Source organism: Streptomyces sp. CB02009 (assembly GCF_001905825.1).
Classification (GTDB): Bacteria; Actinomycetota; Actinomycetes; order Streptomycetales; family Streptomycetaceae; genus Streptomyces.
This window is the reverse complement of the sequence record NZ_LIVV01000002.1, coordinates 556,613-671,955: the sequence shown is the minus strand read 5'-3', so window position 1 is coordinate 671,955 and position 115,343 is coordinate 556,613. Positions and strand designations below refer to the sequence as shown.

Annotated in this window: 86 protein-coding genes (2 of these 86 running past the window's edge); 47 read left to right on the top strand and 39 right to left on the bottom strand. The window is 73.7% G+C overall.

Annotated features, from left to right (window positions below; all coding sequences use genetic code 11):
* Positions 1–803, bottom strand: partial view of a lysine N(6)-hydroxylase/L-ornithine N(5)-oxygenase family protein gene (locus AMK27_RS10320; protein WP_073904913.1) — the 5' portion only. 583 nt of this gene lie to the left of the window's left edge; 803 of the gene's 1,386 nt are visible here — the first part of the coding sequence; its start codon is at positions 801–803; its stop codon lies beyond the left edge, outside the window.
* 241 nt (positions 804–1,044) lie between these two features.
* On the opposite strand from AMK27_RS10320, the gene AMK27_RS10315 reads away from it, so the two are divergent.
* A complete protein-coding gene (locus tag AMK27_RS10315) occupies positions 1,045–1,992 on the top strand; it encodes a methionyl-tRNA formyltransferase (protein WP_073904912.1) in 948 nt (315 codons plus the stop codon).
* 148 nt (positions 1,993–2,140) lie between these two features.
* Positions 2,141–2,881 (top strand): MarR family winged helix-turn-helix transcriptional regulator, encoded by a 741-nt coding sequence (locus AMK27_RS10310; protein WP_073904910.1) that lies wholly within the window; start codon positions 2,141–2,143, stop codon positions 2,879–2,881.
* A gap of 91 nt (positions 2,882–2,972) precedes the next feature.
* On the opposite strand, the gene AMK27_RS10305 is transcribed toward AMK27_RS10310, so the two are convergent.
* The 5 genes from AMK27_RS10305 to AMK27_RS10285 all read right to left on the bottom strand — a co-directional run bounded on the left by AMK27_RS10305 (position 2,973) and on the right by AMK27_RS10285 (position 9,095).
* The gene (locus AMK27_RS10305) at positions 2,973–4,841 is read right to left on the bottom strand and encodes an SIP domain-containing protein (protein ID WP_073904909.1); all 1,869 of its coding nucleotides are present in this window, start codon (positions 4,839–4,841) and stop codon (positions 2,973–2,975) included.
* 138 nt (positions 4,842–4,979) lie between these two features.
* Positions 4,980–6,032, bottom strand: a complete 1,053-nt coding sequence (locus tag AMK27_RS10300) for an ABC transporter substrate-binding protein (protein WP_073904907.1) — start codon at positions 6,030–6,032, stop codon at positions 4,980–4,982.
* Positions 6,029–6,823: an ABC transporter ATP-binding protein gene (locus AMK27_RS10295; RefSeq protein ID WP_073905958.1), complete on the bottom strand. Its 795-nt coding sequence runs from the start codon at positions 6,821–6,823 to the stop codon at positions 6,029–6,031. The genes AMK27_RS10300 and AMK27_RS10295 overlap by 4 nt, the downstream gene beginning before the upstream one ends.
* A gap of 149 nt (positions 6,824–6,972) precedes the next feature.
* Entirely contained in the window at positions 6,973–8,049 is a 1,077-nt protein-coding gene (locus AMK27_RS10290) for a FecCD family ABC transporter permease (RefSeq protein ID WP_079188330.1), read from the bottom strand.
* On the bottom strand, positions 8,049–9,095 hold the full coding sequence (locus AMK27_RS10285; protein ID WP_073904906.1) for a FecCD family ABC transporter permease: 1,047 nt from the start codon (positions 9,093–9,095) through the stop codon (positions 8,049–8,051). Before AMK27_RS10285 ends, AMK27_RS10290 begins: the two co-directional genes overlap by 1 nt.
* A gap of 139 nt (positions 9,096–9,234) precedes the next feature.
* Here AMK27_RS10285 and AMK27_RS10280 point away from each other — a divergent pair, with 139 nt between their 5' ends.
* Together AMK27_RS10280 and AMK27_RS10275 are read left to right on the top strand one after the other, a co-directional pair.
* On the top strand, positions 9,235–9,993 hold the full coding sequence (locus AMK27_RS10280) for a helix-turn-helix transcriptional regulator (protein WP_073904904.1): 759 nt from the start codon (positions 9,235–9,237) through the stop codon (positions 9,991–9,993).
* Between the two features lie 204 nt (positions 9,994–10,197).
* Positions 10,198–10,407, top strand: coding sequence for an MbtH family protein (locus tag AMK27_RS10275; RefSeq protein ID WP_073904903.1), 210 nt, complete (start codon positions 10,198–10,200; stop codon positions 10,405–10,407).
* Positions 10,408–10,497: 90 nt separating this feature from the next.
* On the opposite strand, the gene AMK27_RS10270 is transcribed toward AMK27_RS10275, so the two are convergent.
* On the bottom strand, positions 10,498–11,001 hold the full coding sequence (locus AMK27_RS10270; protein WP_073904901.1) for a GNAT family N-acetyltransferase: 504 nt from the start codon (positions 10,999–11,001) through the stop codon (positions 10,498–10,500).
* A 162-nt stretch (positions 11,002–11,163) separates the two neighbouring features.
* On the opposite strand from AMK27_RS10270, the gene AMK27_RS10265 reads away from it, so the two are divergent.
* The 9 genes from AMK27_RS10265 (at position 11,164) to AMK27_RS10225 (ending at position 39,857) form a co-directional block, all read left to right on the top strand.
* Entirely contained in the window at positions 11,164–11,433 is a 270-nt protein-coding gene (locus AMK27_RS10265) for a phosphopantetheine-binding protein (protein ID WP_073904899.1), read from the top strand.
* Complete coding sequence (entS, locus tag AMK27_RS10260) at positions 11,420–12,742, top strand: enterobactin transporter EntS (protein ID WP_079188329.1); 1,323 nt, start codon at positions 11,420–11,422, stop codon at positions 12,740–12,742. The genes AMK27_RS10265 and entS overlap by 14 nt, the downstream gene beginning before the upstream one ends.
* Positions 12,743–12,893: 151 nt before the next feature.
* Complete coding sequence (locus tag AMK27_RS10255; protein WP_073904898.1) at positions 12,894–27,194, top strand: non-ribosomal peptide synthetase; 14,301 nt, start codon at positions 12,894–12,896, stop codon at positions 27,192–27,194.
* A 20-nt stretch (positions 27,195–27,214) separates the two neighbouring features.
* Complete coding sequence (locus AMK27_RS10250) at positions 27,215–34,435, top strand: amino acid adenylation domain-containing protein (protein WP_073905954.1); 7,221 nt, start codon at positions 27,215–27,217, stop codon at positions 34,433–34,435.
* Positions 34,436–34,549: 114 nt separating this feature from the next.
* Positions 34,550–35,371, top strand: a complete 822-nt coding sequence (locus tag AMK27_RS10245) for a 2,3-dihydro-2,3-dihydroxybenzoate dehydrogenase (protein WP_073904896.1) — start codon at positions 34,550–34,552, stop codon at positions 35,369–35,371.
* 81 nt (positions 35,372–35,452) lie between these two features.
* Entirely contained in the window at positions 35,453–36,658 is a 1,206-nt protein-coding gene (gene dhbC / locus AMK27_RS10240) for an isochorismate synthase DhbC (protein WP_073904895.1), read from the top strand.
* Positions 36,655–38,388 (top strand): (2,3-dihydroxybenzoyl)adenylate synthase, encoded by a 1,734-nt coding sequence (locus AMK27_RS10235; RefSeq protein ID WP_079188328.1) that lies wholly within the window; start codon positions 36,655–36,657, stop codon positions 38,386–38,388. The genes dhbC and AMK27_RS10235 overlap by 4 nt, the downstream gene beginning before the upstream one ends.
* A gap of 96 nt (positions 38,389–38,484) precedes the next feature.
* Positions 38,485–39,108, top strand: a complete 624-nt coding sequence (locus AMK27_RS10230) for an isochorismatase family protein (RefSeq protein ID WP_073904893.1) — start codon at positions 38,485–38,487, stop codon at positions 39,106–39,108.
* A gap of 8 nt (positions 39,109–39,116) precedes the next feature.
* A complete protein-coding gene (locus AMK27_RS10225) occupies positions 39,117–39,857 on the top strand; it encodes a 4'-phosphopantetheinyl transferase family protein (RefSeq protein WP_073904892.1) in 741 nt (246 codons plus the stop codon).
* Here the strand turns inward: AMK27_RS10225 and AMK27_RS10220 are convergent.
* On the bottom strand, positions 39,797–41,611 hold the full coding sequence (locus tag AMK27_RS10220; RefSeq protein ID WP_073904890.1) for an ABC transporter ATP-binding protein: 1,815 nt from the start codon (positions 41,609–41,611) through the stop codon (positions 39,797–39,799). The two genes, AMK27_RS10225 and AMK27_RS10220, sit on opposite strands and share 61 nt — an antisense overlap.
* Positions 41,612–41,685: 74 nt before the next feature.
* On the opposite strand from AMK27_RS10220, the gene AMK27_RS10215 reads away from it, so the two are divergent.
* The 4 genes from AMK27_RS10215 (at position 41,686) to AMK27_RS10200 (ending at position 45,661) form a co-directional block, all read left to right on the top strand.
* Positions 41,686–42,276 (top strand): TetR/AcrR family transcriptional regulator, encoded by a 591-nt coding sequence (locus AMK27_RS10215; protein WP_073904889.1) that lies wholly within the window; start codon positions 41,686–41,688, stop codon positions 42,274–42,276.
* 182 nt (positions 42,277–42,458) lie between these two features.
* On the top strand, positions 42,459–43,511 hold the full coding sequence (locus AMK27_RS10210; RefSeq protein ID WP_073904887.1) for an iron-siderophore ABC transporter substrate-binding protein: 1,053 nt from the start codon (positions 42,459–42,461) through the stop codon (positions 43,509–43,511).
* A 51-nt stretch (positions 43,512–43,562) separates the two neighbouring features.
* Positions 43,563–44,564 (top strand): FecCD family ABC transporter permease, encoded by a 1,002-nt coding sequence (locus tag AMK27_RS10205; protein WP_274535742.1) that lies wholly within the window; start codon positions 43,563–43,565, stop codon positions 44,562–44,564.
* Positions 44,561–45,661, top strand: coding sequence for a FecCD family ABC transporter permease (locus AMK27_RS10200; protein WP_073904884.1), 1,101 nt, complete (start codon positions 44,561–44,563; stop codon positions 45,659–45,661). Before AMK27_RS10205 ends, AMK27_RS10200 begins: the two co-directional genes overlap by 4 nt.
* Before the next feature lie 26 nt (positions 45,662–45,687).
* Here AMK27_RS10200 and AMK27_RS10195 read toward each other — a convergent pair whose 3' ends face one another.
* Positions 45,688–46,260 (bottom strand): histidine phosphatase family protein, encoded by a 573-nt coding sequence (locus tag AMK27_RS10195; RefSeq protein WP_073904883.1) that lies wholly within the window; start codon positions 46,258–46,260, stop codon positions 45,688–45,690.
* Between the two features lie 335 nt (positions 46,261–46,595).
* On the opposite strand from AMK27_RS10195, the gene AMK27_RS10190 reads away from it, so the two are divergent.
* Together AMK27_RS10190 and AMK27_RS10185 are read left to right on the top strand one after the other, a co-directional pair.
* Positions 46,596–46,823: a CbtB domain-containing protein gene (locus AMK27_RS10190; RefSeq protein ID WP_073904881.1), complete on the top strand. Its 228-nt coding sequence runs from the start codon at positions 46,596–46,598 to the stop codon at positions 46,821–46,823.
* 14 nt (positions 46,824–46,837) lie between these two features.
* Positions 46,838–47,662, top strand: a complete 825-nt coding sequence (locus tag AMK27_RS10185; protein ID WP_073904880.1) for a CbtA family protein — start codon at positions 46,838–46,840, stop codon at positions 47,660–47,662.
* 143 nt (positions 47,663–47,805) lie between these two features.
* Here AMK27_RS10185 and AMK27_RS10180 read toward each other — a convergent pair whose 3' ends face one another.
* Positions 47,806–52,695, bottom strand: a complete 4,890-nt coding sequence (locus AMK27_RS10180; protein ID WP_073904878.1) for a hypothetical protein — start codon at positions 52,693–52,695, stop codon at positions 47,806–47,808.
* Positions 52,696–52,999: 304 nt separating this feature from the next.
* Between AMK27_RS10180 and AMK27_RS10175 the strand changes: the two genes are divergently transcribed.
* Complete coding sequence (locus tag AMK27_RS10175) at positions 53,000–54,025, top strand: LacI family DNA-binding transcriptional regulator (protein ID WP_073904877.1); 1,026 nt, start codon at positions 53,000–53,002, stop codon at positions 54,023–54,025.
* A 142-nt stretch (positions 54,026–54,167) separates the two neighbouring features.
* On the opposite strand, the gene AMK27_RS10170 is transcribed toward AMK27_RS10175, so the two are convergent.
* Positions 54,168–56,945 carry a glycosyl hydrolase gene (locus tag AMK27_RS10170; RefSeq protein ID WP_073904875.1) on the bottom strand — a complete coding sequence of 926 codons (2,778 nt, stop codon included), beginning with the start codon at positions 56,943–56,945 and terminating at the stop codon, positions 54,168–54,170.
* 335 nt (positions 56,946–57,280) lie between these two features.
* Between AMK27_RS10170 and AMK27_RS10165 the strand changes: the two genes are divergently transcribed.
* The 4 genes from AMK27_RS10165 (at position 57,281) to AMK27_RS10150 (ending at position 62,044) form a co-directional block, all read left to right on the top strand.
* A complete protein-coding gene (locus tag AMK27_RS10165; RefSeq protein ID WP_073904874.1) occupies positions 57,281–58,600 on the top strand; it encodes an ABC transporter substrate-binding protein in 1,320 nt (439 codons plus the stop codon).
* Between the two features lie 79 nt (positions 58,601–58,679).
* Positions 58,680–59,645 carry a carbohydrate ABC transporter permease gene (locus AMK27_RS10160; RefSeq protein ID WP_073904872.1) on the top strand — a complete coding sequence of 322 codons (966 nt, stop codon included), beginning with the start codon at positions 58,680–58,682 and terminating at the stop codon, positions 59,643–59,645.
* A complete protein-coding gene (locus AMK27_RS10155) occupies positions 59,642–60,553 on the top strand; it encodes a carbohydrate ABC transporter permease (RefSeq protein WP_073904870.1) in 912 nt (303 codons plus the stop codon). Before AMK27_RS10160 ends, AMK27_RS10155 begins: the two co-directional genes overlap by 4 nt.
* Before the next feature lie 87 nt (positions 60,554–60,640).
* Positions 60,641–62,044 (top strand): GH1 family beta-glucosidase, encoded by a 1,404-nt coding sequence (locus tag AMK27_RS10150; protein ID WP_073904869.1) that lies wholly within the window; start codon positions 60,641–60,643, stop codon positions 62,042–62,044.
* 26 nt (positions 62,045–62,070) lie between these two features.
* On the opposite strand, the gene AMK27_RS10145 is transcribed toward AMK27_RS10150, so the two are convergent.
* The 3 genes from AMK27_RS10145 to AMK27_RS10135 all read right to left on the bottom strand — a co-directional run bounded on the left by AMK27_RS10145 (position 62,071) and on the right by AMK27_RS10135 (position 65,445).
* Positions 62,071–62,835 carry a hypothetical protein gene (locus tag AMK27_RS10145; RefSeq protein ID WP_143204841.1) on the bottom strand — a complete coding sequence of 255 codons (765 nt, stop codon included), beginning with the start codon at positions 62,833–62,835 and terminating at the stop codon, positions 62,071–62,073.
* Between the two features lie 174 nt (positions 62,836–63,009).
* Positions 63,010–64,371 carry a carbohydrate-binding protein gene (locus AMK27_RS10140; protein WP_073904866.1) on the bottom strand — a complete coding sequence of 454 codons (1,362 nt, stop codon included), beginning with the start codon at positions 64,369–64,371 and terminating at the stop codon, positions 63,010–63,012.
* A 135-nt stretch (positions 64,372–64,506) separates the two neighbouring features.
* Positions 64,507–65,445 carry a LysR family transcriptional regulator gene (locus AMK27_RS10135; protein WP_073904864.1) on the bottom strand — a complete coding sequence of 313 codons (939 nt, stop codon included), beginning with the start codon at positions 65,443–65,445 and terminating at the stop codon, positions 64,507–64,509.
* Positions 65,446–65,674: 229 nt separating this feature from the next.
* Between AMK27_RS10135 and AMK27_RS10130 the strand changes: the two genes are divergently transcribed.
* Together AMK27_RS10130 and AMK27_RS10125 are read left to right on the top strand one after the other, a co-directional pair.
* Entirely contained in the window at positions 65,675–66,340 is a 666-nt protein-coding gene (locus tag AMK27_RS10130; RefSeq protein WP_073904863.1) for a GOLPH3/VPS74 family protein, read from the top strand.
* Between the two features lie 336 nt (positions 66,341–66,676).
* The gene (locus AMK27_RS10125; protein ID WP_073904861.1) at positions 66,677–68,014 is read left to right on the top strand and encodes a hypothetical protein; all 1,338 of its coding nucleotides are present in this window, start codon (positions 66,677–66,679) and stop codon (positions 68,012–68,014) included.
* 81 nt (positions 68,015–68,095) lie between these two features.
* Here AMK27_RS10125 and AMK27_RS10120 read toward each other — a convergent pair whose 3' ends face one another.
* The 3 genes from AMK27_RS10120 to AMK27_RS10110 form a co-directional block, all read right to left on the bottom strand.
* Positions 68,096–68,545 carry a MarR family winged helix-turn-helix transcriptional regulator gene (locus AMK27_RS10120; RefSeq protein WP_073904859.1) on the bottom strand — a complete coding sequence of 150 codons (450 nt, stop codon included), beginning with the start codon at positions 68,543–68,545 and terminating at the stop codon, positions 68,096–68,098.
* Positions 68,542–69,024, bottom strand: coding sequence for a MarR family winged helix-turn-helix transcriptional regulator (locus tag AMK27_RS10115; protein WP_073904858.1), 483 nt, complete (start codon positions 69,022–69,024; stop codon positions 68,542–68,544). Before AMK27_RS10115 ends, AMK27_RS10120 begins: the two co-directional genes overlap by 4 nt.
* A gap of 112 nt (positions 69,025–69,136) precedes the next feature.
* Complete coding sequence (locus AMK27_RS10110) at positions 69,137–69,841, bottom strand: TetR/AcrR family transcriptional regulator (RefSeq protein WP_073904856.1); 705 nt, start codon at positions 69,839–69,841, stop codon at positions 69,137–69,139.
* A 93-nt stretch (positions 69,842–69,934) separates the two neighbouring features.
* Between AMK27_RS10110 and AMK27_RS10105 the strand changes: the two genes are divergently transcribed.
* A complete protein-coding gene (locus AMK27_RS10105; protein ID WP_073904855.1) occupies positions 69,935–71,569 on the top strand; it encodes an amidohydrolase in 1,635 nt (544 codons plus the stop codon).
* Positions 71,570–71,615: 46 nt separating this feature from the next.
* On the opposite strand, the gene AMK27_RS10100 is transcribed toward AMK27_RS10105, so the two are convergent.
* Positions 71,616–73,265, bottom strand: coding sequence for an alpha/beta hydrolase (locus AMK27_RS10100; RefSeq protein ID WP_073904853.1), 1,650 nt, complete (start codon positions 73,263–73,265; stop codon positions 71,616–71,618).
* A gap of 119 nt (positions 73,266–73,384) precedes the next feature.
* Between AMK27_RS10100 and AMK27_RS10095 the strand changes: the two genes are divergently transcribed.
* The 7 genes from AMK27_RS10095 (at position 73,385) to AMK27_RS10065 (ending at position 81,516) form a co-directional block, all read left to right on the top strand.
* Positions 73,385–74,308 (top strand): MerR family transcriptional regulator, encoded by a 924-nt coding sequence (locus tag AMK27_RS10095; RefSeq protein ID WP_073904852.1) that lies wholly within the window; start codon positions 73,385–73,387, stop codon positions 74,306–74,308.
* A gap of 166 nt (positions 74,309–74,474) precedes the next feature.
* Positions 74,475–75,242, top strand: a complete 768-nt coding sequence (locus tag AMK27_RS10090) for a GntR family transcriptional regulator (protein WP_073904850.1) — start codon at positions 74,475–74,477, stop codon at positions 75,240–75,242.
* A gap of 131 nt (positions 75,243–75,373) precedes the next feature.
* Positions 75,374–75,601, top strand: coding sequence for a 4Fe-4S dicluster domain-containing protein (locus AMK27_RS10085; RefSeq protein WP_030313017.1), 228 nt, complete (start codon positions 75,374–75,376; stop codon positions 75,599–75,601).
* A gap of 14 nt (positions 75,602–75,615) precedes the next feature.
* Entirely contained in the window at positions 75,616–76,986 is a 1,371-nt protein-coding gene (locus AMK27_RS10080; RefSeq protein WP_079188326.1) for an ABC transporter substrate-binding protein, read from the top strand.
* Positions 76,983–77,897: an ABC transporter permease gene (locus AMK27_RS10075; RefSeq protein ID WP_073904849.1), complete on the top strand. Its 915-nt coding sequence runs from the start codon at positions 76,983–76,985 to the stop codon at positions 77,895–77,897. The genes AMK27_RS10080 and AMK27_RS10075 overlap by 4 nt, the downstream gene beginning before the upstream one ends.
* Positions 77,894–78,679 (top strand): ABC transporter ATP-binding protein, encoded by a 786-nt coding sequence (locus AMK27_RS10070; protein ID WP_198955832.1) that lies wholly within the window; start codon positions 77,894–77,896, stop codon positions 78,677–78,679. The genes AMK27_RS10075 and AMK27_RS10070 overlap by 4 nt, the downstream gene beginning before the upstream one ends.
* Before the next feature lie 101 nt (positions 78,680–78,780).
* Entirely contained in the window at positions 78,781–81,516 is a 2,736-nt protein-coding gene (locus tag AMK27_RS10065) for a fumarate reductase/succinate dehydrogenase flavoprotein subunit (protein ID WP_198955831.1), read from the top strand.
* On the opposite strand, the gene AMK27_RS10060 is transcribed toward AMK27_RS10065, so the two are convergent.
* A complete protein-coding gene (locus tag AMK27_RS10060) occupies positions 81,492–82,100 on the bottom strand; it encodes a GNAT family N-acetyltransferase (protein ID WP_073904847.1) in 609 nt (202 codons plus the stop codon). The two genes, AMK27_RS10065 and AMK27_RS10060, sit on opposite strands and share 25 nt — an antisense overlap.
* Before the next feature lie 143 nt (positions 82,101–82,243).
* Here AMK27_RS10060 and AMK27_RS10055 point away from each other — a divergent pair, with 143 nt between their 5' ends.
* Positions 82,244–83,077, top strand: coding sequence for a VOC family protein (locus AMK27_RS10055; protein WP_073904846.1), 834 nt, complete (start codon positions 82,244–82,246; stop codon positions 83,075–83,077).
* A 153-nt stretch (positions 83,078–83,230) separates the two neighbouring features.
* Here AMK27_RS10055 and AMK27_RS10050 read toward each other — a convergent pair whose 3' ends face one another.
* Positions 83,231–84,697: an MFS transporter gene (locus AMK27_RS10050; protein ID WP_073904844.1), complete on the bottom strand. Its 1,467-nt coding sequence runs from the start codon at positions 84,695–84,697 to the stop codon at positions 83,231–83,233.
* A gap of 124 nt (positions 84,698–84,821) precedes the next feature.
* Between AMK27_RS10050 and AMK27_RS10045 the strand changes: the two genes are divergently transcribed.
* Positions 84,822–85,289, top strand: a complete 468-nt coding sequence (locus AMK27_RS10045; RefSeq protein ID WP_073904843.1) for a MarR family winged helix-turn-helix transcriptional regulator — start codon at positions 84,822–84,824, stop codon at positions 85,287–85,289.
* 69 nt (positions 85,290–85,358) lie between these two features.
* Here the strand turns inward: AMK27_RS10045 and AMK27_RS10040 are convergent, their stop codons facing one another.
* Positions 85,359–85,721, bottom strand: coding sequence for a YrdB family protein (locus AMK27_RS10040; protein ID WP_073905945.1), 363 nt, complete (start codon positions 85,719–85,721; stop codon positions 85,359–85,361).
* 225 nt (positions 85,722–85,946) lie between these two features.
* On the opposite strand from AMK27_RS10040, the gene AMK27_RS10035 reads away from it, so the two are divergent.
* Complete coding sequence (locus tag AMK27_RS10035) at positions 85,947–88,991, top strand: carbohydrate binding domain-containing protein (RefSeq protein WP_241847404.1); 3,045 nt, start codon at positions 85,947–85,949, stop codon at positions 88,989–88,991.
* Between the two features lie 107 nt (positions 88,992–89,098).
* On the opposite strand, the gene AMK27_RS10030 is transcribed toward AMK27_RS10035, so the two are convergent.
* Together AMK27_RS10030 and AMK27_RS10025 are read right to left on the bottom strand one after the other, a co-directional pair.
* A complete protein-coding gene (locus tag AMK27_RS10030) occupies positions 89,099–89,665 on the bottom strand; it encodes a TetR/AcrR family transcriptional regulator (RefSeq protein ID WP_073904841.1) in 567 nt (188 codons plus the stop codon).
* A 7-nt stretch (positions 89,666–89,672) separates the two neighbouring features.
* On the bottom strand, positions 89,673–90,035 hold the full coding sequence (locus tag AMK27_RS10025) for a DUF1304 domain-containing protein (RefSeq protein WP_073905940.1): 363 nt from the start codon (positions 90,033–90,035) through the stop codon (positions 89,673–89,675).
* A 265-nt stretch (positions 90,036–90,300) separates the two neighbouring features.
* Between AMK27_RS10025 and AMK27_RS10020 the strand changes: the two genes are divergently transcribed.
* From AMK27_RS10020 to AMK27_RS10010, 3 genes are all read left to right on the top strand, one after another.
* Positions 90,301–92,088 carry a S8 family peptidase gene (locus AMK27_RS10020; RefSeq protein WP_073904840.1) on the top strand — a complete coding sequence of 596 codons (1,788 nt, stop codon included), beginning with the start codon at positions 90,301–90,303 and terminating at the stop codon, positions 92,086–92,088.
* Positions 92,089–92,298: 210 nt separating this feature from the next.
* Positions 92,299–93,210, top strand: a complete 912-nt coding sequence (locus AMK27_RS10015) for an AurF N-oxygenase family protein (protein WP_073904838.1) — start codon at positions 92,299–92,301, stop codon at positions 93,208–93,210.
* A gap of 33 nt (positions 93,211–93,243) precedes the next feature.
* Positions 93,244–94,911: an FAD-dependent oxidoreductase gene (locus tag AMK27_RS10010; RefSeq protein WP_073904837.1), complete on the top strand. Its 1,668-nt coding sequence runs from the start codon at positions 93,244–93,246 to the stop codon at positions 94,909–94,911.
* A 118-nt stretch (positions 94,912–95,029) separates the two neighbouring features.
* Here the strand turns inward: AMK27_RS10010 and AMK27_RS10005 are convergent, their stop codons facing one another.
* Both AMK27_RS10005 and AMK27_RS10000 read right to left on the bottom strand, forming a co-directional pair.
* Positions 95,030–95,608: a Type-2Aa cytolytic delta-endotoxin gene (locus AMK27_RS10005; RefSeq protein ID WP_073904835.1), complete on the bottom strand. Its 579-nt coding sequence runs from the start codon at positions 95,606–95,608 to the stop codon at positions 95,030–95,032.
* Positions 95,609–95,753: 145 nt separating this feature from the next.
* Positions 95,754–96,596, bottom strand: coding sequence for a LysR family substrate-binding domain-containing protein (locus tag AMK27_RS10000; protein ID WP_073904834.1), 843 nt, complete (start codon positions 96,594–96,596; stop codon positions 95,754–95,756).
* A 64-nt stretch (positions 96,597–96,660) separates the two neighbouring features.
* On the opposite strand from AMK27_RS10000, the gene AMK27_RS09995 reads away from it, so the two are divergent.
* From AMK27_RS09995 to AMK27_RS09985, 3 genes are all read left to right on the top strand, one after another.
* On the top strand, positions 96,661–97,062 hold the full coding sequence (locus tag AMK27_RS09995) for a DUF5997 family protein (RefSeq protein WP_073904832.1): 402 nt from the start codon (positions 96,661–96,663) through the stop codon (positions 97,060–97,062).
* A 156-nt stretch (positions 97,063–97,218) separates the two neighbouring features.
* A complete protein-coding gene (locus tag AMK27_RS09990; RefSeq protein WP_073904831.1) occupies positions 97,219–98,160 on the top strand; it encodes a universal stress protein in 942 nt (313 codons plus the stop codon).
* A gap of 90 nt (positions 98,161–98,250) precedes the next feature.
* Positions 98,251–98,751: a nucleotide triphosphate diphosphatase NUDT15 gene (locus AMK27_RS09985; protein ID WP_073904829.1), complete on the top strand. Its 501-nt coding sequence runs from the start codon at positions 98,251–98,253 to the stop codon at positions 98,749–98,751.
* Positions 98,752–98,787: 36 nt separating this feature from the next.
* Here AMK27_RS09985 and AMK27_RS09980 read toward each other — a convergent pair whose 3' ends face one another.
* Positions 98,788–99,483 carry a formylglycine-generating enzyme family protein gene (locus tag AMK27_RS09980; protein ID WP_073904827.1) on the bottom strand — a complete coding sequence of 232 codons (696 nt, stop codon included), beginning with the start codon at positions 99,481–99,483 and terminating at the stop codon, positions 98,788–98,790.
* 118 nt (positions 99,484–99,601) lie between these two features.
* Between AMK27_RS09980 and AMK27_RS09975 the strand changes: the two genes are divergently transcribed.
* Positions 99,602–100,402 (top strand): VOC family protein, encoded by an 801-nt coding sequence (locus tag AMK27_RS09975; RefSeq protein ID WP_073904826.1) that lies wholly within the window; start codon positions 99,602–99,604, stop codon positions 100,400–100,402.
* Between the two features lie 59 nt (positions 100,403–100,461).
* On the opposite strand, the gene AMK27_RS09970 is transcribed toward AMK27_RS09975, so the two are convergent.
* The 12 genes from AMK27_RS09970 to AMK27_RS09915 form a co-directional block, all read right to left on the bottom strand.
* A complete protein-coding gene (locus tag AMK27_RS09970; RefSeq protein ID WP_073904824.1) occupies positions 100,462–102,048 on the bottom strand; it encodes a hypothetical protein in 1,587 nt (528 codons plus the stop codon).
* Positions 102,049–102,165: 117 nt separating this feature from the next.
* A complete protein-coding gene (locus AMK27_RS09965) occupies positions 102,166–102,360 on the bottom strand; it encodes a hypothetical protein (RefSeq protein WP_073905938.1) in 195 nt (64 codons plus the stop codon).
* A gap of 119 nt (positions 102,361–102,479) precedes the next feature.
* Positions 102,480–103,130 carry a hypothetical protein gene (locus AMK27_RS09960; protein ID WP_073904823.1) on the bottom strand — a complete coding sequence of 217 codons (651 nt, stop codon included), beginning with the start codon at positions 103,128–103,130 and terminating at the stop codon, positions 102,480–102,482.
* A 107-nt stretch (positions 103,131–103,237) separates the two neighbouring features.
* The gene (locus AMK27_RS09955) at positions 103,238–103,909 is read right to left on the bottom strand and encodes an ABC transporter ATP-binding protein (protein WP_073904821.1); all 672 of its coding nucleotides are present in this window, start codon (positions 103,907–103,909) and stop codon (positions 103,238–103,240) included.
* Positions 103,902–104,915, bottom strand: coding sequence for an ABC transporter ATP-binding protein (locus AMK27_RS09950; RefSeq protein ID WP_079188324.1), 1,014 nt, complete (start codon positions 104,913–104,915; stop codon positions 103,902–103,904). The genes AMK27_RS09955 and AMK27_RS09950 overlap by 8 nt, the downstream gene beginning before the upstream one ends.
* On the bottom strand, positions 104,912–105,748 hold the full coding sequence (locus AMK27_RS09945) for an ABC transporter permease (RefSeq protein ID WP_073904820.1): 837 nt from the start codon (positions 105,746–105,748) through the stop codon (positions 104,912–104,914). Before AMK27_RS09945 ends, AMK27_RS09950 begins: the two co-directional genes overlap by 4 nt.
* Positions 105,741–106,733, bottom strand: a complete 993-nt coding sequence (locus tag AMK27_RS09940; protein ID WP_073904818.1) for an ABC transporter permease — start codon at positions 106,731–106,733, stop codon at positions 105,741–105,743. Before AMK27_RS09940 ends, AMK27_RS09945 begins: the two co-directional genes overlap by 8 nt.
* Positions 106,730–108,343, bottom strand: a complete 1,614-nt coding sequence (locus tag AMK27_RS09935) for an ABC transporter substrate-binding protein (protein WP_073905936.1) — start codon at positions 108,341–108,343, stop codon at positions 106,730–106,732. Before AMK27_RS09935 ends, AMK27_RS09940 begins: the two co-directional genes overlap by 4 nt.
* 167 nt (positions 108,344–108,510) lie before the next feature.
* A complete protein-coding gene (locus AMK27_RS09930) occupies positions 108,511–109,644 on the bottom strand; it encodes an acyl-CoA dehydrogenase family protein (RefSeq protein ID WP_198955830.1) in 1,134 nt (377 codons plus the stop codon).
* Positions 109,641–110,822, bottom strand: coding sequence for an acyl-CoA dehydrogenase family protein (locus AMK27_RS09925; protein WP_073904817.1), 1,182 nt, complete (start codon positions 110,820–110,822; stop codon positions 109,641–109,643). The genes AMK27_RS09930 and AMK27_RS09925 overlap by 4 nt, the downstream gene beginning before the upstream one ends.
* The gene (locus tag AMK27_RS09920; protein ID WP_073904815.1) at positions 110,819–111,787 is read right to left on the bottom strand and encodes an NADPH:quinone oxidoreductase family protein; all 969 of its coding nucleotides are present in this window, start codon (positions 111,785–111,787) and stop codon (positions 110,819–110,821) included. Before AMK27_RS09920 ends, AMK27_RS09925 begins: the two co-directional genes overlap by 4 nt.
* Positions 111,788–111,855: 68 nt before the next feature.
* Positions 111,856–112,446 (bottom strand): helix-turn-helix domain-containing protein, encoded by a 591-nt coding sequence (locus AMK27_RS09915; RefSeq protein ID WP_073904813.1) that lies wholly within the window; start codon positions 112,444–112,446, stop codon positions 111,856–111,858.
* 66 nt (positions 112,447–112,512) lie between these two features.
* On the opposite strand from AMK27_RS09915, the gene AMK27_RS09910 reads away from it, so the two are divergent.
* The 3 genes from AMK27_RS09910 to AMK27_RS09900 all read left to right on the top strand — a co-directional run bounded on the left by AMK27_RS09910 (position 112,513) and on the right by AMK27_RS09900 (position 115,041).
* The gene (locus tag AMK27_RS09910; RefSeq protein ID WP_073904811.1) at positions 112,513–113,472 is read left to right on the top strand and encodes an NAD(P)/FAD-dependent oxidoreductase; all 960 of its coding nucleotides are present in this window, start codon (positions 112,513–112,515) and stop codon (positions 113,470–113,472) included.
* A gap of 216 nt (positions 113,473–113,688) precedes the next feature.
* Complete coding sequence (locus AMK27_RS09905) at positions 113,689–114,468, top strand: VOC family protein (protein ID WP_073904809.1); 780 nt, start codon at positions 113,689–113,691, stop codon at positions 114,466–114,468.
* Positions 114,469–114,540: 72 nt separating this feature from the next.
* On the top strand, positions 114,541–115,041 hold the full coding sequence (locus AMK27_RS09900) for a GNAT family N-acetyltransferase (RefSeq protein WP_073904807.1): 501 nt from the start codon (positions 114,541–114,543) through the stop codon (positions 115,039–115,041).
* 25 nt (positions 115,042–115,066) lie between these two features.
* Here the strand turns inward: AMK27_RS09900 and AMK27_RS09895 are convergent, their stop codons facing one another.
* Positions 115,067–115,343, bottom strand: the end of a protein-coding gene (locus tag AMK27_RS09895) for a PIG-L deacetylase family protein (protein ID WP_073904805.1). 476 nt of this gene lie beyond the right edge of the window; the window shows 277 of its 753 coding nt (coding positions 477–753); its start codon lies beyond the right edge, outside the window; it ends in the stop codon at positions 115,067–115,069.

Here is a 115,343-nt window from a genome sequence, read left to right as displayed (position 1 = left end):
GGAGCCGTGAAGTACTCGTCGACGGCCTCGGGGTCGAAGATCCGGTTGGCGAAGGCGCTGTCGTCGGCGGGGCTGTAGCCGTACCGCGAGAAGACGGCGCAGATCTCGGCGTCGGGGAAACGGCGGTGGAGATAGGCCACGTTCTCGGCGGCGCTCTGGCCGGCGCCGACGACGACGATCCGCTCGGGGTTCGTGCCCTCCAGGCTCTCGACCTTGCGGAGCAGGTCCGAGTTGTGCCAGACGCGGTCGCTGCGCTCGACGCCCTGCGGCATCTTCGGGCGAAGTCCGGTGCCGAGGACGAGGTTTCGGGCGCGGTGGACGACCAGTTCGTCCCCGGAGCGGGCGGTCACGTCGAGGTACTCGACGACGCCGTCCCGCTCGACGGGCTCCACCGAGACGATCTCGTGGCCGTAGGAGACCATGTCGTCGACCTTGGACGCGGCCCACTCGAAGTAGTCGTGGAACTCGACGCGCAGGGGGAAGAGGTTCTTGTGGTTGACGAAGTCGATCAGCCGGCCCTTGCTCTGCAGGTAGCAGAGGAAGCTGTACTCGCTGGTCGGGTTCCGCAGCGTCACCAGGTCCTTGAGGAAGGACACCTGCATGGTCGCGTCGTCGATCAGCATGCCGCGGTGCCAGCCGAACTGCGGCTGGCGCTCGAAGAAGTGGGCGGTGACCGCTTCCTCTCTTCCGACGCGTGCGTTGTGCTCGCTGAGCGCTATCGCCATGGCCACATTGGACGGCCCGAAGCCGATGCCTATGAGGTCGTGGACCAGAGGTGCGTCATCAGGAGAACCCTGCGACATGTCACTCCCATCGTGCGGGAAAGAAGCTGGGGAACGGGGGCATCGAGCACGCCGGTGTGACCGGCGGCCCTGGATAACTTAGGTAAAGCTAACCTGATTAAGCGCGGCTGTCGACGGGACGAAACGGGCAAGGGGTGAAGGTCCGCCCATGAACGACCGCACAAATCAAGCCAGTTGCACTGTTAGGTAAGGCTTGCTTTACTTGCTGACGGTCAATCGCTCTTCTGAGGAGGAACCCCATATGCGGGTCGTCATGTTCGGCTATCAGACCTGGGGCCACCGCACCCTCCAAGCGCTCCTGGACTCCGAACACGACGTGGCGCTCGTCGTGACGCACCCCAAGAGCGAGCACGCCTACGAGAAGATCTGGAGCGACTCGGTCGCCGCCCTGGCGGAGGAGCACGGCGTCCCGGTCGTGATCCGCAACAGGCCTGACGACGAGGAGCTGTTCGCCCGCCTCAAGGAGGCGGACCCCGACATCATCGTCGCCAACAACTGGCGCACCTGGATCCCGCCGCACATCTACAACCTGCCCCGCCACGGCACGCTGAACATCCACGACTCGCTGCTGCCCAAGTACGCCGGCTTCTCGCCGCTCATCTGGGCCCTCATCAACGGCGAGACCGAAGTCGGCGTCACCGCCCACATGATGGACGAGGTGCTCGACGCGGGCGACATCGTCCAGCAGCACGCGGTCCCCGTGGGACCGAAGGACACGACGACCGACCTCTTCCACAAGACCGTCGACCTCATCGCCCCCGTCACGATCGGCGCGCTCGACCAGATCGCCTCCGGCCGGGCCGAGTTCACCCGGCAGGACCGCTCCCAGGCCAGCTTCTTCCACAAGCGGGCCGAGGAGGACATCCGGATCGACTGGAACTGGCCGGCCGACGCCCTGGAGCGGCTCGTCCGCGCCCAGTCGACGCCCTACCCGAGCGCCTTCACCTTCCACCGGGGCAAGCGGCTCGAAGTCCTCACCGCCGTCGTCTCCGAGGGACGGTACGGCGGCACTCCGGGCCGCATCTTCTACCGCGAGGGCGAGGGCGTCGTGATCGTCGCCGGTGCCGACGCGCGCACGGGCCGCAACCACGGTCTGGCCATCACCCGCGTCCGGACGGAGGACGGCCGCGAACTCCCCGCGACCGAGTACTTCACGTCCATGGGCGGCTACCTCGGCGCCCGTCCCTGACGGGCATGGGACCCGAGCACGTCGACGGGGGTCGTCGGTCCCATCCGAGCACCATGGCGGCCCCCGTGTCAGATCTGGGTAGGTTAACCCAACCTATCGGTGAGGCCCGGCGGTTGGTGACCGACCGCTCGGACAGTGAGGCGCAGCGATGGAACAACCGATCGTCAACGGTGTGGCGTGCGACGCCACGGGGGCGACGTTCGCCGTCGTCGGCATCTCGAACATGGCCACCGACTGGGCGAAGGTCTTCAGCTCCCTCGCCGACGCCGACCTGACGCTCGACGCGGCCGCCGGCCGGGGTGGCGAGCAGGCCCTGATGCGCGCCGTCGCCGCGGCGGCCGCCGGCGGAACGGACCGTGGCGACAGCCGCGCCGAGGTCCCCCCGCCCTCCATGAGCATGACCCCTCCCAGCGTCCTGAACCTCAACGCGTACCTCATGTACGCGCTGGGCAAGGTCGCGCGCCGGAGGCTCACGGAGCGGCTGGAGGCCCGCGGGCTGCGGCTGTGGCACCTCACCGTGATGACCCTGCTCGCCGACCTCGGCCCGCAGATGAAGACGGCCCTCGCGTCGCGGCTCGACATGAACGCCAGCGATCTGGTGAAGATCGTCAACGATCTCGCCCGCATCGGGCAGGTGGACTGCGTCCGCGACCGGACGGACCGGCGCCGCGTCGTCGTGGAGCTCACCGCGGAGGGCCGGACGTACCTCGCCGGTCTCAGCGCGGAGATCGCCTCCGCCGACGACGAGATCCTGGCCCCGCTCGACGCGGCGGAACGCGAGCAGCTCGGCTCCCTGCTGCGCCGCGTCCACAGCCACCTCGAACGGCCCCCGGCCGGCGTGCCGCGCGGACGCGGATACGCTCCGCCGGCACCGCGCACCGGGGACTGACCGCCACCGGAGCCACCACGACGGACCTGTGCCCCCTCGCCCGTGAGAGCGAGGGGGCACCGGCGTGCCGGGGCGCTCACACACCGGAGGATCAGGCCCGGCCGAGGATCCAGAGGCGGTGGTCCCAGCCGATGTCCTTCCGGTTCCTCACCACCAGGCCGGCCCGCTCCACGAGCGCCTCCACCTCGTCGGCGCCCCGCACTCCGGAGCCGAAGGCGCACTTGAGGCGCAGGTGGTGCAGGACGGCGTCGACGTCGTCAGCGTCGGCCGCGGTGACCATTTCCACCAGGACCAGCGTGCCCTCCGGAGCCAGCGCCGACGCCGCCTCGGAGAGGGTGTGGACGGCGTCCTCGTCGGCCAGCCACTCCAGTTGACGGGACATCAGCAGGGTTCCCGTGCCCTCGGGGGCGGCCGCGGACCGGGCGACCAGCTCGACCCGGGGCAGGACGTCCGTGTCGAGGACCTGGTCGCTCAGCACGCGCAGCACCGACGGCATGGCCGCGATGCGGGCGCGCAGCGCGGGGAACTCCTTCAGCAGGGCGTTCACCACGGTCGCCGAACCGTGGCCGGTCGCGGTCACCTCGGCGACCGCCGACCAGTCATGGGCCTTGAGGACGCCGGGGGCGATCCACATGGCCTCCTCCTCGACGGCGGTACGGGCGGTGCCCGCGAGCCTCGGATCGTCCTCCATCGCGGCGGTCAGGGTCCGGCCGGTCAGTGTGCGGTAGCCCGCCTCGCCGGTGCGGACCGTGTGCAGGAGCCCGGAGAGCGAGGCGTCGAACGCGGCCTGGGCGCCCTCCAGGTGGTACTCCTCGGCCGAGTGGTCGTCCTCGACCAGCTCCTCGCTCACGGGGGTGAGCCGGTAGCCCTCCTCCCCCGCCGCGAGGAGGTCGATGGAGACCAGGTAGTCGAGCAGCGCCTTCAGCGTCGGGGCGTCGGCCGCGGCCCGGCGGGCCAGCTCGCCCGCGTCCCGCACCCCGGCGTCGACCAGGTCGAACACCCCCAGGGTGACGGCCGTCCGGATCGCGTAGCCGGGGGCCAGGTCCGTCAGCTCGTGCAGCCGCTCGTGCGCGTCCCCGTCCTCCTCCGCCTCGGCGGCGACCGTCTCGGCGGTGCCCGTCCCGGCCCCCTCGGGCAGGGCGGTCGGCGCGTGTTCCGTACGCCGCCAGTATCCGGTGATGTGGGTGTGGTCGCGCGGGATCTGACGCTCCGCCACGAGGTGGCGGCGGATGCCCTTGAGGGTGAGGGTCTCGCCGGCCACCCAGGCGAAGACGGTGCCCGGCAGCCAGTCCGCGGTGCGCACCGCCTGTTCGAGGAGATCGGTGGTGCCGGCAGGCGCGCCCTTGCGCGACAGCCAGACGATCTCGGCGTCCGCCCGGGTGGGCAGCTCCTGGCGGTGGCTGTCGTCGCCGATCTCGATGAAGACGCGGGCCTTGGTGCCCTCGGGCATCTCGGCCAGCCACCGGCCGATGGCGGGCAGGGCCGTCTCGTCACCGATGACGAGCAGCCAGTCGGCGCCCTCGGGGTGGCTGTGGGACATCTTCGGTCCGGCGATCCAGGCGCTGTCGCCGGGCTCGGCCCGCTCGGCCCAGGTGGAGGCGACGCCGCCGTCGTGGCGGACGAAGTCGAAGTCGATCTCCCCTGCCTCGGGGTCGTGCCGGACCGGGGTGTAGTCCTTGGCGACGGGACGGCCGTCGGCGGGCCAGTCGAGGCTGCTGACGTTCTGGCCGGGGAGGATCAGCCGGCCGGTCTCGTCGGCGAAGAAGAACTTCACGTGGTCGTCGAAGCCCTCGGTGCGGAGGGCGGGCAGGTCGAGTCCGTCCTTCTCGAAGGCGTCGAGCTGGGCTCCGCCGAGGGTGAGGCGCCGCATCCCCGGGGTGATGTTCTCGGCGCGCAGGACGGTCAGTTCCCTCAGCACGATGGGGAAGGTGACGACCGAGCGGGGGCTGCGGGTGGACATGGGGAGGGCTCCTTCTGGCACTGCGGTGGTCCGGGAATCGCGGGCCGGGCGGACCGGGGGCGTGAGGACGCCCGCCGGTCCGCCCGGCCCGCGCGGGTGGGTGCTTGCGGGTGGTGCGGCTCCCTCGCGGGAGCGGGTTCACTTGCCGGCGACGGCCTTGGCGAGGATCGGGGTCAGCTTCTCGACGATCCACGGGAAGCTGAGGGCGTCGGGGTAGGCGACGGCGGAGGAGAGGGTGTTCTCCGACGGGATCACCGCGTAGTGCTTGCCCTTGACGACCGTGAGGGACTGGAAGAGCTTGTTGCTCTCCAGCTCGGAGGCGCTGAGCAGTCCGTTGTCGCCGAAGGGGTACGTCATCAGCAGGACGTCGGCCTCCAGCTCGTCCAGGTTCTCCAGGCTGACGGAGTTCTTGTCCGCCGAGTAGGAGGCGGCCTTGTCGGTCTTCTTCAGACCGATCTGCTCGAAGATGCCCGGGTCCTGGTCGGCGTGGGACATGAAGGTGAGCTGCTCGGGGTGGACGACCGCGTAGGTGTACGTCTTGCCCTTGAACTCGGGGTGCGCGGCGGCCGCGTCGGCGATCGCCTTGCCGTTGGCGGCGATCACCTGGTCGGCCTCGGCCGTCATGCCGAGGGCCTTGGCGGCGTTCTTCAGGCGCTCCTGCCAGGTCAGCGTGTCGGCGTGCTTCTTGTCGGTGAAGGTGACGACCGGGGCGATCGGCGCGAGCTTGGCGTAATCCGTGTCCATGGACCAGGTGTTCATGCCGAGGATGATGTCCGGGGCCTCGGCCGCGATGGCCTCGAAGTCGGTGCCGTCGGTGTCGTCGTACGTCTTGAGCTTGCCGGCGCCGAGCTTGGTGAGGGCGCGCTGCTTGTACTCGGGGACGGGACCGCCGTCCTCCACGTCCGGGGTGATGACGGGGACCAGGCCGAGCGCGAGCGCGATGGAGGTGTCGCCGTCGGAGACGGTGGCCACCTTCAGCGGCTTCTTCTCGACCTCGGTCCTGCCCCAGGCGTTGGTGAGGGTGACCGGGAAGGCGGCGGCCGGGGCGGCGGTGCCGCCGGAGGGCTTGCCGGCATCGGCCTTCTCGTCCTTGCCGCCGCCGCAGCCGACGAGCAGGGTGGCGGCCGCGGCCGCGGCGATCAGCGTGCGGACGGCGGACCGTCGGGCGGCGGGTCTTGCGAGGCGGTTCATGATCGGTTCTCCTGCGAGTGGTGGCGGCCGAGGGGGAAGATCTGCGGCCGGGCCGTGAGGGGGTGGGGGACGACGACGCACTTCAGGCCGAAGACCTCGGCCACGGTCGCCGCGTCGAGCACCTCTTCGGGCGTGCCCTGGCGGACGACACGTCCGTCGCGCATGGCGACGATGGTCGACGCGTACAGGGCCGCCTGGTTGAGGTCGTGGGAGACGAGCACGATGGTCTTGCCCGTCTGTTCGTTGAGTTCCGCGAGGAGGTCCATCACCTCGATCTGGTGCGCGACGTCCAGGTAGGTGGTGGGTTCGTCGAGCAGCAGGGTCGGGGTGTCCTGGGCGAGGGCCAGCGCGATCCACACGCGCTGCCGCTGTCCGCCGGAGAGCTGGTCGACGGGCCGGTCGACCAGCTCGGCGGTTCCGGTGGCCCGGAGCGCCTCGGCGATGACGGTGTCGTCGTGGGCGTCGCGGCGCCGGCCGAACTGGCGGTGCGGGTGGCGTCCGCGCCAGACCAGGTCGCCGACGGTGATGCTCTCCGGGGCGACCGGGGACTGGGGGAGCACGCCGAGCCTCCGGGCCACCTCACGGGTGGGCAGGCGGTGGATGTCGGCGCCTTCGAGGAGGACCGATCCGGCGGTGAGGGGCAGCAGCCGGGCCATCGACTTGAGGAGGGTGGACTTGCCGCAGGCGTTCGGGCCGACGAGCGCGGTGATGCGGCCGGTCTCGATCCGTACGGAGAGGTCCTCGATGACGGGGTTCCCGCTGTAACCGGCGCTGATGGCACGGGCTTCCAGCTGGTGGGCCGGTGCGGTCCGCGCCGACGCCGTGTGCGTCGTCGCGGTCTCGGTCTCGGGTCCGTCGGTCTCGGGCACGGCGGCCTCGGGTCCGTCGGTCTCGGGTCCGCCGGTCTCCGGCTTCCGGGTCTGCGGTGTCGCGGCGTGTGTCACGAGGCTCCCTGCCTGCGTCGAAGGATCAGCCAGACGAAGTAGGGCGCGCCGAGCAGCGCGGTCAGGACCCCGGTGGGCACCGGGCTGATCACGGGTGCGTGCTGGGCGAGGACGTCGGCGGCGATGACGATGACGGCGCCGATGGCGGGGGCGACGGCCGTCGAGCGGTCGACGCCCACCAGCCGTACGGCGATGGGCCCGCTGATGAGCGAGACGAAGCCGATGGGTCCGACGACGCTGGTGGCGAGGGCCGCGGCGGCGGCGCCGAGCAGCAGGACGCCGACGCGGACCGCCGTCACCCGGGACCCGAGTCCGGCGGCGAAACCGTCTCCCAGGGCGAGGGTGCCGAGGGACCGGCCGACCAGGAGGGCGGCCACCAGGCAGACGCCGAGGCCGAGGGCGAGGGTGGTGACCCCGTCCCAGTCCGCCGCGTGGGTGCTGCCGACGGTCCAGCGCATCGCGATGGCGATGCTCTGCTGGTCGGCCACGGTGAAGAGGTAGTTGGTGTACGCGGTGCAGACGGCGCTCAGGCCGATGCCCACCAGGACCAGCCGGTAGGTGTCGACCCCGCCCCGCCAGCTGAGCAGTTGGACGGCGGCGACCAGGACGAAGGAGCCGACGACGGCGGCCACGGGGACGCCGACGCTGAACGCCGCGGGGGCGTAGAGCAGCGCGGTCGCGGCTCCGGCGCCCGCGCCGGCCGAGATTCCGACGATGTCGGGGGTGGCCAGCGGGTTGCGGATGAGCCGCTGGTAGAGCGAACCGGCCAGGCCGAAGAGGGCTCCGGCGAGGAGCGCGGCCAGCGCGCGGGGCATCCGCAGCTGGAAGATCATGTAGTCGGCGAGGCCGGTGCGCAGGCCGAACATGGCGGGCAGGACGTCGGCGGGGTCGACCCGGCCGATGCCGCCGAGCAGGACGGAGGCGGTCGTGAGGGCGAGGAGCGCGACGGCGAGCACGGCGGCGACCAGGACGGTGCGGCGGTTGCGGACGCGGCGGCCGGACCGCAGGTGCGCGACGACGGCGGGGGTGGTCGGGGCGTCCGGCCGGGCGGGCCGGGTGTCGATCGCGGTCATCACATCTTCACCAGGTCGCGGCGGCGGGCGAGCCAGACGAAGAAGGGGGTGCCGACGATCGCGGTCATGAGGCCCACCTGGATCTCCCCGTGGTCGAGTACCAACCGGCCCGCGGTGTCGGAGGCCGTGAGGAGGACGGCTCCGACGGCCATGGAGATCGGCAGGGACCAGCGGTGGTCGGGCCCGGTCAGGAGCCGTGCGCAGTGCGCGGCGACCAGGCCGACGAAGGCCACCGGGCCGACCGCGGCGGTGGCCGCGGCGCAGAGCAGGACGGCGACGGCGGCGCTCGCGAGGCGGGCGCGTTCCACCTTGACGCCGAGCGCGCGGGCCGTGTCGTCGCCGAGCCCGAGGATGTTGAGGGTTCCACCGAGCGGCAGCGCGAGAAGCAGCCCGCAGATCACGAAGGGCATGATCTCGTCGATGACCTCGGCCCGGCCGGTGAGTTGGCCGATGGACCAGAACCGCAGGTGGGCGAAGGCCTCCTTGTCGCGGACGACGAGGAGGGTGATGAGGGAGGACATCACGGCGGCGAGGGCCACACCGGCGAGCACGAGGCCGACTGCGGAGCTGCCGGCGTCGGTGCGGGTGCCGATGAGGTAGACGAGGGCCGCGGCGAGGGTGGATCCCATCAGTGCGAGCCAGAAGTAGCCGTGCGCGTCGGTGACACCGAGGAACATGATGCCGAACACGACGAACATGGCAGCGCCTTGCTCGACACCGAGGATGCCGGGGTCGGCGAGCGGGTTCGCGGTGAGCGCCTGCATGATCATTCCGGAGGCGCCGAGGGCGGCGCCGACGGCGAGGCCGAGCAGGGTCCGGGGGATGCGTTCGGTCCACAGGACATGGGAGTTGTACGCCTCCCCTCCCGGGTGGAGCAGGATGCGGACGACTTCCAGCGGGGAGATGTCCCGGGAGCCGAGCGCGATTCCGGCCAGCAGGGTCGCGATCACGGCCGCGGTGGCGATCACCGCGACGGTCGCGCCGCGCGAGAGCCGGGTCCGTACCGGTGGCAGCGGGGCCCTCACCGGCGGGGACGTATCTGTCATGGGATGTTCCTGTTCCTCACGGGTCGTGCGGTCAGTTAGGTTACCCTTACCTAAGCTTCGACGATCCAAGTGGAAGCCCGACCGATCACACCGAGGGGCCAGGAACCCGTCCCGGCCTCCATGGACCAGGGGGTGGGCCATGGCCCAGGGAAGAACGTCCGCGGCCACGGACGAGGACTTCATCACGGCGGGGGGTCACCCGACCCACACCCACGACTTCCACCAGCTGCTCTATACGCCGCTGGGCCGGATATCGGTCTTCACACCCGGCACCGGGCATGAACTCACCCCTTCCGTGGCGCTCTGGATCCCCGCCGGAACCCCGCACAGCGCCCGCTTCCACCCCGACTCCCTGGTGGTCGCCGAGCCGTTCGACGCCGACGTCCACGAACTCCCCTACGCGCGGCCCACGGTGGTCCGGATCGACGAGGGGCAGCGGCGCCTCCTGCTCGCCCGGACACGGGGCACGGGGACCGGCGCCGACGAGGTCGCGGCCTTCCTCACGCTGACCGGATTCCCCTCCGCCGCCCTGCCGGCGCCCCGCCCGACCAGCGAGTCGGCGCGGTCCGTCGCCCGCGCGCTCCTGCGCAGGCCGGAGGACCAGCGCACCGCCACGCAGTGGGCGGAGAGCCTCCACACCAGCTCGACCAGCCTGCGGCGCGCCTTCCGCAACGAGACGGGGCTCGCGTTCTCGGAGTGGCGGACCCGGGTCCGCCTGAACCGCTCACTGGACCTGCTCGACCGGGGACACCTGGTGAGCGCGGTCGCGGCACGCGTCGGATTCACCAGCACGAACGGCTACATCCTGGCCTTCCGGAAGCACTTCGACTGCACGCCCGGAGCCTGGGTCAAGGGGCGCGGGGAGCACACCGACTCCCGTCCGGGGCACGCGGCCTGAGTCACCGTCCGGAGCGCCCGGCTCCCCGGGGTGCGGGCCTCCCGACCGCTTGACACCCCCTCACCCCTCCAGGATCTTAGGCTAGCCTTACCTAATCGCTCAGGTGCCAGGGCGGCCGGGCTCCCGCCCCCGCCCCGGCGGTCGGCCCGTTCGGGACGACTCCCCCGCACCGCACAGCCAGCCCCCCCCGCAAGGAGATCCAGCATGACCGCGACCAACCCCTTCGAGGACGCCGACGCCCGCTACCTCGTGCTCGTCAACGCCGAGAACCAGCACTCGCTGTGGCCGGCTTTCGCCGAGGTCCCGAACGGCTGGACCACCGTGCACGGCGAGGACTCCCGCGAGGGCTGCGCCCAGTACGTCGACAACCACTGGACCGACATGCGCCCCGCGAGCCTCGCGGCCCGCGCCTAGGAACCCTCCCAGCACAGGACCCCCGGCACCGACTTCGGCACCGGGGGTCCGCACCGGTACGGACCCCGTCCGTACCGGCCCCAGTCACGCTCAGGCGAGGGCGCGCACCAGGACCCGGGAGCCCCGCGCCGGGTCGAGGCGGGCGCGCCACTCCGGGGGCGCCTCCTCCTCGCCGCCCACGACGAACCCGTGGCGCAGGAAGAGCAGCCCGCTGCCCGCGGTCGCGGTGAACACCCGGCACGCACCCCGGGTCCCGGCCTCGGCGAGCACGGCCCGCAGCAGCGCGGAGCCGATGCCGCGCCCCTGATTCCCGTCCGCCACACAGAAGTTGTAGAGCACGGCGGCCGCCCGGCCGCACGCGTCGGGCCGACGGTTCAGCGCGACACAGCCCGCCAGGACTCCGCCGGCGGTCTCGGCGACGAGGAAGTCCGCCGCGTCCCGGGCGTACCGGCTCGCGGGGCGGTCCCGCAGCGCCCCCGCGCGCACGAAGGGCACGGACAGCCGGTGCACGGCGGCGGCGTCGGACGGCCCGGCGGGACGGACGACGGCGACGGACTCCGACCGGAGGCCCGGGCGGGGCGTGGCTGTGGTCAACGGCTTCTCGCTCTCATGGGGTTGAAGACGGCGGATCCACCGGGGACCGCCGCAGCTTGACTCCAGCACACCCTATTGAGTTAGGTAAGCCTTACCTAACTTGGCTAGCCTCGTCGCAGCCTTCGCAGCACTTCACATGTCGGACGGGAAGAGGACACGACCATGGTCGACACGGCCGGACAGCAGGCCTTCACACGCGAGCGGCTCACGCGGGACGTCGCCGACGTGCTGTACGTCGACCCCTCCGAGGTCGAGCCCGCCGAGAGCCTCATCGAGCAGGGGCTGGACTCGATCCGCCTGATGACCCTGGTCGAGGGCTGGCGCGCGGAGGGCGCGGAGATCGGCTTCGTGGACCTCGCCGAACGCCCCACCCTGGACGCCTGGTTCGAGCTGCTGGGCACCCCGAAGGGAGTACCCCGTGCGCGCCGGTGACCTCCTCATCGACATCGGCCCGCTCCGGACCAGCCGCGACTTCCGGGCGATCTTCATCGCCCGCGTGGTCTCCCTGTTCGGTCTCGGGATGGCCTCCGTCGCCCTCGCCGCCCAGGTCTTCGCCATGACGCGGTCCACCTTCGGCGTCGCCGTCTCCAGCATGATCATGAGCGTCACCGTTCTGATCGGCTCCCTGTGGGGCGGCTGGATGGCCGACCGGACCGACCGGCGGACCCTGATCCTCTGGGCCCGGGGTTCCGCCGCACTCGCCTTCGCCGGTCTCGCGGTCAACGCCTTCCTGCCCACCCCGGAGCTGTGGGCGATCTACCTCTGCGTCGCCTGGGACGGACTGGCCACCGGAGTGAGCGTCACCGCGCTCATGGCGGTCGCACCGACCCTGGTCCGCCCGGACCAACTGCCCGCCGCCGGCGCCCTGATCTCCCTCACCGGCGAGATCGGCTCCGTCACCGCCCCGTTCATCGGCGGCATCCTGCTGGCCGCTTCGGGACCTGGACCGGTGTTCGCCTTCACCGCGGTCACCACCGGCATCACCACCCTGCTGCTCCTCCGGTTGCGCCCGCTGCCCCCGTTCAAGGGCGAGGACGACCTGGACGGCGCAGAGGACTCGGGCTCACCGGTCGCCGCCTTCCGGTTCGCCGTGCGCAACCGCGTCGTCGGCGGACTGCTGGCCCTCGGCGGTGTGAACGCGCTGTTCAGCCTGCCCGTCGTCGTCTTCCCCGAGCTGGTGTACACCGAGTTCGGCGGCGGCGACTTCATGCTCGGCGTGCTCTACACCGCTCCGGCCGTGGGCGCCGTCGTCGTCTCCGCGACGAGCGGCTGGATCACCCGCGCCGCGCGCCCCGGACGCCTGCTGCTGACCGCCGCGCTCACCGGCGGCCTGGCCATCATCGGCTTCGGCCTGAGCGGCAGTGCGACGGTCGCCTACGCCATGCTGGTCGTGGGCGGAGCGGCCGGGACCGTGTACGAGATCCTCGAGTACGCCCTCGTCCAGCACAACACCCCCGACCGGCTGCGTGGCCGGATCGTCAGCGTCGTCACCGCCCAGGGCACCGCGGGCGGCATCGCCGGCGACGTCGAAGTGGCCCTGGTCGCCCGCTGGTTCAGCCCGGCCGGCGCGGCCCTCGTGAACGGCGCGATCTGTGCCGTCGCCGCCGTGGTCGTGGCCGTCGCGGTACCCGGCCTGCGCAAGGCGACCCTGCCCCGCGAGGAGCCCTACGACGACGCGCCGCCGGCCGGCGACGGCGACACCCCGGTCCCCGCCGTGGACGTACGGTCGGCCACCGCCTGACCCCGGCCGGGGAACCGCCGCCGGGCGCCGCCACCGCGCGCCCGGCGCCCTCCCCGGCCGCACTCCCCTCTGCATCTCCCGACTCCCCTCCTCGCCTTTCCTTCCCTCGGACGGACACCGATCCGCCGCGGGTGAACCTGGAGCAAGATCCATGACCGAGCGTGCTTTGCGGCGTCTCCCCCTCACCGGGGCTCAGACCGGTGTCTGGTACGGGCAGCGGCTCGCCCCCGACTCCCCGGTCTACAACGTCGGCCAGTACGTCGAGATCGACGGCACGCTCGACGTCGACCTCTTCGAGGCGGCCGTCCGCCACGTCGTCGACGAGTGCGAGGCCCTCACGGTCCGCTTCACGGAGGACGAGTCGGGCACCCCCTGGCAGATCCCGGCCCAGGAGCCCTGCCGGGGACCGGTCCTGGAGGTGGTCGACCACCGCGCGGAGCCCGACCCGACGGTCGCCGCGCTGGCCCGGATGCGCGCCGACATGGGCGCGCCCGCCGACCCGGCCGACGCGCCGCTCTTCGCGTTCGCCCTGCACCTCGTGGCCCCCGGCCGCACCCTCTGGTACCAGCGCGTCCACCACATCGCGCTCGACGCCTACGGCTTCTCCCTGGTCTCCCGCCGCACCGCCGAGGTCTACTCGGCGCTCGCGCGCGGCGAGGAGCCCGGCCCGAACCCGTTCGGGCCGCTGTCCGCCGTCCTGGACGAGGAGAGCGCCTACCGGGACAGCGAGCGGTACGCCGCGGACCGCGCGCACTGGCTGGCCCGGCTGGCGGACCGCACCTCCCAGGAGCCGCTCTCCGGCGCCTCGTTCCCGGCGGCGCCCGACTTCCTGCGCGCCGAGGCCGTCGTCGGCCCGGACGCCACCGCAGGACTGCTCACCCTCGCCCGGGCCGCCCGCGCCACCTGGGCCGACGTGGTGACGGCCGCGTTCGCCGCCTTCCTGCACCGCTCGACCGGCGACCGCGACGTGCTCCTGTCGCTGCCCGCGATGGCGCGCCTCGGCTCCGCCTCCCTCTCCGTCCCGGCGATGGTCGTGAACGTGCTGCCGCTGCGCGTCGCGGTACGGCCCGGGCAACCGCTCGCCGAACTGGTCGCGGAGGTCGCCGACGGCGTCCGCGACCTCCGCCGCCACCAGCGCTACCGCGCCGAGGACATCCGACGCGACCTCGGTCTCGTCGGCGGCGACCGGGGCCCGCTCGGTCCCCTGGTCAACGTGAAGGCCTTCGACAACGCCCTCGCCTTCGCCGGCGCCCCCGGGTCCGTGCACAACATCGCCGCGGGACCGGTGGACGACCTCACCCTCGCCGTCCACCACGACGCCGCCGAGGGCCGCATCCGCCTCGAACTCGACGCCAACCCCCTGGCCTACGACGCCCCTTCGCTCGCGGCGCGGACCGCCGAGTTCGCCCGCTTCCTGACCGAGGCCGCGACCGCAGGACCCGACACCCCCGTCGGCCGTCCCGACCTGGTGGACGCCGAGCGGAGGGCCGCCCTGCGTGAGGCGGCCGCAGCGACGGAGCGGGAGATCGAGCCCGGCACCGTCGTGGACGCCTTCGCCGCACGGGCCCTCGCCCACCCGGACGAGACCGCCCTCGTCGCGGGCCGGGACGAGCTCACGTACGCCGAGCTCGACGCCCGCGCCAACACACTGGCCCGGCTGCTCGTCGCCCGCGGCGTCGGACCGGAGTCCTTCGTCGGCCTCGCGCTGCCGCGCGGCACCGACCTCGTCGTCGCCCTCCTCGCCGTCCTCAAGGCCGGCGGCGCCTATCTGCCGCTCGACCTCGACTACCCGGCGGACCGCCTGGAGTTCATGGTCCGCGACGCCCGCCCGGTCTGCGTGCTCACCACCCTCGCGGGGGCCCCGGCCGCCCCGGACGTGCGCGGCACCGAGACCGTCGTCCTGGACGCGCCCGACACCCTGGCGGCGCTCGCGGACCTCTCCCCCGCCCCGCTCGACGGACCCGAGGCGCCCGCGCTCTCCGGCGACCACCCGGCGTACGTCATCCACACCTCAGGCTCCACCGGCCGCCCCAAGGGCGTCGTCGTCCCGCACGCCGCGCTCGCCAACTTCCTGCGGATGCAGGCCCACGAGCTGGCCATGGTCCCCGGCGAGCGGCTCGTCGCCGTCACCACGATCTCCTTCGACATCGCCGCGCTCGAACTCCACACGCCGCTCGTCAGCGGGGCGACGGTGGTCCTCGCCGACCGCGACACCGTCCGCGACCCGGCCGCGCTCGCCGCCCTGGTCGACACCCACCGTCCGGCGGTCATGCAGGCCACGCCGACGCTCTGGCACGCCCTCCTGGAGGACGGCCGCCCGGAGAGCCTCGGGACGACGAAGGTCCTCGTCGGCGGTGAGGCACTGCCCGCCGCGCTGGCCGAGCGCCTGACCCGTACAGCCGCGTCCGTCACCAACGTCTACGGGCCGACGGAGGTCACCGTCTGGGCCACCTCCGCCGTCCTGCCGCCCGACCACACCGGCACCCCGGACATCGGCCTGCCCTTCTGGAACACCCGCGCCCACGTCCTCGACAGCGCCCTGCGCCCCGCGCCGGACGGCCGTCCTGGTGAGCTGTACCTCGCGGGCGCGCAGCTCGCCCGCGGCTACCTCGGCCGCTTCGCGCTGACCGCCGAGCGGTTCGTCGCCGACCCGTACGGCCCGCCCGGCAGCCGCATGTACCGCACCGGCGACCTGGCCCGCCGTCGTCCCGACGGCCGCATCGACTTCCTCGGCCGCGCCGACGACCAGGTCAAGGTCCGCGGCTTCCGCATCGAACTCGGCGAGATCGAAACCGTTCTGACGGATCGTCCGGATATTGCGCGCGCGGTCGTCGTGGTGCGCGAGGACGTGCCGGGCTCGCAGCTCCTGGTCGGCTACGTGACCGCGTCCGACGGCGCCGCCCCGGACTCCGACGCCCTCCGCCAGGCCGCCGCCGAGCGGCTGCCCGCGTACATGGTGCCGTCGGCCGTGGTGGTCCTCGACGCCTTCCCGCTCACCGCCAACGGCAAGATCGACCGCCGTTCGCTGCCCGCCCCCGACCTCGCCGGCCAGGCCGCGGCCGGCGGCCGGGCCCCGCGCGACGCCCGCGAGGAGATCGTCACCGGCGTCTTCGCCGACGTCCTGGAGCGGGAGTCGGTCGGTCCCGACGACGACTTCTTCGACCTCGGCGGACACTCCCTGCTCGCCGGCCGGGTGGCCGCGCGGGTCCGCGGCGCGCTGGGCACCGAGTGCGGGGTCAGGGACGTCTTCGAGGCCAGGACCCCGGCGGCCCTCGCCGAACGCCTGGGCGCACGGGCGGAGTCGGCGTCCCGGCCGGAGCTCACGGCCGCCGTCAGACCCGAGGTGCTGCCGCTCTCGCACGCACAGCGCCGCCTGTGGTTCCTCCACCAGATGGAGGGGCCGAGCACCACCTACAACATCCCGTTCGTGGCCCGCTTCGGCGAGCTCCTCGACACGGAGGCGCTGGACGCGGCGCTGTGGGACGTCGTCGCCCGCCACGAGGCGCTCCGCACGGTCTTCGCCGACCTGAGCGGCGAGCCCGCCCAGCGGATCCTCGCCCCGGAGGACGTGGACGTCCGCCTGCGGGTGGAGGAGACCGACCGGGAGCGGTTCGACACGGTGGTGGAGGGCACCCTCGGGCATCTCTTCGACCTGTCCGCCGAGGCGCCGGTGCGGGTGACCGTGGTGCGCGACGCCGAGGGCGGCACCGACGCCCTGGTGGTCGTGCTGCACCACATCGCGAGCGACGAGTGGTCCATGGGGCCGTTCCTGAACGGTCTGGAGCGGGCCTACGCGGCACGCCGGGCGGGCCGGGCGCCGGACTTCGCCCGGCCCGAGGCCGGACTCCCCGTCCAGTACGCCGACTTCGCGCTCTGGCAGCGCGACCTCCTCGGCGATCCGGCCGACCCCGCGTCACTGACCGCACGTCAGGCCGCGTACTGGCGCGAGACCCTGGCCGGTCTCCCCGCCGAGCAGCCGCTGCCCACCGACCGGCCCCGGCCCGCCGTCGCGAGCAACGCGGGCGGCATGGTGCACCGCGAGGTGCCCGCCGCGCTCGCCGCCCATGTCCGCGGGCTCGCCCGCGAGTCCGGCAGCAGCGTCTTCATGGTCGTCCACGCGGCCGTCGCCGCCCTGCTGCACCGCCTGGGCGCGGGCGACGACATCCCGCTCGGCAGCCCCGTCGCGGGCCGTTCCGACCCGGCGCTCGACGAGCTCGTCGGCTTCTTCGTCAACACGGTCGTGCTCCGCGCCGACCTCTCGGGCGACCCCGGCTTCAGCACCCTCCTGGAGCGGGTCCGCGCCGCGGACCTGGCCGCGCTCGACCACTCCGACCTGCCCTTCGACACGGTCGTGGAGACCGTCAACCCCGTCCGCTCCCTGACCCGGCACCCGCTCTTCCAGACCATGGTGTCGCACAGCACCGTCACCCAGGACGTCCGCGCCCTCTTCGGCCTGGACGCGCGCGTGGACCGGGTCGACCCGGGCGTGACCAAGTTCGACCTGGACATCACGTTCTCCGACACCGCCCACGGCGAGGCGCTCGACCTGGAGGTGTTCTACTCCTCCGCCCTCTTCGACCGGACGACCGTCGAGACGCTCGCCGAGCGGCTGCTGCGCCTCCTGGAGCAGGCCGTCGCCGACCCCTCGGCCCCCGTCTCCTCGTACGAGCTGCGCTCCGACACCGAACGGGACCTCCTGGAGCGGTGGAACAGCACCGCCGTCGCCCACTCCGCCGAGAGCGTCGTCGAGATCCTCGACCGGCGGATCGCCGACAGCCCCGACGCCGTCGCCCTGGTCTGCGGCGACGAGCGGCTCACCTTCGCCGAGCTCGGCGAGCGGGTGTCCCGGCTCGCGCTGCTGCTCGCCGAGGAGGGTGTGGGCCCCGACGCGGTCGTGGCGCTCGCCGTGCCCCGGTCCGCCGACTCCGTCGTCGCCGCCTTCGCCGTCCTCACGGCAGGCGGCGCCTACCTGCCGCTCGACCTGGACCACCCGGCGGACCGCCTGGAGTACATGCTGCGGGACGCGGGGCCCGTCTGCGCCGTCACCACCACGTCCGTGGACGGCACGGTGCCCCGGCTGCCCGGCGTGGCCCGGCTCGTCCTCGACGACCCGGCGGTACGGGCCCGGCTCGCGGCCGCCTCCGGCCCCGCGCCGCGCGCGCCGCGCCCCGACGACCTGGCGTACGTCATCTACACCTCGGGCTCCACCGGCCGCCCCAAGGGCGTCGGCCTGCACCACGCCGGTCTGGCCAACCTGTACCGGGACCACGAGCGCGCGCTGTACCTCCCGGTCGCCCAGCGCCTGGGACGGCGGGTCCGCGCCCTGCACACCGCCTCGTTCTCCTTCGACTCCTCCTGGGAACAGCTGCTGTGGCTGCTCGCCGGGCACGAGCTGCACGTGCTGGACGAGTACGGCCGCAGGGACGCCGACGCCGTCGTGGCCCATGTGCGCGAGCAGCGGATCGACGCGCTCGACGTCACCCCCTCGTACGGCCGCCACCTGCTCGACGCCGGCCTCCTCACGGGCGACTGGCGCCCCCCGCTGTTCCTCCTCGGCGGCGAGGCGGTGCCGCCCGCACTGTGGACCGAGCTCCGGGACGTCCCCGGGGTGGAGACCGTCAACTACTACGGGCCCACCGAGTTCACGGTCGACGCTCTCGTCGCCCGCGTCACGGAGTGCGCGACGCCCGTCGTCGGCCGCCCGCTCGACAACACCCGCGCCCATGTCCTGGACGTCTTCCTCCATCCCGTCCCGCCCGGTGTGCCGGGCGAGCTGTACCTGGCGGGCGTCCAGAACGCGCGCGGCTACCTGGGGCGGCCGGCCCTCACGGCCGAGCGTTTCGTCGCCGACCCGTACGGGCCCTCCGGCAGCCGTATGTACCGCACCGGTGACGTGGTCCGCCGTCGCGCCGACGGTCTGATCGAGTTCCTCGGCCGCGTCGACGACCAGGTGAAGATCCGCGGCTTCCGCGTCGAACTCGGCGAGGTCGAGGCCGCCCTCACCGCGCTCCCCGACGTGGCCTCGGCCGCCGTCCTCGTCCGCGAGGACACCCCCGGCGTCCCCCGCCTCGTGGCGTACGTGACCGGCGGTGCCGACCCGGCGGAGGTGAGGCGCTCCCTCGCCGAGGAACTGCCGGAGTACATGGTCCCGGCGGCGGTCGTCACCCTCGACGTCCTGCCGGTGAACGTGAACGGCAAGCTCGACCGGGCGGCCCTGCCCGTCCCCGCCCTCACGGCGGCCGAGCCGTCGCGGGCTCCGCGCGGGGAGGCGGAGGAACGTCTCGCCGCCGTCTACGCCGAGGTCCTCGGGCTCGCGTCCGTCGGCGCCGAGGACGACTTCTTCGCCCTCGGCGGCCACTCGCTGCTCGCCACGCGCGTCGTGGCCCGGGTCCGCGCCACCGGAACGGCCAGCACCGTGCGGGACGTCTTCGAGGCGCGTACGGTCGCGGCGCTCGCGGCCCGCCTCGCCGCACGCGCGGCGCACAGCCGCCCCGTCCTGACCCGGGCCGCCGCACACCCCGAGCTGCTCCCGCTCTCCTCCGCCCAGCGGCGGCTGTGGTTCCTGCACCGCGTCGAGGGGCCCAGCGCCACCTACAACATCCCGCTCGCCCTGCGCCTGCGGGGCGCCGTGGACGAACACGCGCTGCGGGCGGCCCTCGGGGACGTGGTGGCGCGGCACGAGGTGCTGCGGACCCTGTTCGCGGAGGTCGACGGGGAGCCGTACCAGCGGATCCTCGCGCCCGGCACGGCCGAAGTGCCGTTCACCGTTCGGCGCGTCCCGGCCGCCGACCTGCCGGAGCTCGTGGAGGCGGCGGCGACCGAGGCGTTCGACCTGACGGCCGAACTCCCGCTGCGCGCGGTCCTCTTCGGCGCGGCCGGGGACGGCACCTCCGACGACGAGTACGTCCTGCTGGTCCTGCTGCACCACATCGCGACGGACGAGTGGTCCACCGGCCCGCTCCTCGCGGACCTCGACACCGCCTACACGGCCCGCGCCGCCGGCCACGCGCCGGAGTTCACCCCGCTGCCCGTGCAGTACGCCGACTACGCCCTCTGGCAGGGCGAACTCCTCGGCGACGCGCGGGACACCGGTTCCCTGGCCGCCCGGCAGGCCGCCTACTGGCGGGAGAACCTCGCCGGGCTCCCGGAGGAACTGACCCTCCCCACCGACCGGCCGCGCCCCGCCACGCCCTCGTACGAGGGCGACACCGTCACGGCGGAACTGCCCGCCGAGCTGGTGACCGCACTCGACCGGCTGGTGGCGGACACAGGAGCGACGATGTTCATGGTGGTGCACGCCGCCGTCGCCACGCTCCTCCACCGGCTCGGCGCGGGCGACGACATCCCCGTCGGCACCCCGGTCGCCGGCCGGGGCGACACCGCCCTGGACGAACTCGTCGGCTTCTTCGTCAACACGGCCGTCCTCCGCACGGATCTCGGCGGCGACCCCACCTTCGAGGAGCTGCTCCGCCGGGTGCGGGCCACCGACCTCGCCGCGCTCGACCACGCGGACCTGCCCTTCGACGCCGTCGTGGAGACGGTCAACCCGGGCCGCTCCCTCGCCCGCCACCCCCTCTTCCAGACGATGGTGGCGTACGAGGGAGGCGGCCCGGACACCTCCCGACTGCTCGGCACGGACGCCGAGGAGTACGAAGTCCGCGGCGGGGCGGCCAAGTTCGACCTGGAGATCCTCTTCCGGCGTACGGACCGGGCCGGCGAGCCCGGCATGACCTGCGGCGTCCGCTACGCCAGGGACCTCTTCGACCGGTCCGGTGCCGAGCGGCTGACGGAGCGTCTGTTCCGGCTGATCCAGGGCCTGGTGGAGTCGCCCGACGCGCCCGTGGCCTCGATCGACCTCATGGACGCGGCCGAGCGGCAGCGGGTCCTGCACGACTGGAACGACACCGCGCGCGTCCTCGACGGACCCGCGAACCTGGCCGACCTGGTCGCCGCCGGAGCCCCGCGCGCCGAAGGCCCCGCCCTCGTCTTCGAGGATGAGGACCTCTCCCGTACCGACTTCGAGGCACGCGTCAACCGGCTCGCCCGGCTCCTGATCGGCCGCGGAGTCGGACCGGAATCCGTCGTCGGCGTGGCCCTGCCCCGCTCTGTCGACCTGCTCCTCGCGATCCACGCCGTCGTCCGCGCCGGCGGCGCCTACCTCCCCCTCGACCTCACCCTCCCCGCCGACCGCCTCACCCACATGACGGACACCGCCGTGCCGGTGTGCGTGCTGACCGACCTCGAATGGCTCGGGGCCCTGCCCCTGGCGTGCGAGGCCGAGCCGATCGTCCTGGACGCCCCCGAGATCCGGGCGGAGTTGGAGGAGCTGTCGGAAGCGGAGGTGACGGACGCGGACCGGCTCGCTGCGCTGCTGCCGCACCACCCCGCCTACGTCATCTTCACCTCCGGCTCCACCGGGCGGCCCAAGGGCGTCATGGTCGAACACCGGGCGATCGTCAACCGCCTGGAATGGATGCAGCACGCGTACGGGCTCACGCGGACGGACCGGGTCCTCCAGAAGACGCCGACCAGCTTCGACGTCTCCGTCTGGGAACTCTTCTGGCCCCTCGCCCAGGGCACCCCCCTGGCCATCGCACGCCCCGAGGGCCACAAGGACCCCGAATACCTCGCCGAGCTCATCCGCGAACAGCACGTCACCGTGCTCCACTTCGTCCCGTCCATGCTCCAGGCCTTCCTGGACGGCGTCGACGTGGTGTCGTGCCCGAGCCTGCGGGTCGTGGTGTGCAGCGGTGAGGCCCTGCCCGCCGACCTCGTCTCGCGTTTCCACGCCTCGGCCGGTGACCGGACCGTCGCGCTGGAGAACCTGTACGGGCCGACCGAGGCGGCCGTCGACGTCACCGCCGCCACCTGCCTGCCCGGAGAGGCGAAGGGAGCTTCGGCGTCCATCGGCTCTCCCGTCTGGAACACCCGCGTCCACGTCCTCGACGCACACCTCCGCCCCGTCCCCGTCGGCGTCCCCGGCGAGCTCTACCTCGCCGGAATCCAACTCGCCCGCGGCTACCTCTCCCGACCCGACCTCACCGCCGAACGCTTCCTCGCCGACCCCCACGGACCCGCCGGCACCCGCATGTACCGCACCGGCGACCTCGTCGTACGCCGCGACAACGGCACACTCGACTACCTCGGCCGCGCCGACGACCAGGTCAAACTCCGCGGCTTCCGCATCGAACTCGGCGAGATCGACACCATCGTGGCGACGGCGCCCGGGGTGTCCCGCGCCGTCACCGTCATCCGCGAGGACCGGCCCGGGGTCCAGCGGCTCGTGACGTACGTCGTCCCCGCCGACGCCCCGGTGACGGCGGACGCCCTGCGCGTCCACGCCGCCGCCCGCCTCCCCGAGTACATGGTGCCGAGCGTCTTCCTGGAGATCCCGGCGATCCCCCTCTCCCCCAACGGCAAGCTCGACCGACGCGCCCTCCCGGCGCCGCCGGACGCGGTGGCCGGGCCGTCCCGTGCCCCCCGGGACGCGCGCGAGGAGATCCTCGCGGGCACCTTCGCGGCCGTGCTCGGCCTCGACTCCGCCGGCGTCGAGGACGACTTCTTCGCCCTGGGCGGTCACTCCCTGCTCGCCGCCCGCGCGGCGGCCCGGGTGCGGGCCGCGCTGGGAGTGGAGTGCTCGGTACGGGACGTTTTCGAGGCACGTACGGTCGAGGCGCTGGCCGCCCGGCTCGCCGCGCGCGGCGCGTCCGGCCGCCCCGCCCTCACCGGTGCCGGGGCACGGCCGGAGCCGACACCCCTCTCGTACGCCCAGCGACGTCTCTGGCTGATCGACAGCGTGCGGGGCCCGGGGACGGCGTACAACGTGCCGTTCGCGGTCCGGCTGGCCGGTCCGGTGGACCCGGCGGCCGTCCGCGCGGCGGTCCGGGACGTGGTGGCGCGGCACGAGGTGCTGCGGACCGTGTTCGCGGAGATCGACGGGGAGCCCTGCCAGCGCGTCCTCGCCCCCGCTGGGGTCGAGGTGCCCTTCACGATCCGGGAGGTCGCCGCCGGGGCGCTGGGCGCGGAGGCGGAGGCCGCGTGCGGCCACGTCTTCGACCTGGAGCGGGAGATCCCGCTGCGGGTGACCCTGCTGCGCGCATCGCACGAGGAGCACGTCCTCGTCGTGCTCCTGCACCACATCGCGACGGACGAGTGGTCCACCGGCCCGCTCCTCGCGGACCTCGACACCGCCTACACGGCCCGCGCCGCCGGCCACGCACCGGAGTTCACCCCGCTGCCCGTCCAGTACGCCGACTACGCGCTCTGGCAGCGCGAACTCCTCGGCGACACGGAGGACAAGGACTCCCTGGCGGCTCTCCAGGCCGCCTACTGGCGGGACAACCTCGCCGGGCTCCCGGAGGAACTGACCCTCCCCACCGACCGGCCACGCCCCGCCACGCCCTCGTACGAGGGCGACGTGGTGCCGTTCGAGGTGGACGCGGCGACCGGCTCCGGTCTGGCGCGGATCGCCCGCGCCTCCGGCGCGACGATGTTCATGGTGGTCCACGCGGCCGTCACCGCCCTGCTGCACCGGCTCGGCGCGGGCGACGACATCGCGATCGGCACTCCGGCCTCGGGCCGGGGCGACGAGCATCTGGACCCGATGGTCGGGTTCTTCCTCAACACCCTCGTCCTGCGCGCCGACCTCTCCGGCGAGCCGAGCTTCACCGAGCTGGTCGGCCGGGTCCGGGACACCGGACTCGCGGCCTTCTCGCACGCCGATCTGCCGCTGGAGGCGGTGGCGGAGGCCGTCGGTCAGGCCCGTTCGCAGTCCCGCAACCCGCTGTTCCAGACGATGGTGACGTACCACTCGGTCGAGACCGGGGTGTCCGAGCTGTTCGGGGTGCGGGCGAGCGAGCTGCCGGTGGAGATCGGCGGGTCGAAGTTCGACCTGGAGTTCGCGTTCGGCGGGTCGGAGACCGACGGCGGGATCAGTGGCGGTCTGCGGTACGCGACGGATCTCTTCGAGCGTTCCGGTGCCGAGCGGCTGACGGAGCGTCTGCTCCGTCTTCTGGCCGCCGTGGTGGCCGCGCCGGACGCCCCCGTGGCGTCGATCGACCTGATGGACGCGGCCGAGCGGCGGCGTCTGGACGGCTGGAACGACACCGCGCGCGTCCTGGACGGACCGGCGAACCTGGCCGATCTGGTCGTCGCCGGAGCCCCGCGGGCCGAAGGCCCCGCCCTCGTCTTCGAGGGTGAGGACCTGTCGCGCACCGACTTCGAGGCATGCGTCAACCGGCTCGCCCGGCTCCTGATCGGACGGGGCGTCGGACCGGAGTCCGTCGTCGGCGTGGCCCTGCCCCGCTCTTTCGACCTGCTCGTCGCGATCCACGCCGTCGTCCGCGCCGGCGGCGCCTACCTGCCCCTCGACCTCACCCTCCCCGCCGACCGCCTCACCCACATGGCGGAGACGGCGCGGCCGGTCGCGATCCTCACGGATCTGCGCTCCGAGAGTGCTCTCCCGAAGGCGGTCGAGGCGGGGCGGATCGTGCTCGACTCCCCTGTCGTGACGAGTGAGTTGGCGGGGACCGCGTCCGATGTCCTCACCGACGCGGACCGGCTCGCTGCGCTGCTGCCGCACCACCCCGCGTACGTCATCTTCACCTCCGGCTCCACCGGACGGCCCAAGGGCGTCATGGTCGAACACCGGGCGATCGTCAACCGCCTGGAATGGATGCAGCACGCCTACTCCCTGGACGGCACCGACCGCGTCCTCCAGAAGACGCCCACCAGCTTCGACGTCTCCGTCTGGGAGCTGTTCTGGCCCCTCGCCCAGGGCGTCCCCCTGGTCATCGCACGACCCGAGGGCCACAAGGACCCCGAATACCTCGCCGAGCTGATCCGCGAACAGCACGTCACCGTGCTCCACTTCGTCCCGTCCATGCTCGCCGCCTTCGTGGCCGAGGTGGAGGTCTCCTCCTGCCCGAGTCTGCGGGTCGTAGTCTGCAGCGGCGAGGCGCTGCCCAGTGATCTGGTCGCCCGTTTCCACGAGTCGGCCGGTGGCCGGACCGTCGCCCTGGAGAACCTGTACGGGCCGACCGAGGCCGCGGTCGACGTGACCGCCGCCTCCTGCCACCCGGACACGTCCACCGGTGTCTCGGCCTCGATCGGCTCTCCCGTCTGGAACACCCGCGTCCACGTCCTCGACACACACCTCCGCCCCGTCCCCGTCGGCGTCCCCGGCGAGCTCTACCTCGCCGGAATCCAACTCGCCCGCGGCTACCTCTCCCGCCCCGACCTCACCGCCGAACGCTTCCTCGCCGACCCCCACGGACCCGCCGGCACCCGCATGTACCGCACCGGCGACCTCGTCGTCCGCCGCGACAACGGCACACTCGACTACCTCGGCCGCGCCGACGACCAGGTCAAACTCCGCGGCTTCCGCATCGAACTCGGCGAGATCGACACCGTCCTCACCGCCGTCCCGGGCATCACCCGCGCCGTCGCCGTCATCCGCGAGGACCGGCCGGGCAGCCGCAGGCTCGTGGCGTACGCGGTCCAGGAGGCGGGTTCGACGTTCGACCCGGAGGCGCTGCGGGCGCACGCCGCCGCGCAGCTGCCCGGGTACATGGTGCCGAGCGTCTTCCTGGAGATCCCGGCGATCCCCCTCTCCCCCAACGGCAAGCTCGACCGACGCGCCCTCCCGGCGCCGCCGGAGCCGCGGGTGACCGCCCCGGCCCCGATGGCGGCGCCCGTCGCGGGTCCCGTGCCCGGCGAGGGTCCGGCGGAGCTGCTCACGCGCCTGATGGCCGAGGTCCTCGGGCTGCCCGCCGTGGGTCCGGAGGACAACTTCTTCGAGCTGGGCGGCGACAGCATCGTCTCCATCCGGTTCGTGAGCCAGGCCCGCAAGGCCGGGCTCAAGGTGACGGCCCGCCAGGTCTTCCAGCACCCGACGCCCGCCGGGCTCGCCGCCGTCGCCGCGCCGACGGCGGACGCCACGGTCACCGTGCGCCCCGCCGAGCAGGGGGCGGGGCCGCTGGTCCTGCCTCCGGTGGCGCGGTGGTTCGCGGAGCGCGGCGGCCCGTTCCGCCGCTTCTGCCAGGCCCGTCTGGTCCTGGTGCCCGCCGGGGTGCGGCAGGCCGATCTCACGACCGCCCTCCAGGCGGTGCTCGACCTCCACGACGGGCTCCGGCAGGTGCTGACCGTGACGCGGCCCGGCGTGTGGAGCGCGGAGGTGGCTCCGGCGGGTTCGCTGTCGGCCGCCTCGGTGCTGCGCACCGTCGACGCGTCCGGGCTCGCCGCCGGGGCGCTGCGGGAGCTGGTGGGCCACGCGTCGGACCGGGCCGCAGGCGAGCTGGACCCGGAGTCCGGGGCCACCGTGCGGGCCGTGCACTTCGACGCCGGTCCCGGCGCGCCGGGCAGGCTGCTGCTCGTCGCCCACCACCTGGTCGTGGACGAGGTGTCCTGGCAGATCCTGCTGCCGGACCTGCGGGCGGCCTGGGAGTCGGCGTCGGCCGGGAGGGCGCCCGCGCTCGAACCCGTGCCGACGGCGCTGCGCACCTGGACGGCGGGGCTGCTCGCCGAGGCGCACAGCGGGCGGCGGGCGGCCGAGCTGGACCGGTGGCTGACGGCGGCGGCGCCGGGCGCGCGGCTGCTGACGAAACGGCCCCTGGACCCGGCGCGGGACACGGTGGCGACGGCCCGCCGGCTGACCGTCCGGCTGTCGGCCGAACGGACCGAGCCGCTCCTGTCGGCGGTGCCGCAGGCCTTCCACGGCACGGTCAACGACACGCTGCTCACCGCCCTCGCGCTCGCCGTGGGCGGCTGGGCGGCGCGGACGGGGCGCCCGGCGGACGGGGTGACCGTGGATCTCGAGGGGCACGGCCGGGAGCAGGACCTCGTGCCGGGCGCCGATCTGACGCGGACGGTCGGCTGGCTGACCAGCGTCTATCCGCTGCGCCTCACCGCCGACGGCTACGACCCGGCGGCCGTGGCCGCCGGGACGCAGGACGCGGGGACGGCCCTGAAGGAGATCAAGGAACGGGTCAGGGGTGTCCCGGACGGCGGGGTCGGCGCGGGGCTGCTGCGGTACGCGAACGCGGCCACGGCGCGGCTGTTCGAGCCGGGCTCCGGCCCCGAGATCCTGTGGAACTACCTCGGCCGGCAGACCGCGCGGACCCATTCCGAGTGGGGCCCGGCGGCGGAGGCCGACGCGCTCGCCGTACGGCCGGATCCGGACATGCCGCTCTCGCACCCCCTCGCCGTCGACGCGGAGGTCGAGCACGGCCCGGACGGTCCGGAGCTCGCCGCCACCTTCGTCTGGGCGGGCGAAGCCGTCTCCCGGAGCACCGTGGGCGAGCTGACGGACGGCTGGCTCGCCGCCCTCGACCTGCTCGCCGGCTGGGCGGTCGGCGGTTCGTCCGCCGGTCACACCCCGTCCGACCTCGACCTGCTCGACCTCGACCAGAACCAGATCACCATGCTCGAAGAAATGTGGAGGGCCCAGCAGTGACGCAGGCTCGTATCGAGGACATGCTGCCGCTGTCCCCCCTGCAGCAGGGCATGCTGTTCCACTCCGTCTACGACGGCGAAGGCGCCGACGTGTACACCGTGCAGGTGTCGGTCGGCCTGGCCGGTCCTGTGGACGCGGAGCGCCTGGAGCGGGCGGCGGTGGCGCTGCTGCGCCGGCACCCCAACCTGCGGGCCGGTTTCTGGCACGAGGGGGTTCCGCAGCCGGTGCAGTTCGTGCCGGCGGAGGTGACGTTCGGGGTCGAGCGGGTCGATCTGTCGGAGCCCGGGGCGAAGGGCGTCGACGGTGCGCCCCTAACGGGCGCCTCGGTCGAGGAGCGGCTCGCCGGGCTGCGGCGGGCCGAACTGGCCCGGCGGTTCGCGCTGCACCGGCCGCCGCTGCTGCGGCTGGTGCTCGCGCGGCTGGCCGACGGGGACCACCGGCTGGTCGTCACGGTCCATCACATCCTGGTCGACGGCTGGTCGATGCCGCTGCTCGTGGGCGACCTGCTCGCGCTGTACGCGGCCGACGGGGACGCCTCGGGGCTTCCGGCGGTCCGCCCGTACCGCACGTATCTGAAGTGGCTGAAGGAGCAGGACACGCCGGCGGCGGAGGCGGCCTGGCGGTCGGCGCTCGCCGGGGTCGAGGAGGCGTCGCTGGTCGCGGCGCCGGATCCGGCGCGGGCGCCGGTGCGGCCCGGGGTGCACGCCCTGGAGCTGTCGGCGGCCGCCACGGACCGGCTGACGGCGGCGGCGCGGCGGCTCGGGACGACGCCGAGCACGCTGATCCAGTGCGCGTGGGGGCTGCTGCTCGGCGGTCTGACCGGGCGCTCCGACGTGGTGTTCGGTCTGACGGTGTCGGGCCGGCCGGACGAGATACCGGGGGTCGAGTCGATGCTCGGCCTGTTCATCACGACGGTTCCGGTGCGGCTCGCCACCCGGCCCGAGGAGACGGTCGAGGGGCTGCTGCGGCGATTCCGTGACGAGCAGAACGCGCTCCTGGCCCACCACCACCTGGGGCTGCGGCTGATCCAGAAGCAGAGCGGCGGCGGGGAGCTGTTCGACACGCTCGTCGTGATCGAGAACTATCCCGTGGACCCGTCGGCGCGCGAGACCGTCGCCGGCGGGGTGCGGGTGACGGGCGTCGAGGCGGAAGACGCCACGCACTACCCGCTGACCCTCGCGGTGTCCCTGGACGCGCGGGCCGAACTGCGGCTGGAGTACCGGCCGGACGTGTTCGACGCGCGGGCGGCGGAGCGGATCGCGGACCGGCTCGCGCACCTCCTGGACCGGATCGCGGCCGAGCCCGGCACGGCGGTCGGCGCGCTCGCGCTGCTGCCGCCCGCCGAGCTGGAGCGGGTCCGGAGCAGCTGGCCGGGGACGGTGCGGGACGTGCCGTCGGGGACGGTCGCGGACGTGTTCGCCGAGCGGGCGGCGCGTACTCCCGGGGCGACGGCGGTGGTCTGCAAGGAGACGTCGCTGACCTTCGCCGAGCTGGACGGTCGGGCCGCGCGGCTCGCGGGGCTGCTCGCCCGGCGCGGGGTGGGGCCGGAGTCGGTGGTGGCGCTCGCCGTGCCGCGTTCGGCGGAGACGGTGGTGGCGATCCTCGCCGTGCTGAAGGCGGGCGGCGCCTATCTGCCGCTCGACCTGGACTATCCGGCGGACCGGCTGGGCCTGATGATCGAGGACGCGGCGCCCGCGTTCGTGCTGACCACCGCGCGGGCGGTGGAGCTGCTGCCGCCGGCCGGGGACGGTCCGGAGCGGATCGTGCTCGACGCCCCGGAGACGGCCGCCGCGCTCGACGCCTTCCCGGCCGGGTTCGCGTCGCCGGAGATCGCGGACGGGCACCCGGCGTACGTCATCTACACCTCGGGGTCGACCGGGCGTCCCAAGGGCGTGGTCCTCACCCACGGCGGGCTGTCGAACCTGTACGCCAACCACGTCGCCGAGGTCTTCGGCCCGGTGGTGGACGCGACCGGCGGACGGACCCTGCGGGCGCTGCACACGGCCTCGTTCAGCTTCGACACCTCGTGGGAGCAGCTGTTCTGGCTGGTGGCCGGGCACGAGCTGCACGTGCTCGACGAGGTGGGGCGCAGGGACGCCGAGTTCGTCGTCGGGTACGTGCGGGAGCACCGGGTGGACGCGATGGACGTCACCCCGACGTACGCGCTCGGGCTGCTGGACTGGGGTCTGCTCGACCCGGCCCTGCACCGTCCGGCGCTGCTGCTGCTCGGCGGTGAGGCGGTGCCGGAGGCGCTGTGGTCCGCGGTGCGGGCGGCGAGCGGGGTGATGTCGGTGAACCTCTACGGTCCGACCGAGTACACGGTGGACGCGCTCGCCGCGGACCTGGCCGACAGCGCCACCCCGGTGGTGGGGCGGCCGATCGGCAACACGCGCGCGTACCTCCTGGACGCGGCGCTGCGGCCGGTGCCCGCCGGCACGACGGGTGAGCTGTACCTCGCGGGGCACGGTACGGCGCGCGGCTATCTGGGCCGGTTCGCGCTGACCGCCGAGCGGTTCGTGGCCGACCCGTTCGGGCCGCCCGGGACGCGGATGTACCGCACGGGCGATCTGGCGCGGCTGCGGGCGGACGGCGAGCTGGAGTACCTGGGCCGCGCCGACGACCAGGTGAAGATCCGTGGTTTCCGGATCGAGCCGGGCGAGGTGGAGTCGGCGCTCGCGGCGGTGGCCGGGGTCGACGCGGCGGCGGTGGTGGTCCGTGAGGACACGCCCGGCGTGAAGCGGCTCGTCGGCTATGTGACCGGTGCGGCGGAGCCGGCCGCGATCCGCGCGGAGCTGGCCGAGGTGCTGCCGGACTACATGGTTCCGGCCGCGGTGGTGGTGCTCGACGCGCTGCCGTTCAACGTGAACGGCAAGCTGGACCGGGCCGCGCTGCCCGCGCCCGTGCTGGGTGCCTCGCCCGCGTCCCGGGCCCCGAGCGGGGAGCGGGAGGAGGCGCTGTGCCGGGTGTTCACCGAGGTCCTCGGGCTTCGCTCGGTCGGGGTGGACGACGACTTCTTCGCCCTGGGCGGCGACAGCATCGTGTCGATCCAACTGGTGACGCGGGCGCGCAAGGAGGGCCTGGTCCTCACCCCGCGCGACGTGTTCGAGCAGCGGACGGTGGCGGGGCTCGCGGTCGCGGCCCGTACGCCGGACGAGCAGGCCGCGGCGCGGACCGCCACGGACTCCGGCGGGCCGCTCGTGGAGCTGGACGAGGCGGGGCGGGCGCTCCTCGACCGGGTGTTCCCGGGCGCGGCGGAGGTGCTGCCGCTGGCGCCGCTCCAGGAGGGGCTGTACTTCCACGCGCAGTACGACGACCGCGCGCTCGACGTGTACCTGATGCAGAACTTCGTGGAGCTGCGGCACGCGGTGGACACGGCCGCGCTGCGCGCCGCGTTCGACGCGATGCTGCGCCGGCACCCGAACCTGCGCTCGGGGTTCTGGCACGAGGGCCTGGCGGGTCCGGTGCAGGTGGTGCCCCCCGCGTGGGAGCTGCCCTGGGACGTACGGGATCTGGCGGCTCTGGACCGGGCGGAGCAGGACGAGGCGCAGCGGGCGTTCTCGCTGGAGGACGCGGCGACGCGGTTCGACCTGTCGGCGCCGCCGCTGATGCGCGTGACGCTGCTGAAGTTCGCCGAGGACCGGTGGATGCTCTGTGTGACGCAGCACCACATCCTCACGGACGGCTGGTCGGAGTCGCTGTTCTTCGAGGAGCTGTTCCAGCTGTACGGGGCGGGCGGCCGCGCGGAGGTGCTGCCGCCGGTCACTCCGTACCGCGCGTACCTGCGGTGGCTGGCGGGGACGGATACGGAGGCGGCGCTGGCCGCCTGGCGGAGCCATCTGTCGGGCCTGGACCAGGCGACGCTGGTGGCGCCGGCCGATCCGGCGCGGCAGCCGGTGACCGCCGAGGTGGTGGACCTCGCGCTCGGCGAGGAGACCAGCGACCGGCTGCGGGCCTTCGCCCGGGGCTGCGGCGTCACCCTGAACACGGTGCTGTCGGCGGCCTGGGCGCTGTCCCTGTCCGGGATGACCGGGCGGGACGACGTGGTGTTCGGGGCGACGGTCTCGGGGCGTCCGGCGGAGGTGCCGGGCGTCGACCAGATGATCGGCATGTTCATGAACACGCTGCCGTTCCGGGTGACGCTGCGCCCCGCGGAGACCCTCCGCGAGCTGCTCGTGCGCACCCAGGGCGAGCACGCGGAGCTGCTGCCGCACCACTACCTGGGCCTGGGCCGGATCCAGCAGGCCGCCGGGGTCGGGCAGCTCTTCGACACGCTGTACGTGTTCCGGAACACGCCCCTGGACGACACCGCGCGCGAGGAGGCGGTGGAGCGGCACCAGATCGGCTGGACGCACAGCGTCGACGGCACGCACTATCCGCTGACGCTGGCCGTCACGCCCGACCGCTCGCTCGAACTCAGCCTGGCCTACCGTCCCGACCTCTACGACCGGGGCACGGCCGAGGAGCTGGCGGGGCGGCTGCGGCTGCTCGTCGAGCAGTTCGCGGCGGGCGGCGCGACGCCCGTCGGCCGGCTGCGCACCCTGGAGGGCGCCGAGCGGGCCGCGCTGCTCGCCCTCGGGGACGACACGGGGCACGCGCTGCCGGACGTGTCGTTCATCGAGCTGTTCGCCCGGCAGGCCGCGCTGACGCCGGACGCCACGGCGCTCGTCTTCGAGGACGAGCGGCTGAGCTACGCGGAACTGGACGAGCGGGCGAACCGGCTGGCCCGCGCGCTGCTCGGGCGCGGCGCCGGACCGGAGCGGACGGTGGCCCTGGGCCTGCCGCGTTCGGCGGACTTCGTCGTCGCGCTGTTCGCGGTGCTCAAGGCGGGGGCGGCGTACCTGCCGCTGGACCTGGACCACCCGGTGGACCGGCTGGCCGCGATGGTCGAGGACGCGGGTCCGCTCTGCCTGGTGACGAGTGCGGCCGTGTCGGGCCGGGTGCCGGTGGTGGCGGGCGTGCCGCCGCTGGTCCTGGACGATCCGGCGACGGTCGCGGAGCTGGCCGCGCTGCCGGGCGGGCCGGTGGCGGAGGAGGAGCTGTCGGCTCCGCGTGACGGCCGGCACCCGGCGTACCTGATCTACACCTCGGGTTCCACCGGCCGTCCCAAGGGCGTGGTCGTGCCGGGCTCGGGTCTGGTGAACATGCTGCTGAACCACCGGGAGCGGATCTTCGAGCCCGCGGTGAAGCTGGCGGGCGGGCGCCGGATGCGGGTCGCGCACACCGTGTCGTTCGCGTTCGACATGTCGTGGGAGGAGTTCTTCTGGCTCGTCGACGGGCACGAGGTGCACGTCATCGGCGAGGAGCTGCGGCTCGACCCGGCGGCGCTGACCGCGCACTACGACCGGGTCGGCATCGACGTCGTCAACGTCACCCCGTCGTACGGGCAGCAGCTGGTCGACGCGGGCCTCCTGGACGAGGGACGGCACCGGCCCGCCCTGGTGCTGCTCGGCGGCGAGGCGGTGCCCGACTCCCTGTGGGCGCTGCTCGCGGAGACCGAGGGCACGATGGGCTACAACCTGTACGGGCCCACCGAGTACACGATCAACGCGTTGGGGGCCGACGTCGGCGCCAGCGCCACCTCCTGTGTGGGCCGGCCGATCCACAACACCCGGGCGTACGTGCTCGACGGCGCGCTGCGGCCGGTGCCGCGCGGAGTTCCGGGCGAGCTGTACCTCGCGGGCGCGGGACTGGCGCGCGGCTACTTCGCGCGGCCGGCTCTGACGGCCGAGCGGTTCGTGGCCGATCCGTTCGGCGGGCCGGGCACGCTGATGTACCGCACCGGCGACCTGGTGCGCTGGCGCGGGGACGGCGGGATCGACTACCTGGGCCGGGCGGACCACCAGGTCAAGATCCGCGGTTTCCGGATCGAGCTGGGCGAGATCGAGTCGGCGCTCGCCGCCGCGCCCGAGGTGGCGGCCGCCGCGGTGGTCGTGCACACGGGGGCGAACGGGGTGAAGCGGCTCGTGGCGTACACGGTGCCGGCCTCGGAGGCGGACCGTGCGGACCCGGAGGCGGTGACGGCCGCGCTGCGGACCCGGCTGGCGGCGACGCTGCCGGAGTTCATGGTCCCGTCGGCCTTCGTGGAGCTGCCCGCGCTGCCGCTGACCGTGAACGGCAAGGTGGACCGGGTCGCGCTGCCCGCCCCGGCGTTCGCGGACGCGGGCAGCGGCCGGCCGCCGAAGGACGCCCGTGAGGAGCTGCTCTGCGGGATCTTCGCGGACGTGCTCGGTCTGGAGCGGGTCGGGGTCGAGGACAACTTCTTCGAGCTGGGCGGGCACTCGCTGCTCGCGATGCGGCTCGTCGGCCGCATCCGCGACGAGCTGGGCGTCCCCGTCCAGGTGGGCACGGTGATGTCGGCGCCGACGGTCGCGGACGTGGCGGCCCGGATCGGCTCGGACTCGCGCCGCGACGCGCTGCGGGTGCTGCTTCCGCTGCGGGAGCGGGGCTCCAGGGCACCGCTGTTCTGCTTCCACCCGGCCTCCGGGTTCAGCTGGCAGTACACGGGCCTGCTGCGTCACCTCGACGCGGCCCGGCCGGTGTACGGCGTCCAGTCCCCCGGCCTGGCCGGGGAGCTGCCGGACGCGGCGGACGTCGCGGAGCTGTGCGAGCGGTATCTGACGGAGATCCGCGCGGTGCAGCCCGAGGGGCCGTACCACTTCGCCGGGTACTCCTTCGGCGGGACGGTGGCGCACACCCTGGCGGCGATGCTCCAGGAGCGCGGCGAGGAGGTCGCGTTCCTCGCGCTCCTGGACGCCTACCCGCCGGAGCGGGACGACTGGGCGTACCTGGAGACGCCGGAGTGGCGCGAACGGCTCGAACAGGAGGAGAACGGCTTCCTGCTCTCCGTGGCGGGGCTCGGGGCCGAGGCCGCCGGGCGCGGGGACGTGTCGCGCGAGGAGGCGGTGGCCGCGATCCGGGACAGCCAGGGTCTGCTCGCGGGCTTCGACGACTCCCTGCTGCACGCGATCGTGGAGACCAACGTGCACTGCGTACGGCTGCTCTCCCGCAGCCGCACCCGGCACTTCCGGGGTGACGTCCTGTTCTTCACGGCCTCGCGGACGACTCCGGACGGCGAGACGCCGCAGCTGGTCTGGCCCGCGCACGTGGACGGCGTCCTCACCGAGCACGTCCTCGACCGCGGTCATGACGAGCTGATGGCTCCGGAGGCGCTGGAGGAGATCGGCCCGCTGCTGGACAGGGCGCTGCGGGCGGTCGCGGACGGTCCGTCACCTCGCGTGTGACACCAGTCCGTTCGGGACTCCGAAGCGGGGGGCGGCCTTCGGGCCGCCCGCCGCGGCAAGTCCATGGGTAATGCGAACGACTTAGGTTAGGCTTACCTAAGTCAAGGAGGTATTGTGACTGAAAGCAGCAGACCCCGTGGCGAGTTCGACGGCCGCGTGGCGCTCGTCACCGGCGCCGCGCAGGGCATCGGCGAGGCCGTCGTGCACGCGCTCGCCGCGCGGGGCGCCACCGTCGCCGCGACCGACCGGGCCGCCGGCGCGCTCGCCGAGAGCGTCGCGCGACTGGCCGGTGACCACGACGGACAGCGGGACCGGACCGCGGGAGCGGTCGTGCCCTACTCCCTTGACGTCACCGACGGGGTCGACGTGACCCGCACCGTGGGCCGCGTCGAGCGCGAACTCGGCCCGGTCGACATCCTCGTGAACGTCGCCGGGATCCTCAGGACCGGACCCGCCCTCGACCTGACGGACGAGGACTGGGCGCAGGTCTTCGCGGTCAACACCACGGGCGTCTTCCACCTGTCCCGGGCCGTGGTCTCCGGAATGGCCGCCCGGGGCACCGGGTCCGTGGTGACCGTCGCCTCCAACGCCGCCGGCATCCCCCGCTCCGGAATGAGCGCCTACGCCGCCTCCAAGGCCGCCGCCGTCGCCTTCACCAAGTGCCTCGGGCTCGAAGTCGCCGACCGGGGCGTCCGCTGCAACGCCGTCTGTCCCGGCTCCACCGACACCCCCATGCAGCGCGCGCTCTGGGACGGGCCCTCCGGCCCGCAGCGCGTCATCGCCGGAGACGTCGCGAGCCACCGCACCGGCATCCCGCTGGGCCGCATCGCCGACCCGGAGGACATCGCGGAGACCGTGGTCTTCCTCGCCTCCGACCGAGCCCGCCACATCACCATGCAGGACATCTACGTCGACGGCGGCGCCACCCTGCGATGACGGGCCGGGCCTCGCCGCCCGCCCGCCCCGCACGGAGCCGCCCTCCGACCCCCACCCCTCAGACCGAAACCAAGGAGCCCCGTGTCGACGGTCCACCAGGTCGCCGCGCACACGTCCGCGCCCGCAGACCCCCACGCCTCCGTCGGAGCGGCCACCGCGCTGCTCGACGCCTTCCGCCGGGGCGACCGCTTCCTCGCCACGCCCACCCGGACCCTGCTCGCCCACGGCGTCCAGCGGGAGGTCCCGCACGGGACCGCCCCGGTCGCCCGGCGGGTCGCCGACGCCCTGCGGGAGGCCCGCTCCGCCGGCCTGGCCGCCCCGGTCGTCATCGGCGCCCTCCCCTTCGCCCAGGACGCCCCCGCCGCGCTCGTCATACCCGAGGCCGTCCGCACCGGACCGGCCCTCGCGTACGACCCGCTGGTCGCCCTGCCCGCGGCCGAGCCCCCGGCCGTCGCCTGGTCGGTCCGGCCGGAGCCGGAGCCCGAGGTGTACGCCAAGGGCGTCGCCTCCGCCGTCGACCGCATGTGGAACGGCGAGTTCAGCAAGGTGGTCCTCGCCCGCACCCTGGAGGTGACCGGCCCCGACGAGCTGGACCTCGCCGCGATGGTCCAGCGGCTCGCCCGCCGCGACCCGGCCGGCTACACCTTCGCGCTGCCCACCGGCCCCGACCGCACGCTGCTCGGCGCCAGCCCCGAACTGCTGGTCTCGCGCCGCGGCGACCGGCTGGTCTCCAACCCGCTGGCCGGCTCCATCCCCCGCAGCGACGACCTCGCCGAGGACGTGCGCCGCGCCGCTGCCCTGCTCGAGTCCGCCAAGGACCTCCACGAGCACGCCGTGGTCGTGGACGCCGTGCACCAGGTGATGGCCCCGTACTGCTCGGCCATCGAGGTGCCGGCCCGGCCCTCGCTGATCCGCACCGCCACCATGTGGCACCTCTCCACCACCGTCACCGGAACCCTCGCGCGGCCGGAGGTGTCGGCCCTGGAGATCGCCTCCGCACTCCACCCCACCCCGGCGGTCTGCGGTACCCCGACGCAGCTCGCGAGACAGGTGATCCGCGAGACCGAGCCCTTCGACCGGGGGTTCTTCACCGGCATCGTCGGCTGGGGCGACGCGGAGGGCAACGGCGAGTGGGTCGTCACCATCCGCTGCGCCGAGGCCGAGGGCAGGACCCTGCGCCTGTACGCGGGGGCCGGCATCGTCTCCGCCTCCGTGCCCGAGGCGGAGACCGCCGAGACCGCCGCCAAGTTCCGTACCTTCCTGAACGCCGTGGGAGCCGAGCTGTGACCGCACCGACCCGGCCCACCGCAGCGGACACCGCATCGGATGCGGCTCCGGACACCGCTCCGTACACCGCACCGGACACGGCGCCGGACGCGGCCCGGGCGGACACCGCCACCGCGCCCGCCTGGCCCGCCGAGTTCGCGGAGCGCTACCGCGCGGCCGGCTGGTGGCGGGGCGAGACCTTCGGCGCCGTGCTCCGCGCGCGGGCCGAGGCCCACCCGGACCGCGTCGCCGTCGTCGACCACGCGGGCCCGGGCGGCGCCCGCCGCGCCTGGACCTACGGAGAGCTGGACCTCCGCGCCGACCGACTCGCCGCCGGGCTCGCCGCCCGCGGCATCGGCCGCGGCGACAAGGTCGTCGTCCAACTCCCCAACCTCGCCGAGTTCTTCGAGGTGATCTTCGCCCTCTTCCGGCTGGGCGCGCTGCCGGTCTTCGCGCTGCCCGCCCACCGCGAGTCGGAGATCTCCTACTTCTGCTCCTTCACCGAAGCGGTCGCCTACGTGGTCCCGGGCGAGGACGCGGGCTTCGACCACCGCGCCCTCGCGACCACCGTGCTCGCCCGGACGCCCTCGCTGCGGCACGTGTTCGTCGTGGGCGGGGACGCCGGCCCCTTCGAACCGCTCGCCGACGTCCCCGCCGAGCCGGTGCCCCTCGCCGGACCCGCCCCGTCCGACCTGGCGTTCCTCCAGCTCTCCGGCGGCAGCACCGGCGTGCCCAAGCTGATCCCCCGGACCCACGACGACTACATCTACTCGCTGCGCGGCTCCAACGAGATCTGCGGGGTCGACGAGAACAGCGTCTACCTCTGCGTGCTGCCCGCCGCGCACAACTTCCCGCTCTCCTCGCCCGGTTCGCTCGGCGCCCTGTACGCGGGCGGCCGTGTGGTGATGTGCCCGCGGCCCGCGCCGGACGTGGCGTTCCCGCTGATCCAGGACGAGGGCGTCACGATCACCGGTCTCGTACCGCCGCTCGCGCTCGTCTGGACGGACGCCGCCGCCGCGTCGGCCTACGACCTCTCCAGCCTCGACGTCCTGCTCGTGGGCGGGGCGAAGTTCGGCGAGGAGGCCGCCCGCCGGGTCAAGCCGGCCCTCGGCTGCACGCTCCAGCAGGTCTTCGGGATGGCCGAGGGCCTGGTCAACTACACCCGGCTCGACGACGACACGGAGACGATCGTCACCACCCAGGGCCGGCCGATCTCCCCCGACGACGAGATCCGGGTCGTGGACGACGAGGACGAGGACGTGCCGGAGGGCACGACGGGGCATCTGCTGACCCGCGGCCCGTACACCATCCGCGGCTACTGGAACGCGCCCGAGCACAACGCCCGCGCCTTCACCGCAGACGGCTTCTACCGCACCGGAGACCTCGTCCGGCTCACCCCGAGCGGCCATCTGGTGGTCGAGGGACGCGCCAAGGACCAGATCAACCGGGGCGGCGAGAAGATCGCCGCCGAGGAGGTGGAGAACCACCTGCTGGCCCACCCGTCGGTGCACGACGCCAACGTGGTGGCCGAGCCCGACCCGTACCTCGGCGAGCGGAGCTGCGCGTACGTGATCCCGCGCGCCGACGCCCCCGCGGTCGGGGCGCTCGCGCTGAAGCGGTTCGTCCGGGACCGGGGGCTCGCCGCCTTCAAGGTGCCCGACCGGATCGTCTTCGTCGAGGCCTTCCCCACGACCGGTGTCGGCAAGGTGTCCAAGAAGGACCTGCGCGCGCGGACCGCGCCCGGGACCTGACCCCGTACGCCGCCGCTCCCGCTTCACCGAGCCCCGCCCAGCAGACCCGCCACCAGCAACAGCAACAGCACCAGCACCCGCCGAAACGGAACCGTCATGACCCTGCCCACCGTCGCGCCCTACCCCATGCCCCGCCCCGGCGAGCTCCCCGCCAACCGGGTGGGGTGGACCGTCGACCCGGACCGCGCCGTGCTCCTCGTGCACGACCTGCAGAACCACTTCCTCACCCCGTTCGACGCCGAGGCCGAGCCGCTCACCGCCCTGCTCGCCAACCTCGGCCGGCTCCGCAAGGAGGCCGCCAGGCTCGGTGTGCCCGTCGTCTACACGGCGCAGCCCGGTGGCCAGACCCCTGAACAGCGCGGCCTCCAGCAGGACTTCTGGGGACCGGGCGTACCGGCCGACCCGCAAGCCGTGGCCATCGCGGACGCCGTCGCCCCCCGGCCCGGCGACACGCTCCTGACGAAGTGGAAGTACAGCGCCTTCGTCCGCACCGACCTGCTGGAGCAGCTGCGCGAGCAGGGCCGCGACCAGCTGGTGGTCACCGGCGTGTACGCGCACATCGGCGTCCTGATGACCGCCTGCGACGCGTGGATGCAGGACATCCAGGCCTTCGTCGTCGCCGACGCCGTCGCCGACTTCTCCGAGCGCGAGCACCGGATGGCCCTCGCATGGGCGGCGGGCCGTTGCGCGGTCGTCACGACGACCGACCAGGTCTTCTGAGCCGTACCGTGCACTACGAGGAACTGGCGGGCCACCCCGGGGTGGTGGCCGTCGCCGTGCACCCGAACGCGGCGGCGGCCCGCGCGCTCGCCCCGTTGCTCGACTCCGCGGAGACGGCCCGGTCCCGCGCCTTCCGTCGCCCGGCGGACGCCGACCGGTACCTGGTCGCCCACGTGCTGCTGCGCCTGGTCCTGGCCGAGCGCGTCGGCACCCGGCCCGACCGGCTGGTCTTCGCCCGCTGGCCCTGTGCCGGGTGCGGCGGCCCGCACGGCAAGCCCCACCTGCCGGACCACGACGACACGCACTTCTCGCTCTCCCACGCGGGCGACCGGGTCCTGGTGGCGCTCGCGTCCGTGCCGGTGGGGGTCGACGTGGAGACCGTGCCGGCCGACGGCGTGGTGCGCGACGTGGGGACCGCCCTCCATCCGCGCGAGCGGGCGGAGCTGGCCGCCCTTCCCGTCAGCGCCCGCGCGGGCGCCTTCGCCCGCTGCTGGGCACGGAAGGAGGCCGCGCTCAAGGCGACGGGCGTCGCCCTGGTCCGGGGTGCCGTCGAGCCCTATGTGGGGACGGGCCTCGCCCCCGCCCCCGGCTCCGGTGTTCGCCTCACCGACGTACTCCTCTCCGACGGGCACGTCGCCGCCGTCGCCCACGAGGTGCCGTGCCCGGCCGGCCCGCCGGACGGGGGCCGTCAGGTCACGGGGGCGCCGGTGACGGCGGAGATCCGCAGGGACTCGACCAGGTCGCGGTAGAGGGTGTCGGACACGAGGAGTTCCTCGTGCCGGCCCCGCGCCCGGACCCGGCCCGCCTCCATGACGACGATGGTGTCCGCGTCGACCACCGTCGACAGCCTGTGCGCGATCGTCACCACGGCGCCGGTTTCCGCGCGGGAGCGGACGCACTCCTGCACGGCCGCCTCGGTCAGGCCGTCGAGCTGGGCCGTGGCCTCGTCGAGGAGCAGCACGTCGGGGGTGGCGAGCAGCGCCCGGGCCAGGGCGATGCGCTGCCTCTCCCCGCCCGACACGTTCGCGGTGGCGAGGGGCGCGTCCAGTCCCTCCTCCAGTCCTTCGACCTTCTCCGTGAGCCGTACGTCGTCCAGGACGCGCAGCAGTTCCTCGGTGGTGGCCTGGGGCCGGGCGAGCAGCAGGTTGTCGCGGAGGGTGCCGGGGACGACGGGGGTGTCCTGCTCGACATAGGCGAGGCGGGCCCGGATGTCGGCGTGGGCGTGGTCGCGGTACGGCCGTCCGTCGAGGAGCAGTTCGCCGCCGGTCGGCTCCAGGAACCGCAGGACCAGGGAGAACAGGGTGGTCTTGCCCGCTCCCGAGGGGCCCACGACGGCGGTGTGGCCGCGCCGGGGGATGACGAGGTCGACGCCCCGCACGGCCGGCTCGGCGTCCGGGCCGTACGCGGCGGTCACGTTCCGCAGCTCCAGGACGGGCACGTCGTCGCGGAGCTCCTCCAGTTTCTCCAGTTCCGTCAGTTCCTTCAGTTCCTTCAGTGCGTGGAGCTCGGGGAGTTCGGGGCGCCCCGGGGACGGTGCGGACTCCTCGGACGGCAGGGCGTCGGCCTGCCGGATGCGTTCGGCGGCGGCGATGCCCGACTGGAGGGCGGTCACGTTCTGGCTGAGTTCGTTGATGGGGTCCATCAGGGCGAAGGTGTAGAGGAGGAAGGCGATCAGACCGGACACCTCGAGCCGGCCCTCGCCGACGCGCCAGGCGCCGACGGCGAGGATCGCGATGATGGCCAGGTTGACGCCGGACCAGGCGATCGTCCAGGCCAGCGACTCGCGGCGGACGGCGCCGACCCCGAAGGCGGCCGAGGCACGCGCGTCGGCGAGGATCCGCTCGGTCATCCGCTCCTCGGCACGGTTGACCTTGACGGTACGGATCGCCCGCAGTGTGCCTTCGAGGACGCCGCCGAGCCGTCCCACGTGCTCCTGGGCCTGCTGCTGCGACTTCGCGATGCCGGGCATGAGGAAGGCGAAGGCCAGGCCGACCAGGGCGACGGCGGCCACCGTGGTGGCGAGCAGCACCAGGTCGAGGAAGCCCATGAGGACGAGGCTGCCCACCAGCATCACCGCTCCGTTGATCAGGCCGACCAAGGAGGAGGCGGCGGCCTGGCGCAGCAGCACGGTGTCGGAGGTGACCCGGGTGACGAGTTCACCGGTGGGGCTCCGGGTGAGGGCGGGGACGGTGGCGCGCAGGAAGCGCCGCACGACCGACTCGCGCGCGTCGAGGACCACCCGCTCCCCCAGCGCCCCGAGCAGGATCCACTGCCAGTAGGACACCCCGGCGCCGACGAAGAGCAGCACGACGAGTGTCGCCACGGGGCGTGTGAGGGAGGAAGCGCTGCCGAGTGCGTCGAGCACGTGCTTGGTGACCATGGGCGTGGCGAGGCCCAGGGCGGAGGCGACCAGGGCGAGGGCGAGCCCCTTGGCCAGGGTGCGCCGGTGCGGGCGGGCGAAGGACCACAGGATGCTCAGACGGGGCGCAATGGATGACGACATACCCACAATGGAACACCTCTGTTCCAGAAAGGTCAAAGGCTTTCCCAAACGGTATGAGGGGTTACCGTGTGCGCATGGGGTCCGACGACACTCCCGCGCACGGCGCGGCCACCCGCGAGAGCGCCACCCGCGCCCGCACCCGGCGCGCGATCCTCGACGCCGCCGTCTCCGTCCTCACGGCCGACCACAGCGCGTCGCTGGGCGATGTCGCCGAGGCGGCCGGGGTGGGACGGACCACCGTCCACCGCTACTTCCGCGAGCGCTCCGACCTGCTCGCCGCGATCGGCACGGACGTGTGCGACCGGGTCGCGGCGGCGGCCGACCGGGCACGACTCGACGACGGGCCGGCACCCGAGGCGCTGGAGCGGCTCTGCCTGGAGTACTTCGAACTCGGCGACCGCCTGCTGCTGTTGTACGACGTCCCGCAGTTCGTCGCGTGGTCCGGAATCGAGGAGGAGTCCGCGGCCGACCTGTCCCTGCTCACCCTCATCCGGCGCGGCCAGCAGGAGGGGACGCTCGACCCCGAGGTCGACGCCGGGTGGCTCCAGGACGTCATGTGGGCGCTGCTCTACGCCGCCTGGACGCAGGCGCGCGACCAGGGCACCCCCAAGCACACGGCCCTCTCCCTGTGCCTGCGGACCCTACGGAAGGCCGTCGCGCCCTGAGGAGTCGGCCGGGTGCCGTGTCGATCACACCGGGATCGCGGCCCCTGGCGTCCACGCCCGGGCGGGAATAGGTTAGGCTCACCTAACAAGCGCCGAGCTGATCGTTGCCCCGCGGACCTCCGTCCGAGGGGCCGTCGGTCGGGGCCCTCGTACATCCCCCTGCCCGGAGACAAGGAACCACCATGCCTTCTGTGTTCACCCCCCTTCGCCGTCGCGCTCTCGTGGCGGGCGCCGCCGCGCTCTCGCTCGGCCTGCTGGTGACCGGGTGCGGCTCGGACGACAAGAAGGACGACGCGGCGGGCTCGGCGGGCAAGGCCCCTGCGGGCGCCTTCCCCGTCACCATCAAGAGCGCCCTCGGTTCGGCCGTCATCAAGGACAAGCCGAAGCGCGTGGTGACCCTCGGCCAGGGCTCGGCCGAGACCGCCATCGCCCTCGGCAACGTCCCGGTCGGTATCGAGGAGTACCCCTGGGGCAGCGACAAGAGCGGCTACCTCCCCTGGATCCACGACGCGGTGAAGAAGTCCGGCGCCACGCTGCCCAAGCAGTTCAAGGGCGGCGAGGAGCTCGACATCGAAGCCATCACCGAGCTCGAGCCCGACGTCATCCTCGCCCCGTGGTCCGGTCTGACGCAGAAGCAGTACGACATCCTCAAGGACATCGCGCCCACCGTCGCCTACCCCGAGAAGGCGTGGAGCACGAACTGGGACCAGCAGATCGAGATCGTCGCCAAGGCGCTCGGCCAGCCGGAGAAGGCCAAGGACCTCGAGGCGAAGATCGAGAAGCAGCTCGCCGACGCGGCCGCCTCCCGCCCCAACTACAAGAACGTCACGTTCTCGTACATCTACAACACCGGCCCCGGCACCCTCGGCGTCTTCAAGCCCGAGGAGCAGCGCGTGGCGATGGTCTCCAAGCTGGGCCTCAAGGTCGACCCGGTCGTGAACACCTTCCCGGAGACCGAGGGCACCGACTCCGCCCTCATCGGCCTGGAGAACGCCAACAAGCTGGCGAAGAGCGACATCGCCTTCACGTTCTACATGGACGAGAAGTCCCGCAAGACCGTCGAGGCCCAGCCGCTGTACGCGGCCATCCCCGCCGTGAAGAAGGACGCGCTCGTCTACAGCCACGACACTCCCTTCGTCACCGCCTCCTCGATGATCAACCCGCTGACGGTGCCGTACAGCATCGAGCGCTACCTCCCGATGATCGACAAGGCCGTCGCCAAGGCCGGGAAGTAACCACGGGTCCCCCAGGTGACCACTCTCTCCAAGACCGCTCAAGGCCCCGCCGTGGTACGGCGGGGCCTTGGCCGGCATGTCCTGGCCGCCGTCCTGTGCCTGGCCCTGCTCGCCCTGGCGCTCCTCGCCAGCGTGATGTTCGGCAGCAAGCCGACCTCCGCCGGTGACGTCCTGCGGGTCGTCCTCGGCGACGGCGGCGACGCGTACACCCGTACCGTCGTCGAGAGCCGCTACCCCCGCACCGCCCTCGGTGTGCTCGCGGGTCTCTGCCTCGCCGTCGCCGGCACCCTGATGCAGGGCATCACGCGCAATCCGCTCGCCGAGCCGGGACTACTCGGCATCAACGCGGGCGCGTCCGCCAGCATCGTCGCCGCCACCGCGTTCCTCGGCGCCTCCGGGCAGCGGGAGACGATCTGGTGGGCCCTCGTCGGCGCCCTCCTGACCGGTGTCGTCGTCCATGTCGTCGGCACCGCCGGCGGCGGCGGTGGCCCGGTGCGGCTGGTCCTCGCCGGCGCGGTGCTCTCCGCCGTCCTCGCCGCCTTCATCCAAGCGGTCGCCCTGTCCAAGCCGCAGGTCTTCGACACCTACCGCTACTGGGTGGTGGGCGCGCTCGGCGGTCGCGGCTTCGACGCCTTCTGGGCGGTCGTGCCGTTCGCCGCGGCCGGCTTCCTGCTCGCCCTGCTGCTCGCGCCGGGCCTCAACGCGATGGCCATGGGCGACGACAAGGCGGCCTCCCTCGGCATCAGCCCGGCCCGCGTCAAGGGCGCGGGACTGCTCGCGGCGACGCTGCTCGCCGCCGCCGCGACGGCGGCCGTCGGGCCCATCGCCTTCGTCGGCCTCGCCGTCCCGCACGTCGTCCGCGCGCTCGTGGGCGCGGACTTCCGGGCCCAGATCCTCTTCACCTCCCTCGCGGGGCCGACGCTGCTGCTGTTCGCCGACGTCATCGGCCGGATCGTGCTGCGCCCGCAGGAACTCATGGTCGGGGTGGTCACCGCCTTCGTCGGTGCGCCCGCCCTGCTCTTCGCCGTTCGCCGTATGAGGGGAGCGGGATGAAGACCGCCGACCGGATCGACTCTCCGGACAGCACGGAGGCGACCAGGCCGCGCACACCGCGACCCGCCGGCCGCGGTGTGCTGCGCATCGGCCCCTGGGTCGCCGTCCCCGTGCGCCGTACCACCGTGATCGCCGCCGTGGTCTCCCTGCTGCTGCTCTGCGCCGCCGCCGTGGCCACCCTGTCGATGGGCCGGCTGGGCATCGCCCTGCCGGATCTGCCGTCGGCCCTGGCGGGCGACGCCACCGGCAAGAACGCCTTCGTCCTGAACAGGCTGCGCGGCCCGCGGCTCGTGGTGGCCATCGCGACCGGCGCCGCCTTCGGCCTGTCCGGGGCCCTGTTCCAGTCCGTCACCCGCAATCCGCTGGGCAGCCCCGACGTCATCGGGCTCGGCGCCGGAGCCGGAGCGGGCGCGGCGGCCGCCGCCCTGTTCCTGCCCGACGTCATGCCGGTGGCCGTCGGCGCGCTGCTCGGCGCGATCCTCGCGATGACGGTCGTGTTCCTCTCCACCGGCACCGGGTTCCGCAGTCCGGGACGGCTCGTGGTGGCCGGCATCGGCGTGGCCGCGATGGCGACCGCGCTCACCCAGTACGTGGTGTACGCCGTCGAGCGCGACAAGGCCAGCGCCCTGACCGCCTACATCAACGGCAGCCTCTCCGCCCGCTCCTGGGACGACGCGGCGACCATCTGGACGGTGCTGCTCGTCTCCCTGCCGTTCGCGGCGCTGCTCGCCCGGCCCCTGAGCATCGGTGAGATGGGCGACGACCTCTCCACGGGTCTGGGGGCCCGCCCGGGGCGGACCGCGACCTGGGCGGTGGTGCTGTCGATCGTCCTCTCCGCCGGAGCCGTCAGCGTGGCGGGACCGATCGCGTTCATCTCGCTGACCGCGCCGCAGATCGCCAAGCGGGTCACCCGCAGCGGCGGCCCGCACCTGGTCATGTCCACCCTGCTCGGAGCCCTGCTGCTGGTCCTGGCGGACCTGACCGCGCAGCAGTTGCCGCTCTTCGACGACCTGCCCGTCGGCCTGTACACGATGGCCGTCGGCGGCGCGTACCTCGGCTATCTGCTGCTGCGCGAGTGGCGGCGTCCCGCCGCCTGACCGGTGAGAGCTGTCGCCGAAGGGGCCTATGCGGGCCCGAGCGGGTCGCCGACGCGCAGGTTCCAGCGCTCGGCGCGCCCGCTCAGGTGCACCGCGGTCAGGGGCCGTACGTCGAGCCGCAGGGCCGCCTCGTCCGGCGCCCCGAGCGCGTGGACCAAGGCGGCACGGATCACGTCCGGTTCGGCGACGACCGTGACGCGGCCCGAGCCGGCCCGCAGTCCGTCGAGCCAGGCCCCGACCCGTCCGCGCAGCTCGCGCGCGGACTCCCCGCCGTGGGGTGCCGCCGCCGGGTCGGACAGCCAGACGCCGAGCGCCGCCTCCTCCTCGGCGGCGACCGCCGCGAGGGTCCGTCCCCGCCATCGCCCCATCGCGCAGCCGGCGAGCGCTCCCACCGGCTCCGCCGAGAGACCGAGGGCCTCCGCCGTCCGGCGGCAGCGTGCCGAGGGCGAGGAGTACGCGCGCGAGGCCGGGTCGACGGCGGAGGCGACGGACTCGGCCCGGGCGATCCCCTCGGGGCCGAGGGGGCCGTCGTCGTCGAAGCCGACGTCGCGCGGCGAACCGCTCGTGGCGGGGGAGATCAGCGTCAGCCGGAGGGTCATCGGCTTCCTTCTCGGTCGGGTCCTGGGGCGGCGCCCAGGGTAGTCCCGGGCCGTTGTGCCGACTGCGCCGAGCCGCTGCCACCGGCCCCGGGGGCGCGCGAACGTGATTCAGGCCTCACGCCCTTGGCGGCGCATCCGGTGCGCGGTACGGTCGGGCGACATTTGAACAGCGTGACGACGGCGAGACGGAAGTCCGGTGGGAATCCGGCACGGTCGCGCCACTGTGAGCCGGGCGCCGCCCTTCCGACCGGGAGGCGGTGACGCGGTGAGTCAGACCCGTGGACCGTCGTCCTGCACCACCGTCCGGGACGCGAGTTCCCGCAGGAGGTTCCATCATGGCCGAGGCTGTCGTCTCCGCTGCCGCATCCGCCCCTTCCGTGGCCGTTCCGGCCCCGCTGCCCGTCCGGGCCGTTCTGCCCTGGGCGTTCTTCGTCGGCCTTCTCGCGCTGATCGCGCTGTACTTCGTGGGCGCCGAGCAGGGTGCCACCTCTCTGATCGCGGGCTCCGACGTGCACGAGTGGGTGCACGACGGTCGTCATCTGCTCGGCTTCCCCTGCCACTGAGAGGCGATCCGCACATGCACGCCTCAACTGTCAGATCCCTGCTGGTCCGCGGCATGCTCGCGGGCCTGATCGCCGGTCTCCTGGCCTTCGCCGTCGCCTACGTGGTGGGTGAGCCTCCCGTGGACGGCGCGATCGCCGTCGAGGAGGCCCAGGCCGCCCAGGAGCCGCACCCCGCGCCCGACGCCCACGCCGGCCACGGCGGCACGGCGGCCGAAGCCCCGGAGGAAGAGGAGGAGGCGGTCAGCCGCCCCGTCCAGTCGACCTTCGGACTGGCCACCGGTGTCCTCGTGTACGGGGTGGCGCTCGGCGGCATCGCCGCCCTCGCCTTCTCCTTCGCGCTCGGCCGCATCGGCCGGTTCAGCCCCCGGGCGACGGCGGCGCTCACCGCGGCGGCGGCGTTCACCACCGTCTATCTGGTGCCGTTCCTGAAGTATCCGGCGACCCCTCCGGCCGTCGGCAATCCCGACACGATCGGGAAGCGCACCACCCTGTTCTTCCTGATGATCCTGCTCAGTGTGCTGCTCGGGCTCGCCGCGGTGATCGCGGGGCGCCGCCTCGCGCCGCGTCTGGGCAACTGGAACGCGACCCTGGCCGCCGCGGCCGGGTTCGTCGTCGTGACCGGTGTCGCCTTCGTGCTGCTCCCGGCGAACGACGACGCGGTCAAGGCGGGCTTCCCCGCCGCGCTGCTCTGGGAGTTCAGGCTGGCCTCGCTGGCCGTCCAGGCGGTGCTGTGGGCGGTGTTCGGCGTGGTCTTCGGCGTCCTCGCCCAGAAGGTCCTCGCGGCCCGGACCGCCGGCGTCGACGCTCCGGCCCCGGCCGGGGCACCGATCCCGGGCTGACCGCCCGGACGCCCCGCGCGGACCGCTCGCCGACCGCCCCGTACGCCACGCGTACGGGGCGGTTCCGCGTCCTCCCGGGGACGGGGGCCCGGCCTCCCGCGCGGGCGGGGGCCCGGCGCGCCGCCGGGCCCCCGCCGCCCGGGTCAGGCCCGCCCCTCCCGCTCCCGCTCCCACGCCTCCGCGAACAACTCATGCAGCGGGACCGTCGGCAGCAACCGTACGAACGGGGAGCGGAGTTCGTTCCTCCACAGCGGGCGGATCCGGTGGCTCGCCAGCTTCACCTTCTCCAGAGGAAGGTGCGGGGACTCCAGCTCGGTCCAGTCGCCGGGCAGGAACAGGGTCCTTCCCGCCCGTGCCCGCTTGGCCTCCAGGACCGCGCCGGTGGCGAGGAGTTCCGCCCGGACCGCCGCGTGCCGCTTGGTCGTCCAGCCGTTCCACCGGCGGACGTTCCGGTCGGTGGGTGCCGCGAGCGCCGCGATCTGCAGGTAGAGGGCGGCCGCGTCCGTCCCGGCGCCGAGTTCACCCGCCACCTCCGCGACCAGCTCCGGGCAGGACTGCCGGGGATCCGCCTCGTACGCGCCGTCCGGTACGGCTCCGGAGCCGGCCCGCCGCATCATCCGGTCGAGTCCGCCGCCGACGAGCAGCGGTGCCACCCGGTCGAGTTCCTCGGCGAGGTCGGTGGTCTCGCGGACCCGGCGCCACACCTCGGGGTCGGCGACCTCTGCGGGCCGCAGGAAGGCGTTGCCGCCGGGTGCGCACACCACCAGGGGGCCGGAGTCGTAGGCCGTCAGGGTCGGCATCTCACCCTCCTCCTTCCGGCGGTCCAGGGACACGGGCAGCGTCGCCGGCCCGAACCGCTCGGCGATCCGCGCCGAGGTGTCCTGGACGCGTCCGCCGGCCAGTTCGACGAGGAGCTCCGGTCGGGCCAGCTCGGCCCGCAGCCGCTCGTGCAGGGCCGTCGCGCCGGCCACCGCCGGGTCGCCGACGGGCCGGTCGGTCCACGCCCAGACCAGGGCGCTCGCGATCCGCTCGACCGACAGGCCGACGGGGGTGCCGTAGCGCAGCTCGGGTCCCTCCGGCGGCAGCGCCCTCACCTCGGCGCCCAGGCCGTACCGGGGCGCCGCGAGGTCCCAGCCGACCGCGGGCACGGTCGAGTCCTCGGCGGCCTCGTAGCCGCCCGCGAGGCGTCGTGCCCACACCTCGGAGAGGCCGAGGTCCGCCTCCAGGGCGTCGGCCGCCTCGTCGTGGACCACGGGCAGTGCGCCGATCCGCTCCCGCCACACCCCCGCCATCCGCTCCACGGCCGCCTCGACCCCGCCGGGCCGCCACAGCTCGGCCGGATCCGCGGGAAGCGCGGCGGCGAGCACGGCCCGCCGGCCGGCGCCGCCCAGGCGCGCGCGGAGGTGCTCGTAGGCCTCGACCGTCATCGGACTGGCCTTGTACGGCGCCTTGCGGGCGAGGGCGCGGTCCTCGTCCCGGTCGGCGCGGCCGACGAGACCGGCGACCACGAGCCGGGCCACGGGCCTGCGCACGCCGGTCAGTTCGGCGAACCGCACGGCGGCGGACTCGGGCACGGGGAGCGGGCCGTGCGCGTCGATCGCCGCGAGGAGGGCCCGCAGCCGGCCCGCGTCGTCCCGGTCCACCCGGACGAGCCGGGCGTCGGGGACGGCCGCCGGCACCGGGTCGTCCTCCGTGGAGCCGACGGCGGGAGCGACAAACCAGCAGGCCTTCCCGGCGTCCCACCGCGCGGCGGACGCCACGACGGTCCCGCCCTCCCTCAGTGCTTCGAGGGGCCCGGCCCCGGTCGTGCGGCCGACCCACCACCGGCCGCCCTCGCGGGCGAACGGCTGCTCGGCCCAGGTCTCCAGGAGCGCGCGCAGGGCGGCCCGCTCCGGGTCAGGGGTCGGCGCGACCGCCGTGCGCCAGGCGACGGCGTCGATCGCACCGAGCAGCTGCGACCAGTCGTGCGGCAGGGCGGGCGGGGAGAGCCGCCGGACCTCCTCCACGATCGTCCCGGCCAGGCAGGCGCCGTCGGCGGCCAGCGCGCTCAGGGTCGCGGCCCGGCCCACGTCCCGGCTCCGCCGCCAGGAGTCGTCCGACCCGTCCACGACGAGTCCGCACAGCGCGGGCATCAGCTCGGTGTCCGGCACGGCGCTGCTCGGCAGGACGGGCGGCGCCTCGGCGAGCAGGGTGACGCGCCGGTGCAGGGCGCGCCGGCGCCGCTCCACGCGGGCGGCGCGCCCGGCCACCGCGACGACGGCCTCGACCAGGGCCGGGGCGGTGACCGCGGGCAACTCCCGCGCCACGGCGGCGCGCAGCGCCTCCGTACCGTCGAGGGCCGCGGTCAGGAGGGTGTCGGCCACTGCCCGTTCCACGGTCCGCAGCGCCGTGGAACCGGCCGTGTCCCGGGTCCGCAGCAGGTACCAGAAGGCGGGCGGCAGGGCCACGCCGAGGGATGCGGTGGCGCGGCGGGACGGCTTGACGCGCGGGTGGGCGGGCGAGTGGTGGCCGTCCAACTCCCACAGCAGGACGCCGTCGGCCGCGTACGCGCGCACGCCCGTGCGGGTCTGCGCCTCGGCGAGGACGACGTCCTCCACGGCGCCCCCGGGCGCCGCCATGAGTCCCCAGGGCTCCTGTCCTGGCCGGTCGATGTCGAAGCGGGCCTTGCGGCCGTCGATGCTCTCCAGGAGGTAGTGGTCCGGGGCGTTGTCGCGGTAGCGGGTGCGGAACAGCACCCGGGTGCCGACCAGTCCGTCCCGGCTGCCCAGCGGGGAGTCGGTCAGGCCGGCGGGCAGCGGCGCGAGGTGCAGCGCCTCGCGGGCCAGGGTCTTGTCCGCCTCGGACGGCTCCAGGACCGGGTCGGTGCTCGCGGGGCGGCCCGGGAAGTCGGGCAGCGGGGTCGCGCCCTGCCGCTCGCCGGTGACCGGGTCGACGGTCTCCCACGGCCGGCGCCCGAAGACGGCGTTGGTCCAGATCCGGTCACCGTCCCCGAGCTGCAGCTCCTCCCGGTCGATCCCCTCCGTGCCGCCGGGCCGGGTCACCCGGAGGCCGCCGTGTCGCCCGCCGCCGTCGGCGGTCTCGAACTGGAAGCCGTACGCCCCGTCCAGGCTGCCGCCGAAGGGCACCAGGCCGCCCGTGTCCTCCGGGGTGAACGGCTCGTCGGGGCGGTCGGCCCAGACGGCGGTGTCGCAGTAGTAGGGGCTCTTCTTGAGGCTCCAGCTGACGAGGAACGAGCCGCCGACGTAGTGGACGGCGAACATGGTCGCGTCCGCCGGCACCGTGAACCGGCAGGAGCCGCGCACTCCGTCGGGGTCGACGGCGACGGCCCGGTCGCGCCCGAAGACGGTCAGCACGGGCCAGGTGCTGGTCACCCCCGCCACACCGGGGAGTCCGGCCGCACCGATCCCGTCGAGGGCGAGCCGCGCCTCCGCCGGGGTGCCCGCGGGGGCCGGGGTGTCGGTGGTGTCCGTGGTCTCGGTGGTGTCCGTGGCGGCCGCAGCGGCCCCGTCCGGTTCCGCGGCCGGGTCGGCGGCGTCGGCCGCCGCGAGGGCGTCCGCCGCGAACTCCTCGTACACCGCCTCCAGCGCGGGCCAGGCGAGTTCCTCCGGCAGACCGGCCGCGAGCGAACGCCGCAGCGCGCCGCCGGCGGACGCGCCCGCGAGGGCGTCGCCGATCCCGCCGAGCGCCGCCACCGTCGGCCGGTCGAGGAGGGTCTCCAGCTCGGCGACCGACTCCTCCGCGCCCGCCATGCCGCCGCCCCCGACCGCGTCGACGAGCCTGCCGACCCGCGCGGCCACCTCGTGCGCGATGCCCTCGTTGCCGGGGAGCAGGGTCACGGCCGATCCGGGCTTGCGGGCGGGAGCTCCGTACCAGTGGGGCTGCAGGCCGGCGTGCACGGTGCCTTCGAGGCGCGGGCCGAACGCGGGGTCGGCGGCGAGGGCGGAGAGGTCGCGCCGGGACTTCTCGCCCCAGAAGCGCATCCGGGTCGCCGGGCCGGGGTCGACGACGGTGGCCCCGGCGGCCAGGCAGGCGTCCAGGACGTCGGCGTCGAAGCCCTGGTAGTAGTGGCGGGTGGTGTGCACGGTCACGGCTCCGCCCCCGGCCCGCAGCCGGGGCCCGAGCCTGACCACGAGGTCGAGGAACTCGGGCGGGAGCTGCTGGCGCGTGACTCCGCCGCCGGACGCCCGCGTGTACTGGTACATGTGGACGAAGTGGCCGACCCAGCGGTGCAGTCCGTCCTCCGGCACGATCCGTCCGGCTTCCATCGCCTCCGTGGCGCCGCACCCGATCAGCATCCGCAGCCAGGCCCCGCCGTCGGTGACGCTCTCGGGGAAGACCTCCAGGAGTCCGGCCGCGACCCCGTCCGCCGGCGGGTGCGCCGCCAGGACCGGCTCGGCGGCGACGAGGAGGGCGTCCGGCACGGACTTCTTCCGGGTGACCGACAGGATCTCGCCCACCACGCGCGCGACCTCGTCGTCCCCGTGCCCGGCGGCCTTGGCGGAGGCCCGGACGCGGCGCACGAGGTCGGCCGGGAGATCGGCCGGCGAAGCGGCCCAGGCGGTCAGGAACGTCCCGAGCGCCGCGTACGCCTCGGCGGGTCCGAGCGACTGCGCGAGAAACTTCTGGTGAGCCCCGAACTCCTTGGCGGGCATGGCCCCGCCCCGGGCGAACAGCAGCCCGTTGGCCCGGCGGTAGGCCGGGTCGACGGTCAGGCCGTGCTCGGCCTCCGCGGCCCGCGCCGCTCCGTAGGCCCGACCGCCGGGGCGGCTGCCGCGACCGATCAGCCGGTGACCGACGGTGTCCCAGAACCACGGCAGGTGCGCGGTGGGCAGCTGCCGCGCCCGCCACGCCATGGCGTCGACGAACGCGCCCGGCTTCGACCAGGACCGGTTGAGCTCGGCCCCCATGGCATCGGTGAGCTCACGGGCCGCCGCGGCGGCGGCCGGATCGTGGGCGGCGACCCAGTCGGCGTAGGTGGTCGAGACGTGCGTGCTGCCCTGGGCGGGCACCAGGGCTTCGAGCGAGGCGATCATGACGGGATCGTCGCACGCACCACTGACACCCCAGGAACGGCAGGGTGTTCACCACCGAGGCCCCCACGGGCACCGGGTCGGCACCGAGCCGGGAAGCCGCCCGGTCCGTGCTGCGCCCGGTACGGGCTGGGAGCGCTCTCAGAGGGTGGGGGCTACAGATATCCTGATGCGCACAAGGACGCACATCCCGCGTCACCGGACACACCGCTTCACCGCACCACCCGCGTCACCGCACACCGCTCGTCGCCCCACCCGCACCGCACGCCGACACCCAGCCCCACCACGCAGCCGAGGAGCGCACGCCTTGCCCGAGCAGACCACGGGGCCCCGCCCCACGCTGGAAGCCGTCGCCGCTCGCGCCGGCGTGTCCCGCGCCACGGCCTCGCGGGTCGTCAACGGCGGCGCGGGCGTACGGCCTCCGCTGGTCGAGAAGGTGCGCAGGGCGGTGGACGAGCTCGGTTACGTGCCGAACCACGCGGCCCGCACGCTGGTCACCCGGCGCAACGGAGCGGTGGCGGTGATCATCGCGGAGCCCGAGTTCCGGATCTTCTCCGACCCGTTCTTCGAGCAGCAGGTGCGGGGCATCAGCCGGGAGCTGACCGCGCACGACGCCCAGCTGGTGCTGCTGTGGGTGGAGGGCCCGGGGGACCACGACCGGATCGCCCGGTATCTCGGAGGCGGGCACGTCGACGGCGCGCTGGCCTTCTCGCTGCACAACGACGACGCACTGCCGGCCGTCATCGACCGGACCCGCATCCCGGTGGTGTACGGCGGCCGGCCGGCTCCCGGGACGAGTCCGGCCGTGCCGTTCGTCGACTGCGACAACCGCGGGGGCGCCCGTGAGGCCGTGCGGCATCTGGTGGACCTCGGGCGCCGGAACATCGCCCACATCTCCGGGCCGGACGACCAGACGTCGGCGCTCGACCGGCTCCACGGCTATCGCGACGTCCTGGTCGACGCCGATCCCTCCCTGCTGTCCCGGGGCGACTTCACCGAGGAGAGCGGTGCCCGCGCGATGGCGGAGCTGCTCGACCGGCGGCCCGACCTCGACGCCGTGTTCGTGGCCAACGACCTGATGGCCTCGGGTGCGTTGCTGACGCTGCGCGAGCGCGGTGCGCGGGTGCCGGAGGACGTGGCGGTCGTCGGCTTCGACGACATGGCGTCGGTGGTGCGCCGGACCTCCCCGTCCCTGACCACCGTGCACCAGGACATCGAGGACATGGGCCGGCTGATGGTGAAGCTGCTGATGCGGCTGCTCGACGGGACCGGTCCCGCCGGCCCCGCCTCCGTCATCACGCCGACGTCGCTCGTGCTCCGCGACTCGGCCTGACGCGGCGGACGCGGCGGACGCGGCGGACGCGGCGGAGCGGGAGGACACGGGACGGCGGGCCGGGTGAGGAGGAACCCGGCCCGCCGCTCCGTTCCCCCCGAGGGGCTCGGTCGGTCAGTCGAAGTCGGTCACTCGACGTCGGTCAGTCGAAGGGGATGACCACCACCGACCGGTCCGTGCCCGTCTGGACGCGCGAGTCGCCGTTGCCGATCGCGCTCCAGACCTCCAGGCGCACCGTGCCGCCCGTCAGGTTGCCGAGCGTTCCGGTGGCGGACCTGAGGCCGCGGGACTGGGCGTACTCCTCCCAGCCGGCGACCGGGTCGGTGGCGAAGTAGTGGTAGGTCTCCGTCCGTTCGAAGGTGCCGTCACCGGTGAGGTCGTAGCTGACGCGGGCCTGCTGGCCGAGGCCGACGGACGTGCCGGCGTCGATCTGGAGGCGGAAGGCGGTGGAAGCGCCGGCCTTCAGGGTGCCGTTGACTCCCCTGGCCTCGTAGACGACGGGCCGGTTGGGGGTGCCGTCGTGGTTGCCGCCCTGCGCGGAGAGGACGGTGTCGCTGCCCGCCGTGGCGCCGGTGGCCGTGGTGAGCGTGCCGCCCGTGCGGAGCTGGAAGGTGTTGCCGGTGGACGGCTCCGGGTCGGGGTCGGGATCGGTGCCGCCCGTCCCCGTTCCGCTCGCGGTGGAACGCGCCGCTACGGAGAGGGACTTGCCGTCGGAGAAGGTGACGGTGCGGGCGGTGGCGCCGTGGTTGTGGGCGACGTACGTCCGGGTGGTGCCCTTGGTGAAGACGGCGGAGGTGGGGATCGATCCGGTGACCGTCGCGTCGGGGGCGCCGAGCGTGTCGAGCGTGGTGAGCCAGTGGTAGGTGTGGGCCTTGGACTCGCCCGCCTCCGGGGTGTAGCCGGCGTTGCCCGCGTCCCACTTGGCCTTGGCCGCCGCCGGGTCGGCGAAGGACTGGAACTCCCAGAGGATGTCGCGCCATTCGACGGCGGGGCCGGGGTTCTCCCGTTCCATCTCGGCGATGTTGCGGCGGACGGCGTCCTTGTGGCCGCCGAGGTGGAGCGAACCGCCGGTCACCGGGAGGACGTTGATGCCGTGGATCTCCTCGGGGTTGGCGGTCCACCAGGTGGCGTAGGCCGCTCCGCTGCCCCAGACCATGCCGGCGGTGTCGTGCTGGAAGGCGCCGGGGAAGACCTGCTGGTCGGCGTCGAACCAGTACTGGGCGATGGCCTCGCCCTCGGTGGTGAGCAGGTAGGTGCCGAGGTCGCGGAGCTGGGTGTTGCCGGTCGCCGAGCCCCAGAGGACGAGGGCGGCGCTGAGGTTGGTCGACTCGGAGGAGGACTCCTGGTTGTTTCCGGCGGCGAAGCCCTGGTGTCCGCTGGCCCAGCTGTGTCCGGCGTAGACGTCGAAACCGCGGAGGAACGGGAAGGCGGTGTCGGTGCGGCTGGGGTTCGCGGTGTCGCGGACCAGGGTCTTCACCATCGCGCCCCAGGCGGAGTCGGCCGCCCAGCCCGCGTCGTACTGGGCGACGATCGCGGCGGCGTAGACGTAGTAGCCGTAGTGGAAGTGGTGGTCGTTGAGTTCGGTGTCGCTGCCGTACGAGGCCGGGTAGCCGGTGAGGGTCTTCCAGGCGGTGTCGTACGAGAACTCGCTGGCGCCGCCGGCCGTGAACCAGTCCTGGAGCCGGCCCTTGATCTGGCCGAGGAGCTTGTCGCGGAGCGCGGTCTCGCCGATCTGGTCGGCGAGCGGCACCAGCTGGGCGAGCTTGCCGAGGGCCTTGCCGGTCCAGTAGGTGTCGACGGCCCCGGAGAAGGGGTCGGCGGAGTTCGCGACCTCGTTGAGGTAGCCGCGCAGGCGGGCGGTGTCGACGCCGCTGCCGCCCGGCAGTCCGGGCAGGGTGGCGGCCGCCTTCTGGCTGGTGGTGAAGGAGGCCGACTCCCGGACCTTCATGGTGCCGCGGGGCGACACGTAGGTGTACGGGGTGAGCGGGTCGGTGGTGTTCAGCCACTGGTGGCGGTAGAGCGCCTGGAGGGTGCCGCGCTCGGTGCCCTCCTTCGCCTCGGTGGTGAGGGCGTAGGTGGCGCGGACGGTGCCGGCGTCGTAGCTCCAGTTCACGGTGGACCCGGTGACGAAGCTGTAGGCGTACTTGCGGTAGGTGGCGAGGGCGTCGGTGGACGGCAGGACGGCGACGGAGAAGTAGTCCTTGCCGCCGAGCCCGGCGGTGATGGTGGAGCCGGAGACGTTCCAGTCGGTGCCGGTGGGCGAGAAGAGGGCGTAGTGGTGGCCCGCGACGGTGATGCCGAGGACGTTGCCCTGGTCGGCGAAGACGGTGGGCGCGGTGGCGGTGGTGATGCGGGCGTCACCGCCGCTGCCCTTGGCGTACACGAAGGGCATGCCGTGGCCGATGGTGGTGCGCAGGGTGCGGGCGCCGTCGGACCAGTAGGGGGTGACGGTCCAGTCGGACCAGGCGTCGGCCTTGGTGTCGGGCGAGTTGAGCCCGGTCAGGCCGAGGGTGAGGTCGGCCTTGTGGGCGAACTCGTACTGGCGTCCGTCGCCGACGATGGCGGGGGTGGTCGGGTAGCCGAGTTCGAGGCCGCCGGCGACCGCCTGGTAGGTGAGCGGGTGGCCGTACATGGGAGTGGAGTACGGGTTGTCCCCGTAGCGCTGGAAGGCGAGGGAGGACCACCAGTCGTTGGTGGGGACCGGCTTGCCCTGGGCGGCGGCGGTGACCTTGGGGGTCACCGGGGCGCCGGTGTTGGTGGTGGGGCCGGAGGTACCGGCGGGGCGGGTGTCGGAGTAGCTTCCGGCGCCCGTGGGGACGGTCGCCGCTGCCGCGGGGGCGGCGGCGGGCCCGAGTCCCAGGGCGGCGAGGGCGGAGACCAGGACCACGGCGGCGGCCGGCCTTGTGCGGGGGGCTGGCATGTACGGCACCTCATGTCGTTCGCGACGAGTGGGGCACGGCGGGGATGCGTGGAGCGGGGATGCGCGGGGAGAGGGGACGCTCTCGCGGTGGACGCCTGGGCGGACACCGCGAGAGAGACGGAGAGCTTCGAGAGAGCGCTCTCAAGACGCCGGAAACGTAAAACCGCCGAAACACGTGTGTCAAGAGATTGAACACAGGCCGGACTTGGCGGCTCTTCCCGTCCGTTACGCCTTCGAGCCTTGACGGATGGGCTCCGTCCCAGGCACGCTCCCCCCGCACGCTTGAGAGCGCTCTCAGTCGCTCTCGCTCGTTCCGGAGCCAAGGGAGGCTTCCCATGCCCATCGCCAGAGCCGCCGTCACGACCACCGCCAGGCGAGCCGTCCTCCGTCTGGGGGCGGTCGCACTCACCGGGGCCCTGCTCGCCGCCTGCGGAGGTGCGTCGGACGACACCTCCGCAGATGGCGCGGGAGGCGAGGTCACCCTCACCGTCGACCTGTTCGGCTCTTTCGGATACAAGGAGGCCGGGCTCTACGCCGAGTACGAGAAGCTCCACCCCGGTGTCACCATCAAGCAGACGGACACCGAGGACGAGGCCGACTACTGGAAGTCCCTGCAGACCCGGCTCGCCGGCGGCGCCGGCCTCGCCGACGTGCAGGGCATCGAGGTGGGCCGGATCGCCTCCGTCACCCAGCAGCAGGCGGACCGGTTCGAGGACCTCAGGAAGTACGGCGCGGACTCCCTCAAGGACCAGTTCGCCCCCGCCAAGTGGGCCGCCGCGTCCGGCAAGGGCGGCGAGGTCCTCGGCCTCGGCACCGACGTCGGCCCCGAGGCGATGTGCTACCGCACCGACCTCTTCAAGCAGGCCGGACTCCCCACCGACCGCGCGGTGCTCGCCCAGAAGTGGTCCACCTGGGACGGCTACCTCGCCCTCGGGAAGCAGTACAAGGCGAAGGCCCCCGCCAAGAGCGCCTGGCTCGACAGCGTCGGCAGCCTCTACTCGATCATGATCGGGCAGGAGAAGGAGCGGTACTACGACGCCTCCGGAAAGCTGATCTGGGAGGAGAACCCCGCACTGCGCACCGCCTGGGACCACTCCGTCCAGGCGGCCCGGGACGGACTGAGCGCCAAGCTCGACCAGTGGTCCCCGCAGTGGAACCAGGCCTTCGCGGCCGGTTCCTTCGCCACCATCCCGTGCCCCGCCTGGATGCTCGGCTACATCAAGGGCCAGGCCGGTGAGGCCGGCAAGGGCAAGTGGGACGTCGCCGCGCTCCCCGGCGGCGCCGGCAACTGGGGCGGCTCCTACCTGGCGGTGCCGAAGGCCGCGAAGCACAAGAAGGAGGCGTACGAGCTGGTGAAGTGGCTCACCGCCCCCGAGCAGCAGACGAAGCTCTTCCAGAAGCAGGGCAACTTCCCCTCCGCCACGGGCGCGATCGCGAAGGTCGCCGACGCGAAGGACCCGTTCTTCTCCGACGCCCCCATCGGGCAGATCTTCGGTGACGCGGCGAAGGCGGCCCCGGTGCAGGTGCTCGGCGTCCACGACCAGAACATCGCGCAGCAGATCACGAACGCGCTGAGCGAGGTCGAGCGGAAGGGGACCTCGCCGGAGAAGGCCTGGTCGAACGCGAAGAAGGGTGTCGCGAACACCGTCGGCTGACCTCCGCCGCCGGATCCGGCCGACCTCCGCGGCCGGCCCCCCTCCCCACGTCTCCTCCACTCCTCCGAAGGGCCGCGCCGTGACCCTCACCGCACCCGAGACGCCGGCCCCGCCGAAGCCGGTCCCGCCGCCCGCGCGGCGGGGGTCCGCCCGGCGGGCCTGGCAGTCCTTCTCGCCGTACGCCTACCTCGCCCCGTTCTTCACCCTGTTCGTCGCCTTCGGGCTCTTCCCGCTGCTCTACACGGCCTTCGTCTCGCTCTACCGGGTGGAGCTGCAGACGCCCGGCGACATGGAGTGGCGCGGATTCGGCAACTACACCGCGCTCTTCGGCGACGAGTACTTCTGGCTCTCGCTGCGCAACACGTTCACCATCGGCGTGCTCTCCACCGTGCCGCAGCTCGTCATGGCCCTCGGGCTCGCGCATCTGCTGAACTACAAGATGCGCGGCCGCACCTTCCTGCGGACCGCGGTCCTCCTGCCGTACGCGACGTCGGTGGCGGCCGCCACCCTCGTCTTCGCGCAGCTCTTCGGGCGGGACTTCGGCCTGATCAACTACGCGCTCGGCCTGGTCGGCATCGACCCCGTCGACTGGCAGAACGGCACGGTCGCCTCGCAGATCGCGGTGTCCACCGTCGTCATCTGGCGCTGGACGGGCTACAACGCGCTGATCTACCTGGCCGGCATGCAGTCGATCCCGCACGAGCTGTACGAGGCCGCCGCGATGGACGGGGCCTCGCGGTGGCGCCAGTTCTTCCACGTCACGCTGCCGGGTCTGCGGCCCACGATCCTGTTCACCGTCATCGTCTCGACGATCGGCGCGACGCAGCTGTTCGGCGAGCCGCTGCTGCTCGAAGGGTCCATCTCGGGCGGCATCTCGCACCAGTACCAGACGCTCGGCCTGTACATGTACGAGCAGGGCTGGGGCTTCTTCCACCTGGGCCGGGCCGCCGCCATCGCCTGGGTGATGTTCCTGCTCATCGTGGTGCTCGTCGGGGCCAACGCCCTGATAGCGCGCCGCCGTTCCCGCAAGGAGGCCGGCCGATGACCGCGCCCGGTTCCACCGTGACGCGAAGCCCCTCCCGGGCCGCCCGCACACCCGGTCCCACCGCGGCGCGAGGCCCCTCCCGGGCCGGCCGCACCCTGCACGCGGGCCCGCTCGCGTACGGGATCCTCGTCGTCGCCGTCCTGTTCTCCGCGTTCCCCTTCTACTGGACGATCGTCGCGGCGAGCCGATCCAACGCCGACCTGGCGAAGGTGCCGTCGACGCTGCTGCCGGGCCCGAACCTCATCCGCAACTTCGAGGCGGTCCTCGAAGAGGCGGACATCGGCAAGGCCCTGCTCAACTCCCTCATCGTGTCGGGTTCGATCACCCTCGGCACCGTGCTGTGCTGCACGCTCGCCGGCTTCGCCTTCGCCAAGCTCCGCTTCCGGGGCCGCGGCGCCCTCCTTGCGATCACGATCGGCACCATGATGATCCCGCCGCAGCTGGGAGTGATCCCGCTGTTCATGCTGATCGCCGAGCTGGGCTGGGTGAACCAGCTCCAGGCGGTGATCCTGCCGGGCCTGGTGTCCGCGTTCGGCGTGTTCTTCATGCGCCAGTACCTGGTGCAGTCGCTGCCGGACGAGCTGATCGAGGCGGCGCGGGTCGACGGCGCGTCCACCGCCCGCATCTTCTGGTCGATCGTGGTGCCGATCGCCCGGCCCGGCATGGCCGTCCTGGGCCTGCTGACCTTCATGGCGGCCTGGAACGACTTCTTCTGGCCGGTCGTCGCCCTCACCTCCTCCGAGCCCACCGTGCAGGTCGCCCTGCGCCAGCTCGGCGGCGGATACGTCCACGACCAGTCCGTGATCATGGCGGGCACCCTGCTCGGCACCCTGCCGGTGCTCCTGGTCTTCGGCCTGCTGGGCCGGCAGATCGTCGGCGGCATCATGCAGGGCGCGGTCAAGGGCTGACCCCCGCGCCGCCCTCGCCGCCCTCGCCGGCCACCGCCAGTGCCTCCCCCATCCTCCAGACCCCTCACTCCAGGGAGTTCCCATCCCATGACCGCGCTCGACGCCCGTACCGACACGACGACCGCCCTCCGCTTCCCCGAGGGCTTCCGCTGGGGCACCGCCACGGCCGCCTACCAGATCGAGGGGGCGGCGGAGGAGGACGGCCGCACGCCGTCCATCTGGGACACGTTCAGCCGTACGCCCGGCAAGGTCCGCAACGGCGACACCGGTGACATCGCCGCCGACCACTACCACCGGGTCGACGAGGACGTCGCGTTGATGCGGCGGCTCGGCGTGACCGACTACCGCTTCTCGATCGCCTGGCCCCGGGTGCAGCCCACCGGACGGGGCCCCGCCGTGCGCAAGGGCCTGGACTTCTACCGGCGGCTCGTCGACCGCCTCCTCGACGCGGGCATCCGCCCGGTGGCGACGCTCTACCACTGGGACCTGCCGCAGGAGTTGGAGGACGCCGGCGGCTGGCCGCAGCGGGACACCTCGTACCGGTTCGCCGAGTACGCGGCCATCATGGCGGACGCCCTCGGCGACCGGGTCGCGACCTGGACCACGCTCAACGAGCCCTGGTGCGCGGCCTTCCTCGGCTACGGCAACGGCGTGCACGCCCCGGGCCGCACCAGTGCCCTCGCCTCGCTCCGCGCCGCCCACCACCTGAACCTGGCGCACGGGCTCGCGGCGCGCGCGCTGCGCGGGGCGCTGCCCGGCGCGTCCGAGGTGTCGCTGACCCTCAACCTCCACGCGGTACGGCCCTGTTCGCAGGCGCCGGAGGATCTGGACGCGGCGCGCCGGATCGACGCGGTCGGCAACCGCGTCTTCCTCGACCCCGTCTTCCACGGCCGGCTCCCGGAGGACCTGGTCCGCGACACCGCGTCGGTCACGGACTGGTCCTTCGTGCGGGACGGCGACCTGGCCGCGGCGGCCGCGCCGATCGACTCGCTCGGCATCAACTACTACTCCCCCTCGGTCGTCGGTGCGGGCAGCTCGGAGTCGCCCTCGCCGTGGGCGGGCGCGGAGCGGCACGTCCGGTTCGAACCGGCCCCCGGGCCGCGTACGGCGATGGACTGGCCGGTGGACGCGACCGGGCTGCACGAGCTGCTGATCCGGCTGCGGGACGAACTGCCGGACGTGCCGCTGGTGATCACCGAGAACGGCGCGGCGTACGACGACTACGCCGACCCCTCGGGCAACGTGAAGGACCCGGAGCGGGTGGCGTACCTCCACGCGCATCTGGCGGCGGTGCACCGCGCGCTGGCCGACGGGGCGGACGTCCGCGGGTACTTCCTCTGGTCGCTCCTGGACAACTTCGAGTGGGCGTACGGCTACAGCAAGCGGTTCGGCATCGTGCACGTGGACTTCGCGACGCAGCGGCGGACGCTGAAGGACAGCGCCCGGTGGTACGCGGAGGTCATCGCACGCGGGGGCCTGGCGGAGGAGTGACGGGCGGGCGGCCCGGGCCGGGCCGGCTACGTCCGCAGGGCGCCGGCGACGAAGGCCCGGGTCCACGGGACGGCCGAGTCGATCGGGATGTACCGGTCGTCCGCCGGGAAGAAGTCGACGACCCCCGCCGCCCCGTAGTTCGCCCAGAAGCAGGTGGTCATGGGGAAGGTGTCGGTGACGTTCTGCCGGCACTTGACGACGAGGGCGCTGTCCGTGACGGTCCTGGTCTCGCCGGTGAAGTCGCGGCCGTCGCTCGTCGCGTTGTCGGTGGACGCGGCGAAGATCCGGTTCAGCGCGGCGGCGGGGTCCGCCACCTTCTCGTACAGATGGCTCCTGGCCGTGAACATGGGTGCCGAGGCCGACATCGTTCCCTTGCGGAGGATGTTCCTCGGGCTGCCGAAACAGGACACCTCGTCGGCGACGTCGTTGCTGTCGCCCTCGATCTCCTTGAGGTCGTCGTCGCCGCTGACGCGCATGTCGAGACCGCTCCCGTAGTGGATGCCTCCGTCGCCCTCGTCGCAGACGAGGCCCTCCAGCTGCGGGACGGCGATGGCCGTGTAGCGGGTGCCGGGGTCGGCGGCGAGCCTCTCGGTGGCCGGGGCGGCCCCGCCCTCCCCGCCGCCGGTGGCCGAGCCGCCGGTGGAGGCCCCGCCCTCCGACGCCTTCCCGGGCGCGGGCCGCCCCGTCGAACCCTCGGCGCCCGAGGGCTCGGAGGAGCCGCAGCCCGTCAGCGTCACCGCCACGGACGAGGTCAGAACGACCGAGGCCACGACTGCCCGAAACCTGCTCATGTGCCGACTCCCCCGCGAAGCGCACGTGCCGTCCCGAGGACGGCACCCTGTAGTGGACCGAGATCGTCGACCACGGTTGCTGATCAAGATCGCGGTGATCCTACGGGGAACGCGAGGGGGTGCCGCGACACCCCCCTCGGGTCCGCGGCACCCCCGGTCACTATTCGGCCAGGGTCACAGGCGCTGCCAGAGCGCCGGGACGTTCGGCGGCTGCCAGCCCGCCTGGGCCTGGTGGCCCTGGAGGCAGCGGTAGCTCGCGCCGCCGTACGTGACGACGTCCCCGGCCGCGTAGACCTTTCCGGCCGCCCAGGTGCCGCCCGGCTCCGGCTCGCCCGGCCCGGGACCCGGGTCCGTGCCGGTGGTCTTCAGCGTGAGCCCGTAGGTCTGGAGCAGCGGATTCAGTGGCTGGAAGAAGGTGGTGCCGCCGCTGGAGCAGTTCCCGGAGCCGCCGGAGGTGACCCCCTGGGCCTGGCTGCCGGAGATGTACGAGCCTCCGGAGTCACCGGGCTCGGCGCAGACGGTCGTACGGGTCACCCCGGAGATGGTGCCCTCGGGGTACGTGACGCTGGTGTTGTGCTGCTGCACGGTGCCGCAGTGCCAGCCGGTGGTCGAGCCGGAGCGGCACACGGAGGAGCCGACGGGCTGCAGCACCGAGCCGGTCACCTGGACGTTCCCGCCGCCGGAGCCCTTGACGTACGGGGTGGAGGTCCAGTTGGTGTTGGCGGCGACCCAGGCCATGTCGTTGCCGGGGAAGACCGAGCCCTGGAAGCTGCCCTGTGCCACCTGGTTGAACCCGCTGGTGGCGGTGCCCGCCCGGCCGCAGTGACCGGCGGTCGCGAAGCCCTGGGTGGTGCCCCGGGTCACCGCGAAGCCGACCGAGCAGCGGCCGCCGCCGCCCATGTAGTACGCGTCGCCGCCCCGGATGTCGTACAGCGGGCGGGGTGCCTGACCGGTGCGGACGACGCGCACCAGCTCGCGCGGCACGCCGGTGGCCCGCACGAGCCGCGCCCCGGCGCCGGCCCTGGTCTCCTCGACCACCAGGACGTTGGCGCGGACGTCGACGTAGCGGACGGGCGCGTCGGTGCCCGCGGACCGGTCGAGGCGCTGCTTGGCGCGTTCCAGGGCGGTCAGACCGTGCGTCACGAGCACGGCCCGCGCACCCGCGGCCCGTATCGCGGGGGTGTCGGCGGCTCGGGTGGTGGCCACGGTCAGGACGCCGGCCTCGGCACCGTCGACCCAGGCTCCGGCGAAGGCGCCGCCGAGGCCCTGGCGGAGCCGGGCGGCGGTGGCGCCCGCCTCGGCCTCGTTGGCGAGGCGGGTCAGGGCCTGGGAGCGGGTGAGTCCCAGGTCGCGCCGCATGGCGTCGAGCAGCTCGGGCCGGGCGGAGTCGGCGCCGAGCGCCTGGGCGGCGGTCCTGACGGTCGGGGCGCCGTGGGCGTCCGGGGCCGCGGCCGCGGAACCCGCCTGGAGTCCGGCCAGCGCCATTCCTGCGGCGACGAGGGCGGTACACGCCGCGCGGGCGTGTCGTCGGAGCATGGGGAGTCTCCTCGGGTCTCGGATCGCGGTTCGGGGATCTCGGACCCCTGGTCCCGGATCACGGTGGGGGATCTGCTGGAACCGTAGGGATCGCACCGAGGGGACGGGAGTTGCCAGTCGGCCCCTGCCATGGCGTTATGCCGGGGGTGCCACGCCCGTGTGCAGGCGGCCCGCGCTGGTCGCCAGCGCCGCGGCGTGGGCGGCCCGGGTGTGGCCGAGGACGGTGGCGGACCGGGAGGCCGCGCGCCCCTCGGGATGCCAGCCGAGCAGGTGGCGCCACATGAGCGGAGCGCCGGCGAGGGGGCGGGTGACGAGTCCCGGGGTGACGGGGAAGGTGGCCCGGCACAGTCCGACGGCCCGGCCGACCTGCACCAGATGCACGCAGGAGGCGGTGTCCGTCTCGTACACGCAGGCCGGGGTGAACCCGGCGCGTACGCAGGCGGCCGCGAAGCAGTCGCCGAAGCAGCCGTCGCCCGGCACGTCGGTCCAGGCCTCCGCGGCCAGTTCGGCCAGGTCGATCTCGGCGCGGGGCGCCAGCGGATGGTCGGCGGCCAGCATCACGTACACCGGGTCGCGGGCGACCTCCGTCCAGGCCAGTCGTCCCGCCTCGGGCGGACCGCTCTCGCCGCAGGCCCCGACGAGGGCGAAGTCGAGGCGGCCGTCGGCGACCCCGCCGGCGATCTCGCGCTCCGACCACGAGATGTACGTGGTGACGGGGGCGCCGGGATCGGCGCGGGCGATCCGGTCGACCAGGCCGCCGAGAAGCGGCCCGTGGGTGCCGCCGAGGCGGTAGCCCTCGGCCCCGTCGCGGGCGAAGCGGACCGCCTCCTCCTGCAGCTCGCAGACGGCGGGCAGCACCACTCGCGCCCGTTCGAGCACCAGGTCGCCGAGGGCGGTGGCCCGTACGCCCTCCCGTCCGCGCTCGAACAGGGCACCGCCCAGAGCCCGTTCGATCCGCTTGAGCTGAGCGCTGAGCGCCGGCTGGGCGAGCCCGAGCGCGGTCGCGGCGCGCGTGAGGCTCCCCGCGTCGGCGATGGCCCGGATCGTCTTGAGGTGCCTCAGCTCCAAGTCCATAGCGAGAGCTTGACGCGCCGACCCGCTGCGGTCCAGACCAAAGCACCGCCCGAATTCCGCCATGTACACGGAACGACGCAGGTCACAGCGGGCGGTGGCCGGTCGGCGGGAACCGTGCCGGTGCCGCACTCGTCCTCAGGTGCGAAGGGTGCCCCGGACGTTCGACCGTTTCGCGGCGCCGCACGCGCGCGCATGCGGCAGGTCGCATGCGGAAGGCAGGGGGTACGGGGTGGCGGTCACGCTCGCGGAGGAGATCATGCTGCTGTCCCTGGACGACGTGTCCGGGGTCGCGAAGGAGCGGCAGACCGCCGCGTGGGCGGTCTCGGGCGGCATCCTGCTCGATCTCGTCCTGGCGGGGCGCCTGTCGGTCGACGAGGGGCGGCTGACGGTGACGGACCCGACGCCCACCGAGGTGCCTCTGCTCGACGAGCGGCTGCGGCAGATCGGCGCGTGGTGCGCGAAGAAGGGCAAGGCCCCGAAGGTCACCGAGTGGCTGACGAAGGACCAGTCCAAGGCCGTGAAGGCCACGGTCGAGAGCCTCCGCGAGCGCGGCCTCGTGCGGGAGGAGCGGCAGCGGGTGATGGGTCTCTTCCCGGTCGCCCGCTACCCGGAGGCGGATGGCTCCGTCGAACGCGAGCTGCGGGCCAGGCTGCGGACGGTCCTCACCACCGGCCCGACCCACAGCGCCCGCACCACGGGACTCCTCGCCCTGATCCACGGCGCCCGGCTCCATCGCCTCGCCTTCCCCGACCTGCCCCGCAAGGAGGTCGCGGCCCGTCTGGAGGAGCTCACGGCCGGTGAGTGGGCGGCGGAGAGCGTGCGCCGGGCGATCAGGGACATGCAGGCCGCGATGCTCGTGGTCACGACGGCCACGGTGGTGGCGGTCACCAGCTGAACGGACGCGGCTTGCACCGTCCGACGCGGCGCGGTGCGGGGCGGCGCGGTGTGGGGCGGCGCGGTGTGGGGCGGCGCGGTGCGGTGCGGCGCGGTGCGGTGCGGCGCGGTGCGGTGCGGGGCTACGCCGTGCGGGCGGTGCGGCGCGGTGCGGTGTGCGGAGGGGACCGGGGCAGGCCCCCACGGCCCGCCCCGGTCCGCCACCACTGTCCCTCCCGCCACTCACGTCTCACTCACGTTCCGCTAACGCGGGCGGGGCCGACGCGCTGTACCGCGCGGTAGTCTGCTCGCCCCTCCGATCACGCACCCGATTCCTCCAGGGAAGCGAGCGACGCCGATGGCCGATCCGAGCCGGACCTACGTGGACGAGTGCCTGGGCGGGAACCGCGGGCTCGCCGAGGCCGTGGCGCGGGCCGCACTGCCGCCGGCCTTCGAGGAGGCCTGGCGCGCGCATCTGCTGCCCCGGCCCTGGTTCGTCCGGGCCTCCGATACGGCCGCCTTCGCGCGGGACCTGGAGGGGCTCTTCGAGCTGCTGGTGTCCCTGCCGCTCCGGCTCTTCGACGGGGACCTGGACCGGTACGCGGCGGAGGTCGGGATCGACCCCCCGCTCGCCGCGCTGCTGCGCCGGGGCGGCTCCGGCGTCCCGGCCAGGTTCGGCCGCGCCGACGCCTATCACGACGGCACCGCGTTCAAGCTCCTGGAGTTCAACCTCGGCAGCGAGGTCGGCGGTCTGGACATGGCCGTGTTCAACCGGGGACTGCTGCGGGTGCCCGCGTTCGCGGCCTTCGCGCGCGAGCACCGGCTGGACCACGTGGACATCGCCGCGCGGACGGCGGCCGTCCTCCGCGACCGCGCCGCGCCGGCGCTCTCCGGGGGCGGCGAGCCGGTGGTCGGGCTGATCGAGGGGCGCGGTGGCGTCGGCCCGTACGGGAGGCTGATGCGGGCGACGGTCGAGGCGATGGCCGAGCAGGGCATCGACCTGCGGATCGGGGAGATCGACCAGGTACGCGCCCGGGCCGACGGCAAACTCACCCTGGACGGCACCCCGCTGGACCTGGTGCTGCGGAACTTCGCGGCGAGTCAACTGCTCGACGACCCGGCGGGCCCCGATGTGGCGGAACCGTTCTTCCGCGCCCACCGGGCCGGCCGGACCGTCCTGTTCACCTCGCTGGAGAGCGGCTTCTACGCGCACAAGAGCGCCCTCGCGCTGCTCACCGACCCGCGTCGGCGCGACGCGTTCGACGCCGGCGAACGGGCCCTCGTCGACCGGGTCCTGCCGTGGAGCCGCACGCTCCACGCCACCGCCCCCGCCGAGCTCGTCGACCTCTGCCGGGAGCGGCGGGACCGGCTCATCCTCAAGCCGGGCGCCGGGTACGGCGGCCTGGACACCTTCGTCGGCTGGGAGTGCACGGACGCGGAGTGGGACAAGGCGGTGCGCGTGGCCGTCGAACGCGGCGGTTACGTGGCGCAGGAGCGGGTCGTACCGCGTCCGGAACCGGTGTACGACCCCGCGACCGGCGACGTCCACGACTGGATCGCGGCGCTGGGCGTCTTCCTCACCGACGAGGGATACGCGGGCACGCACGCGCGCGCCAACCGCGCCGACGGGGGTGCGATCGTCGGGATGAGCAGCAACCCGGACACCCGGATGGTGGGCGTCTTCTCCCACCCGTGACGCGCCGCCGGTGGGCCGTGGACCTGACCGCGCGGAGCATGCGCCGCCGCCGCACAGGCCGCGCCGCGCAGCCCCGAAGTCTCAGGCGTCGGCGGCCAGTTCGGCGTTGGCGCGCTCGGTGATCAGGGTCAGCACGCGGCCCGTCACCTCCAGCTCCTCGTCCGTGAGGCCGGCGTACAGCCGGGCGGTGACCTCGGCGGACTCGGCCGAGGTCGCCTCGTACAACTCCCGTCCACCGTCGGTGAGTCGTACGCGCTTCGGGTCCGCCGGGTCCGCCTCCAGCAGCTTCGTGGACGTCAGCTCCCCGATCACGCCGGACACGACGGACGCCTCGGTCTTCAGGGACGCGACGACGTCGTCGACGAGCGCGTCGCGGCCGGCGGACCCGCCCGCGGCCACGACGGCCCGGAGGGTCACGCTCTGGTGGAAGGTGATGCCGTGGCGGGTCAGGACGCTCTCCAGGCGGGCTCGCGCCGCGTGGTGTGCCAGGGCCACGACCCGGCCGTCGGCGCGGGGTGCGGTGGTGGTCATGAGGGCTCCTCGTCGGTCTCGGTGTGCGGATCGAGCGGTACGTCGAGCAGGGTCGCCAGCTCGTGGGTGAACTCCCGGGTACGTGAGCCGGTGCGGCCTCCGAGCGGCGCGAGCAACTGGTCCAGGAGGCCCTGGACGACCGTGACCGCCCGGCGCGTGACGTCGAGCCCCTGCTCGGTGAGCGACAGCCGCATGGCGCGCGGGTCCTTCGGGTCGCGGGTGCGATCCACGAACCCGGACGCCTCCAGGGCGCGGACGAGCTTGGAGACGTAGAGCGGCTCCATGCCCGTCCGGTCGGCGAGTTCGCGCTGGCTGGGCCGCGGCCCGGAGCGCGACATGCCGTACAGCGACGCCATCACCACGTACTGGGCGTGGGTCAGGCCAAGCGGTGCGACCGCCCGGTCGACGGCCACGCGCCACTTCATCGACAGGCGCCAGACGAGAAATCCCGGCGAGGCGCCGTTGGTTGCTGAACTCACGCCAGATACCGTACATGGCTACTATGTACATGGCTACTATTTTCGCCGGGCCGCACGCCGGTTCCGGTGCGGGGGCCCGACGCCAGGCTCCCGCCCCGGGCCCGGCCCGGGCTCACTCCGCGCGGGGGTGGAGCGCCGCCGCCCCGGCGAGGAGGAGTTCCAGCGCGAAGGGGTAGCCGCTGTCGCGCATGTCGGCGGCCAGCAGGGGGAACGCGGCCCCCACGTGCGGATGGGTGTCCGGCGGCAGTCTCCCGTAGACCGCGTGCCAGACCTCCGCCTCCGCCTCCCGCGCGGTGGACGGCAGGGCGAGTGCCGCCGCGTCCTGGGCGGCGAAGGCGAGGGCCTGGTCGACGAAGGCGTGGTAGATCCGGACCGCGAGGCCGTCCGGGAAGCCGGCCGTACGCAGCACTCCGAGGATTCCCTCGACCACCCGGGTCTCGTGGGTGCGCCCCGTGGTCCGGTGCGCCGCGAGGAGCGCGGCCTGCGGATGGGACTGGTAGCGGGCGTGGAGGCGGAGCCCGATCGCGCGGAGGTCCGCCCGCCAGTCGCCGGTGGCCGTCCAGCCCTCCTGGGCCCGGCCGATGAGCTCGTCGGCGAGGGCGAGGAGCAGGGCGTCCGTGTTGCGGAAGTAGCGGTAGAGGGCCGTGGGATCGGCGCCGAGCGCGGCACCGAGCCGCCGCACGGAGAGCGCCGCCGCGCCGTGCTGCTCGACCAGCCGCAGGGCGGTCTCCACGATGAGGCGCTCCGAGAGGACGGCACCCTGCTTGGTGGGGCGGCGGCGCCGTCTGCCGCCTTCGGGGACCACGCGTTCGACCATGCCCGGACCTTATGTCAACAGCATTGACGTGTATACGGCGGTGCGGATTGCATGGGGCCGGCACCCGTCGTCGCACCTCCCCAGGAGCACCCCATGACCTCGGCCGATCTGGTCTTCACCGGCGGACCCGTCTTCACGGTCGACCCGGCCCGCACCCGGGCGAGCTCGCTCGCGGTCGTCGGCGACCGCGTCGTCGCGGTCGGCCACGACGAGGTGCGGGAGCTCGTCGGCCCCCGGACCGAGGTCGTCGACCTGGCGGGGAAGCTGCTGATCCCGGGGTTCCAGGACGCCCATGTCCACGCGGTGTTCGGGGGCTCGGAACTGGCCGAGTGCGATCTGACGGGCACGGTCGGCGTCCCGGAGTACCTCGGCCGGGTCCGGGCGTACGCCGACGCGCACCCGGACGAGGAGTGGATCACCGGCGGCGGCTGGTCGATGGAGAGCTTCGCGGGCGGGCTGCCCACCCGTGAGCTGCTCGACTCGGTCGTCCCTGACCGGCCGGTACTGCTGGCCAACCGGGACCACCACGGCGCCTGGGCCAACACGAGGGCCCTCGAACTCGCCGGGATCACCGCCGACACCCTGGACCCCGCCGACGGCCGCATCGAGCGCGGGCCGGACGGCACGCCGAGCGGCATGCTCCAGGAGGGCGCCACGGCGCTGGTCTCGCGCCTCGTACCGCCGAGCACACCGGCGGACCGCCTCGCGGGGCTCCTGCGCGCCCAGAAGCTGCTGCACTCCCTCGGCATCACCGGCTGGCAGGACGCGCTCCTGGGCGCGTTCAGCGGCCGGGCCGACCCTTCAGACGCCTACGCGACCGCCGCCCGCGACGGCTCGCTCACCGCCCGGGTGACCGGGGCGCTCTGGTGGGACCGGCAGCGCGGGTCGGAACAGATCGCCGAACTGGTGGCGCTGCGCGAGAAGTTGAGCCACGGCCGTTTCCGGGCGACCTCGGTGAAGATCATGCAGGACGGGATCGCGGAGAACTTCACCGCCGCCATGACCTCCCCCTACCTGGACGGCTGCGGCTGCGCCACCGCCAACAGCGGGCTCAGTTTCGTCGACCCCGGGGCGCTGCGGCGGTACGTGGCGGAGCTCGACGCCCTCGACTTCCAGGTCCACTTCCACGCCCTCGGCGACCGGGCCGTCCGCGAGGCCCTCGACGCCGTGGAGGCCGCGGTCGCCGCCAACGGGCGGCGCGGCAACCGGCACCACCTCGCCCATCTCCAGGTCGTCCATCCGGACGACCTCCCCCGCTTCGCCGCGCTGGGCGCCCTCGCGAACGTCCAGCCGCTCTGGGCGGCCCACGAGCCCCAGATGGACGAGCTCACCATCCCGTTCCTGGGTCCCGAACGCAGCGCCTGGCAGTACCCGTTCGGCGATCTGGCGCGGGCCGGAGCCACCCTCGTCGCGGGCAGCGACTGGCCGGTGAGCAGCCCCGATCCGCTCGCGGGCATCCACGTCGCCGTCAACCGCCGGGAGCCCGGCACCGCCGACGAGCGGGTCTTCCTCCCGGAGCAGCGCCTCGATCCGTCCACGGCCCTCGCCGCCTACACGGCCGGCTCCGCCCATGTGAACGGCCACGACGACGCGGGCACACTGCGCCCCGGGAACCTCGCCGACCTCGTGGTCCTCGACCGCGACATCCTGACCGGGCCGCCGGAGGAGATCGCCGCGGCCCGGGTGGAGCGCACGTACGTGGGCGGCCGTCTCGTGCACGCGCGCTGAGCGGGGCCGTGCCCGGCCCCGGCCCCGCCCCCGGCCCCGCGGCCGGTCAGTCCCGCAGGTGGCCGAGCACGGAGCGCATCGCCCGCTCCACGCACGCGCGCGACTCCTCCGTGTGGTCGAGGAGTTCGAAGCTGTGGCGGCCGTGCGGGACGTCGACAGTCTCGACCTCCGCACCGTTCCGCCCGGCGGCGGTCAGGAACTCCTCGACCGTCGCCGCGAAGGCCGGGTGCTCCCGTCCGGCCCGGGTCAGGACGATCGCCGGGCCGCCCGCCGTACCCACGACGTCGGCGGGCCGGAAACGGGACTCCACGGCGCCCCAGCCGGGAAGCGGTGCCAGGGCCGGATAGCTCGCCGCCAGGCAGCGCAGCCACGGCGGGGGCGCGGCCAGCCAGTCCGCCGCGAGGAGCCCGCCCGCGGAGAAGAACCAGAGCGCGATCCGGTCCGCGTCGACGCGCGGGTCGGCGCGGACCAGCGCGACGGCTTCGGCGAGGTCCTCGGCCGCGAGGGCGAAGTCGGCGAGTCCGTGCAGCCGGTGGTCCAGGGTCACGCCGATCGCCCCGAGGCTCGCCGCGTAGCGGGCGTACCCGAGCAGGAACGGGGTGTCGCGCGGGGTGGGCCGCTGATCGGGGGCGACCGGGCCGCCGTGGACGAAGACGACGGCCGGCCGGGGCCGCTCAGCGTCGGGACGGCGCGGCGCGCCCCCGGCCGGCGCCCCGGGTCCGCACGGCAGGTGGAGGTCGATCCGTCCCCGCCGCTCGCGCGGCACCTCGGGCACGTCGAGGAGGAAGGGCAGCAGGTGCGTCGGCCGCTCGTGCGTCCGCCCGGACGCGGTCACCCGGTGTCCCTCCCCCGCCGCCGCCCCGCGCAGCACCTCGGCCAGTTCCCCGGGCGCGGAGAGCATCGGCCAGTGACCGGTGCCGAGGTCGACGAACCGGATCCGGTCGTCGGCGAGGGCCCGGAACCGGGGCGGCCCCGAGTCCACCAGCATCTGGACCGCCTCGACGCTGGAGCCGTTGGCGGTGCACAGCACCCCTGTGGTCGGCAGCCCTGCGGCCGCGCCGGCCAGCCGGAGCGGCTGGGTGAGCGTGCGCACCGGCTGCGGTGCGGCGAGGCGGTCGAGCCGTTCGAGCGCCTCGGCCGGGACTCCCTCGGTGCTGCCCCACCGGGACCAGGCGCCCGGCTCCGGCGGCGCGAGCCAGCCGTGGTCCGCCCCGGGCCCGGCCACACCGGGCCCGGCAGCACCGCTCCCGGGACCACCGGGGCCGGCCCCGCCCGTGCGAGCCCCGTCGCCCCCGTCCCCGTCCCCGCCCCCGTCCCCGTTCGCCAGTCGTGCCCGTGCCTCGGGGTCGGGCACGGAACGCGCGGCCGCCTCGCCGTCCTCGGGCAGGGCGGTGTCCAGGGAGACGATCCGGGCGACGCGCTCGGGACGCCGATCGGCGGCGCCGACCACGGGGTGGAGCCCGTAGCCGTGTCCGACGAGCACGACCCGGGGCGTCCGGAGGCCGTCGATCAGCCGCACCAGGTGCTCGATGTGGGTCTCCAGGTCGACGGCCGTTCCGCCGGCGCTCCGCCGGCCGCCGATGCCCGGCAGGGTCACGGGGTACGCCTCCGAGCCCGCCGCCCGGAGCAGGGACGCGGTCTCCTCCCAGACCCAGCCACCGGTGAAGGGGCCGGACACCAGCACGTACACGGTCATGTTCGTCTCCTCGCGGCTCTCGGGGATGCCTCGCCGGCACGCTAGGAGCTCCCCCAGGGGGAGATTCAAGGAGCCGGGGAGCGGGGCTCCGAGGAGGGGCCGTACCCCACACTGAGGTCATGGTGTCCGAGGAGTCGTGGAGCATCGGCGAGCTCGCCCGGCGGGCCGGTGTCAGCGTGAAGACCGTGCGGTACTACTCCGAGCGGGGCCTGCTGCCCGAGGCGGGGCGCAGCTCGGGCGGGCATCGCCGGTACGGGGCGGGGGCGCTCGACCGGCTCCTGCTGATCCGGTCCCTGCGCGGCCTCGATCTGCCCCTCCCGGAGGTCGAGCGGGTCCTCGCCCGTGACGAGGCCCTGGAGGAGGTCGTCGCGCGGCGGTTGCGGGAGCTGGGGTCACAACTGGCAGCGCTGCGCTGGCGCGAGGCCTCGCTGCGACTGCTGCGGGACGGCCCGCCCGGGGAGCGGGCGGAGCGGCTGCGGCTGATCGGTGCGGTGTCCGTGCCGCCCGACACGGCGGCCCTGGCCCGGTTCTGGCGCCGGATCCTGCCCGTACGGCTGCCGGCGCGGGTGGTGTCCTCGGTGGTCGACGCGGTGGTGCCGGGGATTCCTGCGGAGCCGTGCCCGGGGCAGGTGCTCGACTTCGCCCGGCTGCACGCGCTGGTGTCCGATCCGCGTGTCCACCTGCCCGGGGCGCGGCCGGCGCCGCCGCTGCCGGCCGGGGAGTACCGGCCGGCCGTGCTGTACGAGGGTCTGGCGGAGGCGTACGCCTTGGCATCCACGGAGCTGGCGGCGGGGCGGGCGCTGCGGGAGGGCACCGCGCTGGACTGCTTCGTCGGCGCGTACGCCCACGCACGGGGGACGGTGGACTCCCCCGGCTTCCGGCGCGGGCTGCTCCCGCTGCTCGCCCGGAGCGAGGGGCCCGTGATCACCCGGTACTGGAAGCTCGCGACCGGCTTGTTCGCCCCGGGCGAGCCGGTGCTCGGCGCGCTCCACCACCATCTCTCCGTCGCCCTGCGCGCGCAGGTGGAGGCCGGGGCCCGCTGACCTTCCCGCATGGTGGGCGGCCGGGCGTCCACGTGGTGGGCGGCGGGGTGGCGGAACTCCGCTCCGGCCTTGAATCGTCGCAGGTCAGAGCGGTACGTACGGGATGTCAGGTGGCGCAATACTGCCGCAACACCATCCGGCGCGGCCCGCCGCTACGTTCCTTGCCATGCCCGCCGAACCCGCTTCCGCCGCCCGTCCCGTCGCCGCCGCCCGCCGTCTGCGGCTGCGTGCGGACCGGGCGCGGCAGCTCGCCGACCTGCTGCGCCATCAGATCCTGGCGGGTGGCTTCCCCGGCGGGGTCCTGCCGCTGGAGGACGTCATCGCGGCCGACTACCGGGCCAGCCGGAACACCGTCCGGCAGGCGCTCGACCTGCTGCGCGGCGAGCAGATCGTCGAGCGGCAGCCGGGGGTCGGCACGGTGGTGGTGTGCGAGAAGTACCCGCACGGCCTGGACCGGCTCCAGGGCCTCGCCGAGACCCTGCGTGAGCACGGGCAGGTCACCAACGAGGTCCGGACGATGGGACCGGTCGGCGCGCCGGGGCCGGTGGCCCAACGTCTCGGGCTGCCGGAGCACACCGACGTGCTCTGCGTCGAGCGGCTGCGCCGGCTCAACGGGCTGCCGCTCTCCCTCGACCTGTCGTACCTCCCGATGGACATCGGCGGCGAACTCCTCGGCTGCGATCTGGAGAACACGGATGTCTTCCGGCTCCTGGAGCAGCTGACCGGCGGCCCGCTCGGGCACGCGGAGATCACCCTGGAGGCCGTCAACGCCGACGCGCACTCCGCCGCCGTGCTCCAGGCCCCGCGCGGGGCGGCCGTCCTGATGCTGGAGCGGCTGACGTGTCTGCCCGACGGGCGGCCGGTGGACCTGGAGTTCATCCGGTTCCGCGGCGACCGCATCACGATGGGCGGCATCCTGCGCCGCTCCCTCTGACCGCCCGCCCGGCCCCGGCCCCTGCCCCTGCCCCCCCCCGCTTCCCGGATCCTGCCCCCTCGGCCGGTCCCTCCCCTCTCCGCTCCTCCCCTCTCCTCCCCTCCCCGCCCACCCCTTTCCTGGAGACAGCCATGCCTCTGGTCCCCCAGCGCGCCGACGTGCCCGTGACCATCGACGAGTCGAAGTGCATCGACGGATGCACGCTCTGCGTCGACATGTGTCCGCTGGACTCGCTCGCGATCCGCGAGGAGGACGGCAAGGCGTACATGCACGTGGACGAGTGCTGGTACTGCGGCCCCTGCGCCGCCCGCTGCCCCACGGGCGCGGTCACCGTCAACATGCCCTATCTGCTCCGGTGAAAGGCCGAACACCCATGTCCCGAGGAAGACTTCCCCTGCTCCCCCACCGGACGGCCGGGCGGCTCGCCCTCCCCCTCGCCCTCCTCCTGCCCCTCGCCACCGCCTGCGGCGGGACCGGGGCCGCGGACTCGTCCGACGGGAAGACGGTCACCGTGACCGTCGGCTACCAGTCGAAGACCATCAACACCGTCACCGCCGGCACGCTGCTGCGCTCCCTCGGCTACTTCGAGGAGGAGCTCGCGCAGCGGGGCCGGAAGGACGGCCTGACCTACCGGGTGGTCTGGCAGGACTACGCGACCGGTGCGCCGATCACGGCGCAGATGACCGCGGGGAAGATCGACATCGGCTCGATGGGAGACTTCCCGCTGCTGATCAACGCGGCCCGCGGGAAGCAGCTCAAGGAGCCGACGCGGCTCGTCGCGGTCACCGGGTACAACCTGCGCGGCGGCCTCAACACCGTGGTCACCGCACCCGGTTCGCCGCTCGGGTCGCTGGCGGACCTGAAGGGCCGCAAGGTGTCCACCAGTGTCGGTTCGGCCGCCGACGGCACGCTCGTACGGGCGCTGCGGCGGGCCGGGCTCGACCCCGCGAAGGACGTCCGCAAGCTCAACCAGCAGCCGAGCGTGGGGGCTTCGGCCCTGGCGGCCGGAAGTGTCGACGCGCTGTCCCAGTTCGTCGCCTGGCCGGGCCTGCTCGCCTTCCAGGGGAAGGCGACGGCGCTGTACGACGGTGCCGAGCTGAACCTGCCGACCTTCCACGGGGTCACCGTCCGCGAGGAGTTCGCCCAGCGGCGTCCCGCCGTCCTCGACGCGTTCCTGCGGGCGCAGGACCGCGCCACGGACCATCTGCGCGAGCAGCCGGTCGCCGCGGCCGAGACGGTCGCCGAGGAGACCGGGCTGCCCGCCGAGGTGGTCTACCTCTACAACGGCGCCCAGGGCATCGCGACCTTCGACCCGGCGATCCGTCCCGAGCTGGTCGCCGCGCTCAAGGAGGACGTGCCGGTCCTCAGGGAGGCCGGACTGGTGGAGGACGTCGACGTGGACGCGTTCGTCGACCCGGCGCCGCTGCGCCGGGCCGTGCCGGACCTCGCGTACCCCAAGGCCGCCGGGCCCAGGTCCGAGCTGTGGCTGAAGGGCCGGAGCACGACCCGGACCTTCGACAGCCCCGCCGCGCTCCTCAAGGCCGTCAAGGGCGCCTCCGTGCGGGCCGCCTACGTACCGGACGCGGTGACCGGGACGCTCTGGTTCGCGGACCGGGCGGTGTGGGTCGCGGACGGCCCCGCGTGGCGGGCCTTCGTCACCCGCTCGGGCGCCGAGCGGTACGTCGCCGGGCACGCCGGCGCGCGCATCGTCCCGTACGCGGACGCCGTGAGGCTCGCGTCATGAGCGCGGGAAGCCACCGCACCGGCGCCACGAGCGCCGGCCGCCGGCTGGTCCGGGTGGCCTCCCCCCTCGCGGCCCTCGGACTCTGGCAGCTGCTGACCTCGTACGACGTCGACCTGTGGCTGCGGTTCGAGCAGTTCCCCACGGTCGTCGAGGTCGCCTCCGCCCTCGGGGACCGGATCGGCACCAAGGCGTACTGGCAGGACCTCGGCCACAGTCTGCGCCGGATCGCGGTCGGCTTCCTCCTCGCCGCCGTCCTCGGGGTGGCGGCCGGGACGGCCGTGGCCCGGTCCCGGTGGGCCGCCGACATCCTGGGGCCGCTGGTCGAGGTGGTGCGGCCGATCCCGGCCATCGCCCTGGTGCCGGTCGCGATCCTGCTGCTCCCCACCAACGAGCAGGGCATCGTCTTCATCACCTGCGCCGCGGCCCTCTTCCCCGTCCTCGTCTCGACCCGGCACGCCGTGCGCGCGCTGAACCCCGTGTGGGAGGAGGCGGTGCTCACCCTGGGCGGCGGCCGGGCGCGGGTGCTGTTCTCGGTGGTGCTGCCGGGCGCCCTGCCGGGGATCTTCGGCGGCCTGTCGGTGGGCATCGGCGTCTCGTGGATCTGTGTGATCTCGGCGGAGATGATCTCCGGCGAGTACGGGGTGGGCTACCGCACCTGGCAGGACTACACGGTCGTCGACTACCCCGGTGTCTTCGTCGGCATGGCCACGATCGGCGCCCTGGGCTGGCTCACCTCCACCGCGGTCGAGACGCTGGGCCGCCGGGTCACGGCGTGGCTGCCCCGCCCGACCGCCCGGGGCCCGGCGGGCGGCCCCGCGCGCGGGGCCAGCACCTCCGCGCCCGCCACTCCCGCGCCCCCGTCCGCTTCCGTGTCCGCCGTCAGCCGCCCCGAGAAGGAGCCGGTTCCATGAGCACCGTGAGCCCGTCCGCCGTGTCCGCGAAGCCGTCCGCGCCGACGGCACCCACGGCCTCCGCAGGTGCGGAGCTCGCCCTGCACGGCGTCCGCCTCGGCCACCCCGGCGGGGTCGCCGTGCCCGGCCCGCTCGACCTGCGGATCGCCCCCGGCGAACTGCTGACCGTGGTCGGCCCCTCGGGCTGCGGCAAGACGACCCTCCTGCGCACGCTCGCCGGTCTGCTGCCCCCGCTGGAGGGGCGGGTCACCCAGGACGGCGAGCCGGTCCGCCGGCCGGGCGCCGACCGGGCCCTGGTCTTCCAGCACGACGCGCTGCTGCCCTGGCGTTCGGTCCGCGCCAATGTCGAACTCCCCCTCGCCATCCGGCGGGTGCCCCGCGCCGAGCGGCGCCGCTCGGCCGAGGAGTGGCTGGAGCGGGTCGGGCTCGGCGGGCACGCCGGCAGGCTGCCGCACCAGCTGTCCGGCGGGCAGCGGCAGCGGGTCCAACTGGCCCGCGCCCTCGCGGCCCGCCCGCGGGCCGTCCTGATGGACGAGCCGTTCGGCGCGCTCGACGCCCACACCCGCGGCGGGATGCAGGACCTCCTGGTGGAGATCCTGCGCGGCACGGGCGCGACCGTCGTCTTCGTCACCCATGACGTCGACGAGGCGGTCCATCTCGGCGACCGGGTCGCCCTCTTCGCGACCGGCGACGTCCTGGACGTGCCGCATCCGCGCGTACGGGACGCCCGGCAGGCGCCGGACACGGCCGCGCTGCGCCGCCGCGTCCTCGACTCCCTCTGACGCGCGGCCCCGAGTCCCTCCGACGCGCGTCCTCGACTCCCTCCGACGCGCGTCCACGGACCCGCGCCCCGCGCACCCCCCGAACCCTCGAAAGGCGCCCCATGGAGAGCCCCGTCGTCCCCCTGACCGTGCCCGACCTCGCCGACGCGACCGAGCTGTCCTGCGACGTGCTCGTCATCGGCGGCGGCACCGCCGGCACGATGGCCGCGCTGACCGCCGCCGAGCGCGGGGCGAACGTCCTGCTCCTGGAGAAGGCGCACGTCCGGCACTCCGGCGCCCTCGCCATGGGCATGGACGGCGTCAACAACGCCGTCGTGCCGGGCCGCGCCGAGCCCGACGACTACGTCGCCGAGATCACCCGCGCCAACGACGGCCTGGTGGACCAGTCGACCGTCCGGCAGACGGCGACCCGCGGCTTCGGCATGGTCCAGCGCCTCGAGTCGTACGGGGTGAAGTTCGAGAAGGACGAGCACGGCGAGTACGCGGTCCGGCAGGTGCACCGGTCCGGTTCGTACGTGCTGCCGATGCCCGAGGGCAAGGACGTCAAGAAGGTCCTCTACCGGCAGTTGCGGCGGCGCGAGATGCGGGAGCGGATCCGGATCGAGAACCGGGTGATGCCGGTCCGGGTCCTCACCCACCCCGACGACGGCCGGGCCGTCGGCGCCGCCGGCCTCCACACCCGCACGGGCGAGTTCGTCGTCGTCCGGGCGGGCGCCGTGATCCTCGCCACCGGACCCTGCGGTCGCCTCGGCCTGCCCGCCTCCGGCTACCTGTACGGCACCTACGAGAACCCGACGAACGCCGGCGACGGGTACGCCATGGCGTACCACGCGGGTGCGGCGCTGACCGGGATCGAGTGCTTCCAGATCAACCCGCTCATCAAGGACTACAACGGCCCCGCCTGCGCCTACGTCGCCAACCCGTTCGGCGGCTACCAGGTGAACCGGCACGGCGAGCGGTTCGTGGAGTCGGACTACTGGTCGGGGCAGATGATGGCGGAGTTCGCGGCCGAACTCGCCTCGGACCGGGCCCCGGTGTACCTGAAGCTGAGCCATCTCCCCGAGGAGACCATCGACGCCGTCGAGTCGATCCTGCACACCACGGAGCGGCCCACCCGCGGCACCTTCCACGAGGGCCGCGGGCACGACTACCGGACCCATGACATCGAGATGCACATCTCGGAGATCGGCCTGTGCGGCGGCCATTCGGCGTCGGGGGTACGGGTGGACGCACACGCCCGGACGACCGTGCCGCGCCTGTACGCGGCCGGCGACCTGGCCTCCGTACCGCACAACTACATGATCGGCGCGTTCGTCTTCGGCGACCTGGCGGGGGCGGACGCCTCCCGGTACACGGCGTACGAGGGCGAGCTGGACCACGGGCAGCTCGCGGCCGCCCACGAGCTGGTCTACCGGCCGCTGCGGCATCCGGAGGGTCCGCCGCAGCCCCAGGTCGAGTACAAGCTGCGGAGGTTCGTCAACGACTACGTGGCTCCGCCGAAGACGGGCGCGAAACTCTCCCTGGCCGTCGAGGCGTTCGACCGGATGTCGGAGGAGATCGCCGGGATGGGGGCGCGCACGGCCCACGAACTGATGCGGTGCGCCGAGGTGTCGTTCATCCGGGACTGCGCCGAGATGGCCGCACGGGCCTCGCTCGCCCGCACCGAGTCGCGCTGGGGTCTCTACCACGAGCGGCTCGACCACCCCGGGCGGGACGACGCGGGCTGGCTGCACCACCTCGATCTGCGCAAGTCCCCTTCGGGGGCGATGGAGTTCACGGCGCGTCCGGTGGAGCCGTACCTGGTGCCGGTGCCCGAGTTCGCGCCGCCGGGCGGCCCCGAGCGGCACCTCGGCGAGGTGGAGCTGATCCCCGTCGCCACGGCCGGCCCCCGGGAGACAGCTCCGGCGGCGCGTCCGCCCTCGGACGCCCCGGCCCCGGTCGAGGCCCCGGCGGTCGCGCCGCCCCACCCGAGGCTGCTCCGGCTCCTGTCCCTCGTCGAGGAGTCCCCCGATCTCGCCGCGCTCACCCCCTACCTGGACGACCCGGACCCGGCCGTACGGGCCGCCGCCGTGACCGCGCTCGGGGAGACCGCGCCGGCCGGTACCGGCCCCGCGCTCGCGGCCCGGCTGCGGGACGACGCGCCGCTCGTCCGGGCCGCCGCCGCGGCCGCCCTGCGCGAGCTGGTCGAGGTGCTGCCCGCCGGGCCGGAGCTCGGCGCCGGTCTGCGGGAGGCGCTCGCCGTGCCGGACGCGGCCGTGCGGTCCGCCGCGCTGGAGGTCCTGCGGGCCCTGCGGCTCGGGGACGCCGGCCTGTACGGCGGGGCGCTCGCCGACGCGTCCGTCGAGGTACGGGTCCAGGCCGTCCGGGCGCTGGTCTCGGTGGACGCCGTCGCGGAACTGACGGCGGCGACCGCCGATCCGGCCCGCGAGGTCCGGGTCGCGGTGGCCAGGGGGCTGGCGGCGGTACGGAATCCGGCTCCGGAGCCGCTCGGGCCCCTGCTCGACGACCCCGACCCGCTGGTCCGGGGCGCCGCGCTCGCCGCGCTGGCCGGAACCGGCTGCCCGGCCGCCTACGCCGCGCGCGCCGAAGCCGCGCTCGGCGATCCCGCCTGGCAGGTCCGCTCGGGCGCCGCGACCGCGCTGCGGGCCGCCCCGGCGGACCCGGCCGTCCCCGCGCTCGCGAAGGCGCTCGCCGACGCGAACGCGGACGTCCGGAAGGCCGCCGTCCTCTCGCTCCTCGTCCACCGGGCCGACCCAGAGGCCCGTACGGCACTCGCCGGGGCGGCGGACGACCCCGACGCGGACGTGCGCGCCTACGCGGCCCGCGCGGCGCGCTGAGCCCCGGGCGGGGTCCCGGGGACGGCGGCCGTGTGGAGGTGCTGGGCGCGCGACCGGGCGGGCGGGGCGGCGGGAAGCGTCGCGGTGAGGGAGAAGCCGCAGGCGAGGGCGGTCCGGCACGAGCCCTCGTTGCCGACGGTGTGCACGAGTTCCGGCGTGCGTCCGGCGAAGGGGCCGTCCTCGTCCGCGACCCAGCGGGCGACGCGGGCCAGCGCCCGGGAGGCGATCCCGCGCCCGCGTGCCTCCGGCGCGGTCCAGTAGCCGACCCGTACGGCCGCACCTCCCGCACCGGTGACGGCGATGTGGCCGAGCGGCGCCGGGCGGCCCGCCGCCGTGTCCTCGACGATCGCGAAGGCCGCCCGCGTCCCGGCGGCCCAGCCCGCGCTCTGGGCGTCCACCCACACGCGTGCCTGCCCGGTCGTGTCCAGGTGGGTGGCGAGCCAGGCGCGCAGCTGCGGGTCGCGGTGATGGCGTACGAGCGGCTCGGCGTCTCCGTGCGTCCAGGGGCGCAGCAGGAGCGGCGGGGACGACGGAGCCGTTCCGTTCCCGGCGGTTTCACGGAGGCGGGGCTGCGGGCTGCTCATGATCCGGACGGTATCCCCCGCCGTCCTCGTCGGCGCACCCGGGCGTGTGGTGTTCGGCGGCACTCGGGTGAGTGCGCGCATGCGGGGCAGTGGACCGGGGAAGGGGCGCACGACGCACGCAGCGAGCAGGACGGAATCAGGAGGTGGTGCCGGTGTCGGGGCCGACGACCGGAGAGGTGGTGGGAGCGCCGTGCTGGCTGAGTCTGACCGCGCGGGATCTCGACGCGGCGGAGCGCTTCTACGGTGCCGTGCTGGGCTGGACGTTCCGGCGGGACGACGGCGGGGACCGGGAGTACGCGGTCGGCCGGCTCGACGACCAGCCCGTGGCCGTGATCGCCGCGGTGGCGGCCGAGCTGTCCGTACGGGTGGCCTGGACGGCGTTCTTCACGGTGGACGACGTGGACCAGGCGGTGGCACGGATCCGCGAGCGCGGCGGCACGGTCGGCGTGGGGCCCGTCGGCTATCCGCCGCACGGCCGGGCGGCGCTCGCCGCCGACCGCGAGGGCGCGGCGTTCGGTGTCTGGGAGGGGCGGACGGGGAACCGTCTGCACCTCGGCATGCGGTCGGCGCCGGCCTGGCTGGAACTGCACACCCGGGACGCGTTCGAGGCGGCGGTGTTCTACGGGGAGGTGCTGCGCTGGGCGGACGAGGCGCCCGCCGGCTTCGAGGTCTCGTACGAGCAGGACAAGGTGGTGCTGCGCCGGGACGGCGAGGCGGTGGCCCGGCTGAACAGCGGGCCGGTGGAGTCCGGATCACCCCGGCCCCAGCTGCGTCCCCGCTGGCTGGTGCGGTTCCGGGTGCCGGATCCCGAGGCGGCCGCGGTGGCGGTGGTGGCGTACGGCGGGACCGTCGTGCCCGGCGGCGACTGGGGCGGGGTGCGCGGTCCCGAGGACCCGGGTGGACGCCGGGTGGTGGTGGTCCGGGACCCGGAGGGCGCGCTGTTCGGCCTGGAGGCGGCGGGCGACGACAAGGACTGACCGGACGGCCGGGACCGGCGGGGCGGATCCTGATCGGAAGGGCGGTCGGGACCGGCCGTGCGGGCTGGGACCGGAACGGCTGCCGGGCCCGGAGGGCGGTGCGGGCCGGGGAGGCAACCCCGGCCCGCACCGCCCCTCGTGCGAGCATTCCGCTCAGGCGGCGGCCTCGGTGGCGGTGCGCGGCGCGGCCCCCGGTTCCGTGTCCGCCGGGTCGCCGAGCGGCGCGGCGGCGTGCCGGCTCGGGATGAACGCGGCGACGACCGCGGCCACCAGGCCGACCCCGCAGCCGATGAGCATGGCGACGCGGAAGCCGTTCTCGGACGGCAGCGCGTGGCCGCCCAGGGTGGTGGTCATCTGGGCGAGGACGACACCGATCACCGCGGCGGAGACGGAGGTGCCGATGGACCGCATCAGGGTGTTGAAGCTGTTGGCGGAGGCGGTCTCCTCCTGCGGGACGGCGCCCATGATGAGCGCGGGCATGGCCCCGTAGGCGAGTCCCACACCGGTGTTGCAGATGAGGGTCACGACGAGCAGGCCGACGGTGGTGCCCATCAGGGCGAGCGAGGACCCGTAGCCGACGGCGATGACGAGGGCGCCGACCGAGAGCGTGACCTTGGGACCGCGGGCGGCCGAGAGCTTGGCGCCGAGGGGCGCGAGGACCATCATCATCAGGCCCGCCGGGGCCATCCAGAGGCCCATGGCCATCATCGACTGGCCCAGACCGTAACCGGTCGCCTCGGGCAACTGGAAGAGCTGCGGAACGACCAGGGACTGCGCGTACATCGCGAATCCGACCAGGACCGACGCCAGGTTGGTCATGAGGACGACCGGGCGCGCGGTGACCCGCAGGTCGACGAGGGGGTCACGGGTCCGCAGCTCCCACCGGCCCCAGGCGAGCAGGACGACCACCGCGACGGCGAAGAGGCCGAGGGTGGTGCCGCTGCCCCAGCCCCAGGTCGCGCCCTTGGAGACGGCGAGCAGCAGGGCGACGAGCCCGACGCCGAGGCCGAGCGCTCCGGGTACGTCGAAGCGGCCGGGCGCGGCGGCGCGGCGTCCCGCGGGGGCGACGCGCCAGATCAGGAGGCCGACCACGACGCTGAGCGCGGCGGCGACCCAGAAGAGGACCCGCCAGCTGGCGTTCTCGGCGACGGCCGCGGAGAACGGCAGGCCGAGGGCGCCGCCGACGCCCATGGAGGCGCTCATGAGGGCGATGGAGCCGCCCAGCTTCTCGGGCGGGAGGATGTCGCGCAGCAGGCTGATGCCGAGCGGGACCACGCCCATGCCGAGGCCCTGGAGACCGCGGCCGACGATCATCGGGACGACGGAGGAGGCGAGCGCGCAGACCACCGAGCCGATGACCAGCGGGATCACGGAGACGAGGAGGACCCGCCGCTTGCCGAGGGTGTCGCCGAGCCGGCCGGCCACCGGGGTGGCGACGGCGCCCGCGAGCAGAGTCGCGGTGATCACCCAGGAGGCGTTGGACGCGCTGGTGTCGAGCAGCCTGGGGAGGTCGCCGATGAGCGGCACCACCAGGGTCTGCATGAGTGCGGCCACGATGCCCGCGAGCGCGAGGACGCCGACGACGCCTCCGGGTCGGGCGTCGGGCTTGGTGCCGTCCACGTGTTCTCCCTCGATCGTCCACGGCGGTCGTCCGCCATGGCTCCATATGCATAGTGCACATTAATGGTGTCATACACAAGACATGCATGATGCATAATCGATCACGGCGAGGGACAATGGGCTCATGGACAAGCCCGAGGACAAACCCCTTCACCTGGTCGAGTTCGAGACCATGCTGCTCGGTCGGCACGCCCATCTGTACGCGCCCCGCTCGCGGGCGGCCGGCGGCCACCTGGACCGCAGCGCGTACGTCCTGCTCAGCCGCATCCGCATGCACGGGCCGATGTCCATCGGGCAGCTCAGCGAGGCCTTCGGACTGGACGCCTCCACCCTCAACCGGCAGACCGCGGCGATGCTGCGCGCCGGCGTCGTGGAGCGGATCTCCGACCCGGACGGCGGGATCGCCCGCAAGTTCCGCATCACGGAGGAGGGCGAGCGACGCCTGGAGGCGGACCGGAACTCGAACATCGAGGGGCTCGACCGGGTCATGGAGACCTGGTCGCCGGAGGACGTGGCCCGCTTCGCGGCCTTCCTCGAACGCTTCAACCGGGACATCGAGCGCCTCGAAGGCCGTCCCTGGCCGCGCCCCTGACGGGACGACCCCGAACCCGCCCCCGACGGGCCGGCGCCGCGGCAGCGGCGGACCGGCCGTGACGCTTCGTCACACCCCCGTCCGCTCCCGGCGATCGAGCGTCGCGAGGGCCGTGTTGACCACGACGACCACGGCGAAGGCGGTCGCCCAGCCGGGCCGCTCCAGGGCGGCCAGCGCCGCCGCCGCGGCACCGAAAACCAGCGCCTTCACGGCCAGAACACCCGCCAACGGCACCCGGAACCGGGCCTTCGGGGCGGCGAAGAGCCCCCACAGGACGGCGGCCGCCCCGGGCGCCGCGACGGCGATCAGGAGGCGCGGAGCGATCGACCCCGCGCTCTCCCACCCCCACCAGGCGAGTACGGCGAGGGCCGCCAACTCCAGCAGAAACGCCAGCACTTCGTTGAGCGGGTGCAGCGGTCCCGGCAGCTTCATCGATCGCCTTCCCTCGTCACCGGCGTGACCCTTCCAGGCGATCACCTCTCCACACTTCCACACCTCCGGACTTCGCCAGAACCCTTTACGACGGGGAGAGGCGGCGATACGTTCCGGCCACGCAAGACGTTTCAGCAACTTTCCGACAGCGTTTCCAGAAGGCTTCGCCCTCCCGCCCGGGGCAGAGCTCTGCCCGGTGACGCGCCGTCCTGCCTGGAGATCCGGATGACACGCACCCGCGGACTGACCCGTACGCGCGGACTGAACCGTACGTACGGACGCCCGCCCCTCAGACCGTTCGCCGCCCTGGCGGTCGCCGCCGGCCTCCTCGGCCCGGTGGCCGCACCGTCCGGGGGACCCGCCCCCGACGCCGGCCCGCGCACGGCCCCGGTCGCCGCCACGGCCGAGAACACCGCCACGGTCTTCTACTGGACGAAGACCAGGAACTGGGCGCAGTACAAGCTCCATTGGGCCCCGGACGGCGGCTCCTGGACCACGGTCCCGGGCGTCGCCATGGAAGCCGCCTGTACGGACTGGGTGAAGAAGACGGTCAGCCTCGGCACGGCCACCGGCCTTCAGGCGACCTTCACGAACGGCACCGGCACCTGGGACAACAACGGCGGCAGGAACTACGCCCTCGGCACCGGGTCCCTCACCGTCAAGGACGGGGTGATCGCCCACTCCGACCCCTGCGCCGGAACCGGGCCCGAGCCGACGCCGACACCGACGCCGGGCGCGAAGGCCACCGTCTACTTCTCGACCGAGGCGCTGGGCTGGTCGACGGCCAACATCCACTACCAGCCGGCCGGTGGCGCCTGGACCGCGGTGCCCGGCGTCGGCATGCAGTCCGCCTGCGCCGGCTGGTGGAAGCGGGAGGTCGACCTCGGCACGGCCGCCTCCCTCAAGGCCGCCTTCAACAACGGCAACGGCACCTGGGACAACAACGGCGGCGCCGACTACACGATCGGCCCGGGCCTCAGCACCGTGCGGAACAACGCGGTGACGGCGAACGCGTCCGACCCCTGCGCCGCGGAGGTCCCCGACACCCAGGCCCCGACCGCCCCCGCGAAGGTCACCGCCGCCGCGGACGGCGTCTCGGTCCTGCTCACCTGGGACCCCGCCTCCGACGACAAGGGGGTGACGAAGTACCAGGTCACACGGGTCGGCGGCAGCGGCGGAACCGTCGTCACCGATGTCGGCTCCACCGTGTTCTCGGACACCCGCCTCGCCGAGCGGACCGCGTACACGTACACCGTGCGGGCCGTGGACGCGGCGGGCAACGTCTCCGCCGCCTCGGCTCCCGCGACCGCCACCACCGGGGACGCGCCGGCCACCCCCGCCACCGGCAGGCCCCTCGGCACCGACCCGCGCGAAGACCCCATCTACTTCGTCCTCACGGCCCGCTTCAACGACGGCGACCCCTCGAACAACCGCGGCGGGAGCCAGCACACCAAGTCGGGCAACGCCGCCAACGACGACCCCATGTTCCGGGGCGACTTCAAGGGGCTCATCCAGAAGCTGGACTACGTCAAGGGCCTCGGGTTCTCGGCGATCTGGGTGACCCCGGTGGTCCTCAACCGGTCCGACTACGACTACCACGGGTACCACGGCTACGACTTCTACAAGGTCGACCCCCGTCTGGAGTCGGCCGGCGCCTCCTACCAGGACCTGATCGACGCCGCCCACGCCAAGGGCATGAAGATCTACCAGGACGTCGTGTACAACCACTCCTCGCGCTGGGGCGCCAAGGGACTCTTCACGCCCACCGTGTACGGCGTGCGGGACAGCCAGTGGAGCTGGTACTACGACGAGAAGCAGCCCGGCTTCGAGTACGACGGCCTGACGATCGACGCCAAGACCGGCAAGTCGTACTACAACGGCGACCTGTGGTCGACGGCCGAGCCGGCCGGGAACACCTGCCTCAACTGGGGCAGGCCCACCGGGGGCAAGAGCGCCGAGGGCTACACGGTCTACAACTGCCAGTGGCCGAGCCCGACGTCCGGGATGTTCCCCAAGGCGCTCTACCACCAGTGCTGGATCGGCAACTGGGAGGGCGAGGACTCCCGTTCGTGCTGGCTGCACGAGGACCTGGCCGACTTCGACACCGAGAACCCGGCCGTCCAGAACTACCTCATCGGCGCGTACGACAAGTACATCGACATGGGCGTCGACGGCTTCCGCGTCGACACCGCCGTGCACATCCCGCGCACCACCTGGAACCGCCGCTTCCTGCCGGCCATCCAGGAGCGGGTGACGCGGAGCCACGGCGCCGAGGCCGCGAAGAACTTCTTCGTCTTCGGCGAGGTCGCCGCCTTCGTGAACGACAAGTGGAACCGCGGCTCGGTGAACCACTCGGCGCAGTTCTTCACCTGGAAGGAGCGCAAGGAGTACGACGCGGACGACGCGAAGGCCGCCCTGGAGATGTACGCCTACGAGCAGCAGCAGGGCACGGGCGCCCAGCCCTCCTCCACCAACGCCTTCCTGGAGGGGAACAGCTACCACACCCCCGACCACAGCCGCTTCTCGGGCATGAACGTCATCGACATGCGCATGCACATGAACTTCGGTGACGCGTCCAACGCCTTCTCCAACGGCAAGGACTCGGACGACAGTTACAACGACGCCACCTACAACGTCGTCTACGTCGACAGCCACGACTACGGCCCCAACAAGTCGAGCGAGCGGTACACCGGCGGCACCGACGCCTGGGCCGAGAACATGTCCCTGATGTGGACCTTCCGCGGCATCCCCACGCTGTACTACGGCTCCGAGATCGAGTTCCAGAAGGGTGCGAAGATCGACTGCGGGCCGTCCTGCCCGCTGGCCACCACCGGCCGCGCGTACTTCGGCGACCATGTCGCCGGCTCGGTCACGGCCTCGGACTTCTCCCAGGTCTCCGCCGCGTCCGGAGCGGTCGCCACGACGCTCCAACAGCCCCTGGTGAAGCATGTGCAGCGGCTGAACCAGATCCGCCGGGCGATCCCCGCGCTCCAGAGGGGCCAGTACTCGACGGAGGGCATCTCGGGCGGGATGGCGTTCAAGCGCCGCTACACCAGCGGAACCACGGACAGCTTCGCCCTGGTCACGGTCTCGGGCAGTGCCACCTACACGGGCATCCCGAACGGCACGTACACCGACGCGGTGACCGGCGACGTGAAGACCGTCTCCGGCGGCACGCTCTCGGTCGGCGCACCGGGCAAGGGCAACCTGCGGGTGTACGTCCTGAACGGCCCCGGCCGGATCGGCACGGCGGGGCCGTACCTGAAGTAGCCCTCGAGACCTGAAGTAGCCCTCGAGGCCGGACAGGCGCACGAGTCCGGGCGACGGCAGCGGCGCACGACCGGTGAGAGCCGGCCCTTTCCCCGGGCCGGCTCTCGTCACCCCAGCGGCGTGCGGTGCAGGTTGATGAGCAGGCGCCAGATCTGGTGGGCGATCCGGTCGGAGTCGCCCTCCACGAGGCCGTGCAGCCAGTCGGCGAGGACACCGGCGAAGGTGGCGGCCACGGCCGAGGCGATCAGCTCGGGCTCGGGGGCGCCCGCCAGGCTGCGCTCGTGGAAGCTGCGGGCCCGCAGGTCCTCGTGGAGCACGCGGCCGAGCGGTCCGCCGCCGCCCGGCCGCAGCAGGGCGCGGTAGAGGCCCGCGTGCGGGGCGAGTGCGGCGAGGAAGTCGAGCAGCGCGGGGGGCGGGGAGGCCGGGTCGGGGGTGCCGCGCCAGGCGTGCAGGGCGTCCACCGCGTCGCGGACCACATCGGCGCAGGCGTCGACGGCGAGCGCCTCCAGATCGGCGTAGTGGACGTAGAAGGTGGCACGGCCGACGCCGGCCCGGCGCACGAGCGTGGCGATGGTGACGTCGGCCAGCGGGCGCTCGGCGCACTCGTCGAGGAGGGCCCGGCGGAGCTTGCCCCGGGTCCTGGCCGCCCGGGGGTCTCCCGGTGTCGCGGTCACGGCCGGGTCACCGGCTCAGCAGGACGGCGCCGAGGGCGAGCGCTCCCGGGAGCGCCTGGGCGACCAGGATGCGGCGGTTGGCGGTGGCACCGCCGTACAGGCCGGCGATGACCACGCAGGCGAGAAAGAACACCTGGACCCGGAACCCGGTCGGGTCGTCGGCGACGAGGCCCCAGACGAGTCCGGCGGCGAGGAAGCCGTTGTAGAGGCCCTGGTTCGCGGCGAGCGGCGCCGTGGCGCGGGCCATGTCGGCGTCGAAGCCGGAGAGTCCGCGCCCCGGCTTCTTCTCCCACAGGAACATCTCCAGAACCAGGATGTACACGTGCAGCGCGGCCACCAGGGCCACCAGCACGTTCGCCGTCGTCTCCACCGTCGTCTCCTCCGCTTTCACCTGACCCGGATTTCCTGGACAGGTGTCCACCATACATGGACAGTCGTCCAGGAAGTCGCCTCGCTCGGTCAACAGTGCGTAACACGAACAGGCTTCTCGGACTGAACGCTTCCTTCCGCCTCGCGACTCTGGGATCTTGCGTCCACCCCACACATCACAGGGCCCGGCGGGCGCCACCCGCGCCACCGGGTCATCGGAGGACGCATTGTTTTCCCTCATATCCAGCCGGTTGAGAACGTCGGCCATGGCCGCCGCGGCGCTCGGTACGACCGTGGCGCTCGCCGCTCCCGCGGGATTCGCCCAGGCAGCACCGACCGACACGGAGCCCGTCGCGGCCCGTTCGGCGGGGGCGACGCAGAGCACCGGCACGACGGCACCGGCAGCGGCTCCGGCCGCCTGGGCCGCGGGCACCCGCGCGTACCTGGTGATCACCGCCCCCGACGGCACCTCGGCGGTCAGCGGAGCGGTCACGAGCAACGGCGGTTCGGTCTTCGCCGCGTACGACGCGATCGGCGTGATCGTGGCGCACTCGACGTCCGCGTCGTTCGCCTCGGCGATGCGCAGCGTCGGCGGAGTCCAGCAGGTCGGTGCGACCCGCACCTCCGACGTCCCCGCCGACGCCTACAACCCGGCCCTCCCGGCCAACCCGTCGCAGTCGGCGACGACCCTCACGGAGTCGAACCGCTGGGACATGACGCAGATCAAGGCCGAGCAGGCCTGGGCGGTCACCACCGGCTCGGCGACGGTCAAGGTCGGCGTCCTGGACACCGGCGTCGACGACCAGCACCAGGACATCGCGCCCAACTTCAACGCCGCCGACTCGGCCTCCTGCGCCTACGGCAAGGCGGACACGCGCACGGGCGCCTGGCGTGACGTCGGCACCCACGGCACGCACGTCGCGGGCACGATCGCGGCCGCCAAGAACGGCAAGGGCGTCATCGGCGTCGCGCCCGGCGTGAAGATCTCCTCCGTCCGCATCGCGGAGCCGACCAGCAGCCTGTTCTTCGCGGAGAACACGATCTGCGGCTTCATGTGGGCCGGTGACCACGGCTTCAAGGTCACCAACAACAGCTACTACACGGACCCGTGGCAGTTCAACTGCCCGGACAACCTGGACCAGGCCGCCATCATCGAGGGTGTCCGCCGGGCTCAGGTGTACGCCGAGGGCAAGGGCTCGCTCCAGGTGGCCGCCGCCGGCAACTCCAACTACGACCTGGCGAACAAGACGACCGACTCCGAGAGCCCCAACGACTCGACCCCGGTCACCCGCACCATCACCAACGCCTGCCTCGACATCCCGACGGAGCTTCCGGGCGTCGTGACGGTCGCCTCGCAGGCCAGCGGCGGCGCCAAGGCCTCGTACTCGAACTTCGGCAACGGCGTGATCGACATCGCCGCGCCGGGCGGCGACGGCTCCACCCAGGTGTACTCGACGCTGCCGGGCGGCAAGTACGGCAACATGAGCGGCACCTCGATGGCCTCCCCGCACGTGGCGGGCGTCGCGGCGCTGATCGCGAGCACCAACCCGACCTTCACCCCGGCGCAGATCCGGGACCAGCTGGGCGTCCAGGCCACGGACCGCGCGTGCCCCTCGGACACCCGCTGCAAGGGCACCACGACCAAGAACGGCTTCTTCGGTGAGGGCGCGGTCGACGCCCTGAAGGCCGTCGGGGGCAGCACCCCGCCGCCCGGCGCGTACTTCGAGAACCTCACCGATGTGACGATCGCCGACAACGCGACGGTCGAGAGTCCGATCACGGTCAGCGGCGTGACGGGCAACGCCCCGGCCACGCTCAAGGTGGGCGTGGACATCAAGCACACCTACATCGGTGACCTGAAGGTGGACCTGGTGGCCCCGGACGGCACCGTGTACACGGTCCACAACCGGACCGGCAGCGGTACGGACAACATCGTCCAGACCTTCACGGTCAACGCCTCGGCGGAGGTCGCGAACGGGGTCTGGAAGCTCCGGGTCAACGACAACGCCAGCCAGGACACGGGCAAGATCGACGCCTGGAACCTGACCTTCTGACGCGGAAGGCACCGCCCCTCCGCACGACCCTCTGACGGGGGCCGGAACCCACTGGGTTCCGGCCCCCGTTCGCGTGCCCGCGGGAAAAAGTCCGTACCGGGGGGTAGGCCTGCCCCCGAGCCTTGCTATACGTTCCGTCTAACAAGCTTGCTAGACGCTCAGTCTAATAAGTGTCCGAGCCGCCGATCACGCGATCCAAGGAGCCGCACCATGGCACACAGCACCGTTCGCCCGGAGAACGAGGGTCAGTTCGACAGCTCCACGGCCGAGCGGCTGCTCCGGTCGGCCGCGAAGCTGTCGTACGACCCCGCCGTCGAGGTCGACTGGGACACCCCCCTCGACAAGGACTTCCACGGCCAGAGCCCCGAGTGGAACTCCCTCTACGGGACGGCCTACTGGAACGAGATGACCGAGGAGCAGCGCAAGGAGCTGACCCGGCAGGAGACCGCGTCGGTCGCCAGCACCGGCATCTGGTTCGAGATGATCCTCCAGCAGATGGTGCTCCGCGACATCTACCGCATGGACCACACCGACCCCCGGTTCCAGTGGGCCCTCACCGAGATCGCCGACGAGTGCCGGCACTCGATCATGTTCGCCCGGGGCTCCCAGAAGCTCGGCGCCCCCGCGTACCGCCCCAAGCGCGCCGTCCTCGAACTCGGACGCTTCATGAAGACCGTCGGCTTCGGCGAGGCCGCGTACGCCGGAATCCTCGTCGCCGAGGAGGTCCTCGACGTGATGCAGCGCGACTGGATGCGCGACGAGCGGGTCGTCCCCTTCGTCCGCACCATCAGCAACATCCATGTCGTCGAGGAGTCCCGGCACATGAAGTTCGCCCGGGACGAGACGCGCCGCGCGCTCGCCCGCGCGAGCAGGGCCCGCCGGCACTTCCAGGCACTCGTCGTCGCCATCGCCGCGTACTACATCATCACCAGCCTGGTGAACCCGGAGGTCTACGTGCGGGCCGGACTCGACCCCGAGCGGGCCCGTCGCGAGGCGGCCGCCAACGAGCACTACAAGGCGCAGCTGCGCGCCAGTTGCTCCGGACTGATGGAGTTCCTGGCCGACGTCGGGATGCTGACCCGGCCCGCGCTCTTCTTCTACCAGCGCGCCCACCTCGTCTGACCCCTCCGAGCCGAGCAGAGCAGAGCCGACGACATGACCTACGCGATCACCCAGACCTGCTGCAACGACGCGACCTGCGTCGCCGTCTGCCCGGTCAACTGCATCCACCCCACGCCCGAGGAGCCGGACTTCGGCACCACGGAGATGCTGTACATCGATCCCCAGACCTGCATCGACTGCGGAGCCTGCGCCGACGCCTGCCCCGTCGACGCGATCTTCCCGGCGGACCGGCTCACCGGACGGCTCCGGGAGTACGAGGCCGTCAACGCCGGCTACTACGCGGACCGGACGCCCGAACCGGCACTCGCCTCGCCCAACTTCCACCCCTGGAGCGAGCCCTCGTTCCCCCGCTCCCTGCCGGCCGACTTCGCCCCGCTGCGGATCGCGGTCGTCGGCACCGGCCCCGCGGGCATGTACGCCGCGGAGGACCTCCTCCTGCACACCAGCGCCGAGGTCACCCTGATCGACCGGCTGCCCGTGGCCGGCGGACTCCTCCGGTACGGCGTCGCACCCGACCACCCGGCGACCAAGGGAGCCGCGGAGACCTTCGCCCGCTTCCACACCCACCCCCGGGTCCGGATGCGGCTGGGAGTGGACATCGGCAAGGAGGTCACCGTCGAGGAACTCGCCGCGCACCACGACGCGGTGGTCTACGCGGTGGGCGCGCCCTCCGACCGCCGGCTCGGCATCCCCGGCGAGGACCTGCCCGGCAGCGTCTCGGCGACCTCCGTCGTCTCCTGGTACAACGCGCACCCCGAGACCGGCGCGGACGCCGTCCCGCTCACCGCCGAGCGGGTCGTGGTCGTCGGCAACGGCAACGTGGCCCTCGACGTGGCCCGGATCCTCCTCACCGATCCCGACGCCCTCGCCGGCACGGACATCGCCGACCACGCCCTCGCCGCCCTGCGCGGCACGGCCGTGCGCGAGGTGGTGCTGCTCGGCCGCCGGGGCCCCGAGGAAGCGGCGTACACGAGCCCCGAGCTGCTCGCCCTGAAGCACCTCCCGGGCGTGGACCTGGTCGTCGACGACCGGGACCCGCGCACCGGGGCGGGCGTGGACGCGGCGGCGGACGGGTCGAAGGCCGCGCTGCTGCGGGGCGTCACGCGGGAGACGGTGGACTGGACGCGGGCCCCGGCACCCGGCCGGCGCCGGATCGTGCTCCGCTTCCACTCCGCCCCCGTCGAGGCCGTCGGCACCGACGCCGTCCGCGCGGTCCGGGTCACCGAGGACGGATCGCCGTCCGGTACGGAGATCCGGGCGGGGCTCCTCGTCCGGGCGATCGGCTACCGCGGGGTCCCGCTGGCCGGGCTGCCCTTCGACGAGGCGACCGGCACGGTGCCGCACGAGGCGGGGCGGGTGTCCGGGCTGCCCGGCGGCTATGTCGTCGGCTGGATCAAGCGCGGGCCGACCGGTGGCATCGGAGCCAACCGGGCCTGCGCGGAGGAGACCGTCGGGACGCTGCTCGCGGACGCGGTCGCCGGTGCGCTGCCGAAGCCGACGGGCACGGCCCAGGAGTTCCGCCGGCTGGCGCGGAGGCGCAGCCGCCATCTCGTCGACGCGCGCGGTCTCGCGGCCATCGACAGGACCGAGCGGGCGAAGGGGCGGGACGCGGGTCGCCCGCGGGTCAAGCTCGCCACGGTGCAGGAGCTCGTCGCGGCGGCGCGGAGCGGTCGCCCGCGCCTGAGAGTCCTGAAGGCCTGAAGAGGTGAGGGCCCGAGGAGGTGCGGGCGTGAAGGTCCGGACGGGAGACTCGCGGGCCTGAGGGATCCGGGGGTCCGGCCCGGGACGGCGGGCCGGCGATCCGTCGCGACGGGGGACGTCAGGCCACGAGGTCCAGGGCCTGGCGGACCACGATCGCGTTGAGCCGGACCGCGAACGGCACGACGTCCGTCAGCTCCAGGGCGACGGCCTGCGCCTTGGGCAGCTCGACGGTCACGTCGATGCAGAAGGCCAGGGCGTACATGTGCTCCCCGGTCTCCTCGTCCTGCAGGGCGAAGAACACGTCCCGGTAGAACCGGGTCCGCTCCCCCGACTCCTCGTAGAAGGAGAGACCGGGCTGTCCCTCCTGCGCGGCGAGGCCGGTGAAGGCCTGGACGAGCTCCCGCTCGACGGTGGCCCAGAACCCGGCCTCCGCGCACTCCGGCGGAAGCGCCTGCCGGACGGCCTCCTTGAGCGAGAGGACCATGACGAGCACGGGGGCGTACTCCTGGAGCCCCCAGCCCCGCACCATCTTCACCACGGTGCTGTCCGGGACGGCCGCCGCGGCCTCCCGTATCGCCTCGAAGTCGAAGTTGACGGTCGCCGGAGCGATCGCCTCCTGGAACACCCGGTCGATGGACCGGGCCTGCGCGAGATGATCCGGTCCCACCTCGACGACGGTCCTGAAACTGGCGGCCAAAGCTCCTCCTGCGTGATCTCGATGATCAGGAGGGGTCAGTATGCCGAGCACCCGCCCGCGGGAGCGGGCCGCGTCCGCCGTACGGACGCCGTACGGACGCCTTGGGGACGTAGTACGAGCGTCGTACGGAGGGGGCGGCGTCGCCTCAGGACCGCTTGCGGGGCTTCCCGCCGGTCCGGCCCCGGCCGGAGCCTCCGGCGCCGCCGGGCTTCCGGGCCGCCGGCTTGCCCGCCGTACGCGCACCGGCACCGGGCTTCCCTGACCGGCCGCCGGGCTTGGCGCCGGACTTCCGCTCCTTCTGGTCCTTCGGCTGCTTCTGGCCCTTCTGGGCCTCGGCGCGGCGGCCCCGGGTGCTGTTCACCGTGCGGCCGCGCACGATGCCGATGAACTCCTCCACCAGGTCGGGCGCCTCGTCCGCGGCCTGCCAGGACAGGGCGACCCGCGACTGCGGGACCTCGACGAGCGTCCGGTAGGTGAGGTCTTTGCGGTGGTGCAGCCGGGCGAGCGACTGCGGAACGGCGAGCACGCCGACGCCCGCCGCGACCAGCTCGATCGCGTCGGCGGTCGTCGCGGGGCGCTCGTTCGCCGGGAGGCCGGGCAGCCGCTCCCAGTCGAGGGTGTCGTCGAGCGGGTGCAGGACGAGCTCCTCGGCGAGGTCCTCGACCGTGACCTCCTCCGCCGCCGCGAGCAGGTGGTCCTTGGGGACGACGACGACCGTCGTCTCCGTGTAGAGCGGGATGGCGCTCAGATCGTCCCGGTCGACGGGGAGCCGGACCAGACCGGCGTCGGCCGCGCCCTCCCGGAGGGCACCGAAGGCTTCGGCGGGCGTCAGGGCGAGCAGGGTGAGGGGGACGTCGGGCAGGCGCTCGTTCCACACCCGCACCCACTTCGAGGGCGTCACTCCGGGCACGTAGGCGAGCCTGAAGGAGGAAGGGGAGGAGGAGGGGAATGAGGGGGAATCCGCGGGGGAAGCGTCCGAGCCTGTCACTCCGCCAGGTTACCGGTAGCTGCCGTGGTCGGAACTCGCCCGCACGCTCGATACCCTTGACACCATGACGTCGCACCAGAGCACCCAGACGATGAAGCCCGCCACCGCGGCGAAGAAGCTGGGTGTGTACCTCGAGGCCACCCCCGCAGAGTTCCAGGAGGGTGTCGTCTCGCGCACCGAGCTGAGCGAGCTCCAGGCCGATCCCCCGGCCTGGCTCCAGGAGCTCCGGAAGAACGGTCCGCACCCCCGCCCCGTGGTCGCGCAGCGGCTCGGCATCTCCATCGCCGGTCTCGCCCGCGGTGGCATCACCGACCCGCTCACCACGGAGCAGATCGAGGAGCTCCGGCAGGAGCTCCCCGAGTGGCTGAAGAAGGAGCGCGCCACCCAGGCGGAGGTCCGCAAGGAGACCGTCCGCATCAAGGAGCGCGACGCCGAGCGGGCCGCGCGCCGCGCGCAGGGCGCCTGATCGCCGCACCGCCGACAGGGCGCTCGACCGCCCCACCGCCGGACCGGTCCCGATGGTTCTCGCCTTCGGACCGGTCCGGTGCCGTTCTCCCGCCGGGTGGGGCGTGACCGGCCCTGACCGGTGTGGCGCACGTCCGGCCGCGGGAGTCATTCCCCCATGAGTGACACGAACACCGCGTCCGAGCCGCCGGTCGTCGTCGGCGTGGACGGGTCCGAGCACAGTCTCCGGGCCCTCGCCTGGGCCCTCAGCGCCGCCGAGCACCTGGAGACGCCCCTGGTCGTCGCCCATGTGCGCTCCGACGCCCTGCAGCTCGGCGCCGCCCGCATCGCCTCCCTCGGTCCGTCCCCCGAGCTGCCCGACGCGGTCATGGACGGGGTACGGAAGGCCGTCGAGGAGCGCGGGCACGACATGCCCGTCCGGTACGAGTCCCTCGACGGCTCCGTGACCGACGCCCTGCCGGCGGCCGCCCGGGGCGCGCGGCTCCTGGTGACCGGTTCCCGCGGGCACGGCGGCTTCGCGAGCCTCCTGCTCGGCTCGACCAGCCGTACGCTCGCGGCGACGGCGCCCTGCCCGCTCGTGGTCGTGCCGCACGAGGCACGGGCGGCCGCCCTGGAGGGCGGGGCGGGGGCGGGCCGGGTGCTGCTCGGTCTGCACCCGGAGGAGACGCCGGACGAGGTGGTGGCCTTCGCGTTCGAGGCGGCGCACCACCGGGGCGCGCCGTTGGAGGCCGTGACGGCCTTCCGGCCGCCGCCGCAGCCGGCCGGCCCGGTCGTGGCCCCCGCCCCGGCGCTCCAGGTGCCGCCGACGCTGCCCCTCGCGGACGATACGGAGGCGTTCGTGCGGGAGGCCGACCGGGAGCAGGAGGAGCGGCTGCGGCCCTTCGTCGCGCGCCGGCCGGAGGTCGAGCTGGTCCGGACGGTGGTGCCGGCGGACGCGGCGGGACTCCTGGTGGAGGGCTCGCGGGATGCCGGTCTGCTGGTGGTGGGCCGGCACCACCGGCATCGGTTCGGCTCGCTGCTGGTCGGCTCGGTCGCCCACGCGGTGCTGCACCACGCGCACTGTCCCGTCGCGGTGGTTCCGCCGGTGGCCCCGGGCTGACGGATCCGTCTCCGCTCCGTGTCCGCTGCGTCTCCGCCGGGTCCGCGACCGCGTTGTGGCGTGGGGAACGCTGCTGGTAGAAGGGGTGCCATGAGTACCGCCGACGGGGCCTCAGCGGCCCAGCGCAATGTCCAGCCGCCGCCCGCCCAGGCCTCGCTCGGCGCGGGGGTCGTGGTGACCGACGAGGCCGGACGGGTGCTGCTCGGGCTGCACCGCTCCGGGGTGTGGGAGCTGCCGGGCGGGAAGGTCGAGCCGGGCGAGTCCGTGGAGGACGCGGCGGTCCGCGAGCTGGCCGAGGAGACGGCGCTCGTCGCGGACGCCGCGGACGTGGAGGTCATCGGGCTGGTCCTGGACTCGATCACCTCCGCGCTGATGACGCGGATGACCGCGGCGACGGCGGTACGGGTCTTCCGGGGCGTGCCCGCGGTGGCGGAGCCGGACACGATCGAGCGCTGGGAGTGGACGGACCCGGACCGGCTGCCGGAGGCGTTGTTCCTGCCGTCCGCCCAGGTGCTGCGGATGTGGCGGCCGGAGCTGCCGCTGCCGGACGGACCGTTCCACCGCTACACGCTCGGCCGGCTGCCGGGCTGACCTCGGCGGCGCTCTCGGCCGGGCTTCCGGCTGACCTCAGCGGCCCGTTCGGCCCGGGAGGGTGCGGGCGAGCCGGAAGCCGACGTCGTCGATCCGCAGGGTGGGGTGGCTGCGGCGGCGGACCGAGGCGCGGCAGCTCCAGTGCTCGTCGAACCAGCCGCCGCCGCGCAGCACCCGGTAGCTGCCGTAGACCTCGGGGTCGTACCTGTCCCAGCACCACTCCCAGACGTTGCCCAGCATGTCGTGGAGGCCCCAGTCGTTGGGCCGCCGGCCGCCGACCTCGTGGAGGCGTTCGCCGGAGTTGCCGCGGTGCCAGGCGATCTCGTCGAGCGGGCCGTAGCGGGCCTCCGTGGTCCCGGCGCGGCAGGCGTGCTCCCATTCGGCCTCGGTGGGGAGGCGGTAGCCGTCGGCGGTCGGGTCCCAGTCGGCCGTCCCGGTGTCGCTGCCGTCCGCCGGGGCGCGGTAGGCGGGTCGGAGCCCCTCGCGCAGGGACAGCGCGTCGCAGAAGCGGATCGCGTCGTCCCAGGACACCCCTTCGACCGGCCGCAGGTCGCCGTGCGCGGTGCTCGGGGCGGTGCCCGTGACCTGCTCGTACAGTCCCCGGGTGACGGGGGCGGCACCCAGGGCGAAGGCGCCGACGTCGACCGCCCAGCTGCGCCGCGTGCGCCGGTCCGAGAGGGTGACCCGGCCCGCCGGTACCTCGATCATCGTGTGGTCCCCCTGTGTCCTCATGACGCCGATGGTCGCAGCAATCGGAACGGTCGCGTCGTGTCACCGAGCGGGCGGGGGCGAGCGTGACTAGCGTGGCTCACAGGAACACATCATCGAATCGGAAACGGGAGTCACCGTCATGGCCGTACGACCTGAGGGCACGCCTGTCTGGGCCGACGCGATGTTCAAGGACGTCGAGGTTGCCAAGACGTTCTACGGCGACGTGCTCGGCTGGACCTTCGGCGAGTCCTCCACGGAATATGGCAACTACACGCAGGCGTACCGGAACGGGAAGGCGGTCGCGGCGGTCGTCCCGCCGATGCCTGGGCAGGACGACGGTGAGGCGCAGTCGGCCTGGTGTCTGTACTTCGCCTCTCCCGACGCCGCCGCCACGGCGGAGAAGATCAAGGCCGCGGGCGGCACCGTCCTGATGGAGCCGATGCAGGTCGGCGACTTCGGGTCGATGTGCCTCGCGCAGGACCCGGCGGGCGCCGTGTTCGGGATCTGGCAGGCGGGGCGGCACGAGGGCTTCGAGCTGGAGGGTGAGAGCGGCTCCTACGTCTGGGCCGAGGTCTTCACCCGGGAGCCGGCGAAGGCCGACCCCTTCTACACGGCCGTCTTCGGCTACAACTCGAAGAAAATGCAGGACCAGAGCATGGACTACCGGGTCTTCGACCTCGGCGCCGACCCGGTGCTCGGCCGCATGGTGATGACGGCGGAGGACTTCCCGCCGGAGGTCCCCTCGTACATCCAGGTCTACTTCGCGGTCGACAACTGCGACAAGGCGGTCGAGGCGGCCGAACGCCTCAACGGGCGGAAGGTGTTCGGGCCCATGGACAGCCCGTTCGGCCGTTTCGCGGCGATCCTCGACCCTCAGGGTGCCGCGTTCGCCGTGATCGACGTCAGGACCACCGTCGGCGAGATGCCCGAGATGGTCTGACGGGTACGGGAGACAGCGGGCCGCCCCGGGACCGAGGTCCCGGGGCGGCCGTGTGCTGCTCAGGCGCTGTCGCGGACCGCGACGATGCCGTTGAACACACCGATGTACGCGGTGCCGTCGGGGCCGAGGGTGATCGGCGCCCAGTTGTTGTCGTAGGCGAGGCCGGTGCCGGTGAAGCGGCTGAAGACCCGGTCGCCGGTACGGAAGTCGACGGCCGTGAGGTACCAGGCGTCGATGCCCCAGGCGTGGGGGCGCTTCTCGTAGAAGTAGAGCAGTCCGTTGGCGGTGGAGAGCTTGGGCACGGTCGAGGGCGAGCGGACGTCGCTCTCCCAGACGGTGTCGCAGCCGCTGCCGTCGGCGCGGACGTCGATCCGGGTCGCGCCGCCGACGACGCTGCGGCCGAGCAGGAGCGTACTCGGGTTCTCGTAGCCGTAGTTGTTCTCGACGACCAGGCTGTTGCCCCAGCTGATCAGGGAGTTGTCGGTGGTGGACGCGCCCGGGCGGAAGACCGGCACCTTGCAGACGAGGCGCCGGTCGGCGGGGACGTCGGCGCCCCGGCGGTAGACGAGGACGTTCATCCGGTCGTCGGCGTTGTCGGTGATGGCGACGTACTCGTCGTGCAGGCCGAAGAGGTCGGGGGTGGTGCCCGAACCCTGGTTCACCGAACCGGGCTTGGTGCCGGTCCCCCGGTCGTACGTCTCGCGCCAGCGCACGCGCGGGACGCCGTCCGCGTCGGCGTCGAAGCTGTAGAGGGCGTGGTCGGTGACGAGGGAGACGCCGTCCTCGGCGACGGAGAAGGAGTTCTGGATCTCCTCGCCGTCGAGTCGGATGGCGCGCAGCGCGCCCGTCGCCGGGTCGACGGTCCCGACCCGGCCGAGGCGGGTGACCCACCAGATGCGGCCGTCCCAGTCCGGCATGACGGAGGTGACGGGGTCGCAGACGCCGCTGGGGAAGAGATGGGTCCAGGTGACGCAGTCGTGCGGGACGAGCGAGGTGAGGTCCCAGTCGTTCTCGACGACGAACTCCCAGGCACCGTCGCCCTTCTGGCGGTGCGCGATGCGCTGGATGTGCTGCCGGGAGTCGGCGAGGACGACGCGGTCCTGGTCGTCCAGGTAGAAGTAGGCGCCGCCGGAGGTGTCCTTGAAGATCTTCTCGAAGTCGAGGCGGGTGACGGCCTCGACGGTGGAGGAGCGCTGCGGCAGCTTGTACTCGGCGAGGGTGTCCAGGGTGCCGGGGTCGAGCAGCTTCAGCAGGAAGCCGCTGAAGGTGCCGCACACGGTGACGAGGCGGCCGCCGGAGTCGAAGGTGACGGTGGCGCATTCGCCGCCGACGGGGGCGATCTTCTCGCTGTCCACGCGCGGGGCGCGGCCGAGCGGGCCGGGGTAGGGGTGGGTGCCGCTGCCGGCGCCGTCGGCGTGCATGCCGCTGCGCCCGTTGGGGGCGAGGTACGGGTGCTGGGCGGTGCCCTTGCCCGGTACCGGCCGCGCGGTGGCGGGGGCGCCCTCGTAGTGCTCCACGAGGCGGTGGCCGAGGCCGAGGGGGATCTCCTGGGCCTGGGCGACGGGGGCGGACCCCACCAGCACGGCGGCGGCGAGCGCGATCAGGGTGAGCGCGCGGGCTCGTCTTCGGGGCGGGTGCGTGGCCAATGCGGCTCCTCGGGTTGCTGACAAACTGTCGCGCCGGCGGCCGACGCTAGGCCCGAGTGCATGAGATGTACATGCAACTGCCCCGTGTTTCACAGGCAGTTCATGATCGGCGCATGGTCACGGATTGAGGCTGGAGACCACGTTGGCGGTGGCCGCGACCCCGTTGTGGATGGTCGGCGCCATGCTGGTGCCGGCGAGGAAGAAGCCCAGCAGGGCGCAGACGAGCGCATGGGTGACCTTGAGTCCGCCGTTGCGCAGGAAGATCACGGCCAGTACCAGCAGCAGCACCACGACAGAAATGGAAACGGCCATCGCGTTCACGTCCCTCCGTCACCGCACCGGAATTGCGGCGTTCGGCGGACAGTGTGACGGAATGGGCGGTCCGTCCGGGCGAATGGCGGGGCGGCCATACGGGTGAGATTCGGCCGGTGTCAGCGGTCCAGGGTCTCGGCGATGCCCGGCCGCCGGACGGCGTCGAGCTCCGGATCGGCGAGCAGCGCCTCGATCAGGGCGGTGGCTCCGAAGACCTCGGTCGCGCTCAGGTCCACGTCACTGAGGACGAGCCAACTCCCGTCGGCCGCCCACCAGGTGGCGGGGAACCGGAACTCGGGCGTGGTGTCGTGGTGGGCGAGCGCGTCACCGAGCCGACCCCGCCGGGCGGCCAGTTCCTCACCCGGACGGTTCATCACCGGAGCCTGGGCGGCGCCGCACGGCGTGTCGTACCCGGAGGGACCGCTTCTCGCCAGGTGCCCGACGAGCCGGGCGAGTGTGGCGCGGTCCAGCTCCGCCGGGTCGGGCCCGTCCAGGTCGTCCGCGCCCGTCACGCCGTCGAGGACCAGGTACGACAGGGTGCCCGGCCAGTCGGCGAGCCGTCGGCCCTCCCGGGCGAGGACCTGGTCCCAGCGGAGCCGTACCTCCCCGTCGTACACGGGGTGGAGGATCCAGCAGGCGTCCTGGTACCCCGACCGCGGCGGCTCGTAGCCGCAGAGGGCGGCGGTGAGGGCGGCGCGCAGGCCGTCGAGGGGATCGTCCTCGGCGGCCGGCGTCCACGGGGACTCCCCGGTCACGGGTGCTTCGGTCACGGGGACTCCTCGGTCACGGGTGCTTCGGTCACGGGGACTCCTCGCTCACGGGTGCTTCGGTCACGGGGACTCCTCGCTCACGGGTGCTTCGGTCACGGGCGGTTCGGTCACGGGCCTTCCCCGGCGGGCAGGCAGTCGTTCCACTCCACCGTACGGTCGCACCAGCGGTGCAGCAGGACCCGGTCGTGGCCGACGGCGAGGAGGCCCGCGCCGGTCTCCTCGCGGTAGGCCTCCACGGCGGCGACCAGGGCGGCCGTGGTGGAGGCGTCGAGCATCGCGGTCATCTCGTCGCAGACCAGCCAGCGGGGGCGCAGCGCCAGAGCCCTTCCCAGGCACGCGCGTTGCAGCTGACCGTCGCTGACCTCGTGCGCGCGGCGGCCGAGCAGGTCGGGGGTGAGGCCGACGGCCGGGGCGAGTTCGGCGAGGCGGGCCGCCGCCTCGGCTCGCCGGCCGGTGGCCCGAAGGGGTTCGACGAGGAGGTCGGCGAGGGTGAGGCGGGGGTCGGCGGCGGTCCGGGGCTGCTGGAACACGACGCCCACCGCGGTGCGGAGTTCCCGCGCCGCGCGGTGGCGCCAGGCCGTGACCTCGGTGCCGTCGAGGACGAGGCGGCCCGCGTCCGGGCGGTGGAGGAGCGCCGCGACCCGGGCGAGGGTGGACTTGCCGCAGCCGCTGGGGCCGAGGAGTCCGACGGACTCGCCGGGAGCGATGGTGAGCGAGGCTCCCCGGAAGACGGGGGCGCGGCGGTCGTATCCGGCGGTGACGGTGTCGAGTTCAAGCACGGGGGTGCTCCGGGTGGTGGCAGGCCAGGTTGGCCGTGAACTCCGGTCGGACGGAGCAGAGTTCGGTGGCCAGCGGACAGCGCGGGGCGAAGGCGCAGCCCTCCGGGAGGGCCGAGAGCTCCGGCGGCATGCCGGGGATCGGGGTGAACGCCCGGTCGGGCAGCGCGTCGAGCAGACCCCGGGCGTAGGGATGGCGGGGGCCGGCCGGGCCGAAGAAGCGGTGGGCGGGGGCGATCTCGACGATGCGGCCCGCGTACATGACGGCGACGCGGTCGGCGATGCGCGCGGCGGCGGCCAGGTCGTGGGTGATGAGAAGCAGGGCGCGGCCGTCGTCGGCGTGGCGGCGCAGTTCGTCGACGGTCCGGTCGACGAGGTCGCGGTCGAGGCCGGTGGTCGGCTCGTCGGCGAGCAGCAGCCGCGCGTCGCCGATGAGGGCGAGCGCCGTGGCGGCGCGCTGGGCGAGTCCGCCGGACAGCTCGTGCGGGTACCGGTCGAGGTGTCCGGCCGGGAACGCGGCCCGCTCCGCGGCGTCCTCGGCGGCCTTCCGGCGGGCCCGGCGGGTGGTGCCGGTGAGCGCGCGGACGGTCTCCTCCAGTTGGGACCGTACGGTGCGGACGGGGGTGAGGTGGGCGGCCGGGCTCTGCGGGACGAGTCCGACGCGGCGGCCCCGCACCGTGCGGGCGAGGGTCTTCTCGCCGGCCGTGAGCAGGTCGGTCGCGGCGGCGCCCTCGGGGCCCGCGAGCAGGGCCGTGCCGGACGTCCCGGCGTTGCCGGGGAGCAGTCCGAGGAGGGCGGAGGCCAGCACGGACTTGCCGCAGCCGCTCTCGCCGACGAGGGCGAGGCACTCCCCCGCGCCGAGGTCGAAGCCGGCGTCGCTGACGGCCTCGACGGTCCGCCCGCCGCGCAGCCGGAACCGGACGCTCAGGTCGCGGACGCTGAGGACCGCGTCCTCGGCCCGCCCGGCGGAGACGGCGTCGAGGGCGCGGAGCACGTTCTCTGCGGTCACAGCATGAGCTCCGATCGGCGGCGCGGGTTGAGGCGGTCGCGCCAGACGCCGGCGAGTCCGGCGAGGGCGAGGGTCGGGACGATGAGCAGCAGCCCGGGGAAGAGGGTGGGCCAGCCGTGTCCGGCGAGGAGCGAGGAGCGGGCGTTCTGGACGAGGTTGCCGAGGCTCGCCTGGTGGCTCGGGAGCCCGAGGCCGAGGAAGGACAGCGCGGACTCGTGCCACATGGCGTGCGGGATCATCAGGACGGCCGCGAGCCCCGCCTGCGGCAGGACGGCGGGCAGCAGGTGGCGGACGGCGACGCGCCACCGTGTGGCGCCGCCGGAGATCGCGGCCTCGACGTAGGGCCGGGTGCGCAGCGAGAGGACCTCGGAGCGCACGATCCGGGCGGTGGAGAGCCAGTGGGTGACGGCCACGGAGGCGATCACCGGCCAGACGCCGGGCCGGAAGAGGGCGACCACGAAGATGCCGAGCAGCAGGTGCGGCACGGAGGAGAAGGCGTCGACGAGCCGCATGAGGGTGCGGTCGGTCCAGCCGCCGAGCGCCCCGGCGGCCGCGCCGACGGCGGTGCCGACGACGGTGGCCACGAGCGCGGCGACGAGGCCGACGAGCAGGGAGATCCGCAGGCCGTAGACGCAGCGCAGGAGCAGGTCGCGGCCGAGGTCGTCGGTGCCGAAGGGGTGTTCCCAGGACGGCGGGAGGAGCTTCCGCGAGAGGTCGACGGCCTGCTCGTCGAGCTGGACGAGCGGCGGCACGGCCAGGACCGCGAGGAGGACGACGCCGACGACGAGGGCGGAGCTCCAGAGCCGCAGGCGGTGGGTGCGCGGGTCAGCCATCGAAGCCCACCCTCGGGTCGGCGAGTCCGTAGAGGAGGTCGGAGAGCAGGTTGCCGAGGAGGACGGCGGCCGTGGCGAGGACCGTGAGCGCGGCGAGCAACGGGAAGTCCACCGAGGTGGCGGCCGTGACGGTGGCGGCGGCGATGCCGGGCCAGCTGAACACGGTCTCCACGAGCAGGGCTCCGGTGATCAGTTCGGGCACGCGGGAGCCGATGAGGGTGAGCATGGGGAGCATTCCGGAGCGGAGGGCGTGGCCGGTGAGGACGGTGGATTCGCGCAGGCCGCGGGCGCGGGCGCCGCGTACGGGGTCCTCGTCCAGGGCGTCGCCGACGCCCTGGCGGACGTACAGGAAGAACCAGGGCAGCTGCGAGACGCCGAGGACGAGTGCGGGCAGGACGAGGTGGCGGGCAACCTGGTCGGCGGTGACGGTGTCGCTCGCGGTGTCGGTGAGTCCGCCGGCGGGCAGCGCGCCGAGCTTCAGGGCGAAGAACCAGATGGCGAGGAGGCCGAGCCAGAACGCCGGGGCGGCTTCGAGGGTGTACGCGACCGAGCTGACGGCCCGGTCGACCAGGCCGCCGCGGCGGCGCCCGGCGAGGACCCCGAGGAGGGTGCCGAGGGCGATGGCCACGAGGAACGCGGTGACGGCGAGGAGCACGGACCAGCCGAGGCGTTCGCCGATGACCTCGGCCACGGGGCGGCGCATGACGGCGGAGTCGCCGAGGTCGCCGGTGAGGGCGGAGGTCAGCCACTCCCACCAGCGGGTGACGAGGGGCCGGTCGACGCCGAGGTTGGCGCGGAGCTGGTCGAGGTTCTCCTGCGAGGCGGTGAGCCCGGCGGTGCCGGCGTAGGCCTTGACGGGGTCGAACGGGGAGGCCTCCGCGACGGCGAACACCGCGAAGGTGACGGCGAGGAGGACGGGGACGGCGGCCAGGGCGCGCCGTCCCGTCATCCGGGCCATGGGCCCCCAGGGGAGGCGGCGGCTCACTTCTTCGTGTCCCCGGGGTTCTTCGGCTTCCAGGTCTCGACGTTCCACCAGGGGCCGGAGGCGAGACCGTGGTCGTGCGGCTCGGTCTGGGTGCTCGGTCCGGTCCAGTCGTCGTCGACGACGTAGAGGTGGTCGATGTGGGTGAGGAACGTGTAGCCGGGGTTCTTCACCAGTTCGCGCTGGACGGTGTCGTACGCGGCGCGGCGCTTGGCGAGGTCGTTCGTGCGGCGGCCCTCGTCGAGGGCGCGGTCGACGGTCTTGTTGTCGTACCAGGCCATGTTGTTGAAGCCGTCGCCGGCGAGGCCCGACTGCAGGAGAAGGTACTGGTCGAAGTCGGGGTCGCCGGGCGCGCCGCCGCCCGCGAGGACGGCGTCGGTCTTCATCCGGGGCTCGATGACCTCCCAGGTGCCGGCCTGGGCCTTGATGTCGATGCCGGCCTTCTTGGCGTCGGAGACGTACGCGAGGGCGTGGTCCTGGCGGAGCTTGTCGCCGGAGAGGTACCAGAGCGGGAAGGAGGCGCGGACGCCGTTCTTGGCGCGGACCCCGTCGGGGCCGGGCTTCCAGCCCGCCTGGTCCAGGATCTTCTGCGCGCCGGCGAGGTCGTGGCGGCGCTCGGTGCCCTCGGCGAACCAGGGGCTGTCGGTGGGGACGGGCCCGTAGGCGGGCTTTCCGGCCCCTTCGAGGATCTTGTCGACCATGGCCCGGCGGTCGACGGCGAGGTCGAGGGCGCGGCGGACGTCGGTGTCGCCGGCGACCTCGTTGTGGGTGGGCAGGGTGACCGTGCGGTAGTCGTAGGTCTTCGCCTGCCAGGTCTTCTTCGCCTTGTCGCCCTTGAACCCGGCGGCGAGGTTCGGCGGCAGGACGGCGCCGTCGAGGTCGCCGGCGCGGAGCCGGGTGGCGCGGACGTCGTCGTCCTTGATGATCGCCATGGTGAACTTCTTCACCGCGGGCGCGCCGTTCCAGTAGGTCGGGTTGGCCTTGAAGCTGAGCTTCTCGCCCTTGGACCAGCCGGTGAGGACGTAGGGGCCGGTGCCTATGGGCCGGGTGGTGAAGGCGCCGGTGTTGACGTCCTGCTTCGCCGCGACGTGTTCGGGGGCGATGGCGTGGACGGTGCGCTCGGCGAAGGGCGCGTAGGGGTACTTCAGGTGGAAGACGACGGTGTCGTCGCCGACCGCCTCGACGCTCTTGAGGGCGTCGAGCTCGGTGCGCGAGGCGTTGTTCGTCTTCGGGTCGAGGATCGTCCGGTAGGTGAAGACGACGTCCTCGGCCGTGAACGGGGCGCCGTCGCTGAAGGTGACCCCGTCGCGCAGCTTGTACGTGTAGGTGAGCCCGCCGTCGGCGACGGCCGGCAGCGCGGTGGCGAGCGCCGGCTTCAGCTTCATGTCGGCGTCGAAGGCGAGGAGCCCGTCGAAGATCTTGGAGTTGCCGTCCTTGCCGTAGCCGAGGAGGGGGCTGAGGGTCTCGGGCTCGTAGGCGATGCCGACGACCGCGGAATCCTTGGGTCCGCCGGAGGCCCCGGCGGAGCCGGGGTTCGTGCAGGCCGCCGCGGTGAGGGCGGTGGCCCCCGCGAGCGTCGCGGCGGCCGTGCCGCGGAGGAATCGGGCGGTCATCGTGTCCACACCCCTTTTGGAGATCAACTGTTATTGCGAACAGCATGCAATTAAACAGTAGGTAAAGGGGTGTGGACGCGGCGGCCCCTTACCGGGGGCGCCGGGGCCTGCCGGGAGGGTGTCGGGACGACGGCTCCGGGCCGCCTGGGACGGCGCCGGCGCGGCCGTCAGGACGGGGGCGCCAGTCCGACCAGGGCGGCGATCGCGTCCTGGTGCCGGCCCGTGGAACCGAACGCGATCTGGTCCGACTTGGCCCGCTTGAGCGCGAGGTGCGCCGGGTGCTCCCAGGTCATCCCGATGCCGCCGTGCAGCTGGACGCACTCCTCGGCCGCCCGGACGGCGGTCCTGGAGCAGTACGCCTGCGCCACGGCCACGAGCAGCGGGGCGTCCGCGCTTCCGGTGGCGAGGGCGTCGGCGGCGGCGCGGGCCGCCGCCCGCGCCCCGACCAGGTCCAGCCAGAGTTGGGCCATCCGGTGCTTGAGGGCCTGGAAGGAGCCGACCGGACGGTTGAACTGGTGGCGCTCGCGGGTGTACCGAACGGTCTCCTCCAAGCACCACTCGGCGAGGCCGAGCTGCTCCGACGCGAGGAGCCCGGCCCCGGCGAGCAGCCCGCGCCGGACCGCCGCACGGGCCTCGTCGGGTCCGGCGAGCCGGGCGCCGCTCCCGGCGGCGGTGGTGACCGTGGCGAGCGGACGCGTCAGGTCGAGCGGGGTCTGCGGCACGACGGTCGCCTCGTCGGCGGGCACGGCGTACAGGCCGTCGGCCCGCGGGACGAGGAACACGTCGGCGGCGACGGCGTCGGCCACCGCCGTGACCGTCCCGCCGGTCGGGAGCCCGGCGTCGGGCGCCGTCGACAGCGGTACGGCGAGGGCCGCGACCGTACGGCCGCCGGCCAGCTCCGCGAGGAGCCCGGCCGCCGCGTCGCTCTCCCCCGCGACGGCGAGCAGCGTCTCGGTGGCCACCACCGCGCTCGTGAGGTACGGCAGCGGGGTCACCGCGCGGCCCAGCTCCTCCAGGACGACGGCGGCCTCGCGGTGGCTCGCGCCCTGGCCGCCGAGCTTCTCCGGGACGAGGAGTCCGGCGACCCCGATGTCGCCCGCGAGGGACTTCCACAGGCCGGGGACGTAGGGGCTCTCCGTCTCGATCCGCCCGAGCAGGGTCTGGTGGCCGGCCCGGTCGGCGAGCAGGGCGCGGACGGCGGCCCGCAGGTCGTCCTCGGTCTCGGAGTAGAGGAGGTCGAGGGGCTGTTCCGTCAGCTCCGTCGGTTCGGGTGATTCCGTCAGTTCCGGCGATTCCGTCATCGGGCGAGGTCCTTCCAGGCGACGTCCTTGTCGTTGCGGGGCTCGGGCGGCAGGCCCAGGACCCGCTCGGCGACGATGTTGAGCAGCACCTCGCTGGTGCCGCCCTCGATCGAGTTGCCCTTGGACCGCAGATAGCGGTAGCCGGCGTCGCGGCCGGTGAAGTCCACGAGGTCGGGGCGGCGCATCTCCCACTCCCCGTACAACAGACCTTCGTCGCCGAGCAGTTCGACCTCGAGGCCGCTGATGGACTGGTTGAGGCGGGCGAACGCCAGCTTCATGGCGCTGCCCTCGGGCCCGGGGCGGCCCGCGACGAGCTGCTGGCGGAGCCGCTCCCCGGCGAGCCGGGCGACCTCGGCGTCGACCCAGTGGTCGAGGAGGCGCCGGTGCAGTTCGTGGGTGCGCAGCTCGGGGCGCTCGCGCCAGGTCGCGGCGACCTTCCCGATCATGCCGCCCTCACGGGGGATGCGGGCTCCGCCGATGGAGACCCGCTCGTTCATGAGGGTGGTCTGGGCGACCCGCCAGCCGTCGCCGACCTCGCCGAGGCGGTGGGCGTCGGGGATGCGGACGCCGGTGAGGAAGACCTCGTTGAACTCGGCCTCGCCGGTGATCTGGCGCAGGGGCCGGACCTCGACGCCGGGGTCGGTCATGTCGCAGACGAAGTAGGTGATGCCCCGGTGCTTGGGGGCGTCCGGGTCGGTGCGGGCGATGAGGATGGCCCAGCGGGCCGTGTGGGCGCTGGAGGTCCACACCTTCTGGCCGTCCACCACCCAGTCCTCGCCGTCGCGGACCGCCCGGGTGGCGAGCGCGGCGAGGTCGGAACCGGCCCCGGGCTCGCTGAACAGCTGGCACCAGACCTCCTCGCCGACCCACAGCGGGCGGAGGAAGCGCTCCTTGACCTCGTCGGTGCCGTGCGCGAGGACGGTGGGAGCGGCCATGCCGAGGCCGATGCCGATCTTGCGCGGGTCGTTGTCGGGGGCTCCGGCGGCGGCGAGTTCGGTGTCGACGACGGCCTGGAGCGCGCGGGGCGCGTCGAGCCCGCCGAGTCCGGCGGGGTAGTGCACCCAGGCGAGGCCGGCGTCGAAACGGGCGCGCAGGAAGTCGGTGCGGTCGGTGGTGGCGGGCGGGTGCTCGTCCAGCAGCTTCCGGGTGCGTACGAGGAGTTCGTCGGCGTCGGTCATGCGCGGGCTCCTTCCGGGAGGACGACCAGGCGGCCGGTGGTGGTGCCGTCGGCGACGCGCTGGACGGCGTCCGCCGCGCCCGCGAAGGGGACGCGTTCGCCGACGAGGGGCTTGATGAGGCCCTTGGCCGCGTAGGCGGTGAGGGTCTCGTGGCAGCGGCCGATCGAGGCCGGGTCCTTCGCCGCGTAGAGCCCCCAGTGGAGGCCGAGGACGGAGTAGTTCTTCACCAGGGCGTGATTGAGGGCGGGTGCCGGGACCGTGCCGCTGGCGAAGCCGACGATCACGATCCGGCCCTCGAAGGCGACGCACTTCGCGGACTGCTGGTAGGCGTCGCCGCCGACCGGGTCGTAGACGACGTCGGCGCCGCGGCCGCCGGTCGCGGCCTTGACGGCGGCGACGACGTCCTCGGAGCGCCGGTCGATCACCACGTCGCAGCCCAGCGCGCGGGCGACGGCGGCCTTCTCCGGTCCGCCGACGACCCCGATGACGGTGGCGCCCGCGGCCTTGCCGAGCTGGACGGCGGCGCTGCCGACACCGCCCGCCGCCGCGTGGACCAGGAGGGTCTCGCCCTCCTGGAGGGCGGCACGGCGGTGCAGGCCGAACCAGCCGGTCTGGTAGCCGATGTGGAGCGCGGCGGCCTCGGCGTCGTCGAGCGACTCGGGCGCGGGGAGCAGCCCGGCGGCGTCGGCGAGGACGTGGTCGGCGAAGCCGCCGTGCGGGAGGGCGGCGGTGGTGATGACCCTGCGGCCGTCCTCGGTCTCGGCGCAGACCTCCACGCCGGGGGTGAAGGGCAGCGGGGGCCGGATCTGGTAGTGACCGCGGCAGAGCAGCGCGTCGGGGAAGTTGACGTTCGCGGCGCGGACCTTGAGGAGGACCTGGCCGTCGCCGGGTGTGGGCGGTGCCACCTCCTCGCGGCGCATCACCGCGCGCGGTTCCCCGTTCTCGTACACACGCCATGCCTGCATCCGAAAGCCTCCTCCGTACCGGGCGGTCGGTCGCATACTAAGCGGTCGCTTGATGCGAGGGGAACCGCTCAGTCGGACTTCTTCGGACGGGCGCGGACGTGCATGCGCTCCCCCTGCGGCCCGTACAGGCTCAGGAACTCCACCGGGCCTTCGGGCGTCGGACCGAACCAGTGCGGGACGCGGGTGTCGAACTCGGCCGCCTCGCCGGGGCCGAGCACGACGTCGTGCTCCCCGAGGACGAGCCGGAGCCTCCCGGAGAGCACGTACAGCCATTCGTAGCCCTCATGGACGCGTGGCTCCGGCTCCTCCTGCTGCGGCTTCTCCTGGATGACCTTGTAGGCCTGGAGTCCACCGGGCTGCCGCGTCAGCGGGAACATCGTGCGGCCGTGCCGGACGATGGGCTTCGCCCGGATCCGGGGGTCGCCCGTCGCCGGGGCGCCGACGAGTTCGTCGAGCGCGACCTGGTGGGCGCGGGCGAGCGGCAGGAGCAGTTCGAGGCTGGGCCTGCGCTGCCCGGACTCCAGCCGGGAGAGCGTGCTCACGGAGATCCCGGTGTCCGCGGAGAGCTCGGCAAGGGTCACCCCGCGGTCGCGGCGGAGCCTGCGGAGCCGGGGTCCGACCTCGTTGAGCACGGCGTCGATGCGATCGTCTTCGGTCATACGTCCAGTTTTGCAGAAACGGCAAGCTCACTTGCTCATCCGGTGGGCCCGGGTGACGCTCGGACCATGAACGCACACCTGGAGAACAACACCTACGAGGCCGTCGTGATCGGCGGCGGCGCGGCGGGACTCAGCGCCGCGCTGCTGCTGGGCCGGTCGCGGCGCCGGACCCTGGTCGTCGACGCCGGCCGGCCGCGGAACGCGCCCACCGCGCACATGCAGGGCGTCCTCTCCCGGGACGGCATGAGCCCGGCCGACTACCTGGCGGCCGGGCGGGCCGAGATCGCCGGGTACGGGGTCGAACTGCGGACCGGCGAGGTGACGGTCGCGGCGGCGGACGGGGACGGCGGGTTCGTCCTCACCCTGGCGGACGGGGAGACGGTCGGCGCCCGGCGGCTCGTCGTCACCACCGGCCTCGTCGACGAGCTGCCCGTGATCGACGGACTGACCGAACGGTGGGGACGGGACGTGCTGCACTGCCCGTACTGCCACGGCTGGGAGGTCCGCGACGAGGCCTTCGGGGTGATCGCGCATCCGACGATGCCCGCGCACCAGGCGCTGATGGTGGCGCACTGGTCGAAGGACGTGACGCTGTTCCTGCACACCTCGGCCGAGCCGTCGGAGCACGAGGCGGCGCTCCTGGACACGGCGGGCGTCCGGGTCGAGCGGGGCGAGGTGGTGGGCGTCGCGGTCGAGGACGACCGGCTGACCGGGGTGCGGCTGGCCGACGGGCGGACCGTGGCCCGCTCGGTGGTCTTCGCGGCGGCCACCCGCCTGGCCGCCCGCGACGGAGTGCTGCGGCAGCTGGGCGCGGAGCTGCGCGAGACCCCGTTCGGGGAGTTCGTGGTCGTCGACGAGGTGGGGCGGACGAGCGTGCCGGGCGTGTGGGCGGCCGGGAACGTGACGGGTCCGCAGGAACAGGTGGTCAACGCGGTGAGCCGGGGCTACCGGGCCGCGGCCGCGCTCAACAGCGAGCTGGTCTTCGGCGACCTGGAGGAGAGGGCGGCCGGTCGGCCGGTCGGATGAACCGCGGCGGTTGAGGCTGCGCCGCGGGGGCAGAGGGACGAGGATCGGTCACGGTGGCCGGAAACGGCGGACGAACGCTCCTCTGCACCCACCCGTCCGCCTCCGCCGGCCACGGCGCACGGCACCCGGCACCCGGCACCCGGCACCGCGCACCGGGCACCCGGCAAGCACGGCACGCACACGGACGACGGCTCACGGAAGGACGGGACACCTCCCATGCTCGGTACGCAGTTCACCAAGGGCTCTCCCTGCTGGATCGACCTCGGCAGCCCGGACACGGAGGCGGCGGCCGCCTTCTACACCGCCGTCTTCGGCTGGGAGTTCCGCTCGGCGGGCCCCGAGGCCGGCGGGTACGGCTTCTTCCAGCAGGACGGCAGGACGGTCGCCGCGCTCGGACCGCTCACCGAGGAGGGCGCGAACAGCGCCTGGACCGTGTACTTCCACACCCCGGACGCGGACGCCACGGCGAAGGACACCGAGTCGGCGGGCGGAGCCGTACGCCTCGCGCCGATCGACATCATGGACGCGGGCCGGGCGGCCGCCCTCACCGACCCGGGCGGCGCGCGGTTCGCGATCTGGCAGCCCGGCACGACCAAGGGCCTCGACCGCACGTCCTCGACGAACACCCTCGTCTGGGTGGAGCTGCACACGCCGGACCCGGAGGGCACCCTGGCCTTCTACCGGACGCTGTTCGGCTGGCGGACGGCGGAGATGGACGCGCCCGGCATGAAGTACCAGGTCGTGTCCACCGCCGACGGGGACCAGCAGGACGCCTCCTTCGGCGGCGCGGCCGAACTCCAGGACACGAACGAGGGCCCCCGCTGGATCGTGTACTTCGACGTGGAGGACGCGGACGCGATCGTCACGGCGGCCCAGGGCAACGGGGGTTCGGTCCTGATGCCCGCGGCCGACATCCCCGACGTGGGCCGCATCGCCTGGCTCGCCGACCCCTCCGGCGCGGCCTTCGCGATCCTGAAGCCGGCCCCGATGGGCTGACCCGGCGGCACCGCTCCCCCACCCTCGAAAGTCGATTGCCCGGTCCGTGCCCGGTGGGTAGCGTCGCCGTTCGTGATGCCGACGCTGCGCACCGAGCGCCTTCTGCTGGAGCCCTACGTCCCCGCGGACGAAGAGGCGTTCATCGCCCTCTTCCAGGATCCGCGGGTGTCGGTGTGGATGGGGGACGGCACGGCGTCCGAGGAGGACGACCGGGCCCTGTTCGGGCGGATCTTCAGCAAGGTCTACGCGCGGGAGCTGTTCGCCGTCTGGGCGGTGCGCCGGGAGGGGGTGCTCGTCGGGCATGCCGAGATCAAGCCGTCCGAGGACGTCGGCGGGCACGAGATCGTGTACGCGCTGGCGCCGGCGGCCTGGGGTTCGGGGCTCGGTACGGAGGTGGCCGAGGCCCTCGTGGGCCACGGCTTCGGCACGCTCGGGCTGGCCGAGGTGCACGCCACCGTGGCCGCAGCCAACACCGCTTCGCTGAGGCTGCTCGGCAGGATCGGGTTCGCGCACGTCCGGGACCTCACGGAGGATGACGGCAGCACCACCCGCGTGCTGACGCGCCGTCCCTGAGGCCGGGGTGACGTCCCCCGGTCCGTCAGCGACCGAAGAGTTCGAAGGCCACCGCCGGCCGGCCGCCGAAGCGGTCGGACGCCCGGCTCGTCGCCGCGGTGAGGAAGGTCCGGACGTACTGCTCCGGGTCCTCGTCCGTCAGGCCCTCGATGTAGGCGCGGTGGCAGAGCAGTGAGCTGATCGCGCGGTCCAGGCCCGGGGCCGCGTCCACCGCGTGGGTCGGGGTGCTGGACGCGGCGACCGCCACCCAGCGCACCCCGTTCCAGGGCTCCAGTCCCTGGTCGACGAGCTCGGGGAAGATC

What these genes read in the sequence shown, in the direction of transcription:
- AMK27_RS10315 (WP_073904912.1), top strand. Translation starts at nt 1,045, where the DNA reads ATGCGGGTCGTCATGTTCGGCTATCAGACCTGGGGCCACCGCACCCTC.
- AMK27_RS10310 (WP_073904910.1), top strand. Translation starts at nt 2,141, where the DNA reads ATGGAACAACCGATCGTCAACGGTGTGGCGTGCGACGCCACGGGGGCG.
- AMK27_RS10305 (WP_073904909.1), bottom strand. Translation starts at nt 4,841, where the DNA reads ATGTCCACCCGCAGCCCCCGCTCGGTCGTCACCTTCCCCATCGTGCTG.
- AMK27_RS10300 (WP_073904907.1), bottom strand. Translation starts at nt 6,032, where the DNA reads ATGAACCGCCTCGCAAGACCCGCCGCCCGACGGTCCGCCGTCCGCACG.
- AMK27_RS10290 (WP_079188330.1), bottom strand. Translation starts at nt 8,049, where the DNA reads ATGACCGCGATCGACACCCGGCCCGCCCGGCCGGACGCCCCGACCACC.
- AMK27_RS10285 (WP_073904906.1), bottom strand. Translation starts at nt 9,095, where the DNA reads ATGACAGATACGTCCCCGCCGGTGAGGGCCCCGCTGCCACCGGTACGG.
- AMK27_RS10280 (WP_073904904.1), top strand. Translation starts at nt 9,235, where the DNA reads ATGGCCCAGGGAAGAACGTCCGCGGCCACGGACGAGGACTTCATCACG.
- AMK27_RS10275 (WP_073904903.1), top strand. Translation starts at nt 10,198, where the DNA reads ATGACCGCGACCAACCCCTTCGAGGACGCCGACGCCCGCTACCTCGTG.
- AMK27_RS10265 (WP_073904899.1), top strand. Translation starts at nt 11,164, where the DNA reads ATGGTCGACACGGCCGGACAGCAGGCCTTCACACGCGAGCGGCTCACG.
- AMK27_RS10255 (WP_073904898.1), top strand. Translation starts at nt 12,894, where the DNA reads ATGACCGAGCGTGCTTTGCGGCGTCTCCCCCTCACCGGGGCTCAGACC.
- AMK27_RS10250 (WP_073905954.1), top strand. Translation starts at nt 27,215, where the DNA reads ATGCTGCCGCTGTCCCCCCTGCAGCAGGGCATGCTGTTCCACTCCGTC.
- AMK27_RS10230 (WP_073904893.1), top strand. Translation starts at nt 38,485, where the DNA reads ATGACCCTGCCCACCGTCGCGCCCTACCCCATGCCCCGCCCCGGCGAG.
- AMK27_RS10220 (WP_073904890.1), bottom strand. Translation starts at nt 41,611, where the DNA reads ATGTCGTCATCCATTGCGCCCCGTCTGAGCATCCTGTGGTCCTTCGCC.
- AMK27_RS10215 (WP_073904889.1), top strand. Translation starts at nt 41,686, where the DNA reads ATGGGGTCCGACGACACTCCCGCGCACGGCGCGGCCACCCGCGAGAGC.
- AMK27_RS10210 (WP_073904887.1), top strand. Translation starts at nt 42,459, where the DNA reads ATGCCTTCTGTGTTCACCCCCCTTCGCCGTCGCGCTCTCGTGGCGGGC.
- AMK27_RS10200 (WP_073904884.1), top strand. Translation starts at nt 44,561, where the DNA reads ATGAAGACCGCCGACCGGATCGACTCTCCGGACAGCACGGAGGCGACC.
- AMK27_RS10195 (WP_073904883.1), bottom strand. Translation starts at nt 46,260, where the DNA reads ATGACCCTCCGGCTGACGCTGATCTCCCCCGCCACGAGCGGTTCGCCG.
- AMK27_RS10190 (WP_073904881.1), top strand. Translation starts at nt 46,596, where the DNA reads ATGGCCGAGGCTGTCGTCTCCGCTGCCGCATCCGCCCCTTCCGTGGCC.
- AMK27_RS10185 (WP_073904880.1), top strand. Translation starts at nt 46,838, where the DNA reads ATGCACGCCTCAACTGTCAGATCCCTGCTGGTCCGCGGCATGCTCGCG.
- AMK27_RS10180 (WP_073904878.1), bottom strand. Translation starts at nt 52,695, where the DNA reads ATGATCGCCTCGCTCGAAGCCCTGGTGCCCGCCCAGGGCAGCACGCAC.
- AMK27_RS10170 (WP_073904875.1), bottom strand. Translation starts at nt 56,945, where the DNA reads ATGCCAGCCCCCCGCACAAGGCCGGCCGCCGCCGTGGTCCTGGTCTCC.
- AMK27_RS10165 (WP_073904874.1), top strand. Translation starts at nt 57,281, where the DNA reads ATGCCCATCGCCAGAGCCGCCGTCACGACCACCGCCAGGCGAGCCGTC.
- AMK27_RS10155 (WP_073904870.1), top strand. Translation starts at nt 59,642, where the DNA reads ATGACCGCGCCCGGTTCCACCGTGACGCGAAGCCCCTCCCGGGCCGCC.
- AMK27_RS10150 (WP_073904869.1), top strand. Translation starts at nt 60,641, where the DNA reads ATGACCGCGCTCGACGCCCGTACCGACACGACGACCGCCCTCCGCTTC.
- AMK27_RS10145 (WP_143204841.1), bottom strand. Translation starts at nt 62,835, where the DNA reads ATGAGCAGGTTTCGGGCAGTCGTGGCCTCGGTCGTTCTGACCTCGTCC.
- AMK27_RS10140 (WP_073904866.1), bottom strand. Translation starts at nt 64,371, where the DNA reads ATGCTCCGACGACACGCCCGCGCGGCGTGTACCGCCCTCGTCGCCGCA.
- AMK27_RS10135 (WP_073904864.1), bottom strand. Translation starts at nt 65,445, where the DNA reads ATGGACTTGGAGCTGAGGCACCTCAAGACGATCCGGGCCATCGCCGAC.
- AMK27_RS10125 (WP_073904861.1), top strand. Translation starts at nt 66,677, where the DNA reads ATGGCCGATCCGAGCCGGACCTACGTGGACGAGTGCCTGGGCGGGAAC.
- AMK27_RS10120 (WP_073904859.1), bottom strand. Translation starts at nt 68,545, where the DNA reads ATGACCACCACCGCACCCCGCGCCGACGGCCGGGTCGTGGCCCTGGCA.
- AMK27_RS10110 (WP_073904856.1), bottom strand. Translation starts at nt 69,841, where the DNA reads ATGGTCGAACGCGTGGTCCCCGAAGGCGGCAGACGGCGCCGCCGCCCC.
- AMK27_RS10105 (WP_073904855.1), top strand. Translation starts at nt 69,935, where the DNA reads ATGACCTCGGCCGATCTGGTCTTCACCGGCGGACCCGTCTTCACGGTC.
- AMK27_RS10100 (WP_073904853.1), bottom strand. Translation starts at nt 73,265, where the DNA reads ATGACCGTGTACGTGCTGGTGTCCGGCCCCTTCACCGGTGGCTGGGTC.
- AMK27_RS10095 (WP_073904852.1), top strand. Translation starts at nt 73,385, where the DNA reads ATGGTGTCCGAGGAGTCGTGGAGCATCGGCGAGCTCGCCCGGCGGGCC.
- AMK27_RS10090 (WP_073904850.1), top strand. Translation starts at nt 74,475, where the DNA reads ATGCCCGCCGAACCCGCTTCCGCCGCCCGTCCCGTCGCCGCCGCCCGC.
- AMK27_RS10085 (WP_030313017.1), top strand. Translation starts at nt 75,374, where the DNA reads ATGCCTCTGGTCCCCCAGCGCGCCGACGTGCCCGTGACCATCGACGAG.
- AMK27_RS10080 (WP_079188326.1), top strand. Translation starts at nt 75,616, where the DNA reads ATGTCCCGAGGAAGACTTCCCCTGCTCCCCCACCGGACGGCCGGGCGG.
- AMK27_RS10075 (WP_073904849.1), top strand. Translation starts at nt 76,983, where the DNA reads ATGAGCGCGGGAAGCCACCGCACCGGCGCCACGAGCGCCGGCCGCCGG.
- AMK27_RS10070 (WP_198955832.1), top strand. Translation starts at nt 77,894, where the DNA reads ATGAGCACCGTGAGCCCGTCCGCCGTGTCCGCGAAGCCGTCCGCGCCG.
- AMK27_RS10065 (WP_198955831.1), top strand. Translation starts at nt 78,781, where the DNA reads ATGGAGAGCCCCGTCGTCCCCCTGACCGTGCCCGACCTCGCCGACGCG.
- AMK27_RS10060 (WP_073904847.1), bottom strand. Translation starts at nt 82,100, where the DNA reads ATGAGCAGCCCGCAGCCCCGCCTCCGTGAAACCGCCGGGAACGGAACG.
- AMK27_RS10045 (WP_073904843.1), top strand. Translation starts at nt 84,822, where the DNA reads ATGGACAAGCCCGAGGACAAACCCCTTCACCTGGTCGAGTTCGAGACC.
- AMK27_RS10040 (WP_073905945.1), bottom strand. Translation starts at nt 85,721, where the DNA reads ATGAAGCTGCCGGGACCGCTGCACCCGCTCAACGAAGTGCTGGCGTTT.
- AMK27_RS10035 (WP_241847404.1), top strand. Translation starts at nt 85,947, where the DNA reads ATGACACGCACCCGCGGACTGACCCGTACGCGCGGACTGAACCGTACG.
- AMK27_RS10020 (WP_073904840.1), top strand. Translation starts at nt 90,301, where the DNA reads ATGGCCGCCGCGGCGCTCGGTACGACCGTGGCGCTCGCCGCTCCCGCG.
- AMK27_RS10015 (WP_073904838.1), top strand. Translation starts at nt 92,299, where the DNA reads ATGGCACACAGCACCGTTCGCCCGGAGAACGAGGGTCAGTTCGACAGC.
- AMK27_RS10010 (WP_073904837.1), top strand. Translation starts at nt 93,244, where the DNA reads ATGACCTACGCGATCACCCAGACCTGCTGCAACGACGCGACCTGCGTC.
- AMK27_RS09995 (WP_073904832.1), top strand. Translation starts at nt 96,661, where the DNA reads ATGACGTCGCACCAGAGCACCCAGACGATGAAGCCCGCCACCGCGGCG.
- AMK27_RS09990 (WP_073904831.1), top strand. Translation starts at nt 97,219, where the DNA reads ATGAGTGACACGAACACCGCGTCCGAGCCGCCGGTCGTCGTCGGCGTG.
- AMK27_RS09985 (WP_073904829.1), top strand. Translation starts at nt 98,251, where the DNA reads ATGAGTACCGCCGACGGGGCCTCAGCGGCCCAGCGCAATGTCCAGCCG.
- AMK27_RS09980 (WP_073904827.1), bottom strand. Translation starts at nt 99,483, where the DNA reads ATGAGGACACAGGGGGACCACACGATGATCGAGGTACCGGCGGGCCGG.
- AMK27_RS09975 (WP_073904826.1), top strand. Translation starts at nt 99,602, where the DNA reads ATGGCCGTACGACCTGAGGGCACGCCTGTCTGGGCCGACGCGATGTTC.
- AMK27_RS09965 (WP_073905938.1), bottom strand. Translation starts at nt 102,360, where the DNA reads ATGGCCGTTTCCATTTCTGTCGTGGTGCTGCTGCTGGTACTGGCCGTG.
- AMK27_RS09945 (WP_073904820.1), bottom strand. Translation starts at nt 105,748, where the DNA reads ATGGCTGACCCGCGCACCCACCGCCTGCGGCTCTGGAGCTCCGCCCTC.
- AMK27_RS09935 (WP_073905936.1), bottom strand. Translation starts at nt 108,343, where the DNA reads ATGACCGCCCGATTCCTCCGCGGCACGGCCGCCGCGACGCTCGCGGGG.
- AMK27_RS09930 (WP_198955830.1), bottom strand. Translation starts at nt 109,644, where the DNA reads ATGACGGAATCGCCGGAACTGACGGAATCACCCGAACCGACGGAGCTG.
- AMK27_RS09925 (WP_073904817.1), bottom strand. Translation starts at nt 110,822, where the DNA reads ATGACCGACGCCGACGAACTCCTCGTACGCACCCGGAAGCTGCTGGAC.
- AMK27_RS09920 (WP_073904815.1), bottom strand. Translation starts at nt 111,787, where the DNA reads ATGCAGGCATGGCGTGTGTACGAGAACGGGGAACCGCGCGCGGTGATG.
- AMK27_RS09915 (WP_073904813.1), bottom strand. Translation starts at nt 112,446, where the DNA reads ATGACCGAAGACGATCGCATCGACGCCGTGCTCAACGAGGTCGGACCC.
- AMK27_RS09910 (WP_073904811.1), top strand. Translation starts at nt 112,513, where the DNA reads ATGAACGCACACCTGGAGAACAACACCTACGAGGCCGTCGTGATCGGC.
- AMK27_RS09905 (WP_073904809.1), top strand. Translation starts at nt 113,689, where the DNA reads ATGCTCGGTACGCAGTTCACCAAGGGCTCTCCCTGCTGGATCGACCTC.